Raw genomic sequence first — 96,482 nt, forward strand, 5'->3', positions numbered from 1 at the left:
GAGGAGCAGGGAGAGGAGCAGGGAGAGGAGCAGGGAGAGGAGCAGGGAGAGGAGCAGGGAGAGGAGCAGGGAGAGGAGCAGGGAGAGGAGCAGGGAGAGGAGCAGGGAGAGGAGCAGGGAGAGGAGCGACCTGGAGGGACGGGAGTGGACACCTGATCGGGTCCCGGGTTCCCCCACCCACGCCCCGACGGGCACGATGAACTCCGCAACAGGCGAGAGAGCACCGCCCCCGGTCCTGCACGGACGCCGGGGACCACGGGTGCGCAGACGACAGCAGTGGACCGTGCAGAGCTGGGGTGGGTCGGTCATGGAGTTCCGGGTGACACGCGAGGTGCTCGCCGATGCCGTCGCGTGGACGGCGCGCAGCCTCCCGCCGCGCCCGTCGGTGCCGGTGCTGGCCGGCATCCTGCTCGAGGTCGACGGCAGCCAGTTGTCGGTGTCCGGCTTCGACTACGAGGTCTCCGCGCGCGCGGAGGTCGACGTGCAGGCCGCCGAGAGCGGGCGGGTCCTGGTCCCCGGCCGGCTGCTGGCCGAGATCACCCGCGCGCTGCCGCCGCACCCGGTCGACATCCGCGCCGAGGGGCCCCGGCTGTCGATCACCTGCGGCAACGCCCGGTTCAGCCTGCCGACCCTGCCGGTGGAGGACTACCCGTCGCTGCCGGCGATGCCGTCGTCGGCCGGTGTGGTCGACAGCGACGTCTTCGCCGAGGCGGTCGGCCAGGTCGCCGTCGCCGCCGGGCGCGACGACACCCTGCCCATGCTCACCGGCGTGCGCCTGGAGATCGAGGACGACCGGGTGACGCTCGCCGCCACCGACCGCTACCGGCTGGCCGTGCGCGAGTTCGCCTGGCGCCCGGAGACCCCGGGACTCTCCGCCGCGGTGCTGGTGCCGGCGCGCACGCTGGCCGACGCCGCCCGCACGCTGACCAGCGGCCCCGAGATCACCGTCTCGCTGTCCTCCGGGGGCTCCGGCGAGGGGATCCTGGGCCTGTCGGGCAAGGACCGGCAGACCACCACCCGGCTGCTCGACGCCGAGTTCGTCAAGTACCGGGCGATCATGCCCTCCGAGTCCAGCGCCAACGCGACGCTGCCGGTCGTGCAGTTCACCGACGCCGCCAAGCGCGTGGCGCTGGTCGCCGAGCGGGGCACGCCGCTGCGCTGCGAGTTCACCCCCGGCCAGGTCACCCTGCGTGCCGGCGGCAGCGACGACGAGGGCCAGGCCGAGGAGCGCTGCGACGTCGAGTTCGACGGCGATCCGCTGACCATCGGCTTCAACCCGACGTTCCTGCTCGACGGGCTGGCCGCGGTGCACACCGGCCGCGCGCGGATGGACTTCACCAGCCCGCTCAAGCCGGCCGTGCTCTCCGGCGTCGAGGAGCCGGCCGCCGACGACGGCGACGGCGCCCGCCCGGCCGAGCGGCCCGGGAGCTACCGCTACCTGATCATGCCGGTGCGCCTCCCGGGCTGACGAAGGGCCCTGCAGGAGGGCCGCCCGCCGGGCACGATGAGCACCGGTCGACACCGCGACGAGAGGACGAGGACGTGCAGCTGGGGCTGATCGGGCTGGGCAAGATGGGCGGCAACATGCGCGAGCGGCTGCGTCGCGCCGGTCACGAGGTGGTCGGCTTCGACCACCACCCCGAGCGGCGCGACGTCGGCAGCCTCGAGGAGCTGGTCGGCGCGCTCCCGGCGCCGCGGGTGGTCTGGGTGATGGTGCCCGCCGGGGAGCCGACGCGGGCCACGGTCAAGGAGCTGGCCGGACTGCTCGAGCCCGGTGACGTGATCGTGGACGGCGGGAACTCGAAGTACACCGACGACCAGGTGCACGACGTCATGTGCCGCGAGAAGGGCATCGGGTACGTCGACGCCGGGGTCTCCGGCGGGGTGTGGGGCCTGGAGAACGGCTACGCGCTGATGGTCGGCGGCACGAAGGAGGACGTCGCCAAGGTCCAGCCGGTGTTCGACGCGCTCAAGCCGCCGTCGCCGACCGACGAGACCGGCCAGGAGCTCCCCGGCGCGGGCTTCGTGCACGCCGGCCCGGTGGGTGCCGGGCACTTCAGCAAGATGGTGCACAACGGCATCGAGTACGCGCTCATGCAGGCCTACGGCGAGGGCTACGAGCTGCTGGCCGCCGTCGACCTGATCGAGGACGTGCCCGGCGTCGTCAAGTCCTGGACCCAGGGCACGGTCATCCGCTCCTGGCTGCTGGACCTGCTCGTGCGTGCCCTCGACGAGGACCCGTCCCTGGACCGGATCCGCGGCTACGCGGAGGACTCCGGCGAGGGCCGCTGGACGGTCGAGCAGGCCATCGAGAACGCCGTCCCGATGCCGACGATCGCCGCGTCGCTGTTCGCCCGGTTCGTCTCCCGCCAGGAGGACTCGCCGACCATGAAGGCCGTCGCCGCGCTGCGCCAGCAGTTCGGTGGGCACGCCGTCCACGCGGTGCAGGCGCAGGAGGTCGAACGGCCCGCGTGAGCGCGCGCTCCGGACTCCAGGACTGCCTTTATCGCGATAAAGGCACCTCGCCCGGCTCGGGCTGAGGTGTACGTCCGGCACCTCCAGCTGGTCGAGTTCCGCAGCTGGGAGAAGGTCGACCTGGCGCTGCGGCCCGGTCCCACGGTGGTCGTCGGCCGCAACGGCGAGGGCAAGACGAACCTCGTCGAGGCGGTCGGCTACCTCGCGACGCTGGGCAGCCACCGGGTGTCCGGCGACGCGCCCCTGGTCCGCCACGGCGCGGGCCAGGCGGTGGTCCGGGCGGCGCTGCGCCGCGAGGACCGCGAGCTGCTGGTGGAGGTCGAGATCAACCCGGGCCGGGCCAACCGGGTCCGGGTCAACCGCTCCCCGCTGCCGCGGCCGCGGGAGGTGCTCGGCCTGGTCAAGAGCGTGCTGTTCGCCCCGGAGGACCTCGCGCTGGTCCGCGGCGACCCGGCCGAGCGGCGCCGCTTCCTCGACGACCTGCTGGTCAGCCGCACGCCCCGGCTGGCCGGGGTGCGCAGCGACTACGACCGGGTGCTCCGGCAGCGCAACGCCCTGCTCAAGACCGCGCGGCTGGCCCGCGGCGACGCGCTGGCCACCCTGGACGTCTGGGACACCCACCTGGTCGAGCTCGGCGGTCAGCTGCTGGCCGCCCGCCTCGGGCTGGTGGCCGACCTGGCCCCGCACGTGGCCCGGTCCTACGCCGCCGTCGCCGGGCCCGGTGCCGCCGCCGCGGGGCTGGGCTACGCCAGCACCGTGCCGCTGGCCGGGGACGGCGCCGCGCTGCCGCCGGACGCGCCGGTGCCCCGGGCGGCCGAGCTGTCGGCGGCGCTGCGCGAGCGGGTCGCCGAGCGCCGCCGCGAGGAGGTCGACCGCGGCATGACGCTGGTCGGCCCGCACCGCGACGACCTCGTGCTGCACCTGGGGCCGGCGCCGGCCAAGGGCTTCGCCAGCCACGGGGAGTCGTGGTCGCTGGCGCTGGCCCTCAAGCTCGGCTGCTTCGCGCTGCTGCGCGCCGACGGCGAGGAGCCGGTGCTGGTCCTCGACGACGTCTTCGCCACCCTCGACGCCGGGCGGCGCGCCGCGCTGGCCGAGGTCGCCCGCTCCGCCGAGCAGACCCTCATCACCGCCGCCGTCCTCGACGACGTGCCCGAGGAGCTGCGCGGCGCCCGGGTGGAGGTCGGCGAGGGGACGGCCATCCTGGTCGCCGACGAGGAGGGGACCCCGTGAGCGACGAGCGGCCCGCGCGGCCCAGCGACATCGCCCGCGCCGCGCTGGAGGCGGCCCGCGCGGCGTCGGCGGCGCGCCCGGCGCCCACCCGCCGCCGGGTGGCCGGCCCGCGGCGGAACTGGACCGGCCCGCGTCCCGGCGACGACGACCCGCAGCCGCTGGCCCGGCTGGTCGACTCGCTGGTCAGCGCGCAGGACTGGACCGAGCACACCCGGGTGGGGGCGGTGTTCGGGCGCTGGTCGGCGCTGGTCGGCCCGGACATCGCGGCGCACTGCCGGCCGGAGACGCTGACCGAGGGCGAGCTGCTCGTCGTCGCGGAGTCCACCGCGTGGGCCACCCAGCTGCGGCTGCTGGCCCCCACCATCCTGGCCCGGCTGCGCGCCTCGGTCGGCGGGGACGTGGTGACCCGGTTGCGCGTTGTCGGACCGACGGCCCCGAGCTGGAAGAAGGGCCCGCGGTCGGTCCGCGGGCGGGGGCCCCGCGACACGTACGGATGAGGGACGCCGGGCGCCGGCGTCCCGGGAGGACGGTGCAGCGATGAGCAGCCCGCGCGACGACGACCCCCGCGGCGACGACCCCCGAGCCGGTGGACCCGGGCCCGACGGCTCCGGGCCCGACGGCTCCGGGCCCGACGGCTCTGGGCCCGACGGCGACCGGCGGCCCGGCGACGGCGGCTGGCAGGAGCCGGCCCACCTCGGCGACACCGACCGCGACGCCGACCGCGGGGGCGAGCGGGACGCCGAGCGGGACCGCGAGCCGGCCGGCGCCGCCCCGGGCGCCATCACCTGGGCCCCGCCGGCCCGGCGCCCGCGCACCCCCGGCGTCGTCGAGCAGGTGTTCCGCTACCAGGGCGACCCCGTCGGCGCGCAGGGCTGGGCGCTGCAGCACGGCTGGGAGATCTCCGACGGCACCGCCCCGCAGGACGCCGTCCTCGCCGAGCTGGTGGCCACCGCTCCCGTGCGGGCGACGAGGGAGCACCGCCCGGCGGGCGTGATGCGCGGCCGCGCCGGCAGCCTGGAGCTGGTCGCGTTCGACGTCGTCTTCGTCGACAAGCGGAGCGTGGTGCCGGAGTACGCGGTCACCGCGGCGCCGGTGCTGCTGCCGCTGCCGCCGCTGCGGCTCGCGCCGGCCCGCTTCTGGCGGCACCGCACCGGCGGCCTGCTGCACCTGCCCAGCGGCGACCCCGCGTTCGACGCCCGCTGGGTGCTCCTCGCCGCGGAGGACACGCCCGGGGTCCGGCGGCTGGTCGAGGACGCGACGGTGCGCGGCCTGCTCCTGGGCAGCGACGACGGCGACGAGTTCTGGACCGCGGCCGGTCACCTCGCCGCGGTGCGCCCCGACGGCCAGCGCCCCGAGCTGATCGAGCACCACGCCCGCCTGCTGGGCGCGATGGTGGCCGCGCTCGCCGGCGTCTTCTGACGCCTCGATGACCACTGCCGGGACCACTCCCGGAACCACCGCCGAGTCGGCGCCGGCCGCCGGCCTGCGCGAGCTGCTGCCGCTGGTCCGGCCGCACCGCCGGCCGCTGCTGCTGGCCGCCGGGCTCTCACTGGTGGGTGCGGCGGCCGCACTCGCGCAGCCGGCGCTGACCGGGCGGGTGATCGCCGCGGTCGGCGCCGGTGACCCGCTGCTGCCCGCCGTCGCCCTGCTCCTGCTGGTGCTCGTCGCCGGGGCGGTGCTCGACGCGGTGCAGTCCTACCTGCTGCAGCGGACCGGGGAGGGCGTGGTCCTCTCCACCCGCCGGACGGTCGCCGACCGGCTGCTGCGGCTGCCGGTCGCCGAGTACGACCGGCGTCGCACCGGGGACCTGATGTCCCGCGTCGGCGCGGACACCACCCTGCTGCGGGCCACGGTGACCTCCGGTGTGGTCGAGGTGGCCGGCTCCGCGGTGGTCGCCGTCGGGGCGCTGGCGGCGATGGCGCTGGTCGACGTCTGGCTGCTGCTGGTCACCGTCACCGCCGTCGCGGTCGGCATGACCGTGGTGGTGCTCAGCAGCCGGCGGGTGCGGAGGCTCTCCCGCCGGGCGCAGGACGAGGTCGGCGCGATGACGGCGGCCGTCGAGCGGGCGCTGTCGGCGGTGCGCACCATCCGGGCCAGCGGCGCCACCGCGCGCGAGGTCGACGCCGTCGGGACCAGCGCGGAGCGCGCCTACCGCGCCGGGGTGTCGGTGGCCCGGGTGCAGGCGCTCGTGGCGCCGGCCGGCTCGATCGCCGTCCAGGGTGCGTTCCTCGCCGTCCTGGGGCTGGGCGGCTACCGGGTGGCCACCGGCTCGATCGCCGTCGCCGACCTGGTCGCGTTCATCCTCTACCTGTTCCTGCTGGTCATGCCGCTGGGCCAGGCGGTGTCGGCGTGGACGCAGCTGCAGACCGGGCTGGGTGCGCTGGCCCGCATCCAGGAGGTCCTCGTCCTCGAGCCCGAGCGCGACGACGCCCCCGAGGTCGGCGGCGCCACGACGGCGCCCCGGGTGCCGGCGCCGGGCGTGCCGCTGCTCGAGCTCGACGACGTCTCCTTCGCCTACCCGGACGGGACCGCGGTCCTCGACGGGGTCTCGCTCACCGTGCCGGCCGGCAGCCGGGTGGCGCTGGTCGGGCCGTCGGGGGCGGGCAAGTCGACGGTGCTGGCGCTGGTCGAGGGCTTCTACCCGCTGACCGGCGGCACGATCCGGTGGGCCGGCACCGACGTCCGCCGGCTGCCGCGGTCCGCGCTGCGCGCCCAGCTGGGCTACGTCGAGCAGGAGGCGCCGGTGCTGGCCGGCACGGTGCGGGAGAACCTGCTGCTCGCCGCGCCGGCCGCCGCCGACGACGAGCTGTGGGCGGTGCTCGCCGACGTCGGCCTCACCGGCGTCGTGCAGCGCTCACCGCGCGGGCTCGACGTCCCGGTCGGTGACGAGGGCGTGCTGCTCTCCGGCGGCGAGCGGCAGCGGCTGGCCATCGCCCGGTCGCTGCTGTCCCGTCCGGCGCTGCTGCTGCTCGACGAGCCCACCGCCAGCCTCGACGCCCGCAACGAGGGGCTGCTGCGCGAGACGCTGGCCGCCGCGGCCGCCGACCGGGCGCTGCTGGTGGTCGCCCACCGCCTGTCGACCGTGCTCGACAGCGACCAGATCGTGGTGCTCGACGCCGGTCGCGTGGTCGCGCGCGGCACGCACGAGGAGCTGCTCGGGACCAGCCCGCTCTACCGCGAGCTCGCCTCCGCCCAGCTGCTGGTGTGAGCGCCGCCGTGGGGAGCACGGCGGGGGCTGGCGACGCCCGCCCCCGCCCCGCGGTGCCCGACCTCGCTCTGCAGCGTGAGGTCGGGCACCGCGGGGCGAGGGCCGCCGCGGGCGGTGAGGTCCACCGCCGTGGAGCCCGGCGGCCGACCAGGTGCACCGCTATGCGGCCTGCCCGGCCCGCATGTCCCCGGTCTCGTCGAGGGCCTCGGCGGCGCGGGTGATGTTGCGGACCATGCTGCCGAAGACGATCCCGTGGAACGGCGAGATGCTCCACCAGTAGAGGTGGCCGAGCAGGCCGTGCGGGTGGAACGTCGCCCTCTGCCGCAGCCGGGCGCGCCCATCCCCGCCCTGTTCCACGTGGAACTCCAGCCAGGCCAGGCCCGGTAGCCGCATCTCCGCGCGCAGCCGCAGCAGCCGGCCCTCCTCGCGCTCCTCGACCCGCCACCAGTCCAGGGCGTCGCCGACGTGGAGGTCGCGGGGGTGCCGCCGGCCACGGCGCAGGCCGACCCCGCCGACCGCCCGGTCCAGCCAGCCGCGCACCTCCCAGGCCAGCGGGAAGCTGTACCAGCCGGTCTCCCCGCCGATCCCCTCGACCACCCGCCACAGCGCCTCGGGCGCGGCGTCCGTCTCCCGCGTCCGCTCGTCGAGGTAGAGGCTGCCGCCGGCCCAGTCGGGGTCGCTGGGCAGCGGGTCCGACGGCGCGCCGGGCACCGAGGCCCCGGTCCACCGCGTGACGACGTCGTGGTCCCGGACCCGCTGTACGGCCAGCCGCACGGCGTCGTCGAAGCCGAGGAGACCCTCCGGCGGGTCGGGCACGTACCGCGCGATGTCGTGCTCGGAGCAGACGACGGTGTTGCGCAGCGACTCCACCAGCGGCCGGGCGATCGAGGCGGGCACGGGCGTGACGACGCCGACCCAGTGGCTCGACAGCGACGGCGTGAAGACCGGGACCGGCAGGATCCGCCGCCGGGTCAGGCCGGTCACCTCGGCGTAGCGCTGCATCATCTGCGCGTAGTCCATGACGTCGGGGCCGCCGATGTCGAAGCAGCGGTGCACGTCGGGCGGCAGCGTGGCGCAGCCGACCAGGTAGCGCAGCACGTCGCGGACGGCGATCGGCTGGATGCGGCTGTGCACCCACCGCGGGGTGACCATCACCGGCAACCGCTCGGTGAGGTAGCGCAGCATCTCGAACGACGCCGACCCCGACCCCAGGACCACCGCTGCGCGCAGCACGACCGTCGGCACGCCCGAGTCGAGCAGCACGCGGGCCACCTCGGCGCGCGAGCGCAGGTGCGGGGAGAGCTCCTCGTCCGCCGGCTCCAGGCCGCCGAGGTAGACCAGCCGGCCGACGCCGACCCCGCGCACGGCGCGGGCCATCACCTCGGCGGTCCGCCGGTCCCGCTCCTCGAACTCGCGACCCGCCGCGAGGGAGTGGACGAGGTAGTAGACGACGTCGACGCCGGCGCACGCCCGGGCCACCGCCTCCTCGTCGGTGGCGTCCCCCTCGGCGACCTCGACCTCTCCGACCCAGGGCCGGTCGCGCAGCTTGGCCGGCGAGCGGGCGAGCACCCGGACGCGGTGGCCGGCGGCGAGCAGCTCGGGCACGAGGCGGCCGCCGACGTAGCCGGTGGCACCGGTGACCAGACAGGTGAGTGCGCGGTCGGCGGACTCCATGTCGACGAGTCTGCGAGCGGTCGGCGGCCGGTGCCCGGCGGCCGGACCGGTTCCGGCCCGTGAGCGCTCCTGGGCGGGCGTGTCGGGCCCGGGGGCAGGACCGGTGGTGCGATCGGTACCGCGAGTGGCGCAGACGCGTCGTCAGGGCGTGCACGACGCCGTTCTTGTCGGTGGACCCGGTAACATGGACGGCAGGAATCCCCAGCATCCGGCTGAGTGGCGCTGTGCGCCCTCGGGACCCTCCCCGCGCGGGCCGTGCCCGCGTGCCGGCTGCGCGACAGAAGGGCCCCACGTGGTCGCTCGGACCCAGACCGACACCAGCTACTCCGGCAGCTCCATCACCGTCCTCGAGGGGCTCGAGGCGGTCCGCAAGCGGCCCGGCATGTACATCGGCTCCACCGGCGAGCGCGGCCTGCACCACATGGTGTGGGAGGTCGTCGACAACTCCGTCGACGAGGCGCTGGCCGGCTACTGCGACACCGTCCGCGTCACCCTGCTCGCCGACGGCGGCGTCCGGGTCGAGGACAACGGCCGCGGCATCCCGGTCGACCTGCACCCCCGCGAGAAGCGGCCGACCGTCGAGGTCGTCATGACCGTGCTGCACGCCGGCGGCAAGTTCGACGGCAAGAGCTACGCCGTCTCCGGCGGTCTGCACGGCGTCGGCGTCACCGTCGTCAACGCGCTGTCCACCGCGCTCGAGGTGCGCATCTGGCGGGACGGCAAGGAGTGGCACCAGTCCTACGCCATGGCCAAGCCCGGTCCGCTCGAGGAGGTCGGCCCGACCACCAAGCGCGGCACCCAGATCACCTTCTGGGCCGACGGCGGCATCTTCGAGACGACGACCTACTCGTTCGACACCATCAGCCGCCGGCTGCAGGAGATGGCCTTCCTCAACAAGGGCCTGACCATCGTCCTGCGCGACGAGCGCCCCGGGCACGGCAAGGCCGACACCGGGCTGGGCGACGAGAAGTCGGTCGCCCTGGAGGCCACCGCGCCGGGCGCCGAGGACGCCGCCTTCGAGCCCACCGAGATCACCTACCGCTACGACGGCGGCCTCGAGGACTACGTCCGTCACATCAACGCGAAGAAGACCCCGATCCACCGCTCGATCCTCGGCTTCGGCGACGAGGGCGTCGGCAAGAACGACATGCGGATGAGCGTCGAGGTCGCGATGCAGTGGTCCGACGCCTACTCCGAGTCGGTCTACTCCTTCGCCAACACGATCAACACACACGAGGGCGGCACCCACGAGGAGGGCTTCCGCACCGCGCTGACCTCGATCGTCAACCGCTACGCCGTCGAGAAGAAGCTGCTCAAGGAGAAGGACGAGAAGCTCACCGGCGAGGACATCCGCGAGGGCCTGGCGGCGATCGTCTCGGTCAAGATCGGCGACCCGCAGTTCGAGGGCCAGACGAAGACCAAGCTCGGCAACACCGAGGTCAAGGGCTTCGTGCAGCGCATCTGCAACGAGCAGATCGCGCACTGGTTCGAGGCCAACCCGGCCGAGGCCAAGACCATCATCACCAAGGCCGCCTCGGCCGCCCGGGCCCGGCGGGCCGCGCAGGACGCCCGCAAGCTCGCCCGCAAGAACCTGCTGAGCAACAACTCGCTGCCGGGCAAGCTGGCCGACTGCCGGTCGACCGACCCGCGCAACTCCGAGGTCTACATCGTCGAGGGCGACTCGGCCGGCGGCTCGGCCAAGTCCGGCCGCGACTCGATGTTCCAGGCGATCCTGCCCATCCGCGGCAAGATCATCAACGTCGAGAAGGCGCGCATCGACCGGGTGCTCAAGAACACCGAGGTCCAGTCGATGATCACCGCCTTCGGCACCGGCATCCACGACGAGTTCGACCTGTCGAAGCTGCGGTACCACAAGATCGTGCTGATGGCCGACGCCGACGTCGACGGCCAGCACATCCGCACGCTGCTGCTCACCCTGCTGTTCCGCTTCATGCGGCCGCTGGTCGAGGCCGGCCACGTCTACCTGGCCCAGCCGCCGCTGTACAAGATCAAGTGGGGCGGCAAGTGGGGCGACCAGTACGCCTACTCCGACCGGGAGCGCGACGCGCTGCTGGCGGCCGGCAAGCAGGAGGGCCGCAAGGTCCGCGACGAGATGATCCAGCGGTTCAAGGGGCTCGGTGAGATGAACGCCAGCGAGCTCTGGGACACCACGATGAACCCGGAGTCCCGCCTGCTCCTGCAGGTCACCCTCGACGACGCCGCCACCGCCGACGAGCTGTTCAGCATCCTCATGGGCGAGGACGTCGAGGCCCGCCGCAGCTTCATCACCCGCAACGCCAAGGACGTCCGCTTCCTCGACGTGTGAGGAAGGACCCCCTCGCACCCCCCCGCCTCGCTCCGCGCAGGCGGAGGGTCCCTGCGAGGGGGTCTTCCAGCACCGACCAGCGACATCGTCCTCCGATCGTGGAGATCTGAAACGTGACCGAGACACCCACCCGCGACCGCGTCGAGCCGGTCGACCTCCAGCAGGAGATGCAGCGCAGCTACATCGACTACGCGATGAGCGTGATCGTCGGCCGCGCCCTGCCGGAGGTCCGCGACGGCCTCAAGCCGGTGCACCGCCGCGTGCTGTTCGCGATGTACGACCAGGGCTTCCGCCCCGACCGCGGCTACGTCAAGTGCGCCCGTCCGGTCGCGGAGGTCATGGGCAACTACCACCCGCACGGCGACTCGGCGATCTACGACGCCCTCGTGCGGCTGGCCCAGCCGTGGTCGATGCGCTACCCGCTCATCGACGGCCAGGGGAACTTCGGCTCGCCGGGCAACGACCCGCCGGCCGCCATGCGCTACACCGAGTGCCGGCTCACGCCGCTGGCCATGGAGATGCTGGCCGGCATCGACGAGGAGACCGTCGACTTCCAGGCCAACTACGACGGTCGCACCCAGGAGCCGCTGGTCCTGCCGGCGCGCGTGCCGAACCTGCTGATCAACGGGTCGGCCGGCATCGCGGTCGGCATGGCCACCAACATGCCGCCGCACAACCTGCGCGAGGTGGCCGAGGCGGTGTACTGGGTGCTCGAGCACCCCGACGCCGAGCCGGAGGAGGCGCTCACCGCGTGCATGGAGCGGGTCAAGGGCCCCGACTTCCCCACCTACGGCCTCATCGTCGGCCGCGAGGGCATCGAGGACGCCTACCGCACCGGCCGTGGCTCGGTGAAGATGCGCGCCGTCGTCACCGTCGAGGAGGACGCGCGGGGCCGCGTGCAGCTCGTCGTCACCGAGCTGCCCTACCAGGTCAACCCGGACAACCTGGCCGAGTCGATCGCCGAGGCGGTCAAGGACGGCCGGCTGCAGGGCATCAGCGAGATCGCCGACGAGTCCAGCGACCGCGTCGGCCGGCGGCTGGTCATCACGCTGCGCCGCGACGCCGTGGCCAAGGTCGTGCTGAACAACCTCTACAAGCACACCCAGCTGCAGACGTCGTTCGGCTGCAACATGCTCTCGATCGTCGACGGCGTCCCGCGGACCCTGCGGCTCGACGAGCTGGTGCGCAACTGGGTGCTCCACCAGATCGAGGTCATCCAGCGGCGCACCCGCTACCGGCTGCGCAAGGCCGAGGAGCGCGCGCACATCCTGCGCGGCTACGCCAAGGCCCTCGACCAGCTCGACGCGGTCATCGCGCTCATCCGCAACAGCCCCTCGGCCGACTCCGCCCGCACCGGCCTCATGGAGCTGCTCGAGGTCGACGAGGTCCAGGCGACGGCGATCCTCGACCTGCAGCTGCGCCGGCTGGCCGCCCTCGAGCGGCAGCGGATCATGGACGAGCTGGCCGAGATCGAGGCCCGCATCGCCGACCTGCAGGCGATCCTCGACTCCCCGGATCGGCAGCGGCAGATCGTCCGCGACGAGCTGGCCGAGATCGTCGACAAGTACGGCGACGACCGGCGCACCCAGTTCGTCGCCAACGAGGGCGACGTCTCGGTCGAGGACCTCATCGCCGAGGAGGAGGTCGTCGTCACCATCACCCGCACCGGCTACGCCAAGCGGACCAAGAGCGACCTCTACCGGTCGCAGCGCCGCGGCGGGAAGGGCGTGATGGGGGCGGCCCTCAAGCAGGACGACCTCGTCGACCACTTCTTCGTGGGCTCCACCCACGACTGGATCCTGTTCTTCACCAACAAGGGCCGGGTCTACCGGGCCAAGGCCTACGAGCTGCCCGAGGCCAACCGCACCGCCCGCGGCGCACACGTGGCCAACATCCTGGCGTTCCAGCCCGACGAGCGGATCGCCCAGGTCATGCAGATCAAGGACTACTCGGTCGCGCCGTACCTGGTCCTGGCCACGGCCAACGGGCAGGTCAAGAAGACGCGGCTGTCGGACTTCGACAGCCCGCGCAGCGGCGGTGTCATCGCGATCAACCTGCGCGAGGGCGACGAGCTGGTCGGGGCCGCGCTCATCGACCCCGACCTGGACCTGCTGCTGGTCACCCGGGCCGCGATGTCGATCCGGTTCAAGGCCGACGACGCGACCCTGCGGCCGATGGGCCGGGCCACCGAGGGCGTCCGCGGGATCTCGCTGTCCCCCGGGGACCGGCTGCTGTCGATGATCGTGGTCGAGGAGGGCGTCGACGTCCTCGTCGCCACCGAGCGCGGCTTCGCCAAGCGGACCGGCATCGAGAACTACCCGCCGCAGGGCCGCGGCGGGAAGGGCGTGCTCACCGCCGACCCGAAGGCCCGCAAGGGTGCCCTGGTCGGGGCCCTGTCGGTGCGGCTCGGCGACGAGCTCTACGCCATCACGTCCGGCGGCGGGGTGATCCGGACGCCGGTCAACGGCGTGCGCCACAACAAGGATCGCGCGACCATGGGCGTCAAGCTCATGAACTTGCCCGAGGACGTGACGATCGTGGCGATCGCCCGGACGACGGACAACGACGAGCCCGCCGCCTAGGGTGAGACCGGGAGCACGGTGGGGCGTGACGGCAGGTCACGCCCCACCCCCGGCTCCCAATGACGGACACGACCGGCGCCCGGGCGCCTCCGGCACCGCGCCGGGGCACCCGGACGCGAGAGCGCGGCGAGGGCCGCAGGCGAACGGGAGAACGGCATGAGCGACCGGCCGCAGGCGGTGCGCACCGGGGTCCGCCCGGAAGGCGCAGCCGGAGCGGACGGAGCCCCGGCGACGGGTTCGGCGCCCGTCACCGGTCAGACCCCCGGTCCGTCCGGAGCCTCGCCCGCGGGCGCGAGCGCGGCCGGCGGGGGCGCGTCCCTGACCAAGCCGGTCACCGGCGGGCTGGCCGCGCAGCAGGCCCCGCCGCAGCCGCCGTCCGCTGCCCCGCAGCAGGTCGCGCAGCAGCACCAGCGGCCGGCCGACGCGACGATGCCGCCGCCGTCGGGTGTCACGCAGGTGGCACCGCCGGCCACGGCCGCCCCGCGGCCCCCGCAGCAGGCGCCCGCGCAGCAGGCCGTGCCGCAGCAGGCGCCGCCCCAGCAGGCGGGCCAGCAGGCCGGCCGGCCCGCCGCCAAGGGCCGTGGCAACCGCGGTCCGCGCCGGGCCCGGCTGCAACTGCGGCACATCGACACGTGGTCGGCGCTGAAGATCTCGCTGGTCCTGTCGATCGCGCTGTTCTTCATCTGGATGGTGGCGGTCGGGGTCCTCTACGGCGTCCTGTCCGGCCTGGGCGTCTTCGACACCCTCAACGACCTGTTCGGCCAGCTCGGCACGTCCTCGGGCGGCGAGGGCGGCGGCGACGTCATCACGCCGGGCATCGTCTTCGGCGGCGCGGCGGTCATCGGCGCCATCAACATCGTGTTGATGACGGCGCTGGCCACGATCGCGGCGTTCATCTACAACCTCTGTGCCGACCTCGTGGGCGGTCTCGAGGTCACCCTCGCCGAGCGGGACTGAGCGGCCGGGGCCCCGCCCGCCGGGGCCCCGGACCGGCCTTGTAAGCTGGTCGAGGTCCACGGGCCTGTAGCTCAGGCGGTTAGAGCGCATCCCTGATAAGGATGAGGCCGGAGGTTCAAGTCCTCCCAGGCCCACCCGTGAACCGGTGCCCACGGCACCGCGGCAGCGCGGCCCCGTCCGTGGCCGCGGTCGTTCCCAGGAGGTACCGAGTGCTCAAGCAGCTGGCCCTGGTCGCCGCGGCGGCCGGCGCCGTCGCCGCCCTCCGTCGTCGCTCCGCCGGCACCGGCAAGGCCGAGGCCGACCTCTGGCACGAGGCCACGAGCGGCCCGGACGCCGTCAGCCGCCCCACCACCCGCTGACCCGCGGCCCCGTTCCGGGGCCACTCCGGGCAGCACCCCCGGGGACGTAGCTCAATTGGCAGAGCACCGCCTTTGCAAGGCGGGGGTTAGGGGTTCGATTCCCCTCGTCTCCACTCCTCCGACGCGCTCCTGACCTGGCCCGGCCCGCCCGGCGGCGGGGATGGGAGAGTGGGGGCGTGACCGAATCGACCTCGCCCGCCCGCCGCGCGGTGCTGCACACCAACCACGGCGACATCACCGTCGACCTGTTCCCCGACCACGCGCCCAAGACGGTCGCGAACTTCGCGGACCTGGCCGAGGGCCGCCGTGAGTGGACGCACCCGGCCACCCGCGCGAAGACCACCGACCCGCTCTACGACGGGACGATCTTCCACCGCGTCATCAGCGGGTTCATGATCCAGGGCGGGGACCCGCTCGGTCAGGGCTTCGGCGGCCCCGGCTACCAGTTCGGCGACGAGTTCCACCCCGAGCTCGCCTTCGACCGCCCGTACCTGCTGGCCATGGCCAACGCCGGGCCCGGCACCAACGGCTCGCAGTTCTTCATCACCGTCGGCCCCACGCCGCACCTCAACCGCAAGCACACGATCTTCGGCGAGGTGGCCGACCAGGCCAGCCGTGAGGTCGTCGACCGCATCGCCACCGTGCGCACCGGCCGCAACGACAAGCCGGTGGAGGACGTCGTCATCCAGTCGGTCGAGGTGCAGCGCAGCTGACCAGCTCCCCACCCGACGAGGGCACCGGCGGCGCCGCACCGCCGCCGGTGCCCCCGCCGGCCACCTGTTACCGGCACCCCGACCGGCCCACCGGCATCCGCTGCACCCGCTGCGACCGGCCCATCTGCCCGGAGTGCATGACGCCGGCGTCGGTCGGCTTCCAGTGCCCCGACGACGTCCGCGCGGGCAACGCGGGGGTGCGCCGGCCGCGGCCGGTCTCGAGGTGGAGCGCCGCGCGCCGGCGCTTCGGCCCCGTCACGGCCACGCTCGTGGCGGTCAACCTCGTCGTCTTCGTCGTCACCGCCGTCTCGGCGGTCTCGGTCGGTGAGAGCCCGCTGGACAACTTCCGCTCGCCGGTCTTCGCCGACTTCTCGCTCGTCCCCGTGCTGGTCGACGTCTACGGCCAGGACTGGCGGCTGATCACCGGGGCGTTCCTGCACATCGGGATCACCCACCTGCTGCTCAACATGCTCAGTCTGCTGCTCTTCGGCCCCGAGATCGAGGCCCGGCTGGGTTGGTGGCGCTACCTGTCGGTCTACCTCCTCTCCGCACTCGGTGGCGCCGTGGCCATCGAGCTGTTCGGCGACCCCGCCCGGCCCGTCGCCGGCGCCTCGGCGGCGATCTACGGGCTCCTCGGCGCCCTGGGCGTGCTGATGGTCGCCGCCCGCCAGGACCTGCGTGGCCTGCTGACCCTGCTGGCCATCAACGTCGTCATCAGCTTCCTGCCCAACGTGTCCCTGCTCGGGCACCTCGGCGGCCTGGTCGCGGGCCTGGTCGCCACCACGCTGCTCGTGCTCACCCGGCGCCGCGTCGCGCTGCAGGCCGCCGCACTGGCCGCCCTCGCGGTCGTGCTGGTCGTCCTGGTCCTCGTGGTGCCCGTGCCGGTGACCGTCCTGGGCTGACGGCCCGCGTCACCCCGGGCGCAGCGCCTCCAGGGCCAGCGCGACGGCGGCCGGGTCGGCGCCCAGGTCGCGGCGGCCCAGCAGGACCAGCGTGCCGTCGTCGTCCGGGCCGCTGGCGGTGTCGAGCTCGAGCAGCTGCGAACGCACCCCCAGCCGGCGGGTGTCCCGCAGCCGCACCCTCAGGCCCGGCCAGGCCAGCCGGGTGTGCCCGGCCAGGGTCCGGACCACGACGCCGCCGGGACCGGCCGACAGCCGCGGCCGGAGGACGACGTCGCGCAGCACCAGCGCGAGCAGCAGGACCCCGGCGGCGCCGACCAGCACCCGGCCGGCGGTGTCGAGGGTCAGCGCGGCCAGCACCAGCAGCACGCCGCCCGTCCCGAGCACGACCGTCTCCGCCGTCCGCGCCGACCACTGCACGTCCCCACCCTCCCAGGCCGGTGGACACACCGCCGTCGGCTCCGTCCACAGGGACGCGGGGCTGGGGACGAGGGGTCGTCACTGGGGATATGCCCTGTTCGGCGCGCGTGTCGACTCCTCGACAGCACCCACCCGCTCGCGGTGCGTGACCGTCCGGTGCCTGCGGTCATGTCGACTCGTCCACAGCTGGGTACACAGCTGGGGACAAAGCACAGACCTGTAGTTACGCGGCCGTCCTCCAGGCCACACGAGTCCCACCTCTGGCATAGGCGCAGGTCAGCGCGGTGCTGTCGAACAGGCGTTCTCCACATGTGGTGGACAACCCTGGGGGCGGAACGTCATGTCGATCTGTGGATCCACCGACGGCCTGTGCACAGCGGTCCACACCCCCCGGCCGGGCCCGGCGCAGGGCTGGTGTAGGGGTCCCGGGACGCACCAGGCCCCCGTCCCGGGAGGGACGGGGGCCTGGTGACGTGCCGGAACGGGGCGGCAGAGGCCCGGTGTCAGCGCCAGCGCATCGACATGACGAGCCCGACGACCATCGCCCCGAAGCCGATGGCGAAGTTCCACGCCGACAGCGAGACCATGAAGGGGATCCGGTCACCGGCCACGTAGTAGACGACGATCCACAGCAGGCCGAGCAGCATGAGCGTGACCATGAGCGGCGCGTACCAGCGGGGGCTGGGCTGGACGGCGCGGGCGGCCGCGGAGCGCGACTGCAGCACGCCCTCCGGCGGCGTGTAGACCGACTTCTTGCGGACCTTGGACTTGGGCACCGGGACCGACTCCTGCTGACTCGCTCGGGGTGCCGGTCCGTCGCGACCGGCACGATCGCCTCCCAGCCTAAGCTGCGAGACGACCACCCCGGTCGCGCCGACCGTCCTGCCGGGCGTCGCGCCGTCCCTCCCGTCCTCCTGGAGCCCCCGTGACGCCCTCGGAGTCCCCGGCCGCGGGACCGGGACCGGTCCGGCGCCGGCGGACCGCCTGGGGCGCGCTCGTGCCGGTGGTCGCGCTGGCCGCGGGGCTGCTGTTCGCCACCTCGGGCCAGACCGCGCAGGGGTCGGACCTGCGCGCCGGCGACGTCACCGAGCTCTCGGCGCTCATCGCCGAGCGCAACGAGGTCATCGCCGAGCAGGAGGCCCAGCTCGCGGAGCTGCGGCGGCAGGGCCAGGTGCTCACCGACCAGGCCGCCGGCCGCGACGGCGCGGTCGCCGCCGCGCAGGCCGACGGCGATCAGGGCTCGGTCTCGGCGGGCGTGGTGGCGCTGCGGGGCCGGGGGGTGGAGATCACCCTGGACGACGCCCCGCGCCGGCCCGACGGCAGCCTGCCGGCCGGTGCCCGTCCCGACGACGTCGTCATCCACCAGTCCGACGTCCAGGCCGTGGTCAACGCCGTCTGGGCTGCCGGTGCCGACGGCGTGGCGATCATGGACCAGCGGCTCATCGCGACCAGCGCCGTCCGCTGCGTGGGCAACGTGCTGCTGCTGCACGGCCGGACCTGGTCGCCGCCGTTCGTCGTGACCGCCGTCGTGGACCCCGCCGCCGTCCGGGCCCAGCTCGACGCCTCCCCGCAGGTGGCGGTCTTCCGGCAGGCGGTCGAGGACTTCGGTCTCGCCTTCGCCGTGCGGGACCGGCCGGAGGTCCTGCTGCCGGCCTACACCGCGCCGCTGGACATGGCCTACGCCACAGCCGCTGACGGCTGAGCCGCGCGCGTGTACACAGGGACCGTGAGCCGCCCGGTCCTCGTCGTCGACAACTTCGACAGCTTCGTCTACAACCTGGTCCAGTACCTCGGCCAGCTCGGCGTGCAGTGCGTGGTGCGCCGCAACGACGCGGTGACGGTCGACGAGCTCGCCGACCTCGACGTCGCCGGGGTGCTGCTGTCCCCCGGCCCGGGCACGCCCGCCGGTGCCGGTGTGACCGTGCCGATGGTGCGCGCCGCCGCCGAGGCCGGCACCCCGGTGCTCGGCGTGTGCCTGGGCCACCAGGCCATCGCGGAGGCCTTCGGCGCCGAGGTGGTCCGCGCGCCCGAGTTGCTGCACGGCAAGACCAGCGAGGTGGTGCACGACGGCGTGGGCGTCCTGGCCGGCCTGCCCTCGCCGTTCACCGCCACCCGCTACCACTCCCTCGCCGTCGACCGGGAGACCGTCCCCGCCGAGCTCGAGGTCACCGGCACCACGCCGTCGGGCATCGTCATGGCGCTGCGGCACCGCGAGCTGCCTGTCGAGGGGGTGCAGTTCCACCCCGAGTCGGTGCTCACCGAGGGGGGCCACCGGATGCTGGCCACGTGGCTGGCCGCGTGCGGCCTGGCCCCGGACGAGGCCGTCGTCGAGGCCGCCGCGGCCGGTGCGCGTCGCCTCTCCGCCGCCGTCTCCTGACGCCCCTGTGACGCAGTGAGGGCCCCTCCCGTCCGGGAGGGGCCCTCACTGCGTCGTGACGTCACTCCGGGGTGGCCGGGTTCCCGTCCGCCCCTCCGGCGCCCGTCCCGGTCGAGCCTCCGGTGTTCCCGGTGGTCCCACCGCCCGCGGCCTGTCGGTACACGATCAGGGTGATCTGGCCGTCCGCCTCGACGGTCTGCCCCGGCTGCGGCTGGCTGCCGGCCACCGTGCCCGGTGTCTGCCCCTCCTCGGCGAGCAGGTCCGTGATGCTGATCGTGCCGGTGAACCCCGCGGCGGCCAGCGTCTGCCGGGCCTGCTGCTCGGTCTGCCCGACGATCGACGGCGGCACCGTGACCTCGGTGGTCCCGGCCGACACCTGCAGGGTGATCTGGTCGTCGGCGGCGGCCTGCTGGCCGGCCGCGGGAGCGGTGGCGACGACGGTCCCGGCCGGCTGGTCGGAGTCGACCTCCTCGGTCGTGACGTTGGTGAACCCCTCCGCGCGCAGCGCCTGGGTGGCCGCGCTCTGCTCCTGGCCGGTGACGTCGGGGACGGCCGCGGTGCCGTCGGAGACCGACAGCGTCACGGTGGTGTCCGGGTCGACCGCCGTCCCCTCCTCGGGGTCCACCGCGACGACCGTGCCCTCGGCCTCGAGCGAGTCGGCCTGGTCGGAGTTGACGTTGCCGGTCAGGCCGGCGTTCTCCAGCGCCGTCCTGGCCCGGTCCTCGTCGAGGCCGACGACCTGCGGCATCGTCGCGGTGTCGGGGGCGACACCGACGGTGAGGGCCACCGTGGTGTCCTCCGGGACCTGCGCCCCGCTGTCCGGGTCGCTGTCGAGCACCGTGCCGACGGCGGCGTCGTCGTCGGTGACCTGCTGGGTCACCTCGCCGACGGTCAGGCCGGCCTCCCGCAGCGCCGCCTCGGCGTCGGCCTGCTGCTCCCCGACCAGCGCCGGGACGGTGACCTGCGTGGTGGTGGCCTCCGGTGCCGGGTCGTCCTCGCCACCGGAGTCGACCAGCAGCGCGACCCCGACGACGGCGCCGATGAGCACCAGGGCCCCGACGACGGCGGCGATGACGCGGTTGCGCCGGCGCCGGCCGGCCGCCTCGTCGTCGTCCCAGTCGCCGGCGCCGTAGCCGGCCGGGGTGGCGCCGAGGATGGTGGTCTTCTCGTCGTCGCCCATGACGGGGGTGGCCTCGACCCGCTGCCCGGCCAGCGCCCGGAGCAGGTCGTTGCGCATCTCCGCGGCCGACTGGTAGCGGTTGGCCGGGTTCTTGCTCAGCGCCTTGAGGACGATCGCGTCGAGGTCCGGCGGCACCCGCGGGTTGATCGACGACGGCAGCCGCGGGTCCTCCCGCACGTGCTGGTAGGCCACCGACACCGGCGAGTCGCCGGTGAACGGCGGCGCCCCGGTCACCAGCTCGAACAGCAGGCAGCCGACCGAGTAGACGTCGGAGCGGGCGTCGACCGACTCGCCGCGGGCCTGCTCGGGGGAGAGGTACTGCGCGGTGCCGATGACGGCGGCCGTGGAGGTCATCGTCGCGGCGGAGTCGGAGACGGCGCGGGCGATGCCGAAGTCCATGACCTTGACCGAGCCGTCGGGCGTGATCATCACGTTCCCCGGCTTCACGTCGCGGTGCACGATGCCGTTGCGGTGGCTGAAGTCGAGGGCGGCGCAGATGTCGGCGGTCAGGCTCATCGCCCGCTCCGGCGCCAGGACGCCGTCGCGGCGCAGCACGTCGCGCAGGGTCTCGCCCTCGACGTACTCCATGACGATGTAGGGCGTCGCGCCGGTGCTCGTGCGGTCCTCGCCGGTGTCGTACACCGCCACGATCGCCGGGTGGTTGAGCGACGCGGCCGCCTGCGCCTCCCGCCGGAACCGCACCTGGAACGAGGGGTCGCGCGCCAGGTCGCTGCGCAGCACCTTGACCGCGACCTCGCGACCCAGCCGCAGGTCGCGCCCGCGGTGCACCTCCGCCATGCCGCCGCGGCCGAGCACCCCGCCGATCTCGTAGCGCTCGCCGAGAACCTGGGGGGTGGTCATCGGTGGTCCTCTCGGGCGGTGCGGTGGTGCGGCGCGGGCGGACCCGGACACGGAGGAGCGGCGGGGCCGTCCCCGGTCCCGGCGGGCAGCCTAACGGCGGGGGAGCCCGTGACGCGGGCACCGCGGAGGAGCGGTGTCACTACTGCGTACCGCCGGCCCCGGCAGCCCCAGCGGACGCCGGGCCGGGCGTCCAGGACCCGGCCCCCGCGCCGGCTCCGGCCCCGGTCCCCCCGCCGGTGTCCGGGTCGGTGCCGGTCCCGTCGGTCGTCCCGTCGTCCCCGGTCGTGGGGTCCGCCGTCGGTGGCGGCGCCGTGGTGCCGCCCTGGGTCGCCGGCGGACTGCTCGGCGTCGTGGTCGACGGGGCCGACGACGAGCTGCTGCTCGCCGACGACGAGGTGGAGGACCGGGTCGGGCCCGACGACTGGGTCTGACCGCCGCCCCCGCCGCCGTTGCCCTGGCCGCCGGTGCCGTCGCCACCCTGGTCGCCGGTGTCCTCACCGCCCTGGTCGTCGCCGCTGCCGGAGTCCTCCGGCTCCTCGGCCACCTCGGGGCTGTAGTCCTGCTGGGCCACCGACAGCGTGACGGTGGTGCCGCGGGGGACCGGGATGCCCGCCGGGTCGACCGCGGCGACGTCCCCGGCGCTCAGCTCGATCCCTGCGGCGGCGAGGTCCTCGTCGGTGGCGTCGACACGGGCGACGTCGAGGCCCGCCTCGCGCAGCACGGCCTCGACGTCGTCGGCGTCCTCCCCGAGGTACTGCGCGGCCGCGGGGATGGTGACGAGGTCCTGGGTGGGGTCGGCCGAGCCGCCGGTCGGCGCGCTGCTGGTCGCGGTGGGGTCGGCGGTGGTGCCGCCCTCGCCCTCGCCGTTGCCGGACAGGAGGAACCAGGCGCCGGCGACGAGCGCCGCGACCAGCGCGAGCGACGCCAGGACCACCGCCCACCGGCGGTTGCCGCCGCGCGGCGCGTCGGCCGCGACCCGGCCGCGGTCGTCGTCATCGTCGACCGGCGGGCCCTGCAGCGGCGGCATGGTGCGCGCCCCGGCCGCGTGCCGGCCCCCGGTGCGCGGGCCGGCCACCGCGGCGGCGCCGGCGGCGGCACCGGCCACCGGCCCGCCCAGCACCCGGGTGCCGTCGCCGTCGACCTCCGGGATCACCTCGGTGGTCGCCGCCGCGAGGCCGGTGGACGGCGCCCCGGTCGCCGCGGTCGCCGGGCCCAGCCCGTTGCCGCCGGCCACCGAGCGGATCGCGGCGGCGAAGGCGGCGCCGTCGGCGAACCGGTCGCGCGGGTCCTTCGCCAGCGCCCGCTCGATGAGCAGGCGGACCTGCGGGGGGATCTCCGCCGGCAGCGGCGGGGGCGTCCGGTTGATGTGCGCCAGCGCGATGGCGACCTGCGAGGTGCCGTCGAAGGGCCGCCCGCCGGTGAGGCACTCGTAGCCCACCACGCCCAGCGAGTAGACGTCGGAGGCGGCGGTGACCTCCATGCCCTGCGCCTGCTCGGGGGAGAGGTACTGCGCGGTGCCCACGACCATGCCGGTGCGGGTCAGCGGCGTCGCGTCGCGGGTGCGGGCGATGCCGAAGTCGGTCAGCTTGACCACGCCGTCGGGCCGGACGATGAGGTTGCCCGGCTTGATGTCGCGGTGCACCACCCCGGCGGCGTGCGCTGCGGACAGGCCGTCGGCGGACTGCCCGAGCACGTGCAGCGTCCAGTCGACCGGCAGCCGGCCCTCCTCGTGGAGGATCGTCACCAGCGGCTTGCCCTCGACCAGCTCCATGACGAGGAACGCCAGCTGGTGCCCGCGCTCGTCGGTGCTCTCGCCGTAGTCGTAGACCGAGGCGATGTTCGGGTGCGAGAGCGCCGCGGTGTGCCGGGCCTCGTTGCGGAACCGGGCGACGAAGCTGGGGTCGCCGGTGAACTCGCTGCGCAGCACCTTGGCGGCGACGACCCGGTCCAGCACCCGGTCGCGGGCGCGCCACACCTCGCCCATGCCGCCGGTGGCGATGGGCTCGGTGATCTCGTAGCGGCCGGCCAGGATGGTGCCGGTGGACAGGGCCATCAGCCCCCCTGACCCTCGAGGTAGGCCTGCATCACGTCGCCGGCGATCGGTGCGGAGACGTCCCCGCCGGTACCCCCGCCGTTCGCGACGAACACCGCGACGGCGATCTGCGGGTCGTCGGCCGGGGCGAAGCCGACGAACCAGTTGTGGTCGGGGACGTCCCCGGAGACCTGCGCGGTCCCGGTCTTGCCGGCGACGGTCACCCCCGCGATGCGGGCGGCCCGGCCGCTGCCGTTGGCGACGACGCTCTCCATCATCTCCTGCAGCTGGTCGGCGACCTCGGGGGTGACCGGCTCGGAGAACGTCTCCGGGTCGGCCTGGTCGAGGACCGTCAGGTCGGGGGCGCGCACCTGGTCGATCAGGTAGGGCGTCATCAGGGTCCCGTCGTTGCCCACGGCGGCGGCGACCATGGCCGCCTGCAGCGGGGTCATCCGCACGTCGCGCTGGCCGATCGAGCTCTGCCCGAGCGCCGCCTCGCTCTCGATGTCGCCGACGCTGCTGCCGGCCACCTCGAGCGGGATGTCCAGTCCCTCGCCGGTCATGCCGAAGGCCTCGGCCATCTCGCGCACGCGGTCCTCACCGAGGTCGATGCCCAGCTGGGCGAAGGCGGTGTTGCAGGAGATGGTCAGCGCGTCGATCAGCGACTGCTCCTGGCTGCTGCTGCACGAGGAGTTGCCGAAGTTGCGCAGCTGGGTCGAGGTGCCCGGCAGGGTGAGCGTGTCCGGCGCCGGGACGACGGTGTCGGGGGTGTACTCCCCGGTCGCCAGCGCCGCGGCCGACACGATCACCTTGAACACCGAGCCGGGCGGGTAGTTGTCCTGGATCGCGCGGTTCAGCCGCGGGTCGGCCTCCAGCGCGTCGAGCTCGGCGGCGTAGTCGCGGATCGCCTGCGGGTCGTGGCTGGACAGCTGCGCGGGGTCGTAGGTGGGCGTGCTGGCCATGCCCAGCACCGCGCCGGTGGACGGGTCCAGCGCGACGACGGCGCCGGTCACCCCTTCCAGGCCGGCCATGGCGGCCTCCTGGACGCCCGGGTCCAGGGTCAGGACGACGTCGCCGCCGGCCGGGTCGCGGCCGGTGAACAGGTCGGCCAGCCGGCGGGTGAACAGCCGCGCGTCGGAGCCGGTGAGCACGTCGTTGGCCGCCCGCTCCATCTGCCAGCTGTTGTAGATGAGCGAGTAGTAGCCGGTGACCGCCGCGTACGTGGGCCCCTGCGGGTACTGGCGCAGGTACTTCAGCGTGTCCTGGGTGGGCACCGACAGCGCCACCTCGGTGCCGTCGACCACGATCGACCCGCGCTCGCGCGAGTACTCCTCGGTGAGCACGCGGGTGTTGCCGGAGTCCTCGCGCAGCTCGTCGGAGCGCACGACCTGGATGTAGTTGACGTTGACGATCAGCAGCGTGAACAGCACCAGCACGCTGATCGCCACCCGTCGCAGCGGGGCGTTCACGAGCTCACGACCTCGGTCGGGGCCTCGCCCAGCGCCTGCTTCGGCGGGGCGGGCGGGGTGGCCGGGCGGCGGGCGGCGTCGCTGATGCGCACCAGGATGGCGACCAGGCCGAAGTTGGCCACCAGCGACGAGCCGCCGTAGGCGACGAACGGCGTCGTCAGGCCGGTCAGCGGCAGCAGGCCGGTGACGCCGCCGAGGACGACGAAGAGCTGCCAGGCGATGGCGAAGGACAGCCCGCCGGCGAGCAGCTTGCCGAAGGCGTCACGCACGACCAGCGACGTCCGCAGGCCGCGCTCGACCAGGATCAGGTACAGCACGATGACCGCGACCAGGCCGAACAGGCCCAGCTCCTCGCCGAGCGCGGAGGCGATGAAGTCGCTCTTGGCCACCGGCACCTGGTCGGGGCGGCCGCCGCCGAGCCCGGCGCCGAACAGCCCGCCGGTGCCCAGGCCGAACAGCGACTGGACGAGCTGGTAGCCGCCCTCGTCGCGGTAGGCGAAGGGGTCCAGCCAGGTGTCGACGCGGACCCGGACGTGCCCGAACAGCTGGTAGGCGAGGAACGCCCCGGCGGCGAACAGGCCCAGGCCGATGAGCAGCCAGCTGGCCCGCTCGGTGGCGATGTAGAGCATCACCACGAAGATGCCGAACAGCAGCAGCGAGCTGCCCAGGTCGCGCTCGAAGACGAGCACGAGGATCGACACCACCCAGACGGCGAGCACCGGGCCCAGGTCGCGGCCGCGGGGCAGCTCCAGCCCGGCGACGCGGCGGCTGGCCAGGGCCAGGACGTCGCGCTTGTCGACCAGGTAGGCGGCGAAGAAGACGATCAGGCAGATCTTGGCGAACTCGCCGGGCTGGATGCTGAACCCGGCGACGCGGATCCAGATCTTGGCGCCGTAGACCTCCGAGACCGACGCGGGCAGCACCGCGGGCAGCGCGAGCAGCACCAGGCCGACCAGGCCGAGGGTGTAGGCGAAGCGCGACAGCAGCCGGTGGTCGCGGAGGACCACGAGGATGGCGACGAACAGCGCGACGCCCACGGTGGCCCACAGCAGCTGGACGGGGGCGTCCTCGCGGGTGGCCTCGGCGTCGACCTGCAGGCCGGCCAGGTCGAGCCGGTGGATCATCGTCAGGCCCAGGCCCGAGAGCACCGCGACGGCGGGCAGCAGCAGCGGGTCGGCGTAGGGCGCGAAGCGGCGGACCACCAGGTGCACCACCAGCCACAGCGCGGCGAACCAGCCGCCGAAGGTGGCCAGCTCCGGGCGCAGCGAGCCGGTGAGGGTGATGTCGACGATGCACTGCGCCGCGAGGGTGATGAGCACGGCGAAGCCCAGCAGCGCCAGCTCGGTGTTGCGCCGCTTCGGGACGACCGTGCCGGGGAGCGCGGCCCGGGGGTCGGTGGAGGGGCTGCCCATCACTCCGCCTCCCGGCAGTCCACCCCCGGCTCGGGCCCCGTGGTCGAGGAGGACGTCGAGAGGCTCGGCGACGTCGGGGAGGACTCGGACGGGGGGACCGGCAGGCCACCCTCGTTGGGGAGCGGGGACAGGTCGGACGGCGCGGCGCTGGAGGCGGGGCTGTCGGAGGACCGCTCCTCGGTCACCCCGGCCGGGCACTCGGGGACGGCGGCCGCGTGCAGGTCGTCGACGATGCGCTGGGCGTCGTCGACGTCGTCGGCGTCGATGCCCTGCCGGACGCTGTTCTGGTCGTAGGACGACAGGTCCTCGAGCGGGATGTCGGTGACCTCGTCGACGCGGTAGAGGTCGAGCCCGAGCAGGTCGGCGTTGAACCCGCGGAAGACCGCCACGTGGTCGCTGCCGTCGGCGGCCGCCGCCACGCCCACGAACCAGTGCGTGAGGACCCACAGCCAGGTGGCGATGCCGGCGCCCACCAGGAGGAGCACCGCGCCCCCAGCGACGAACAACCGCCGCCGGGAGCGGCGACGGTCGGGGGGAGCAGCGGCCGTGGGTGCGGTCGGCGCGGGTGGCGGGACCGGCGGCGGATCGGCGAGGGCCGCCCGCCCCGCGGCCGAGCGGGGGTCGACCTCGCGCTGCCCGCGGTTGTCGCCGGCGGCGCCGTCGACGACCGGGTCCATGCTGCCCGAGCCGTTGTCCTCGACGACGTCGGCGACGATCACGGTGATGTTGTCCGGGCCGCCGCTGCGCAGCGCGAGCTCGACCAGCCGGTCGGCAGTCGACTGCGGGTCGGGGTCCTCGAGCGCGTGGGCCAGCGTCTCCTCGCTGACCACACCGGACAGCCCGTCGGAGCACAGCAGGTAGCGGTCGCCGGCGCGGGCCTCGCGCATCGACAGGTCGGGGTCGACGTCCTGGCCGTTGAGGGCCCGCAGCAGCAGCGAGCGCTGCGGGTGGTGGTTGGCCTCCTCGGGCGTGATCCGGCCGTCGTCGATGAGCGTCTGCACGAACGTGTCGTCGTGGGTGATCTGGGTGAGGACGCCGTCGCGCAGCAGGTAGGCGCGGGAGTCGCCGACGTGGCACAGGGCGATCCGGCCGCCCGCGAACAGGACGGCGGTGAGCGTGGTGCCCATGCCCTCCAGCTGCGGCGACTCGCGGATGACCTCGCGCAGGTGCTCGCTGCCGTCGAAGACCGCCTCGCGCAGCGCCTGCAGCATGTCGCCGCTGGGCGCGTCGTCGTCGAGGTGCTCGAGGGCGGCGATCACGACCTTGCTGGCGACGTCGCCGGCCGCGTGGCCGCCCATGCCGTCGGCCACGGCCAGCAGCCGGGGCCCGGCGTACACCGAGTCCTGGTTGTTGCCGCGGACCAGACCGCGGTCGGAGCGGGCGGCGTAGCGCAGCGCGAGACTCATCGGACCCTGCTCACGTCTGCTCGGTCGCTCCCCGTGGTCGTCGCGCCCGTCGTCGGCGCGTGCGTCGTCGTGGTCGTCAGCGAGGTCATCCGCGCAGCTCCAGGGCGGTCTGGCCGATGCGGATCGGCTGGCCGGGAGCCACCAGCAACGGCCCCTGCACCCGCTGCTGGTCCAGGTAGGTGCCGTTGGTGGAGCCGAGGTCCTCGACGTACCACTGTCCACCCCGGTTGGTCAGCCGCGCGTGCCGGGAGCTGGCGAAGTCGTCGGTGAGGACGAGCGTGGAGTCGTCGGCGCGGCCGATGAGGATCGGCTGCTCCCCGAGGGTGATCTTGGTACCGGTCAGCGGGCCGGCGGTCACGACCAGCGTGCGCGGGCCGCGTCCGCGCCGCCGGCCGGGGGCGGCGGCGCGCGGGGGCACCGAGGCCACCCGCCCGGCGCGGCCGCCGAACAGGTCGGCCCGCACCACGCGGAACGCGGCGAAGATGAACAGCCACAGCAGCAGCAGGAACCCGAAGCGGAACAGCTGCAGGACGATCTCGGCGGTCACGACCGGCGCCCGCTCACGTGCCGTCCTGCCGGTACACCAGCACGGAGTGCCCGATGCGGATGACGTCGCCGTCGGACAGTGCCTGCCGGCTGATCCGGCGGCCGTTGACCAGCGTGCCGTTGGTCGAGCCGAGGTCCTCGGCGACGGCGGTGCCGCTCTCCAGGACGACGTCGACGTGCTTGCGGCTCACGCCCGTGTCGGGCAGCCGGATGTCGGCGTCGGTGCCGCGGCCGATCACGTTGCGGCCGGTGGTCAGCTCGTGCCGGGTGCCGGGCCCGTCGACGACGAGCACGTGCGTCACGCCGGGCCGGGAGCCGGCGCGGCCGACCACCGACGGGTGCTGCCGGCCGGTGTCGGTGGCGACCCGCCCGGGCAGCGGCGGCAGCGGCGGGACCGCGCCGGAGCCGGTCATCGGCGGGGGCGGCGGGACGACGGCGCCGTCGGCGCGGGAGCCCGGCCGCGCGGGGTCGGCGACGTGCGAGCTGACCTCGAAGACCCCGGTGGGCAGGTCGTCGTCGCGCTCGAGGCGGACCTGCACGGTGCCGAAGACCTGCCAGCCCTCGCCCTCGATGTGCTCGGAGACCATGTCGGCGAGCTGGGCGGCCAGCTGCTCGGACCACTCGGCGAGGTTCTCGTAGTCGGTGGGACCCAGCCGCACGTCGTAGACGTTGGGCGCCAGCACGCGGCCCTCGCCCATGACGGAGCGCTGCTCGTCGGCCTCCCGCTGCAGGGCCTTGGCGATCTCGGCGGGGTGGACCTTGCCCTTGAACAGGCGGGCGAAGGCGACGCCGACCATCCCCTCGAGGCGTCGCTCGAAGCGCTGCAGCACGCCCACAGTCGCTCCTCCACCTCACCCGGCACCGATGGTCCTCCCGACGATCCTAGCCGTGCCGACGGGCGGTGACCGGCCCGCGACGCGACGCGCCACGCGGGCCGCCCGCCGCGACGGGGCCCCCTCCGCCGGCTGCGGCCGGCCGGCTGCTAAGGTCGTTCCTCGCCAGGGCAAGTGGCGGAATGGCAGACGCGCACGGTTCAGGTCCGTGTGTCCGGAAGGACGTGGGGGTTCAACTCCCCCCTTGCCCACCAGCACGTCGAGACCCCGTCCGGACCACCGGGCGGGGTCTCGCCCGTCCGGCCCGGTGCCCGGTCCCGGGGATCAGAGGTCGCGGCGGCTGACCACCCGGGCAGCGGCGGCCAGCAGGACGGCGGTGTAGGCGGCCAGCACCAGGACGCCCGCGACCGGTGGGAGGTAGCCGGCCGGGTCGCCGAGCTGGAGGACCGCCTGCCCGGCCTGGCTGGGGAGCCACGGTCCGACCGCGTCCGCGATGCCGGCCGGCAGGAGCCCGACCAGCACCGGGAGCAGGAACAGCGCGCCGGTGAGCAGCACCACGGTCGCCGCGGTCGAGCGCAGCAGCGTCCCCACGGCCAGGCCGAGCAGTGCCACGAGGACCAGGTAGGCCGCTGCGCCGAGGACGGCTCGGGGGACGCCGGCGTCGGTCAGGCCCACGGTGAGGCCCTGCCCGCGGAGGATGCCCAGGCCGACGGCGGTGCCGACGGTGGCGGCCAGGACGGCGACCGGCACGGTGAGGGTCAGCAGGAGCAGCGCCTTGGCGGCCAGCAGCACGCGCCGCTGCGGTACGGCGAGGCCGGTGACGGTGATGGCGCGGGAGGAGAACTCCGCGGTGACCAGCAGCGCGCCGAGCAGCGCCAGGGCGACCTGACCCATGAACACGCCGCTGAGCGCCTCGGCCACCGGCTCGACCCGGGCCCGCTCGGCCGGTGGCAGCGACCCCGGGTCGCGGGTCAGGGGGATGAGCACCGCCAGGCCGAGCATGATGCCGAGGAAGGTCCCGAGCGCCGTCCAGGTGGACGGCAGCGACCGGGCCTTGACCCACTCGGCGGAGACGGCTCGCACCAGCTGGCGGCGCCGCCCCGGTGCGGCCCGCGCCAGCCGGTCGGCGAGGACGGCGGCCCCGGCGGCCGGGCCGGCGTCGGAGGCGCTCACGCGGCGGCCCGCCCGGCGCCGGCACCCGTCGCCGCGTTGCCCGGGACGTCGGTCGCGGGTGGCCGGCCGCGGTACTGCGCCACCTCCGCGGTGAGCTGCAGGTAGGCGTCCTCGAGCGACCCCTGCCGGGCGCTGAGCTCCAGCAGGGTCACCCCGTGCTCGGCGGCGATCCGGCCGACCTCGTCGGTGCTGACGGCGCGCACCCACAGCGCACCGCGGCCGTCGTCGGCCGGCGGCCCGTCGGGAGTGACCTCCAGGCCGCGCGCCCGCAGCAGGTCGGCGAGGGCGCGCGGGTCGGGCGTGCGGACGCGCACACCCGACCCCTCCGCGCGGGCGGTGACGTCGGCGACCGTGGTCTGGGCGAGCAAGCGCCCGCGCCCGATGACGACCAGGTCGTGCGCGGTCACGGCCATCTCGCTCATCAGGTGCGAGGACAGCAGCACGGTGCGGCCCTCGCCGGCCAGCTCCCGGAGCAGCTCCCGGATCCAGATGACGCCCTCGGGGTCGAGGCCGTTGACCGGCTCGTCGAGGACCAGGACGGCAGGGTCGCCGAGCAGGGCGCCGGCCAGGCCCAGGCGCTGGCTCATACCGAGGCTGAAGCCCCCGACCGGGCGGCGTGCCGCGTCCTCCAGCCCGCAGGTGGCCAGGACCTCGCCGACGCGGCCGGCGCCGATGCCGTTGCTGCGCGCGAGCGCCAGCAGGTGCGCGCGGGCGCTCAGCCGGGGTGCGACCGCCCGGGCGTCGAGCAGGCTGCCCACCAGGTGCAGCGGTGCGCGGAGGTCGGCGTAGCGCCGGCCCGCGACGGTCGCGGTGCCGGCGTCGGCCCGGTTCAGGCCGAGCAGGATCCGCAGGGAGGTGGACTTGCCGGCACCGTTCGGGCCCAGGAAACCGGTCACGGTGCCGGGACGGGCGGTGAAGGAGAGCCCGTCCAGCGCGCGCGTGGGCCCGTAGTGCTTCACCAGCCCGTCGACCTCGATCACCGAGGGGGCCCTGCCGACCCAAGTGCTTCCATGATGGAAGTAGTAGCATCCCGCGGGTGGACGCGCAACGGGCGGGGGACCTGGTGGCCCTGCTGCGCGAGTTCACCCTGGTCAGTGACCGCTTCGCCGACGTCGTCGCCCGGCGGCACGCGCTGCACCGCACCGACCTCGAGGCGCTGGGGCACCTGTGGGGGGCCCAGGCCCGCCGCGACCCGCTGACCCCGAGCCGGCTGGCCGCGGCCCTGTCGCTCAGCGCGCCCGCGACCTCGGCGCTCATCGGCCGTCTGGAGCGGGCCGGCCACGTGGTCCGCGTCCCCGCCGAGCACGACCGGCGCAGCAGCGTGCTGGTGCTCCCCGAGCGGGCGCGGGACCTGACCGCCGCTGCCTTCCGCCCCCTGGGCGGGCGGTTGCGGGGGGTGGCCGGCGACCTGCCGCCGGACGAGGCCGAGGTGGTCGAGCGGTTCCTGCGGGCCTGTATCGACGCGGCCGAGGCGGCCACGGCCGACGCCGCGGCCACTGGAGAGACCACCGGAGGGGCGACGGCCGGCTGAGGCACGCGCCCCTACCGGCCGCGCCCCAGCCCCGCCTCGCGCGCCCGCACCACCGCCTCGGCGCGGTCGCGAACCGCCAGCTTGGCGAAGATCGACGTCACGTTGTTGCGGATGGTCTTCTCCGACAGGAACAGCCGGGAGGCGATCGCGGTGTTCGGCAGCCCGGCGGCGATCAGGTCCAGGACCTCCCGCTCGCGGTCGGACAGCTCCGGGAAGGGCTTCGCGACCACGCCGGACCCCGCGGTGAAGAACGCCCGCAGCCGCCGGGCGACCTCCGCGCCGTAGACCGCCTGCCCGGCGGCGACCGACTCCAGCGCCCGGCCGATCTCCGCCTGGCCGGCGCCCTTGAGCACGTAGCCGAGCGCGCCGGCCTGCACGGCCGCGAACACGGCCTCGTCGTCGGCGACCATGGTGAGCACCAGCACCCGGGCCTCCGGCCACTGCTCCACCAGCTGCCGGGTCGCCTCGATCCCCGACAGGCCGGGCATCTGCACGTCCATCAGGACGACGTCCGGGCGCTCCCGCAGCGCCGCCTCGACGGCCGCGGTCCCGTCCGGGGCCTCGGCGACGACGTCGACGCCGAGGTCCTCGAGCAGGACCCGCAGGCCCTGGCGGAACACGGGGTGGTCGTCGGCGACGACGGCGCGCACGGGGTCCTCCTCAGTCGGCTGCCGGCAGCGGCAGGACGGCGTGGACGCGGGTGCCCGACGGCTCGCCGGGACCGACGGAGCAGGACCCGCCCAGCTCGGCGGCGCGCTCGCGCATCGACAGCAGGCCGACGCCGGCGACCGGCCGCTCGGGCAGCCCGCGGCCGTCGTCGGTGACCTCGACCTCGACGGCGTCCGCGCAGGCCCGGACGTGCACGGCGACGGTGCGCGCGCCCGCGTGGCGGACGGCGTTGTGCAGCGCCTCCTGGGCGATGCGCAGCGCGGCGACCTCGAGGGCGGCGGGCAGTCCGGTCAGCTCGCCCTCGCCGGTCACCGTCACCCGCGGTCCCCCCTCGACCAGCGGCGCGGCGCCGGCGCGCAGCGCGCCGAGCAGCCCCAGGTCGTCGAGCGTCGGCGGGCGCAGGCCGTGCACCAGCCGCCGGACGTCGGCGACCGCGTCGGCGGCCTGGCTGCCGGCGGCGGCGACCAGCGTGGCGGCCCGGGCGGCGTCGTCGCGCCGCAGCGCGGACCCGGCGGTGTCCAGGGTCATCACCACCGCCGACAGCTGCGGGCCCAGGCCGTCGTGCAGGTCCCGCCGCAGCCGGCGGCGCTCCTCCTCGCGGGCGGTGACCAGCCGCTCCCGTGACTCGGCGAGGTCGCCGGTGAGCCGCACCGCGTAGGCGGCGGCCGCCAGCCGCCCGGCGAGGTCGGCGAGCACCCGGTCGTCGGCGGGGTCCAGCCCGGCCGCGGCGGCCCGCGGCGCCACGAGCAGCTCGCCCACCGGCTCGCCGTGCAGCGCCAGCGGCACCCGGCGGGCGCCGTCGGGCACCCGGCCCGACTCCTCCCGGACGACGGCGCCCCCGGGCAGCGGCACCTCGACCGCCGCTCCGCGCAGCCGCAGCCTGGTCGCCACCGCGGCGGCGCCGTCGCGCAGCGCCTGCCGCGGGGAGGCGGCGGCACCGAGGGCGGCGTCGACCCGGGTGAGCAGCGTGTAGGGGTCCCCGCGGTCGCCGTGGAGCAGCCGGTCGACCAGGCGCTGCACGTGCAGCCGGGCGGGGTGGAAGGCCAGCGCCACCGCGAAGGCGGCGAGGAAGGGGGCCCATCCGCGGCGGTCGCCCAGCAGCGCCCCGGCCCAGCCGACCACGGCCGCGTACACCAGCGCGGTCAGGCCGAGCAGCACGCCGCCGACGACGGTGCGGTTGACCAGGACGTCGATGTCGTAGAGCCGGTACCGGAACGCGGCGACGGCGAGCCCGGCCGGCACGAGCAGCACGGCCAGCGAGACGCCCCACCACGGCGCGAGGAAGGTGGCCGCGATCGCGGCGACGACGCCGTAGCCGGCCCAGGCCAGCTGTCGCCGCTGGACGCCGTCGGCACGGCGGACCCGGACCGCCAGCGAGGCGACGCCGGCCACCACCAGCGTGCCCAGCAGGACGGGGAAGGCGGGGACGCCGAACGGGTCGCCGATGCCGAGGGGCAGCGCCAGCGCGGCGGTGGTGAGGACCGTCAGCGCCAGTGCCGCCGCGTGCGGGAGCCGCCACCAGCCGGGCAGCGGCCGGCCGGAGGGGAGCACCTGCGGCAGGACCGTCGTGACCAGCAGCAGCGCCGGCACCCACACCCAGCCGCGCACCCAGCCGGCCGGCCCGGTCTGGCCGGCCGCGGCCCACCAGGACGTCGCCAGCACGTACGCCGACGCCGAGCAGCCGACGGCCACCAGCAGCCAGCCCAGGCGCCGCGCCTGCGGCAGCCCCACGAGCAGGGCGCCGGCGACGGCGAAGCTGGGGCCGGCCACCGGCTCCGGCGTCCGGAAGAGCTGCGGCAGCCAGTCCCCGCCGCGCAGGACGGGCAGGGCCAGGGCGGCGGCGGTGGCGAGCACCGCGGCGACGGCGAGCAGCCGGGCCGCCGGGCGGGCGACCCGGCTGCCGCGCCGGTTCCGGTACACGTCGGGGGACCGTAGGGGTCGGGGTCGGTCCCGGTCAGGAGGCGAGGCCGCGCCGCTCGCCCGAGCGGGCGATGTGCACCGCCAGCCCCAGGGCACCGGCCAGCCACAGGTAGTGCGGGTCGACCGGGCCGACCGCGCCGACGGAGAAGTCGAGCACGATGAACACCAGCCAGGCCGCCGGGATCCACCGCGGGACGACGCCCGAGCGCAGCAGGCCGACGGTGAGCGTGACCATGCCCAGCGTCGTGCCCAGGAGGAAGGGTGCGAGGAACAGCGCGAGGAACACCGGGTGCGCCTCGGCGGCGTAGAGGAGCTCGGCCGCGCCGTCGAGGTCGCCGGACTCCGACGCCGGCAGCTGCAGGTAGCCCATGAGGTGGATGCCCACGAAGCCCCACATGCCGGCCAGCAGCAGGGCGCCGGCGGCGTACGCGGTCTTGCGCATGCGGGTGGCCAGCAGGCCCGCGGCGGCCAGGAAGGCGATCGCCATGAACGGGATGGCGAGCGTGCCGGTGACCAGGCGGGTGGTGAACAGGGCGGTGTGCTCCCCGACCAGGGCGAGCTGGTCGACGATCTCCTCCGGGCGTTCGGGCAGGAACTGCAGCAGCGCCGCCTCGGCGGTGTTGAGCAGGGCGCCGACGACCAGGCCGGTGACGGCCAGCCGGCGGCCGACGGGGCCGAGGGTGCGCGCGGGCGCCGGCGCGGCCGGGGCGGGGGTGGGGGCGGTGGTGTGCACGGGAGGGACCTCCGGGTCCGCTGCGGCGGGACGTCCCCGCCGGTGTGCCCTCACCGTCTGCTCGGACCGGTCCCGGGCACACGGGAGCGGTGTCCCCTCCTGACCGGGACCGCGACCGGGAACCGTGACCCTTTCGTGACCTCCCGCCGTCGCGCATCGTGGCCTCCCGCCGGGTCAACTGGTCAGGGACACCACGGGAGCGGGTGGACATGGGCGCCGACCGGGACGAGTTCACGGCGTTCGTCGTGGCGCACGAGGCAGCGCTGCTGCGCACCGCCTACCTGCTCACCGGCGACCGCGGCCACGCCGAGGACCTCGTGCAGACGGCGCTGGCCCGGACCTACCGGCACTGGAGCCGCGTGCAGCGGGCCGACGTCCCGATCGCCTACGTGCGGCGGCTGCTGCTCAACTGCCACCTGGACTGGCGGCGCCGGCTCTGGCACGGCGAGCAGGTGCTCGAGACGCTGCCCGACCGCACCGCCGGGGACTGGCAGGACGCGTACGCGCTGGGCGACGAGCTGCGGCGGGCCCTGGACCAGCTCTCCCCGCGGGCCCGCGCGGTGCTCGTGCTGCGCTTCTACGAGGACCTCACCGAGACCGAGACCGCCGCCCTGCTCGGCTGTTCCCCCAGCACCGTGCGCACGCACACCGCCCGCGGCCTGGCCGCCGTGCGCCGGGTGCTCGGCCCCGAGACCGCCTCCTCGACCGACAGGAACCCGTCGTGACCCACCCCGACCTCGACGTCCGCGACGCCCTGCACCGGCTGGCCGCCGAGGCCGGCCCGCCGCGCGGGGCCGACGCCGCCGACGCCGCCGTCGCGCTGGCCCGCCGGCAGCGGCGGACGCGGGCCGCCTGGGTCGCCGGGGCGCTCGCCGTCGCCCTGCTCGGGGCCGCGGCGCCGGCCCTCGTGCCCGACGCCGGCCCCGGGGCGGGGGAGGTCGCCGGCGCCGGGCAGCGCACGCCGCAGGCCGCGCCGCTCCTGTACGACCTCCCCACCCGCGGCTCGCTCGCCGTCGACGAGGACTTCGTCGCCGGGGTGGCGGCCATCGACTGGTCCGCGCCGCTCGGCCCGGGCGGGACCGAGCTCAGCCCGCCGGAGTCGGCCCGGCACGTGGCCTTCGCCGGCGAGCTGCCCGACGGCCGGCGCTGGGCGCTGATCATGGGCGAGGACGAGGGCCAGCTGCTGCACGCCTGGTTCGGCGGCCCGCCCGGCGCGGCGCCCGGCGAGCTGACCCTGCTCGCCCCGCCCGAGCGCAGCGGACGGGGTGCGACGGTGGCGCTGCTCGACACGACCGGCGTCGCGCCGGTGCTGGCCGTCGTCACCCGGCCCGGCGAGGGGGGCCGCTACTCGCCCGGCACGGTGCGCTTCGGCGACGGTGCGATCGGCCGGGAGTGGACGGAGCTGCCCGAGGACGACGGCGCGCTGGTCGCCGAGGTGCCCGCGCCGGTGTACCCCGGTTCGGAGGTGGTCGAGCTCGTCCGCGACGGGTCCACGACCGGCCTCCGCTACATCTCGCGGACGGAGGGGACCCCCGCCCCGGTGTCGTGGGCGTTCGCCTCGGCCGCCGATCCCTCGCTGTCGGCCGACCCCGCCGTGGAGGAGCGCTTCGTCGCCTGCCTGCTGCCGCACGGGTTCGTGCTGCGCTTCGCGGCCGACGGCGGCCTCACCTACACCTACCCGATGGCGGTGGGACGGCGCAGCGACGTGGAGCTGGTCCAGTCCCGGGCGGGCTGGGACGCCGTCGTCGACGACTGCGCCGCCCGGGCGCGGACGGGGGAGTGAGTACCGGTCAGGCGGTGCCGGCGCTCTCCTGCACGAACGCGGCGGAGTCGTAGTAGGTGCGGACGCCGGTGAGCGGGCCGTCGTGGGAGCCGTCGCTCTCGATCACGGTCACGCCCTTGTAGCGGAAGGGCTTCCCGCTGCGCAGCGTGCCGCGCGACTCCCACTCCAGCGCCGCGGTCCTCTCCCCCACGGTGCTGGAGGTGAACGTCGTCTCCAGGTCGCCGAAGACGTTGCGGTAGTCCTCCCAGAAGCGCTTGGCGCCCTCCGGCCCGCGGGCCTCGTGGTCCTCGTTGAGCTTCATGAGGACGGCGTCCTCGCCGGTCAGCTCGACCATCGGCTGCGCGTCGCGCTCGGCGTCGAGGTGGTGCAGGGCGGCGGTGAAGCGCTCGGTCAGGGTGTGCACGGCGTCCTCCGGGTGCGTGGCTGGGGTCGGGGAACCCCTACCCGGGCGGTCCGGACGACACCCGCCCGGATCAGGCGGGGAGGCGCTGCTGCCGGTCGCTGCGCCCCGGACGCCGCTCGCCGAGCGTGCGGGCCAGCAGCACCACGCCCCACGGACCCACCACCCACACCGGCCACGGGTACTGCAGGTCGCCGGTGGCCAGCATCGAGACCAGCCAGATGCCGACGACGACCACCGCGGTGACCGCCCACTGGCTCCAGGCCGCGCGCAGGTCGGCGCCCCACGCGCCGTGCCACGGACCGCAGGTCACCGCCCGCGCGACCGGGGCAGGGCGGCGGTCCGGCTGCCGGGCCGCGGCGGGCAGGTCCGCGGTGAGGTCGGCCAGCTCGCCATAGGTGCGGGCGGCGTGCGCGCGGGCCGAGCGGTCCTCGTAGTCGGCCAGGGTCAGCCGGCCGTCGGCCAGGCCCTGGTCCAGGCGGGTGACCACGGCGGCGCGGTCGGCGTCGGCGGCGAGCAGGTGCGGCTCGGGCATCGGGGGCTCCTCGTCAGGCGGTGTGCCCCGAGTCTTCCCGCGGTCCCGGGGCGTGCCCATTGACAGACGTCATCGATCGCCCGTGCGTCCTGCACACGGTCAGCCGTTCGCCGGGGTGGCCTCCTTGGCCAGGTGCTTGCCGATGACCATGCGCTGGATCTGGTTGGTGCCCTCGAAGATCTGCATGACCTTGGCCTCGCGCATGTACCGCTCGGCGGGGTGGTCGCGGGTGTAGCCGGCGCCGCCGAGCACCTGGACAGCGTCGGTGGTCACCCGCATCGCGGCGTCGGTGGCCACGAGCTTGGCGATGCTCGCCTGCCGGGAGTAAGGCAGCCCGGCGTCCTTGCGGCGCGCGGCGACCAGGTAGGTGGCGCGGGCGGACTCGACGGCGGCGGCCATGTCGGCGAGCAGGAACGCCACGCCCTGGTGGTCGACGATGCGCCGGCCGAAGGCCTCCCGCTCCATCGCATAGGCGACGGCGACGTCGAGGGCGGACTGCGCCAGCCCGACGGCGACGGCGCTGACCCCGAGCCGCCCGGAGTCGAGCGCGCCCAGGGCGATGGACAGGCCGCGGCCGGGCTCGCCGACCATGCGGCCGGCCGGCACGGCGACGTCGTCGAGGCGCATGGCCGCCGTCGTCGAGCCGGTCAGGCCCATCTTCTGCTCGGGTGGGGCCGCGGTGAACCCGGCCAGGTCGGGGGTGAGGTGGAAGCAGGAGATGGCGCGCTCGCCGTCGTCTGGGGTGCGCAGGAAGGTGGAGTAGAAGTCGGCGTGCCCGCCGTGGGTGACCCACGCCTTCTCGCCGGAGGCGACCCAGCCCTCGCCGTCGCGGACGGCGCGGGCGCGCATGGCGGCGGGGTCGGAGCCGGCGTGCGCCTCGGACAGGCAGTAGGCGCCCAGCAGCCGGCCGCCGACCATCTCCGGCAGCCACTGCTCGCGCTGCTCGGGGGTGCCGAAGCGGTCGATCGGGCCGCAGGCGAGGGTGTGCACGCTGACCCCGAGCGCGACGGTGGCCCAGCGCATCGCCAGCTCCTCGACCACCTGCAGGTAGACGGCGTAGGGCTGGCCGCCGCCGCCGACGTCCTCGCCGAAGGGCAGCCCGAGCAGGCCGACCTCGCCGAGCTTGGCGAACACCTCCCGCGGGAAGCGCTCCTCGCGCTCGTACTCCGCGGCCCGGGGCGCCAGTTCGGCGTCGGCGAGCTCGCGGGTGAGCGCGATCAGGTCGGCGGCCTCCTGGGTGGGCAGCTCACGGTCGACGGCCACGGGGGTCCCCTTCGTCGCGGACGGCAGTACTGCGAACGGTACCGCGGTACTGTGCAGCGTCCAGGCGGGAGGTGGGACGACGTGGTGACCACGACGGAGCAGCGCGAGCGGCGGCTGACCGTGCGCCAGGCCGAGTTGCTCGACCAGCTGGAGGAGCTGTTTCTGGCCGAGGGCTTCGCCGGGTTCACCCTCGAGGACCTCGCCGTCCGGCTGCGCTGCTCGAAGACGACGCTGTACGCGCTGGCCGACAGCAAGGAACAGCTCGCCGTCCGGGTGGTGCGGCACTTCTTCCGCCGGGCCACCGCCGAGGTCGAGGCGCGCACCGCGACCGAGGACGACCCCGCGGAGCGGGTGACGGCCTACCTGGAGGCGGTGGCGCGGGCGCTGACCCCGGCGTCGCGGGCCTTCCACCGCGACCTGGAGGCGTTCCCGCCCGGGCGCGCGGTGTACGAGCACAACACCGCCGTCGCGGCGGAGCGGGTGAGCGCGCTGATCGCCGAGGGGGTGGCCGTGGGCCGGTTCCGCGAGGTGCACCCCGCGCTGGTGGCCGACACCGTCACCACGCTCATGCTGCGGATCGGCCGCGGGGACACCGCCCGGGTCACCGGCCTGGACGACGCCGCCGCCTACCGGGAGCTGGCCGGCCTGCTGCTGCACGGGATCAGCCGGTGAGGCTCACCCCGGCGGCCTGGGACGACGCGGACGTGCAGCGGCTGACCGCCGCGCAGCAGGCCGAGCTGCGCGCGCGGTATGACGGCGAGGGCGAGCCCGGGACGCCGCCGTCGGCCGCCGACGTCAGCGTGGTGCTGGTGGCCCGGGACGCCGACGGCACCGCGGTGGGCTGCGGGGCGCTGCGGGCGCTGGGTGCGGACGTGGCCGAGGTGAAGCGCATGTACGTCGTCCCCTCCGCACGGGGCCGCGGCGTGTCGAAGCTGGTGCTGGCGGCACTGGAGGCCGCGGCCCGGTCGCGCGGGTGGACGACGCTGCGGCTGGAGACCGGTCCGCGCCAGCCCGAGGCCATCGCGCTGTACGAGGGCGCCGGGTACCGGGCGATCCCGGCGTTCGGTGCCTACCTCGACCATCCCGACGCCGGGTGCTCGCTGTACTACGAGCGGGTGCTCGACGGGTCGTGAACCCGATCCGCCACTCCGGACATGGAGGGGTGTGACGAGTCCACCCTGCGCTGCCAGATCATCGCCGGTCGTGACCGCCCTGTCCCGCTCGGCGGAGCAGCCGGACGCCGTGCCGCTGCGCGCGCTGCCCTCCGCCCTGCCCACCGACGCGGAGCTGGTCGCGGCGTCGCTGGCGGACCCGGAGCGCTTCGCGATGCTGTTCGACCGGCACGCGACGGCGGTGCACCGCTACCTCGGCCGCCGGGTGGGCGAGCTCGCCGACGACCTGCTCAGCGAGACGTTCCTCGTCGCCTTCCGGCGCCGGGCCGGCTACCGCCCCGAGCACCTCGACGTCCGGCCGTGGCTCATCGGGATCGCGACCAACCTCGTGCGGGGCGCCGCCCGGGCCGAGCGGCGCCGCTACCGGGCGCTGGCCCGGGCGGCCGGCGAGCGGGACGCGCGGCCCGACGACGACCCGGACGGCCGGCTGGACGCCCAGGCGCTGCGCGGACCGCTCGCCGCCGCGTTGGCCGGGCTCCAGCGGCGCGACCGCGACGTCCTGCTGCTGGTCGCCTGGGGTGACCTGTCCTACGAGGAGGTCGCGGCCGTCCTCGACGTGCCGGTGGGGACGGTCCGCTCCCGCCTGCACCGCGCGCGCCGCCAGACCCGAGCTGCTCTCGAGGAGATCCGGTGAACGAGACCACCCTGCTCCGCGCGGCGGGGCCCGAGGCGCCGGCCCTGACGCCCGCCGCCCGTGCGGCGGCCCGCGCCGCGCTGCTCGAGGAGATCGGCACCGCCCGGACCGGCCGGCGCCCCCTGCGGCCGCCGGGCCGGCGGAGGTCGCTGCGCGTCGGTGCGGGGCTGGTGGCCGTCGCGGCCGCCTGGGCGACGGCGGTGGTGGTCGCCGAGCCGACCTCCCCGGCCCCGCCGCGCCCGGCTCCGTCCGTCGCCGCGCCGGCACCGGGCGCGATCGTGCTGGTCGCCGCCGAGGCGATCACGTTCCCGGTGTCCCTGGACCCGGTGCCCGAGGGGCTGACGCCGTCCTACAGCCACCGGGGCGGGATGCCGCAGTACGGGAGCACGCCGCCGTACTCCATCGCCGACCACACGTCCCCTGGCGGGGACCGGGTGCTGCTCGGCGTCTACCCGGAGGACCCGCGCACGTCGGAGGACTACGGCTTCTGGCACGAGGGAGTTCCGGACGGCACGGCGACCGTCGACGGGGTGGATGCGTCCGTGTGGCGGGAGGGCGGCGTGGTCACCCTCCTGTGGGAGCGCCGGGACGGGCAGTGGATCCAGCTCTCGGGCGAGGGCGTCCACGCCGACACCGGGGCGCTGGTCGCGGTGGGGGAGACGGTCGTCGACCGGCCGCAGCCGGTGGGCCTCCAGTTCGGGCTCGCGCCGGCGGGCTGGTCGGTCGGCGGTTACGAGGAGAGCCGCAGCCTGGACCTGGTCAGCGACACCGACCCCGGCCTGTCGCTGCGGCTCAGCGCGGTGGGCCACGAGTACCCGGGGACGATCGACGGGCTCCTCGACGGGCTCCCGCTGGCGGCGCCGGTGGAGACGGTGACGGTCCAGGGGCGGCCCGGACGGCTGGCGCTCGTCGAGGGTGACGCCGGTGCCTCTCCCTCCTGGATGCTCCTCGGCCGGCTCGCCGACGGGCGCTTCTTCCAGCTCCTCGCCCCGCAGGCGCTGACCCGGGAGCAGGTCCTCCAGATCGGCGAGCAGGTGACCGCCGCGGCCTGACCGCGGGCATGCCGGCACGGCCGTCCGCGGGGGGTGCGGGCGGCCGTGCCGGCGTGCGCGGGTCGGTCAGGCGGCGGGGGCGAGCGGTGCGGGGACGGTGATCTCGGTGCCGTCGGGGCGCCAGGTGCGCCATCGCCCGCCGGGTTGTCGTTCGACGCGGAAGCCGTGGTGGACCTGGGTGTGGTGCCGCTCGCACAACAGCGCCGAATTGTCGAGTGAGGTCTCGCCGCCGTCGATCCAGTGCACCAGGTGGTGCACGTCGGCCCAGTGACTCGGGGCGTCACAGCCGGCGAAGACACAGCCCCCGTCGCGCAGCTCGACCGCGCGGCGCAGCTGCCGGCTGACCAGCCGCCGGCTGCGCCCGAGGTCCAGCGGCACCCCGTCGGGCCCGAACACCACCCGGGAGATCGCCCCGTCGCAGGCCAGCCAGCGCGCCCGGGCCGCGGAGATCGTCGCCCCGAACCCCATGGTGGCGGCGCCGAGCCCGGTGGCGGGGTCGGCCAGGTCGTCGAGGTCGACCCGCACCGCGACGTGCGGCTTGACCGTGCGCAGCACCGGCAGCTGACCGGACGCCAGGCTGGTGTCGGCCAGTTGCACCAGCGCGTCGCCCTGCCGCTGGGCGCGGGTGCGCTCGTCGCCGGCCGGGCGGTCGCGCTGCACGAACGGCTCCAAGGCGGCCTGGAACTTCTCCCCGCCGACGGCGTCGAGGTGCCCGCGGAACGACAGACTGCCGTCGCCGTGCTTCGACAGCGTCAGCGACCGGCCCTCGGTGGGATCGGGTTCAGGTCCGTCGGGGTCGCAGGCGTGCTGGTAGTGCTGGACCACCGCGACCAGCGCGGCGTGGTCCTGCTCGACCGCCACGCCGGTGAGCACCCCGTCGACCTCGCCCAGGTCGACCCCGGCGGCGGCGAACGCCGCCCGCCGCGCCGGGGTGAGCAGCCCGGCGGCCTCGGCGACCTGCGCCGCGGTCACCCAGCCCGCGTCATGGGCCTCGGCGAGGGCGGGCAGGTGCTCCAGGGCCCGACCATTCGTGACCAGCCGGGCGGCGTCTGATCCGGACAGCCGGCAGTGCCCGCGCAGCCAGGACGCCATGCTCTTCTGCCCGTCCCGCTCGGGCGCCTGGGCCAGTTCCGCCGCCCGCACCCGGCGGGCCAGCGCGGCGTCGATCCGGTTGCGCTCGGCGATGAGCGCGGCCACGTCGTCGAGGACGTCACCGGTCTCCCACCCGCTCGAACGCATGATCGAATACTAGCTCATCGAGAATCCCCTCACCACTCGAATCCCCAGGTCAGCGCCCTGCTCAGAGATCAGGTGGAGGGCTTGACGACCGTCTGGAGACCGGGAGTCGGGCACGGGCGCTCCGCCGGGCCCCAACGCCCTTCCGTGACCGTCGGTGCTCGCTTGCCGAGGACGCGGCCGGCGACAGGCCCGGCGGCCGAGATCGGCGATGTCGTGGTCATGAGCTGCTGATGGCCACGAGACCGCCGATCTCGCGATCCCGAGCGGGACCACTGGGCTGACGGAGCGCCGGTGTGGTGGGCTGCCGGGCATGAGCGTCCCGCCGATGACCGCGTGGCCCGCGACCGAGCCGGCGGAGGTGGAGCTGGTCAGCGGGGACGCCCGGCTCGCCGTCGACCTGCGCGGAGGCGGGCTGCGCGCGCTGACCGTCGGTGAGTGGGACGTCCTCGACGGCTACCCCGCCGGCACGGTGCCGACCGGGCGGCGCGGGGGCGTGCTGCTGCCCTGGCCCAACCGGCTCCGCGACGAGCAGTGGACCTGGGAGGGCCAGCAGCTCCAGCTCGACACCGCCGGCCCCGGCAAGCCGGCCGCGCACGGGCTGGTCACCTGGCAGCGGTGGTCGGTCCTGGCCCGGCACTCCGACGCGGTGAGCGTCGGCACCGTCGTCGAGGCGCGGCCGGGCTACCCGTTCCGGCTCGCGGCCGCCGTCGACACGCACCTGAGCGGCGACCGGCTGGCCGTCACGGTGCGGGTCCGCAACGCCGGCGAGCGTCCCGCGCCGCTCGGTGCCGGCATGCACCCCTACCTGTCGGTGGGCGCCACGGCCGACGGCGGGATCGGCGACGCCGAGCTCACCGTCCCGGCGCGCACCACCCTCGACCTCGACGGCGGCCTGCCCACCGGCACCCGGCGGCCCTTCGACGGCGACGTCGGCCGGATCGGCGACCGGCCCCTCGACGACGCCCTCACCGACCTGGTCCGCGACGACGACGGCCGGGCCCGCGTCCGGCTGCGCGGCCGCGCCGGCACCCTCGAGCTCGCCGTCGACGAGGCGTGGCCGTGGCTGCAGGTCTACAGCGGCGACACGCTGCCCGAGGGCCAGCGGCGCCGCAGCCTCGCCGTCGAGCCGATGACCTGCCCGCCCAACGCGCTGGCCGACGGCGTCGACCTCGTCGTCCTCGGCCCGGGGGAGACCTGGTCGGGCACGTGGGCCCTCGCCTGGACGGCGGCCTGACGTGCGCGTGCTCGAGCTGTGGCGCTACCCGGTCAAGTCGCTGCAGGGGCAGCGGCTCGACGCCGTCGACGTCGGCCCGCAGGGGCTGGCCGGCGACCGGCAGTGGGCGCTGTTCGACCGCTCGACCGGCTTCGGGCTGACCGCCCGCCGGGTGCCCGACCTGCTCTTCGCCGCCGGCCGGCTCCGCGACGACGGCGGCGTCGAGGTGGTGCTGCCCGACGGCACCGTCACCACCGACGACGGCGTCCTCTCCGACTGGCTGGGCCGGCCGGTGACGCTGCGCGCCGCCGAGGCCGAACGCGGCCCGCGGCACTACGAGAGCCCCGACGACGACGAGGACGTCTGGGACGCCTTCGAGGGCGCGACCGGCGCGTTCCACGACAGCTCGCGCATCCGGGTCTCACTGGTCTCCACCGGCACGCTGGGCACCTGGGACCGCCGCAGGTTCCGTGCCAACGTCCTGCTCGACGGCGCCGGCGAGGACGCCCTGGTGGGCAGCACCGTGCGCCTGGGCACCGCCGTGCTCGACGTGCTCAAGCCGGTGAGCCGCTGCGTCATGGTCACCCGGCCCCAGCCCGGCGGGATCGGCCGCGACACCACCGTGCTCAAGACCATCCACCGCGAGCGCGGCAGCATGCTGGCCGTCGGGGCGCTGGTCCCGGTGCCCGGCCGGGTGGCGGTGGGCGACGAGCTCGTCCTCGCCTGATCATGGGACCGTGCGCACCGTCGAACTCCGCCCCGGCGAGGACTCCATCCGCCTCGGCCAGCTGCTCAAGCTCGTCGACGCCGTCCCCACCGGCGCACAGGTGAAGGACGTGCTGGTCACCGGCGCGGTCCGGGTGAACGGCGAGCCCGAGGACCGGCGCGGCCGGCAGGTCCGCCGCGGCGACGTCGTCTCGATCGACGGCGGCGAGGACGTGCGCGTCGCGTGAGACCCGACGAGCGTTCCACGTGGAACGGACTGCCGCCGCCCCCGCTGCTGGTGCCCCGCTGGCCCGCGGCGGCCCCCACCGGACCCGACTTCGCGGCCATCCGGGCCGAGTTCGACGTCCCCGAGGAGTTCCCCACCGGCGTGCTCGCCGAGGCCGAGCGGATCGCCGCGGACCGGCCGCTGCCCGACCTCGACGCCACCGACCTGCCGCTGGTGACCATCGACCCGCCGGGCAGCCGCGACCTCGACCAGGCCGTGCACCTGGCGCGCGACGGCCGCGGCTACCGGGTCAGCTACGCCATCGCCGACGTCGGCGCGGTCGTCACGCCCGGCGGCGCGCTCGACGCCGAGGCGCGCCGCCGCGGCCAGACCTTGTACGCCCCCGACCGGCGCACCCCGCTGCACCCGACGGTGCTCAGCGAGGACGCGGCCAGCCTGCTGCCCGGCGAGCTCCGCGCCGCCGCGCTGTGGACCGTCCGCCTGGACCCCGACGCCGGCGTCCGGTCGGTCGAGCTCCGCCGCGCGCGCGTCCGCAGCCGCGCCCGGCTCGCCTACCCCGACGTCCAGGCCCAGGCCGACGCCGGGACCCTGCCCGACGCCGTCGCCCTGCTGCCGGAGCTCGGGCGGCTGCTGCAGGAGCAGGCGGCCGCCCGCGGCGCGATCGAGCTGGGCTCGCCCGAGCAGGAGGTCGTCCGCACCGACGGCGGCGGCTGGACGCTGGTCACCCGCGCACCCCTGGCGGTCGAGGGCTGGAACGCGCAGATCTCGCTGCTCACCGGGCGGGTGGCCGCGCAGCTCATGGTCGACGGCGGCGTCGGCCTGCTGCGCACGCTGCCCCAAGCCCGCCCCGAGGACGTCGCCCGGTTGCGCCGGCTGGCCCCCGCGCTGGGCGTCGACTGGCCGGCGGGCGCGGGTCCCGGCCGGGTGCTGGCCGCGCTGGACCTCACCGACCCGCGGCACCTGGCCTTCCTCGAGGAGGCCGCCGCCCTCCTGCGCGGCGCCGCCTACACCCCCGTCGACGGCGACCCGCCCGCCGACGCCGGACACGCGGGCGTCGGCGCCCCGTACGCGCACGTGACCGCGCCGCTGCGGCGGCTGGTCGACCGGTTCGGCACCGAGGTGTGCCTGGCGCTGGCGGCGGGCCGGGGGCCCGACCCCGCCGTGCGGGCCGTCCTGCCGGAGCTGCCGGCACTCATGGCCGCCTCCGACCGGCGCACCCGCGCGGTGGAGCGGGCGGTCGTCGACGCCACGGAGGCCTGGCTGCTGGCCGGCCGTGAGGGAGAGGAGTTCGACGCGGTGGTGGTGGACGCCGACGGCGGTCGCGGCACCGTCGTCCTCGACGAGCCGGCCGTGCGGGCGCGCTGCGCGGGCGCCGGCCTGGAGCCCGGCTCGCGCGTGCGGGTGCGGCTGGAGGAGGCCGACGTCGCCCGCCGGTCGGCGCGCTTCGCGGCGGTGGGCGCATGAGCGCCCCCGCGACCCGCGCGCCGTACCTGGCCGACCGGCTGCAGGGCTTCGGCACCACGGTGTTCGCCGAGATGAGCGCGCTGGCGGCGGCCACCGGGTCGATCAACCTGGGCCAGGGCTTCCCCGACACCCCCGGGCCGGCCGAGGTGCTCGACGTCGCCCGGGGTGCCATCGGCACCGCGCACGACCAGTACCCGCCCGGCCCCGGCACCCCGGAGCTGCGCAGGGCGATCGCCGCGCACGTCGAGCGCTTCCGCGGCCTGACCTACGACCCCGACGCCGAGGTGCTGGTCACCGCCGGGGCCACCGAGGCGCTCACCGCGGCGATGCTGGCGCTGGTCGAGCCCGGCGACGAGGTCGTGGTGTTCGAGCCGGTCTACGACAGCTACGCCGCCGCGGTCGCGATGGCCGGGGGCGTGCTGCGGCCGGTGCCGCTGACCCCGCCACCGGCCGACACCGACGGCGCCGTCTGGACGTTCGACCCCGCCGACCTGCGCGCCGCCGTCTCACCGCGCGCCCGGCTGCTGCTGCTCAACACCCCGCACAACCCCACCGGCAAGGTGTTCTCCCGAGCGGAGCTCGACGCCGTCGCCGAGGTCGTGCTGGACGCCGGTCTGCTGCTGGTCACCGACGAGGTCTACGAGCACCTGGTCTTCTCCGGCGCCGAGCACGTCTCCCCGGCCACGCTGCCCGGGCTGCGCGAGCGGACGCTGGTGGTGAGCAGCGGGGGCAAGACGTTCAGCACCACGGGCTGGAAGGTCGGCTGGACCTGCGGCCCGGCGCCGCTGGTGGCCGCCGTCCGCACCGCCAAGCAGTTCCTCACCTACGTCAACGCCGGCCCGTTCCAGCCGGCCATCGCCGCCGGGCTCGGCCTGCCCGACGCCTACTTCACCCGCATCGCCGCCGACCTCGAGCGCCGGCGCGACGTCCTGGTGGGCGGACTGCGTGCGGCCGGCCTGCCCACCATCACCCCGGAGGCCACCTACTTCGCGATGGTCGACGTCCGCGGGGTGCGGGCCGACGGCGACGGCCTGGCATTCTGCCGCGCCCTGCCCGAGCGGGCCGGGGTGGTCGCCGTCCCCGCGGGGGTGTTCTGGACCGCGGGGCACGCCGACCTGGGCCGGCACCTGGTCCGCTTCGCGTTCTGCAAGCGCGACGAGGTGCTCGCCGAGGCCGTGAGCCGGTTGACGAGGATGGGGCCATGAGGTTCGGAGTGGTGCAGCACGACATCGTCTGGGAGGACCGGGAGGCCAACTACGCCCGGCTGGCGCCGCAGGTCGCCCGTGCGGCCGGCGCCGGGGCGGAGTTCGTGCTCCTCAGCGAGACGTTCTCCACCGGCTTCTCCATGACGCCCGGCATCGGCGAGCCCGAGGACGGCCCGTCCGCGGACTTCCTGCGCACCCAGGCCGCCGAGCACGGGGTGTGGGTGGCCGGGAGCTGCCCGGAGATCGCCACCGACGGCGACCTGCCGTTCAACTCGTTCGTCCTGGCCGGGCCGGACGGCACCACCCACCGCTACCGCAAGCTGCACCCGTTCACCCACGGCGGCGAGGCCGAGCGGTTCCGTGCCGGCGAGGCACCGGTCACCGTGACCGTCGGCGGCCTGCGGATCACGCCCTTCGTCTGCTACGACCTGCGCTTCGCCGACGTCTTCTGGACCGCCGCCGAGGACACCGACGTCTACCTGGTGACGGCCAACTGGCCGGCGCCCCGCCGGCACCACTGGACGACGCTGCTGCGCGCCCGCGCCATCGAGAACCAGGCGTACGTGGTGGCGTGCAACCGCGTGGGTACCGCCGGCGACGGCCTCGAGCACGCTGGCGACAGCCAGGTGGTCAGCCCGATGGGGGAGCTGCTGGCGACCGCCGCGGGCGGCGAGACGCTCCTGCTGGCCGACGTCGACGCCGCCGAGGTCGCCGCCACCCGCAAGCGGTTCGCCTTCCTCGCCGACCGCCGCCCCTGAGGCGGCGGCCGGCGAGTCCGGTCAGCGCACCTGCGGCGACGCCTGCGGGTACCCCTGCGGCGCTGCCTGGGGCGACGCCTGCGGTGCCGTCCGGGGTGACGAGGTCTCGTCGACGACGATCTGCTCGCGCTGCACCTGGTCGGTGATCCGCTCCTGGCCCTCGACCAGCTCGGTGCGCAGCCGCACCCGCTCGACCGGCACCACCTCGACGTTCACCACCGGCCGCTCGGCGTGCAGCACGATGTCCTCGGGCAGGCCGCCGGCCATACCGCCCGGGGCGCCGCCGGCGGTACCACTCGGCGCGCCCGCCGGGACGAGGGACTCGCCCGGACCGGGGTCGGGGGCGTCGAGGGGCACCTCCTCGATGCGGATCTCCTCGCGACGGATGGGCACGGTCACCTGCACCTCCTCGGTGACCACGTACTTGACCACCCGGACGCGGGTGGCGGCGACCTGCCGGGTGCCGACCCGCAGCTGCTCCTCGCTGCGGGTCATGGCCCCGTCGGAGGCCTGCCGGGCGACGTCGGCCCCGGCGTGGGCGGCCGCGTGCTGGGTCGTGTGCTGATCGGCGTACGGGGCGGCGTGCTGGGGGTGCGGGGGCGGCGCGGCCTGGCCGGTGGTGGTGCGGACGTCGGTGGCCGGCGGGGGGACCGGGCGGGTGGCCGGGTCGACCACGGACATCGCCGGCCCCGCGGCCCCCGGCGTCGCGGTCCCGGGCGCGGTGGCCCCCGGGGCCGCGGCTGCCGGAGCGCCCCCGCCCGCCGGCACCCCCGAGGCCGGCGGGACCGGGGCGCCCGTCCCCGGGCCGGTGCCCACGCCCGTCCCCGTCCCGATGCCGTAGTGGCGGCGCAGCTCGGCCTCCTCCTCGGGGCTCAGGTGGTCCCCGCCGACCGACGGCGCGTGCTTGACCGCCTCCTTGCTCACGGGCACCTGCAGCAGTCCGTCGGCGAAGGTGGCCTCGGTCGCCGGGACGATGGAGTGACGGGTGCCGAACAGCCCGGTGCTGACCGCGACCCAGGTCGGTGCGCCGGTGCGGTCGTCGACGAAGAAGCTCTCGACGGTGCCGATCTTCTCGCCGTCCGGACCGTGTGCCGTGCTCCCGATCGCCGCGGACAGGTCTCGCTCGCTCAACACGGTGCTCGCCTCCTCCGGATCGCCTGCTCTGGCGGTCCCACCTGCCGGGGAGTGCCCGGTCCGGCGTGCCACGACACCCCGGTGACGCCTACGGTCGACACGGGAGCAGACCCGGCTGAGGAGGACGACGTGGGCAGCGTGCAACTCGAGGTCGAGCGCAAGTTCGAGACCGGGCCGGACGTCGACCTGCCGGACCTGGCCGGGGTCGGCGGCGTCGCCTCGGTCGGCGATCCGCAGACGTACGACCTGGACGCCACCTACTACGACACCCCGGACCTGCGCCTGGCCCGCGCGCGGATCACGCTGCGCCGGCGCACCGGCGGCACCGACGCCGGCTGGCACCTCAAGCTGCCCACCGCCGTCGCGGGCTCCCGGCGGGAGGTGCACGCCCCGATCGGCGTACGCCGCACGGTCGTGCCGCGGGCGGTGACCGAGCCGGTCACCGCCGTCCTGCGCGGGGTCCGGCCCGAGCCGGTCGCGACCCTGCAGACGACGCGGCAGGTGACCGACCTGCTCGACGGCGAGGGCCGGGTGCTGGCCCAGGTCGCCGCCGACACCGTCACCGGCACCGCGCTCGCGCCCGACCCCGGGTCCCCGGCCGAGGTCACCACCTGGCGCGAGCTCGAGGTGGAGCTCGTCGACGGCGACCGGGACCTGCTCGACGCCGTCACCGAGGCCCTCGTCGCCGCCGGCATCCGGCCCTCGGACTCGCCGTCCAAGCTCTCCCGGGTGCTCGGCGACCGGCTCGCCGCGCTCGGCCCGGCCGTGCCGCGCCCCGCCGCGTCGGCCGAGCCGGAGCCCTCCGGCAGGAAGGGGAAGAAGGGCCGCAAGGCGCGGGCCGGCGACGGCGGGCAGACGGCGGCCGACGTCGTCCTGGGCGCCCTGGCCGCGCAGGTCGAGGCGCTGCAGGTCGCCGACATCGGCGTCCGCACCGGCGACCCCGAGGGCGTCCACGACCTGCGCGTGGCCTGCCGCCGGATGCGCAGCATCCTCGCGGCCTTCCGGCCCGTCCTCGACCGCACCGCCACCGACCCCGTCCGCGACGAGCTGCAGTGGATCGGCGCCGCGCTCTCCGGCGCCCGCGACGGCGAGGTGGCCCTCGAGCACCTGCGCGCGGTCGTCGACGCCCAGCCGGTGGAGCTGGTCCGCGGGCCGGTGTCCGCGCGGCTGCGCTCCACCGAGGTGGCCGACGTCGAACGGGGCCGCAAGGCCGCCGTCCGCGCGCTGTCGGACAGGCGGCACCGGGCGTTGCTGGACTCGCTGCACGCGCTGCTGGCCGACCCGCCGCTGGCCGAGGCCGCCGGTGAGCCCGCGCGGGCGGTGCTCACCGACGCGGTCAGGCGGACCGGCAAGCGGATGCGGGCGCGCATCGAGGAGGCCCGCGAGCGGGAGCAGACCGACCCCGGCGCCCACGAGGAGGAGACCGAGCACGCCCTCCACGAGGTCCGCAAGGCGGCCAAGCGGGTGCGCTACACCGCCGAGGTGGCGGCCCCGGTGCTCGGCGCGCCCGCCGAGGCGCTGGTCGCCTGCATGAAGCAGGTGCAGGACGTGCTCGGCGAGGCGCAGGACACCGTGGTCACCCGCCTGTGGTGCACCCGGCTGGCCACCGCGGCCTCCGGCGCGGGGGAGGACACCTTCACCTACGGCCGGCTGCACGCCCTCGAGGAGGCCCGCGCCGAGCACGCCGACCTCGCCTTCTGGGCGCTGGAGCCGACGCTGCGCGCGGCGGTGAAGGCGGCCGCGAAGGGCTGAGCGCCCGCCGTCCGGGAACGGAGGGCCGCGCCCGCACGTCTCCCTGCCGGGTACGTGCCGACCGCCTGCCCGCCGCCCGTCCGAAGCGAGGTCCTCCAACTGTCCCTGATCGCCCTGCTCGGCTTCGGCACGGTCGTCCTCGTGGCGATGCTCCTCCTGCACGCCTACCTGTGGTGGCGGCTGGTCCGCAGCACCACCCGGCCCGGCCGGCTGCGCCGGCGGCTCACGCTGCTCACCGTCGTCCTGGCGCTGCTGCCGGCCGCGGCCGTGCTGCTGCGGCGCGTGCTGCCGTTCGCGGCGGAGGCACCCCTGGCGTGGGTCGGCTACAGCTGGCTGGGCATCGCCTTCTACCTCTTCCTCGCGCTGCTGGTCCTGGAGCCGGTCCGCCTGCTGCTGCGGCTGCGCGAGCGCCGGCCGGCCCCCGCGCCCGTCCCCGCCGCGGTCCCGGAGCCCGTCCCCGCCGGCGGCCCGGCCGCGGACGCGCCTCCCGCCGCGCCGCCGGCCCCGGCCCCCGAGCGGCCCGCGGACCCCTCCCGGCGGCTGTTCCTCGCCCGCGGCCTCGCGGTCACGGCCGGCGCGGTCGCGCTGGGCACGGCCGGCACCGGCGCGTACCTGGCCAACTCCGCGCCCGTCGTGCGCCGGGTGCCGGTCACCCTGCCCCGGCTGGACCCGGCGCTGGACGGGCTGCGCATCGTCACCTTCTCCGACGGGCACCTGTCGGCCACCTACGGCGGCCGGCGCTTCGAGCGGGTGGTGGAGACGGTCAACGCCCAGCGGCCCGACGTGGTCGCCATCGTCGGGGACCTGGTCGACGGCGAGGTCGACGAGCTGCGCGGGGAGGCGGCGCCGCTGGCCGACCTGGTGAGCGAGCAGGGCGTCTTCTTCGTCACCGGCAACCACGAGTACTTCGTCGACACCGGCGCCTGGCTGCGGCACCTGCCGACCCTCGGCGTCGAGGTGCTCCGCAACGAGCGGGTGCCGATCACCCGCGGCGGGGCCTCCTTCGACCTGGCCGGCATCGACGACCGCACGGCCGCGTCCTCGGGCGTCCCCGGGCACGGCGCCGACCTCGAGGCCGCGCTCGACGGCCGGGACGACGCCACGCCCGTGGTGCTGCTCGCCCACCAGCCGGTCCAGGTGGAGCAGGCGCGGGCCGCCGGGGTGGACCTGCAGCTGTCCGGACACACGCACGGCGGGCAGCTGTGGCCCTTCGACTACGTCATCCGGCTCGACCAGCCCGCCGTCGAGGGGCTGTCCCGCCACGGCGACACCCAGCTCTACGTCACCGCCGGCGCGGGTAACTGGGGACCCCAGATGCGGGTCGGCGCCCGGCCCGAGGTGACCGTGATCGAGCTGCGGGCACCGCGGGGCTGACCGGCCCGGGGTTCACCCGGTCGGGAGACGTCTCATACGACATGACGTCCGCAGACGTCTTCCCGCGCCTACGCTGGCGGGCGTGACGGCAGCAGCGGGGGGACCGAAGTACCTCTCGGTCCGGGAGCACCTCCGGCGCCGGGTCGCGGCGATGCCGGAGGGGGCGCTGCTGCCCCCGGAGCCGGTGCTGTGCGCGGAGTACGGGGTCAGCCGGATCACCCTGCGCCGCGCCGTCGACGGCCTGGTCGCCGACGGGCACCTGGTCCGCGAGCAGGGCCGCGGCACCTACGTCACCCGGCCGGCCATCCGGCACGAGTACCGCGAGAGCTTCGTGCACCGGATCGCCGGGTGGAGCTCGGTGATGGCCGAGCAGGGCGCGCAGGTGGGCACCACCGTGCTCCAGCAGCGGGTGGTCCCCGCGCCGGCGCCGGTCGCCGCCGAACTCGCCCTCGACGTCGCCCAGGACGTCGTCGAGCTCGAACGCCTGCGCAGCGTCGACGGGGCGCCCAACCACGTGGCGCACAGCTTCCTGCCCGCCGACCGCTACCCCAAGGCCGCCGTCGAGGACTTCAGCGAGGGGTCGCTCTACGAGTTCCTCCGCCGCGAGTACGGCGCCGACCTCGCCCACGCGCGGATCGTCGTCGACGTCGGCACCGCGGCCCCCGACGAGGCCGAGCTGCTGCAGATCGCCGCGGGCTCGCCGCTGCTCGTCGTCCGCACCACCGTGCACGACGGCGAGGGCCAACCCCTGGTGCACAGCTTCTCCCGGCTGCGCCCCGACGTGAGCCAGGTCGAGTTCGAGGTCTCGGTCACCGGCCGCTGAGCGCGGCCAGGCGGGGCTCGAGGTCGAGCACCATCCGGACGAAGCCGGCGCGCCGTGCGGCGTAGCCGAGCAGCTCGTCGGTGACCGGCTCGAACAGCACGTGCAGCGGCATGCCGGTGCACGGGTAGCGCAGCAGCGCGGCGAGCAGCACCGCCGTCTCCAGCTCCTCGGCGGACACGTGCACCCCCTCGGCGGCCAGCCCCCGCACGTAGGCGGCGACGGCCGGCCCGAGGAGGCCGGGCACCTCGCCGGCCGGTCCGGCCCCGCACTCCGCCCGGCCGAACAGCAGCGGCACGAGGTCGTACCCGGCGGGCGCCGGTCCGGCCATCGCCCAGTCGACCAGGACGAAGGTGTCCGGTGCCGCCGCGGGGCGCAGCAGGTTCATCGGGGTCGCGTCCCCGTGGCTCGGGAGCACGGGCAGCGGCGCCAGGCGGGCGTGCAGGCAGGTCACGCGTGCGGCCAGCGCGCAGACCTCGTCCCGCAGGGCCACGACCTCGGGCACCTGCATGACCGGCGCGGCCCAGGTGCCCTCGTCGAGCAGCCAGGGGACCGCCCACGTGCCGAGCTGCTCGTCCCGGTAGACGGAGAGGAAGTCCCCGCCCGGCATCGCCGGCCACGGCCGTCCCCGGCGGCGGGCGGCCAGCCGGCCCAGGGCCTCGGCGGCGCGCATCGTGTCCGCCACGGTCCAGGGCGCGTCCACGGGCCCGGCGTCCTCGAGCCACAGGGTGAGCCGGTCGCCGGGCTGCTCGCGCACCGCCACCACGTCGGGCGGGCGCAGGCCGGGCGGCGCGCAGTCGGCGACGCCGGCGGCGAGGACGTCGGCCTCCAGCCGCCACGGGATGACGGTGTCCAGACGCGCCCGTTCGGCGTCGGGGATCTCGGGCGGCAGGCCGTACCGCGCCGCCTGGAGCTCCTTGGCGACCAGGTCCAGCACCACCGGCGCACCCGACCCGCCGGGGCCCTCGACGTGGCCCTCGAGGCGCACGCGGGTGAGGCCGCGCGTCGTCGGCGCGCTGATGTCGTGCGGCAGCGGGCGACAGGTGACGCCGTCCACCGCGAACCCGGGCTCGGCGGTCCAGCGGCGCAGGTCGGGCAGCAGCTCGTCGACGGTCGCCCCGCCGGGCAGCGCGGTCACCTCGGGCGCCGGAGGCCGGGGAGACGGAGGGCGGCGAGACGCGGGCGGCGCGGGTGGACCGGTCGGCAGAACGCCAGCCAGGGGGAGGTCGTCATCGCGGACTCCGTGGGAGAATCGTCAAGCCGCTTGTCTGACGAGATGATGGTGAAGCACCTTGTCCGATGCCGTCAACGGGGTACCGCCGCTGATCACCGCCCTCCTCGAGACGGCGATGATCCGGATCCGCGACGACCTCTACACGCTCAGCGACACGCAGTTCCCGGGGCTGCGGATGCGGCACTACCGGCTGCTGTCGTTCGTCCCGCCGGAGGGGGAGCGGCTGAGCCGGATGACACTCGACAGCGGGCTGTCCAAGCAGGCGCTGGCCCAGGCGCTGGCGCCGCTCGAGGCCGGTGGGTACGTCGAGGTGGTGCCCGACCCCGGTGACCGCCGGGCCCGGCTGGTGCGGCTGACCGACCGCGGCCGCGCGGTGAACGCCGCCGTCCGCCGCCGGCTCGACGCGCTCGAGCGGGACTGGGCGCAGCGGGTGGGGGAGGAGCGCTACGCCGTCGCGCGCGGCGTGCTCGCCGACCTCGTGCCCCGGCCCGGCCGGCCGGGGCCGGCCGGTGACCCGGTTACCGTCGAGGGGTGACCACGGCCAGCGGCAGTCGGGAGGTGGCCGCCCCGCGCAGCCGGGTGTGGCGTGCGCTGGCCGTGCTCGAGCCCTACTGCGCCGTGTGCGACGTCTCCTACGTCGTCGACGGGCAGGGCCCCGGCCCCGGGACCCGGTTCGTCTGCGTCCCGGGCCGGCTGGCCGAGGGCGAGACCCCCGGCTCGGGCGCACCCCGCGGGGAGATCGTCGAGTGGGAGCCCGAGCGGGCGGTCACCACCCGGCTGGAGCTCACGCCCGAGACCTGGACGACGCGCATCGAGCTCGCCGACGCCGGCGACGGCGCCACCGCGGTCACCATCACGCTCAGCCACGAGCCGCGGCGCCCACGGCTGGCCGACCGGTTCACCCGCTCGGCGCTGCAGCGCATGGTGCAGCAGACCGTGGACGGCGAGCTGGACAAGCTGCCGGCCCACGTCGAGCAGGTCGCCGCCGGGTGAGCGTCCCCCGTGAGGGTGCGCACACGGGTCGGCGGTGCGGATGCGGGTAGGGCAGCGGCAGACGCGCCCGGCGACCGGCCGGGCGCCGCACCCCACCGGAGGAGACACCATGATCGGCTTCCTCGTCGCCGGGCTCGTCATCGGCGCCCTGGCCCGCCTCATCGTCCCGGGCCGCCAGCGCCTCGGGATCCTCGCCACCCTCGCACTGGGTGTGGTCGGCTCGCTGATCGGCGGACTCATCGCCCAGTTCTTCCACACCGGCACGATCTGGGAGCTCAACGTCCTGGGCTTCGTGTGCGCCGTGATCGCCGCCGTGCTGCTCATCGGGGTCGCCGAGAGCCTCACGGGGCGCAACCGCCGCGCCGTCCGCTGACCCCGCGCCGGGGGAGCGGGCGGGCTCAGAGCTCGACCGACTCCCCCGGCGCCAGCCGGGCGTAGGGCGTGGGGGTGCCGGGACCGCGCTCGCCGAGCAGGCTGCCCACCAGGCCGAGCCCGGCGTCGTTGAGCAGGCCGTCGTGCACGGCGTAGGCCTGGTCGGCGCCCACCGCGCGCACGTAGTCGATGACCTCGGCGGCCTTCGACCAGGGCGCGTGCAGCGGCAGCAGCAGGATCGGCACCGGCGTCCCCGGCACGGTCAGCGCGTCGCCGGGGTGGAAGACCTGCCCACCCACGAGGAAGCCGACGTTGCGCACCCGCGGCAGCTCCGGGTGGATGACCGCGTGCCACTCGCCGTGCACCGAGACGTCGAAGCCCGCCACCGTCAGCGCGTCGCCGTCGCCGACCGCGTGCACCCGGCCGCCGGGCCCGTCGAGCTGCCCGGCGACGGACGGGTTCGTCCACACCTCCAGCGCCGGGTCGGCGTCCAGCGCCGCGCGCAGCCGGTCGGCGGCGAGGTGGTCGGGGTGCTCGTGGGTCACCAGCACCGCCGTCGCCCCCTCCAGCACCGCGGGGTCGGTGAACACGCCGGGGTCGATCACCAGCCGCCGGTCGCCGTCACTGACGACCACGCAGGCGTGCCCGTGCTTCGTGAGCTCCATGGGGGCATCCTGCCGCCGGCCCGGCGGGCGTGCCGCCTCACCCCGGAGGGGGAGACCGGGCCACCCCGGCTGGCGCGCCGGCGCGGGCCTGCCGACCTCACCGGCATGGCCCCCACCGCCTTCGCCGCCACCGCCTACGCCGCCGCCCGCAGCCGGGCGCACGGCCCCACGTCCGCCCTGTGGCACGCCGTCGAGCTGCACCGGCCGGCGTCCGAGGTCGACGGCGCCTGCGAGCTCACGCTGTGCGGCACGCTCGCGCGGGTCGCCGTCGACGAGCCGTGGCCGTCGTCGTCGCGTGACGTCTGCGGCTCCTGCGCCACCCTCGCCGGCGCCAGTTGAGCCGCTAAGCTCCCTGGGCCAGCTCGGCGCGCAGCCGGGCCAGCAGGTCCGAGCGGGTGCCGGCGCCCAGCCGCTGGCGCATCCGCGAGACGTGGTGCTCCACCGTCTTGGCCGAGATGTAGAGCTGCCCGCCGATCTCCCGGTAGGTCTGCCCGGCCACGACCAGCCGCGCCACCTCCCGCTCCCGGTCGCTGAGCTGCCCTCGCGGCGCGGGGACACCGGGGGCGGGCGTCCCCTCGGGGTCCGTCGCCGGCGCGGCCGGCTCGCAGCCGGCGCCCTCGGCGACCGAGCGGGCGCACGCCAGCAGCACCGCGCGGGCCCGGAGGTCGGTCACCCGGGCCGCGGCCTGGCCGGCCAGCCGTGAGCCGTCCCACCCCAGCCCGACGGCGGTGAGCTCCTCGGCGGTGGCCACGACGGCGGCGGGGTCGATCTCGTCGCTGAGCACCTGCAGCCAGGTGCGCCCGGCCCGGGCCAGCGTGGCCGCGTAGGGGCTGGTGCGGGCCGCGGCGACCAGGGCCGCCGCGTGCGGCCGCAGCCCGTCGCGGTCCTCGGCGATGATCGCGGCCTGCGCGCCGCTCCAGTGCAACGGCACCGCCCACAGCTGCGGGTCACCGAGGCGGCGCAGCAGCGTCTGGGCCGCCGTCAGCTGCGAGCGCAGCCGCTCGCCGTCGCGCAGCCGGGCCGCGGCCACCACCAGCTCGCCCAGCGGCAGCAGGGTGAACAGGTCGACCGGGTGCCGGACGACGGCCTCGCGGGCCCGCACCCAGGCACCCACCAGGGCCGCGGCGTCCCCGTCGCGCCGGGCCAGCCCCACCTCCAGCCCCTGCAGGAAGACGTCGTCGCGGGGCTCGAGCGGACCGGCGGCGGCCTCGCGTCCCTGCGCCAGCAGGTCGCGGGCCCGTGTCATCCGGCCGGCCAGCATCGCGATCCAGGCCAGCAGCAGCAGGTGCCGCGGCCGGCTCGAGGGGCCACCGAGGTCGGCGGCGACCGCGCGCTGCAGCACCGACTCGGCCACCGGCAGCTCCCCGCTGTGCAGTCCCACCAGCGCGGCCAGGGCCGCCGGGGTGTCGGGGAGCAGCGCGGCGCGGCCCAGCGGCTCGAGCAGCGCCGCCGAGCGGGTCAGCGTCGACAGGGCCGCGGCGATGCCGTCGGCGGCCTCCGCGCCCGTGCGCAGCGACTGCACGACGCCCTGGGCCATGAGCTCCTCGCCCACCGACAGCACGCTGGCCAGCCCGAGACCGGAGCCGGGACCCTCGAGCACCGCGGCGGCCTCGTCGGCCGCACCGGTCGCCAGCAGGGCCAGGGCCGCCGAGCCGGCCCGCTCCCGGCCGGCCAGGCGGTACAGCTCGGCGGCGCGGGTCAGCAGTCCCCGCTGGGCCAGCACCGTCGCCGTCACCCCGGCGGCGCGGGGACGGTCGGCCGCGGCCGGGTCGGCGAGGGCGACGTCGGCCCACTGCAGCGCGCCGTCGAGGTCGCCGGTGAGCGCTGCGGCCTGGGCCCGCCGGGTGGCCAGGGCCGCCGCGGGCGCGCCGGCGTCGACCGCCTCGGACCACAGCTCGCCGGCCAGGACCGGATCGGCCGCCAGCGCGGCGTCGCCGTACCGCTCGAGCAGGTCCGCCGCCCGCGGGTCGCGGACCCGGTCGGCGGCCAGGCGGCGGGCGAGCTCCAGCGGCTCCTCGCCGCGGTCGAGCAGCAGGCCCAGCAGCCGGCGGCGGGTGCGGCGGGTGACGTCCGGCGGCACCGACCCGAGCAGCACCGACGCCACCAGCGGGACGACGGCGCCGCCGCCCTGCAGCAGGCCGGTGGCCCGGGCGGCGGTGAGCAGCTCGGCGGCGCGCTCCGCCGGGATCCCGAGGACCCCGCCCAGCACCTCGTCGTCGACGGGGGCGCCGGCCGCGACGGCGTGCAGCAGCCCCCGGGTGTCGTCGTCCACGGCGTCGAGATCGGCCCGGACCCGCGCCGCCACCTCCTCGGGCACGGCCCCCCGGAGCGGCTCCGCCGCGCCGTGCACCGCCCGGCGCGAGGCCAGGGCGGCCAGCAGGGCGAGCGTGAGGCCCGGGAGGCCGCCGGCCTGCACGGCGACGGCGTCGACCAGCGTGCGGGTCGCGGCGGTGCCGAGCCGCTCGCGGGCCCAGTCGGCCACCTGCGCGCGGTCGGCGGGCCCCAGCAGCACCGACCGCCGGTCGGCGCCCATCTCGGCCAGCAGCGCGGCGAGGGGCGCCGGCCGCGGCCACGGGCGGAAGGCGAGGACGACGCGGCCGTGCGGGTGCCGCAGCAGCGGACGCAGCCGGTCGGCGACCTCCTGCGTCAGCCGGTGGGCGTCGTCGACGACGACCGCGAACTCCCCGGCGGGCAGGTCGACGTCGCCGGCGCGGCCGTCGAGGACGGTCACGCCGGTCCGGGCCCAGGCACCGGCCAGCTCGACGAGCAGCCGGGTCTTCCCGGTGCCGCCGGCGCCGCGGACGAGCAGGGGACCGGAGCCGGCCGCGAGGTCGCGGACGCGGGGGTGGACCGGCCCGGTGGGCGCGCACGGGGCGGCGGTCACGGGGTCTCCGTGGACGTGGCGGGGGCCTCGGCCGTGACCACCGGGTCGTCGACGGGCTCGGGCTGCGGCTCTGGCTCCGGCTCCGGTTCGGGCTCGGTGGTCGGCTCCGGCTCGGTCGTGGGTCCCGGCTCGGTGGTGGGGTCGGTCGGGGTCGCCGGGGAACCGGTGCTGCCGGGCCCCGGGGGCGTCTCGGCGGAGGCGGTGGGCGGCGTCGTCCCGGGGTCCGGTGCGCCGGTCGTCGTGCCGCCGGTGGGGCTGCCCGCCGCCGTGCCGCCGCCGGTCGACGGGCCGGTGCCCGACGGGGTCGCGGTGGACGGGGCGGTGGTGGACCCCGGGGTCGCCGACGCCGTGCCCGGGGCCGAGGTGCCGGGCGCGGTGGTGCCCGGCGCGGTGGTGCCCGGCGCGGTGGTACCCGGCGCGGTGGTGCCCGCTGCGGTGGTGCCCGCTGCGGTGGTGCCCGCTGCGGTGGTGCCCGGTGCCGTGGTGGCTGCCCCGGGGGCACCGGCTCCCCGGGCGCCGGACCCGGAGCCGGCCGGCCCGGCCGCCGGACCGTCCGCGTCGGACCCGCCGGCGTCCGCCGGTCCCCCGCCGCCCGCGGGGGCGCCGGCTCCCTGCGCGCCCTCCGCGACCCCCGGCGCGGGCGCGCCGGTCCCGGCCTCCTGCGCGGCGGCGACCCCGGCGCCGGGGGCGGCCGCGGTGTCGGTGCCCCCGAGCACCGCGGCCAGCGCCGCCGGCGCGACCGCCAGGAGCACCACGAGGGCCGCGACGACGGCGTACCGCTGCAGCCGGTGCGCGGCGGCGGTGCGGCCGGGCCCGCCGGACGGGCGCGACGGCGGACCGGAGCGAGCCGGAGGGCGCCGCCGTGCCGGCGGGGCGGCGGGCGCGACCGTGACCAGCGGCGCGGGCGGGACCTGGGCGTCGGCCACCTCCTGCGCGGCGGCCGTCGCGCGGAGGGCCTCCGCGGCCAGGATCGCGGCGCCCAGCGCGGCCGTGGCCGCGGGGTCGGGGTCGACGACCAGCGGCCGGTCCAGCTCGCCGGAGAGCACCTCGGCGACCAGCGGCACGCGGACCCCGCCGCCGGTCAGGACGACCGCGTCGAGGTCGGCGACGGCCAGGCCGGCGGACCCGGCCGCCGCCGCCACCGCGGCCGCCGACGCCTGCGTCCGGTCCAGCAGCAGCTCGTCGAGCTCCTCCCGGGTGATCCGGACCGGTCCGTCCCCACCGGACCCCGCCACGTCGAGCCGCACGGCGGTGGCCGACGAGAGCTCCTCCTTGGCCGCGACGCAGGACGCGCGCAGCGCCGCCGGCGCGCCGACCGCCCCCGCCAGGGCGGGGCGGACCAGCGCGAGGACCGCGTCGTCGACGTCGCGGCCGCCCCACGGCTCGGGCGGGGGAGGGGCGGCCAGGTGGCCGAGGCCGCAGGGGTCGTCCGGCGCGGGACCGACCACCGCCAGGTCCAGGGTGCTCGCGCCCAGGTCGTAGACGGCCACGGTGGGCCGGTCCGGCAGCCGGCCGGCGGCCACGTGCTGCGCGGTGGCGGCCACGGCGCCCGACAGCAGCGTGAACCGCGGGACGCCCGCCTCCTCCAGCGCGCCGGCCAGCGCCGCGCGGCGGTGCCCGCCCCAGGACGGCGGCACGGTGACGACGGTCCACGCGTCGGGGTGGCCCTCGCGGGCGGCCGCGGCGTCCCGGACCCGCTGCACCACCGCGGCCAGGAGGTCGGCCGCCGGGACCGGGCGGTCGCCCGCGTACACCGGCGTCGTCGTGCCGGTGCGGGCGACCAGGCCGTGGAGCGTGCCCGCCTCGACGGGCGGCAGGGGCAGCGGCTCGGCCGACGTCGCGTCGTCCCCGCAGACCGCGGCGGCGACCGTGTGGTCGCCGACGTCGATCCCCAGCCCGTACTCGCGGTTGCGCACAGGTCCCCCAGGCATGTCCCCCGGCCGGCCCGCCACTGGGCCGGAGAGTCGCCCGGACCGTATGTCCCACGGGTCACACCTGTCTCGGTTCTCCCGGGCACGGGTGCGGCATCCGAGCGGAGAAGGGGCGCGACACCCCGCATCCCCTAACGGGGAGTCAGCGAGCACCCCCAAGGGCGCGAGGGAGGGAGGGGGCGGTCCCCCGATGCCCGGGCCGCCCCGCCGCGGATGGACTGCGCCTCGCCAGCCGGCCGACGACGGGCGGCCCACACTGCGGAGGACTCCCCATGACAGACCTCGCCAGCTCGCTGATCGACTTCATCCTCAAGCTGCTGGGCGACCCCGAGGCCGCCGAGGCCTACGCCGCCGACCCCGAGGGCACTCTGGCCGAGGCCGGGCTCGACGCCACGCCGGCCGAGGTCGACGACCTCGTGCCGATGGTGGCCAGCTACGCGCCGGTCAGCTGGGCCGGAGGTGGGCACGGCGGCGGGCACTCCGGCGGCCACGGCGGCGGGTACGACCGTGACCACGACGGCGACCACGGCGGCGACCACGGCGGCGGGCACGGCTGGCACGGCGGGCGCGACGACGACGACCACGGCGGCTGGTCCGGCGGCAGGGACCGGTGCGACGACGACGACGAGGGCGTGAGCCCGGCCCCCGCCCCGCCGGCCGGCGACGACGACTGCGACGACGACCACTCCGGTGGCGGGCACGGCGGCGGCCACGGCGGCGGTCACGGTGGCGGTCCCGGTGGCGGTGGGCACGCCCCGGCGCCCGCCGAGCCGGTGGTGATCACCCACCTGCAGACGATCAACTACAGCTACACCGACGTGGACGTCGAGATCGACGCCTCGCACAGCATCTGGGTCAGCGGCGACGCGCAGGCCATCTTCGGCGACGACAACGTCGTCGTGGGTGGCGACGGCGTGGCCGCCGGCGACGACGTCAAGGGCGTCGTGGTCGACAACAGCGAGGACAACTCGGTCGACGTGGACGTCGACGTCGTCAACTCCGGCAACGTGCAGGAGGGCGACGGCAACGTCGTCGGCAACGGCAACACCACCGACAACTCGTCGACGGTCACCGACTCCTACAACCAGGACAACGACGGCGTCGACGACTCGTTCAACGGCTCGTTCAACGGCAACCAGGACAACTCCGGCCAGGACAACTCGACCACCGACAACTCCGTGAACGACTCGTTCAACGGCAACGACCTGTCCGACGACGACGGGGTCGACGTCGACGTGCAGGACTCGTTCAACGGCAACGACCTGTCGGACAACTCGGTCGACAACTCCGGCCAGGACAACTCGGTCGACAACTCCGTCAACGACTCCCTCAACGGCAACGACCTGTCCCAGGACAACGACGGGATCGACGACTCGCTGAACGACAACGACCTGTCCGACGACGACGGCGTCGACGTGGACGACTCCCTCAACGACAACGACCTGTCCGACGACGACGGCGTCGACGTGGACGACTCCCTGAACAACAACGACCTCTCCGACGACGACGGGATCGACGACTCCCTCAACGGCAACGACCTGTCCGACGACGACCTGCTCGACGTGGACGACTCGCTGAACGGCAACGACGTGCTCAACACCGTGGAGAACGCGCACTGACCCATCCGGCCGGCCCCGGCCCCGGTGTCCCTCGCGGACGCCGGGGCCGGGCGCTGTCCGGCCGGGGGAGCCCGGGGTGGTAGGACGGGGGAGGACCAGGAGGTGGGCGTGGTCACACCCGAACAGCTCGTCGAGCGGGCGCTGGTGCTCGCCCAGGCGTGCGAGCGCCCGGAGCTGCACCGCCGGCTGACGCTGGCCGCCGAGCGCTCACGCACTCCGGGCGTGCGCGTGCTCGTGGTCGGCGAGCCCAAGCAGGGCAAGAGCTCGCTGGTCAACGCACTGGTCGGCGTGCCGGTGTGCCCGGTGGCCGACGACGTCGTCACCGCCGTCCCCACGGTGGTCCGGGCCGGCGCCGAGCCGCGGGCGACCCTCGTGCGCGGGGACGGCACCGAGCGGGAGACGGTGCCCGTCGAGACGGTCGCCGCGGCGGTCACCGGCGCGGGCGCCCGCGGCCTGGTGCGGGCCGAGGTGGAGCTCCCGCGCCGGCTGCTCGAGGGCGGGCTCGAGCTGGTCGACACCGCCGGCGTGGGGGGCGTCGGGATCGCACACTCGCTGGCCACCCTGGACCTGCTGCCCACCGCCGACGCCGTCGTCTTCGTCTCCGACGCCAGCCAGGAGTTCACCGCGCCGGAGATGGCCCTGCTCGACCAGGCCGCCGCGCTGTGCCCGGTCGTCGTCTGCGTGCTCACCAAGACCGACGTCTGCCCCGACTGGCGCGTCGTCGAGGAGATCGACCGGCGCCACCTGGCCGACCGCGGGCTCGACGCGCCGCTGTTCGCCATGTCCTCGGCGCTGGCGCTGCTGGCGGTGCAGCACCGCGACCGGGAGCTGCACGCGGAGTCGGGGATCGCCGCGCTGGTCGACCACCTGCGCCGGGAGGTCGTCGACCGGGCCGGGACACTGGCCCGCCGGTCGCTGCTGCACGACCTCTCCGCCGTCACCGAGCAGCTGTCCCTGGCGGTGCGCAGCGAGCTGGCCGTCCTCGAGGACCCCGCCGGCCGTGAGGAGCTGCTGCGGGAGCTGGAGGAGGCGCGGGCGGCGGCCGACGAGCAGCGGCGCCGCTCGTCGCGCTGGCAGCAGGTGCTCGCCGACGGTGTCACCGACCTCATGGCCGACATCGACCACGACCTGCGTGACCGCTCGCGGGTGGTGGTCCGGGAGGCCGAGGAGGTCATCGCCGCCCGCGACCCCGGCCCGGCCTGGCCGGAGATCGCCGCGTGGCTCGACGAGCGGGTCGCGGCCGCGGTGGCCGACAGCTACGTCTGGGCCGAGCAGCGGTCGCAGTGGCTGGCCGAGCGGGTGGTCGAGCAGTTCGAGCGCGACGGCGGCGGCGTGGTCCCCGCGCTGTCGGTGGGGGCCGCCGGCGAGGCGCTCGACCACCTCGTCGACGTGCCCGTCATCGACGACGGCGCCATGACGCTGCGCGAGCGCACCCTGGTCGGGCTGCGCGGGTCCTACACCGGCGTGCTGATGACCGGCCTGGTCACCAGCCTCGCGGGCATGGCCATCATCAACCCGCTGTCGCTGGCCGCCGGCGTGCTCATGGGCCGCAAGGCCTACACCGACGACCAGAAGCAGCGCCGCCAGCGCCGCGAGAGCGAGGCCCGGACGGTGGTGCGACGGCACCTCGACGAGGTGGTCTTCCAGGTCGGCAAGCACCTCAAGGACCGGCTGCGCGCGGTGCAGCGCAAGCTGCGCGACCTCATCACCGACACCGCCGACGAGGTGTCCCGGTCGCTGTCCGACGCGGTCGCGGCCGCGCAGCGCTCGGTGCAGGCCGCCACTGCCGACCGCGACGCCCGCACCCGGGTCCTGCGCCAGCGGCGCGACCAGCTCGACCGGCTCGCCGCCGACGTCGCCCGGCTCGGCCGTGCGCCGGTGGCCGTGCCGTGACGGACGCGCCGGCCGCCACCGACGCCGTCCGGGCCCTGCTCGACGACGCCGTCGCGGCCTTCGGCGGGCAGCCGGAGGTCGCCGCGCGGCTGGCCGAGGCGCGGCGGCGGCTCGACGAGCCGCTGCGCCTGGCGCTGGTCGGCCGGGTCAAGTCGGGCAAGTCCACCCTGCTCAACGCCCTGGTCGGCGCCCGCGTCGCGCCCACCGACGCCGGCGAGTGCACCCGGGTGGTGACCCTCTACCGGTACGGCGCCACCCCGCGCGTCGTGCTGCACGGCACCGACGGCGGCTCCCGGCACCTGCCGGTGCGCCGGGCCGGTGGCGGGCTGCGGCTGGAGCTCGGCGGCACCCCGCCGGAGGAGGTCGCGTCGCTGGAGGTCGACTGGCCCTCGGCCGACCTGCTCCCCGCCACCGTCGTCGACACCCCCGGCACCGCCTCGCTGTCGACGGGCACCAGCGCGCGCACCCACGCCTTCCTGGCGGCCGACGACGGCCTCTCGGGCGCCGACGCGATCGTCTTCCTGACCCGGCAGCCGCAGCCGGAGGACCTCGCCGTCCTCGCGGCCTTCCAGGAGGCCACCGGCGGGCGCACCGCCACGATCACCGTGCTGTCCCGGGCCGACGAGGTGGGGGCGGGGCGGCTGGACGCGCTGGAGGCGGCCGCCTCGGTGGCCCGGCGGATGTCCACCGACCCGGCCGTGCAGGCGGTCAGCTCCGCGGTGGTGCCGGTGACCGGGCTGCTGGCGCTGGCCGGCCGCACCCTCCGGCAGGGCGACTTCACCGTGCTGCGCTCGCTGGCCGGCGTCGAGCCCGGCCGGGTCGTCAGCATGCTGCTCACGGCCGACCGGTTCGTCCGCGCGGAGGTGCCCGGTGCGCCGTCGCGGGAGGTGCGGGAGGGGCTGCTCGACCGGCTGGGGCTCTACGGGACCCGGCTGGCGGTGACGCTGGTGCGCGCCGGCGTTCCCGACGCGCCGGCGCTCGCCGAGGAGCTGCTGCGCCGCAGCGGCCTGGTGGAGCTGCAGCGGCTCATCCGGGTGCAGGTCACCGAGCGGGGCGCGCTGGTGCGCGCCGGGACCGCGCTGCGGCTGCTCGGCGCCGTGCTCGCCGAGCACCCGGGAGTCGGCTCGACCCGGCTCGGCGCGGAGCTCGAGCGGATCCGGCTGTCCCTGCCCGACCTCGACGAGCTCGAGCTGCTGGCCCGCTCCCGGGGGCCCGCCGCGGTGCTCCCCGCCGGTGCGGAGGCCGAGGGGCGCCGGCTGCTCGGCGGGGAGGGCACCGGCCCCGCCGCCCGGCTCGGCCTGCCCGCGGACACCCCTCCCGCGGCCCTGCGCGCGGCGGCCCACGGCGCGCTCGGGCGCTGGCGCGCGGCCGCGGCCGACCCGCTGGCCGACCGGGCGACGGCCGACGCCGCCGACGTCGTCGTCCGCTCGTGCGAGGCGCTGCTCGCCGCGCTGGACGGGTGGTCAGCGGGCGCGTCGGTACCAGGCGCGGGCGGAGCGGAGGAACAGCGGGACGACCGCGACGAGGAACAGGCCGGCCGCGGCGACCAGGGCGACCCGGTCGAGGTCGGCGTCGCCGGCCGCCACGCTCTGCGTGACGTCGAGGACGAGCAGGGTCGGTAGCAGGGTCGCCAGCAGCGCCCACCGCGCCCACGACCGGCGCCGCAGCACCAGCGCCAGCCAGAGCAGCGAGAGCAGCACCAGCAGCCCGACCGCGCCGACCAGGGTGAGGACCAGGGCCTGCACGCCGTCGGCGACGAGCTCGGGGGAGGCCGTGGGGTCCTCGGCGGTCGCGGTGGCCGTCAGCCGCGCGTCGAGCGCCGCGCGGTCGAGCAGCATCGCCACGACCCCGACGGCGGCCGCGAGGCAGCCGGCCCACCACAGCGCCGCCGCCACGGAGACGGCCCGGGGCCGCTGGGGCTCCCGCGGGGCGAGGGGGAGGGCCACGGAGCTCGCGGTCGCGGGCCGCGGCGGCGGCTCCCGGCCGGCCGCCCGGCCCGGCGCCGGCCGGGCGGGCAGCGGCCGCTCCCCCGGGTCCGCGGGCGTCCCGCCGTCCCCCGGTGTGCCGGCCCGCGCCATCGGCCCGCGCTCCGTCACCGGCCGGTGAAGCGCGGCGGCCGCTTGGCCAGGAACGCCTCGACCGCCTCGGCGTGGTCGGCGGTCTGCCCCAGCCGGGTCTGCAGCCGCGCCTCGAGCGCCAGCGAGTCCTCCAGCCGGTCGGTGGCCGCGCTGGCCAGCACCGTCTTCACCGCCCGGTAGGCCGCCGTCGGGCCGGCCGCGAGCCGCTCGGCGAGGGCCCGCGCCTCGCCGGCCACCTGCTCGGCCGGGACCACGCGGTGCACCAGGCCCCACTGCAGCGCGGACTCCGCGGGGAACGGGTCGGGCAGCAGCAGCAGCTCGGTGGCCCGGCCCAGGCCCACGCTGTGCACCAGCCGGGCGGCCAGCCCGGAGTCGCTGGACAGCCCGATGCCGGTGAACGCGGTGGTGAACTTCGCACCGGCCGCGGCCACCCGCAGGTCGCCGGCCATCGCGATCCCCAGTCCCGCCCCGGCACAGGCCCCGTTGACGCCGACGACGACGGGCACCCGCAGCGCCGCCAGCGCCAGCAGCAGCGGGTTGTACTCCTCCTCGACCACCGACAGCGAGGTCGACGCGTCCCCCCGCAGCGCCTCGACGTGCTCACCGAGGTCCTGGCCGACGCAGAACGCCCGGCCCGTGCCGGTCAGCAGCACCGCGCGCACCGACTCGTCGGCGGCGATCGCCTGCACCACCTCGAGCAGCTCCCGGCGCATCGCGCGGCCGAGTCCCGGTCGCTGGAGGGTGACCGTCGCGACGCCGCCGGCGTCCTCGCGGGTCACCGTGGTCGGGGTCACCGTCGTCTCGGACATGCGGCCACCCTGCCACGCGCCCGCGGCACCGCGGCCCCGGGTGACCGGCGCGACACCCGGTCCGGGAGGCCGGCGGGCGGCGGCGGCGTTGACCCGGAGGACCGGCGATCCCCGCCGCACCGGAGGTCGTTCACCCGCTGGTCGGCGGGTCGATACGGAGCCGTGACGCACGGGACTCCCCGGACGGGTGAGGCGGCTGTAAACATGTGTGGTCGCGGACGGCCCGGGCACTCCGGCGGGGGGTGCGGCGTCCCGGGTGGACGGCGTCGGCAGCAGGGCCGACAGGGATGGGAGAGCTCCCGTGGTGGAACCGGGTCGCCGGATGGTCGGTGACCGCTACGAGCTCGTCCAGCTCATCGCGTCCGGCGGGATGGGCCAGGTGTGGCGCGCCACCGACCTGCTGCTGCACCGGCCGGTCGCGGTCAAGGTGCTGCGCAGCGAGTACACCGGCGACCCGACCTTCCTCGCCCGCTTCCGCGCCGAGGCCCAGCACGCCGCGGCGCTGAGCCACCCGAACATCGCCGCCGTGTACGACTACGGCGAGGCCGAGGCGGGCGACACCGGCGAGCAGCTGGCCTACCTCGTCATGGAGCTGGTCGAGGGCCAGCCGCTGTCGGCGCTGCTGCGGCAGGAGGGCCGGCTCGACACCGCCACCACGCTGTCGGTGCTCAGCCAGACCGCCGCCGCCCTCGCCGAGGCGCACCGGGCGGGCCTGGTCCACCGCGACGTCAAGCCGGGCAACATCCTGGTCCGGCCCGACGGCAGCGTGAAGATCACCGACTTCGGCATCGCCTGGTCGGCCGGCAGCGTGCCGCTGACCCGCACCGGCCAGGTCATCGGCACGCCGCAGTACCTCTCGCCCGAGCAGGCCGAGGGGCACCTGGCCACCCCCGCCAGCGACGTCTACGCCCTCGGCCTCGTCGGCTACGAGTGCCTCACCGGGCACCCCGCCTTCGACGGGGACAACGCGGTCACCATCGCGCTCAAGCAGCTGCGGTCCGACCCCGAGCCGTTGCCCGACGACCTGCCCGGCGGCGTCCGCACGCTCATCCGCCGCGCCCTGTCCAAGGACCCGGCGGCGCGGATGCCTGACGGCGCGGCGTTCGTCGCCGCCGTCGAGGACGCCCGCGCCGGCCGGCTGCCCGAGTTCGAGCCCCCGGCCCCCGCCGCGGCCCCCGCGGACGGCGGCCCCGCGGTCCCCGGGCCGCCCGCACCCGACGCGGGCCCGGCCACCCAGGCGCTGCCCGGCCCGTCGGCCGGCCGGCCGCACCGCAGCCCCCCGCCCCGGCCGCGGCGGCGGACCGCCGCCGTCCTGGTGCCGCTGCTGGCCCTCCTCGTCGGCGCCGGCGTGGCCGCGGCCGTCCTGTCCGCGGTGACCGACCCCCGTCCGCAGGCCGTCGCCGCCGCGCAGACCCAGGAGGACGAGGAGGGCGTGCTCGTCCTCGAGAGCGACCACCTCGGCCGGCCGGTCGACGACGTCGCCACGCAGCTGTCCGCGCTGGGCCTCGCCGTCGAGCGCCGCGAGCAGGTCACGGACCGCGCGGTCCCGGGCCGCGTCCTCGCGGTCTCGCCCAGCGGCGTCGTGCTCCGCCCCGGCGACGACGTCGTCGTCACCTTCGCCGTGGCGCCGCCGGCCGACGACGGCGGGTGGTGGAACGGGGACGGCGACCGGGGACAGTGGTCGCCGGTGAGCGGCGCCGCCGCGCCCGGTCAGGTCACCCAGCCCACCGCGGAGCCGACCGGCTCCACCGGGACGACGCCGGCCCCGGCGCCGGACCCGGCCCCGGCGCCGGACCCGGCGGCCGCGCCCACCACCGCGGGCGGGACGACGGCGCCCGACGCCACCGACACGGCGACGCCCACGACGTCGGCATCCACCCGGCCGACCCGGCCGACGGCCCCGACGACCCCGGCGACGACCCGGTCGGCGACGCCGACCGGGACACCCACGCCGACCTCGCCGTCGGCCCCCGTGACTTCCGAGTCGCCGCAGTCCTCCACGGCGAGCGGCACCGCCTCGCCTGGGGCAGGATCGCCGCAGGCCTGATCGAGGGAGTGGCGGTGACCGGGAGCTCGACGCGGCGGGTGCTCGGAGGCCGCTACGCGCTCGACGCCCTCATCGCCACCGGCGGCATGGGGCAGGTCTGGCGGGGACGCGACACGCTGCTCGACCGCCCGGTCGCGGTGAAGCTGCTGCGCGCGGAGTACAGCGGCGACGACACCGTGCGCAGCCGCTTCCGCACCGAGGCGCAGCTGGCCGGGCGGCTCACGCACCGCAACATCGCCGCGCTGTTCGACTACGGCGAGCAGGTCGACGAGGACGGCCTGGTCTGCGCCCACCTGGTGATGGAGCTCGTCGACGGGGAGCCGCTGTCGGCCCTGCTCGCCCGGGAGGCGCCGCTGCCGCCCGACCGGGTGCTGGACCTGGTGGGGCAGACCGCGGCCGGCCTCGCCGCGGCCCACGCCGCCGGGGTCGTGCACCGCGACGTCAAGCCGGGGAACCTGCTCGTCGGCCGCGACGGCGTCGTCCGGATCACCGACTTCGGCATCGCCTGGTCGGCCGGGAGCATGCCGCTCACGCGCACCGGCCAGGTGGTCGGCACCGCGCACTACCTGTCGCCCGAGCAGGCCGCCGGCGGCAAGGCCGGCCCGGCCAGCGACGTCTACGCGCTCGGCATGGTGGCGTGGGAGTGCCTGACCGGGCGGCGCGCCTTCGACGGCGAGAACCCGGTCCAGATCGCGCTGCGGCAGATCCGCGAGGAGCCCGAGCCGCTGCCCGCCGTCGTCCCGGCGCCGGTGCGCGAGCTGGTGGCCCGGATGCTGGTCAAGGACCCGGCCGGCCGTCCCGCCGACGGCGCGGCGCTGCTCGAGGTCGTGGACGCGGTGCGCACCGGGAGCCCGCTGCCGCCCGCGCCGGCGCCCGTGACCGCGCCGCTGCCGCTCGGCGCGCCGCGCCTCGCCGGCTCACCACCGCGCCGGCCGCGCGCCGCCCGGGCGCTCACCGCGGTCGGCACGCTCGCCGCGGGCGCCGTCCTGGGCGTCGGCGTCCTGCAGCTGGTCGGGACCGGGTCGAGCACCCCGCCGGCCGCCGTGGCCGACGCGGCCCCCACGGGCCTGGAGCTCCGCCGGGACGACGCCGTGGGGCGCCTCGCCGACGAGGTCGAGGACGAGCTGGTGGCCGCCGGCCTGCGGGTGACCCGCATGACCGAGGAGAACGGCACCGCGGTGCCGGGGACCGTGCTCGCGGTGACACCGGTGGGGTTGCTGGCACCCGGCGACCCGGTCACGCTGACCGTCGCGGTCGCGCCGCCCCCGCCGCCGTCCGCCCCGCCGGAGACCCAGGAGCCCCAGCCGGCACCGGTGGAGGAGGCGCCCTGGTCGCGGGGCTGGCAGACGGGAGGCGGGTTCTCCACCGGCGGATCCGGCCCGGGTCCGGTCACCGCCGAGCCGGCCACCCCGGCCCCGGTCGCTCCCCAGCCCGTCGCGCCGGCTCCCGTCGCGCCGGTCGCGCCCGGCGCTCCGGAGCCCGCCGTCCCCGAGCCGGAGGAACCCGAGGCCCCCGAGGACTCCGACGGCCCGGACGAGCCGGAGGAGCCCGAGGACCCCGACGACGGGGAGGGCCCCGGTCAGGGCAACGGCAACGGCAACGGCGGGGGCAACGGCAACGGGAACGGCGGGGGGGAGGGCCGGGGGCGCGACGACTGACCCGCCGCCGTCCTCAGCTGCCGCGGCGGGACGGCGCCAGCCAGACGGCCACGCCGATCGCCCCGAGCGCCGCGGTCAGCAGGAACCCGCGGTCGGAGTCGACCCGGGGCAGGGCGATGAGCACCCAGAACACCGCCAGACCGGCCAGGCCGCCGAGGGCCAGCCGGTCGCCGACGGCCGGGCGCAGCCGCCCGCCCGGGAGCAGGCTCGCGGCGAGGCCGACGACGGCGACCAGCGCGGCGAGCGTCGCGAACGCCGACCACAGCGGCAGGTCCGACCAGAGGACCTGACCGCCCAGCCGCAGCGCCAGCCCGAGCTCGAGCAGCACGAGGCCCAGCACGCCGAGGCCGGTCGTGAGGAGCACCGCCCGGTCGCGCGGCGTCCGCGGGGCGCGGGGGGCGCGCGTGGCGCGGCGGCGGGACGGCGTCCCCGCCTCGGGGGCGCCGGCCGGCGGTGCGGCCGCGCCCGGCTGGGCCGCCGGCGGGGGCGGCGGTGCGCCGAAGAAGGAGTCCAGCGGACCGGTGGGCTGCGGGCCGTCGACCGCGGTCCCCGCGGGCGGGGCGACGGCGGTCGCCGGCTCGACGACGGCGGGCTGCGGAGCGGTGGTCGGGTAGGCGGGCGGCGGCAGGGGAGCCGCGGCAGGGGTCGTGTGCTCGTGGGCCGCGCCGACGGCGGTCGCCCCGTGCACGGCCGGGTCGGCGGGGGCCGATCCGGCCGGCGGGATGGCGATCTCCTGCGTGCGCGGGCCGGCCGGCGGCGTCGAGGCGGTCACGGTCGTTCCTCCAGGCGGTCGGCGGTGGACCGGGTCGGGCCCTCCCCTGCACGCTAACCGGGGCGGTCCGCGGGGCCGCGGAGGTGGGTCGGCGGGTCCGGCCGTCGGGGCCCTCGGTCTCCGCCCTCGCCGTCCGACCGCGCCGCGCCCTGGCGACCCGAGTGAGCACTCGCGGTCGACGACACGCGCCAACACGCCTCGTCGGGCGGCGACAACCGCTCACTCGGCAGCGGATCAACGGGTCCGGCTGCCAGCTCGCGAGCGGCGGGGAGCACGGGGGTCCTTCTAGGGTCGGGCGGTGGTCACCCGCGCGGGCATCGTCGTCACCGGCACCGAGGTCCTGACCGGACGGGTCGCCGACCGCAACGGGCCCTGGCTGGCCGAGGAGCTGCGGCAGGCCGGCGTCGACGTCGGCGCCGTCCTCGTGGTCGGCGACCGGCCCGACGACATGCGCGGGGCGCTGGGGTACCTCGCCTCGGCCGGCGTCGACCTGGTCATCACGACCGGCGGGCTCGGACCCACCGCCGACGACCTGACCGCCGCCCTCGTCGGCGAGGTGCAGGGCCGCCGGCTCGCCGTCGACCCCGACCTCGAGCAGCGGGTCGCCGCGATCGTGGAGCGGCTGATGGCCCGCCGTGGCTGGCGGGCCGACCCCGAGGCGACGGCGGCCGGCGTCCGCAAGCAGGCGATGGTCCCGGCGGGCGCCACCGTGCTCGAGCCGGTGGGCACCGCCCCCGGCCTCGTCGTCCCGCCGGCGGACGGGCGCACCGGGCCGGTCGTCGTCGTGCTGCCCGGGCCCCCGTCGGAGCTGCAGGGCATGTGGCCGGCGGCGCTGGCCGCCGCACCAGTGCGGGCGGCGCTGGCCGGGGCCACCGAGGTGCGGCAGGAGACCGTGCGGCTGTGGGGCACGCTCGAGGCCCAGCTCGCCGCCACGCTGCGCGAGCACGAGGCCGAGCTCGACGGGCTGGAGATCACCACCTGCCTGCGCGAGGGCGAGCTGGAGATCGTCACCCGCTTCCCGCCCGAGGCACAGCCGGCCTACGACCGGCTGGCCGCGGTGCTGGCCGAGGACTACGCGGCCACGCTCTTCTCCACCGGCCCGACGTTGGACGACCTGGTCGCGGACGCGCTGCTCGGCCAGGGGCTCACCATCGCCACCGCCGAGTCGTGCACCGGCGGCCTGCTGGTGGCCCGGCTGATCGAGCGGGCGGGGTCGTCGGCGTGGGTGCTCGGCGGGATCACCTCCTACGCCAACTCGGCGAAGGAGCAGCTCGTCGGCGTGCCGGGGGAGATGCTCGCCGAGTTCGGCGCGGTGAGCCCGCAGGTGGCGCAGGCACTGGCGGAGGGCGCGCGGGCACGCTTCGGTGCCGACGTCGGCGTGGGCATCACCGGCATCGCCGGTCCCGGCGGCGGGACACCGGAGAAGCCCGTGGGCACCGTGCACCTGAGCGTCATCGGGCCGTCAGGGGCCCAGGCGAGGTCGGTGCGGCTGCCCGGGTCGCGGACGGCGGTGCGCGAGCGGGCGGTGGTCCTGGCGCTGCACCTGCTGCGGCAGCTGCTCATCGGCGGTCCGCCGGCGTGAGGGTGCTCAGGGCGCCCGCCCGTCCGCTGACGGAGTTGGGCAGCGCCGGCGCGTCGCTGGTGCGGGCCGCGCTCGTCGGGCGGCTGCAGGACGGGTTCGCCGTCGACGTCGTCCGCCTGGCACGCGGCGGCACGGTCGGCCGCCACCCGACCCGGCTCTGGCAGCTCTTCCTCGCCGTCGAGGGCAGCGGCTGGGTGTCGGGGGCGGACGGCGCCCGGCGCCCGCTGGCGGCCGGTGAGGCGGCGGTGTGGGAGCCGGGGGAGGAGCACGCGTCCGGGACCGCCGACGGCCTGCTCGCCGTCGTCGTGCAGTGCCGGGTCCCGCTGGTCGAGGAGGCGCCGTGACCGCCCTGACCCTGCACGCCACCGGGCCGGAGCCGCCGGCCGAGGTGTGGGAGCGCTACGCGCAGCCCGCGCGGTGGCCGGCCTGGGCGCCGCAGATCACCGGCGTGCAGGTGCCGGTCCCGCGGCTGGCCGCCGGGGTGACGGGGCGGGTGCGGGGGCCCGCCGGGGTGAGCCTGCCGTTCGCCGTCGAGTCGGTGGACGAGGCCGCGCGACGGTGGGCGTGGACGGTGAGGGCCGGCCCGGTGCGGCTGCACCTCCTGCACTGGGTGTCCGACGGTCCCGACGGCGGCAGCACCACCGGCCTGCGGATCACCGGGCCGCTGCCCGTCGTGGTCGGTTACGCGCCGCTGGCGCAGGTGGCGATCAGCCGCCTGGTCCGGCCGCTCGACTGACCGTTCCCGGTCGCGTCAAGTGCCGACGGAGATCTGTGGACAAGCCGCTGACCTGCAAATTCGGCTCGCCACGGGCTCATCCGTGCGGTAGTCTTCGAACACGCGATCGAGTCGTGGGGGGTGTCGTGGACGAGCTGCGGACAGCGCTGGACGTACTCGCCGACGACGACCTGACCGCCATGTTCGGCCCGCAACTCAACGAGCGGCTGCGGGCCCTGCTGGTCGCGCAGAACCGGCTGGCCGCCGAGCTGGCCCGCACCGTGCGCCAGGCCGAGCTGGCCGGCGCCGCGGAGTTCGACGGGCACAAGACGGTCCAGTCGTGGCTGCGCGGACACGGGCACCTGGCCTCGGCGGAGGCATCCAAGCTGGTGCACACCGGCCGCGCGCTGGAGCACCTGCCTGCCGTCGCCGCCGGGTTCGCCGCCGGCACCACCACCGCCGGGCAGGCCGCCGAGATCGCGCAGGTGGCCACGCCGGCCAACCTGGCCCGCGCCGCCGCGCAGGACGTCGACCTGGCCGAGATCGACGCCGCGCTCGCCGTCGCCGCCGGTCTGCAGACCCACAGCGAGCTGGCCGGCACGGTGGCCGGCTACCTGGCCCGCCTCGACCCGGACGGGCTCGAGCCCGATCCGACCGAGGGTCGGTCGCTGACGGTGGTCAAGCACGCCGATGGCAGCGTGAGCTTCCGCGGCCACCTGGATGCCGTGGGTGGGGAGAAGGTGCAGACCGCCCTGGAGGCGCACGTGCAGGCCGACCGGCCCGCCGGCGACCAGCGCACCCGTGCCCAGCGGCAGGGTGACGCGCTGGTGCAGCTGGCTGACAACGCCCTCGCGGCGGGCACCCTCCCGGTGCTGCGCACCGTCAAGCCGCGCGTGGCCGTCCGGGTGGACCTCGACGACCTGGCCGACCCGGCCACCGGGCCCGGCGCCGCCGCCATGGGCTTCGGGGCCACCATCTCCGCCGCCCGGGCGCGGTGGCTGGCCTGCGACGGGGCGATCTCCCGGGTGGTGTTCGGGCCCGACGGGGTGCCGCTCGACCTGGGCCGCAGCCGGCGACTGGTCAGCCGGCAGCTGCGCCGCGCGGTCGAGCTGCGCGACGGGGGCTGTGTGTTCGCCGGCTGTGACGCCCCGAGTCACGGGCCGACGTGCACCACCTGGTGCACTGGATCGACGGCGGCGAGACCTCACTCGACAATTCGGCGCTGTTGTGCGAGCGGCACCACACCAAGGTCCACCACGGGTTCCGCGTCGAACGGCAACCGGACGGGCGATGGCGCACGTACCGGCCGGACGGATCGGAGATCACCGCCTGCCTCGGCCCTCCGATGCCCACCGCCGCCTGAACCCGGCCGCCGACCACGGACACCCGCCGACCCGCCGTTCCACGTGGAACGGCGGGTCGGCCTGCGTACCCGGACGACGACGCCGGCGCGGGGTGTGGACCGGGCCGGCGCGGGGGGTCGTACGGTGCCCGCCGTGAGCGCGACGCACGAGGTCACCAACCAGGTCCCGCCGCTGGCCGGGTTCGACCCGATCGCCGGGGACGCGGTGCTCGCCGAGGCCTGCCTCCGGCACGCGGACCAGGCCACGCTCGCGTCGCTGGCCGACCTGGGCCGGCTGGCGGGCAGCGAGCAGGCGCGCGAGTGGGGCCGGCTGGCCGACGAGAACCGCCCCGTCCTGCGCACCCACGACCGCTACGGGCACCGGATCGACGAGGTCGAGTTCCACCCGGCCTGGCACGAGCTCATGCGGACCGCGTTCGCCTACGGCCTGGCCGGCACCGCCTGGGCCGCGGCCGACGCCGGCGACCGGCACGCGCACGTCCGCCGCGCCGTCGGCTACCTCGCCTGGACCCAGGTCGAGGCCGGTCACGGCTGCCCCGTGACGATGACCTACGCCGCCGTCCCCGCGCTGCGCGCCGCCCCGGACCTGGCGGCCCGCTACGGACCGGGCCTCACCGGCACCGGCTACGCCCCCGGCCTGACCGACCCCGCTGCCAAGCCCGGCCTCGTGGCCGGCATGGGCATGACGGAGAAGCAGGGCGGCTCCGACGTCCGCACCAACACCACCCGTGCCGCGCCGGCCGCCGACGGGACGTACGCGCTCACCGGCCACAAGTGGTTCACCAGCGCCCCGATGAGCGACCTCTTCCTCGTGCTCGCCCAGCTGCCGGAGGGGCTGTCCTGCTTCCTCGTCCCCCGGGTGCTCCCCGACGGCAGCCGCAACGTCTTCCGCCTCCAGCGGCTCAAGGACAAGCTCGGCGACCGCGCCAACGCCTCCAGCGAGGTCGAGTTCGACGGCACCACCGGCTGGCTGGTCGGCGACCCCGGCCGCGGGGTCCCGACGATCATCGAGATGGTCAACGCCACCCGGCTCGACTGCGTCATCGGCTCCGCGGCCACCGTCCGCGCGGCGCTGACCCAGGCGCTGCACCACGCCCGCCACCGCCGCGCGTTCGGCGCCCCGCTCGCCGACCAGCCGCTCATGCAGAACGTCCTCGCCGATCTCGCCGTCGAGAGCGAGGCCGCGACGGCGCTGGCGATCCGGCTGGCCGCCGCGGTCGACGCCGGCGAGACGGCGTTCCTCCGGCTGGCGGGCGCCGCGGCCAAGTTCCTCGTGTGCAAGCGGACCCCCGCCGTCGTCGGTGAGGCCATGGAGGTCCTCGGCGGCAACGGCTACGTCGAGGAGTCCGGCCTGCCGCGGCTCTACCGGCAGGCGCCGCTCAACAGCATCTGGGAGGGCTCGGGCAACGTCATCGCCCTCGACGTGCTGCGCGCCCTGAGCCGCTCCGCCGAGTCGCTGGCCGCGGTCACCGCCGAGCTCGAGCTCGCCCGCGGCGCCGACCCGCGCTTCGACGACGCCGTCAAGCGGCTCTCCGCCGAGCTCGGGGACCCCGACGCGCTGCCGCTGCACGCCCGCCGCGTCGCCGGGCTGCTGGCCCTGTGCCTGCAGGCCTCCCTGCTGCTCCGGTACAGCCCGCCGGAGGTCGCCGACGCCTTCTGCGCCACGCGCCTGGGCGGCGACTGGGGCACCGTGCTGGGCACTCTCCCCGCCGGCGTCCCGGTGGCCCGCCTGGTCGCGCGGTCGGCCGTCCCGGCGGCACGAGGGAACGGACCGGGCGTCTGAGCACGGGTCCTGCCCGACCCCTCCCGGCTCCACTACTCTCGGACAGGCGTCGCGCACGGACCGACTTCCCATCCCGTCCCGGTCCGTTCCCGGAGGCGGCCCGCTGGGCGGGACCCGGGGTGCGGCAGGGGGAGAGAGAGCGCGTGCAGCGATACGACCATGCAGGCACGGTCCTACCACCGGACCTGCTGGCCGGCGTCCCGGACGCCGTGTGCCGACTCGACTCCGACTGGCGCTTCACCTGGGTCAACGCCGCCCTCGCGGAGCTCCTCCAGCGCCCGCCGGCGCGGCTGCTCGGCCGCCCGGTCCGCGACTGCGTCCCCGACGTGCTCGGCTCCCGGTTGCAGTCCCACGTGCACGCCGCCGTCGCCGACGGCCGCCCGTGCGCCTTCGAGTACCTGTACGAGCCGCACGACCGGTGGTTCGAGGTCCGCGTCTCCCCCGACGCGGACGGCGGGGTCGTGGTCTTCCTCCGCGACATCGACACCCGGCACCGCCAGCAGACCGCACAGGCGCGCCGGCTGGAGGACCTGGCCGGGGTGCTCGACGCGCTGCCCTCGCCCACGGTCCTGCTCGACGGCGACGGCCGGATCCGCACGGTCAACCGGGTCTGGGCGGGCAACGCCGACCGGATCCGCCAGGGCGGCTGGGAGCCGGCCGACGTCGGGGACGACTACGTGACGCGGATCCGGCAGGGGCTGGCGCCGGAGGACGCCGACCGGATCGACGCCGGCCTGCGCCGGCTCCGCACCGGGCCCGACGGCGTCGTCCCCCGCACGTTCACCCACGACTACGCGCACGAACTCGGCGGCGCCACGACCTGGTGGCGGCTGCAGGCCGCGCGGGTGGACGACGCCGGACAGGTCGTCATCACCCACACCGACATCAGCGAGCGCGCCCGCCACGAGCAGCAGCTGGCCTGGCAGGCCTCCCACGACGACCTCACCGGCCTGCCCAACCGCGCCCGCGTCCTCGAGCTCATCGGCGAGGCGCTGGCCGACGAGTCGTCGCGGACCACCCTGCTGTTCCTCGACCTCGACGGCTTCAAGACCGTCAACGACTCGCTGGGCCACGAGGTCGGCGACGAGCTGCTGCGCCAGGTGGGCGCCCGGCTGGCCGGCCAGGTCCGCCCCGGCGACGCCGTCGGCCGGCTCGGCGGCGACCAGTTCGTCGTCCTCGCCCGCTCCTGCGACACCCCGGAGGCGGCCGCCCTCGCCTTCCGGCTGCAGCGCTCCTTCACCCGGCCGTTCACCGCCGCCGGGCTCACCGTGCCGGTGTCGGCGAGCATCGGGGTCGCCGTCGCCCAGCGCGGCACGCGGCACGCCCATCAGCTGCTCAGCGACGCCGACGCCGCCGGGTACGCGGCCAAGGCCGCCGGCCGCGACCGGGTCCGGCTGTTCTCCCCGGACCTGCGCGACGCCGCCCGCTGGCGGATGGACGTCGCCACCCGGCTCCGCGACGGCGCCATGGACCAGTTCGTCGTCCACTACCAGCCCGTCGTGCGGCTCGACACCGGCGAGGTGGAGGGGGTCGAGGCGCTGCTGCGCTGGCGGCACCCCGAGCGTGGCCTGCTCGGCCCCGACGCCTTCCTCTCCGTCGCCGAGGAGACCGGGCAGCTCATCCCGATCACCCGCTGGCTGCTGCGGGAGACCACCCGGCAGGCCGCCGAGTGGGCGCGGCAGGGCCTGGCGCTGCGCATGGCGGTCAACATCAGCGCCCGGCACTTCTCCGCCGAGACGCTCGTGCGCGACGTCCGCACCGCGCTCAAGGACTCCGGCCTGGACCCCGAGCAGCTGATGCTCGAGCTGACCGAGACCTGTGTCGCCGAGGACCCGACCCGCGCGGAGGACCAGCTCGCCGTGCTGCGGCAGTTCGGCGTCCGGGTGGCGATCGACGACTTCGGCACCGGCTGGTCCTCGCTGGCCCAGCTCATGGCCCTGCCCATCGGCACGCTGAAGATCGACCGGTCGCTCATCGCCGCGGCCGAGCGCCTGGCCGCCGGGGGCACCGGCGCGGTGCTCGGCGCGATCGTCGAGCTGGCGCACACCCTGGGCATCCGCTCGGTCGCCGAGGGCGTGGAGACCGCCGAGCACCTGCGGATGGTCCGCGAGGCGGGGTGCGACTCCGCCCAGGGCTACCTGCTCGCCCACCCGATGGCGGCCGTCGAGGTCGAGCGCTGGGCGCAGCGGGTCCGCGCCGGCGGCGGTGACTCCTGCGCGATGGCCCTCGCCGGCCAGCTCGGCTGAGCGCCGCCGCGGTGGACCGGTGACGGGACGGGCGGGGTGAGCGGACCGGTGCGCCGCCGCGCCGTCCGCCGGGCCACCTCACCGGCCGGGCCGCCGGTCCGGGAGCCGGCCGGGCAGACTGCCCCCGTGACCGACACGATCGTGGCCGACGAGCCGGCCGGGGCGGCAGCCGCGCTGCCCGACGAGGCGGAGGGCCGGGGACGGCCGGCGCTGGACCTGCTCATCTGGGACGCGCCGAACATCGACATGACCCTGTCCACGGTCATCGGTGCCCGCCCCACCGCCGCCTCCCGCCCGCGCTTCGACGCGATCGCCGCCTGGTTCGTCGACGGCGCTGGCGACCCGGCCGCCCCGGACGCGCCCGAGGTCGAGGCCTGCGTCTTCGCCAACATCCCGCCCGTCGTCGGGTCGCTGCAGCGCTGGGTGGAGGCGCTGCGCGGCTTCGGCTACGCCGTGTTCGCCCGGCCGAAGTCCCAGCCCGACGACGACATCGACCAGGCGATGCTCGACCACATCGACGTCCGCCGGCACGGCTACCGGCTGCGCCGCCTGGTCGTCTTCTCCGGCGACGGCCGCAACTTCGCCGAGCCGCTCGAAGAGCTCGCGCGCGCCGGCACGCAGGTCGTCGTCGTCGCCTTCAGCGAGGTCGCCGGCTACGCGATCGGCTCGGACCTGCTCGAGTTCATCGACATCGAGGACGTTCCCGGCGCCTTCGCCGCCCCCCTCGACCGGGTCCGCCTCGACGCCCTCCCGCCCGACGGGGCGTGGCTGCGGCCCACCCGGAGCCTGCGCGACTTCGTCTCCTCCTGGACCGCCCGCCGCAACGGCTGACCCCCGGGACGGCGGTGTCCGCGGGCTGCCGCCGGGGAAGGAAGGGCTCATGGCGGTCTGCGAGGTCTGCGGCAACGACTACGACATGAGCTTCGAGGTGGTGGCGCAGGGCGCCCGGCACACCTTCGACAGCTTCGAGTGCGCCATCCACCGCATGGCCCCGATCTGCGAGCACTGCGGGGTGAAGGTGATCGGCCACGGCGTCGTCGTCGAGGGCCAGTTCTACTGCTGCGCGCACTGCGCCCGCGCCGAGCACGAGGGCGCCGCGGTGGCCGACTCGGCCTGAGGGGTCAGTCGCGCGGGAACTGCGGGCTGCGCGGCTCGGGGACCCGGTCGCCGATGCCCTCGAGCGGGGCCAGCCCGGAGGGCAGCCGCGACCAGACGTGCTTGCGGCCCGGCCGACGCTCCCAGCCGTAGTCGACCGACAGCTGCGCCACCAGGTGCAGCCCCATCCCGCCCAGGGAGGGGTCGCGGTCGACGGCCGGCACCGGCGGGCGGTCGGGCGCCTCGTCGCTGAGGTCGAGCAGCCAGCCGGAGGGGCTGGCCACCACCAGGGCGCGGACGTCGCCGCCGCCGTGGCGCAGCGCGTTGGAGGCCAGTTCCTCGAACACCAGCAGCAGGCCGTCGCGGGCGTCCTCGGTCGACGACGAGCTGACCGACGGGTGGGCGATGCGGGCCCGCAGGTCGGCCCGCACGCGGGACACCACGTGCATGGCCTCCAGCTGCCAGTGCCAGACGTCGCCTGCGACCGAGGGCACCGGTACCAGCGGCCACGCCTCCTGGCCCATCGTCACCCCTCGAGTCCTGTTCCGTGGCGCCCTCACCGGCGTCCATCCTGGCCGAAACCGTCGTGGGCTGCACCGGCGGCCCCCGGTTCAGGAACCGATCCGGGCGTCTTCCCTGCCCCAGGTGGCGCCGTGCCCCGGCAGGATGGGCCCGTGGAGGACCTCTGGCGTGCGCTGAGCCGGCTGCAGCTGGTCGACCGGGAGCTGTCGCACGTCCTCGGGGAGGTGACCCGGCTGGCGGCCGAGCACGTGCCCGGTGCCGAGGCGACGTCGATCACGCTGGTCCGGGGGGACACCCCGACGACCGCGGCACACCACGGCGACGTGGCGCTGGCCGCCGACGAGATGCAGTACGAGCGCGGCTACGGGCCCTGCCTGGACGCCGGCCGGGGCGGGGTCCAGCTGCGGATCGACGACATGCGCACCGAGACCCGCTGGCCCGACTACACGCCGCGGGTGGTGGAGGTCGGCGTCCTCAGCTCGCTGTCGACGCCGCTGCCCTACCAGGGGACCGCGATCGGCGCGCTGAACATCTACTCCACGCGGCCCGGCGCCTTCTCCACCGAGGCCTCGGCCGAGGCGGCTCGCGAGGTGGCCGAGGCCGTGGCGGTCGCCGTCGCGAACGCCGACGCGCACGCCGAGCTCGGTGACCGGGCCCGCAACATGGAGCTGGCGATGCAGTCGCGCGCGGTGATCGAGCAGGCGAAGGGCGTGCTCATGGCGCAGCGGGGGGTGGACGCCGACGGCGCCTTCGACATCCTGCGGGCCGCCTCGCAGCGCTACAACCGCAAGCTCCGCGACATCGCCGCGGGCATCGTCGCCTCGACCCGGCCCCCCGACTGACCCCTGCGCTCAGCCGGCCCGGGCGGCCAGGTCGGCCAGCCGGCCGACGAGGAACTCCACGGCGGCGGGGCTGTCGACGGTCTCGGCGACGTCGACCGCGGTGGGGCAGTCCGACACCGAGCGGCGGTCGACCAGCGTCTGCCCGCGACCGGCGCCCCGGGTGGTGTCCACGACGACGTCGCGGCGGACGGTGCCCAGCGTGCCGGGGACGATCGCCTCGGTGAGGGCCAGGGCGTCGTGGACGACGACGCCGGCCGTGCCGTACGAGCTGCGGGCGTTGTCCAGGTACTGCTGCAGGATCGCCGCCGCCGCCGCGCCCACCGGCCCGGCCGCGGCGAACCGCGCGATGCCGTCCTCGCCCAGCACCGTGGGCACGGTGACGTCGAGCCCGACGAGGACGGTGGGCACCGTCGAGCCGAGCACGCGCGCGGCGGCCTCGGGATCGGCCCACACGTTGAACTCGGCGGCGGCGGTCACGTTGCCGCCCCGGGCGGCCGAGCCCCCCATGAGGACCAGCCGGTCGATCCGCGCCGCGGCCTCCGGGTAGGTGGCCAGCAGCAGCGCGATGTTGGTCCACGGCCCGATCGCCGCGACGGTCACCGGCTCCTGGCTGCCCAGGAGCAGCTCGGCGAGCGCGACGACGGCCGGCCGCGGGTCGACGGCGGCCGGCGACGGCGGCAGCTGCACCCCGCCGAGACCGGCCGTCCCGTGCACGTGCCCGGCCCGCTCCGGCTGCGGGTAGACCAGCGACTCGGCCGCGCCGGCGGCGACCGGGACGTCGGACCGGCCGGCCAGGTGCAGCACGCGCAGCGCGTTGTCGGTGGTCTGCGCCAGCTCGACGTTGCCGTGCGTCGTCGTCACCAGGCGCAGGTCCACCTCGGGGCTGGCGAGGGCCAGCAGGATCGCGATGGCGTCGTCGATGCCGGGATCGGTGTCGATCACCAGGGGGCGGGGGGCAGCCACCCGGACATCCCAGCAGACCCCGTCGGGCAGGATCGAGCCGTGCCCGACGTGCTCCTCGCCAGCTGTGCCGCCGCCGCGGGCCGGGACGAGGACGAGCCGCTGCTGCTCGCCGCCCTGGCCGCCGCGGGGCTGTCCGCCGCTCCCGCCGACTGGGCCGACGGCGGCGTCGACTGGGGCGCCGCGGCCGCCGTCGTCGTCCGGTCGACCTGGGACTACGCGCCGCGGCGCGCGGAGTTCCTCGCCTGGGCGCGCCGGGTGGAGGCCGCCACGCTGCTGGCCAACCCGGCCGACGTCCTGGCCTGGAACACCGACAAGCGCTACCTGCGCGAGCTGGCCGCCGCCGGGGTGCCCGTGGTCCCCACGGCGTGGGTCGAGGCGCCGGGGGACGCCGCGGCCGCGCTGGAGCGCTGGCCCGGCGACGTGGTGGTCAAGCCGGTCGTCTCGGCCGGCGCGCGGGACACCGTCCGCTTCGCACCGGCCGACCGGGACGGCGCGGGGGCCCTCGCCGCGCGGATCCTGGCCGGCGGCCGGGCGGTGATGGTGCAGCCCTACCTCGACCGGCTCGACGCCGAGGGGGAGACCGGCCTGGTCTACGTCGACGGCGCCCACAGCCACGCGTTCGGCAAGGGAGCGCTGCTCGCTGGCGAGGCGCTGGGCGAGGGCCTGTACGCCGAGGAGGAGATCACCGCCCGCACCGCGACCCCGGCCCAGCGGGCGGTCGGCGACCGGGTGCTGGCCTGGGTGGTGGAGCGGACGGGGCGGACCCCGTTGTACGCGCGCGTGGACCTGGTGCCCGGCGCGGACGGGCCCCAGGTGATCGAGGTGGAGCTCACCGAGCCGAGCCTGTTCCTCACCACCGACGCCGGCGCGGCCGAGCGGTTCGCCGCGGCGATCAGCACCCGGGTCGGCTGACCGGCGTCGCGCTCCCGGCCGTGCGCCGGCCGCGCGACCGGGCCCGACACGCCGGGCGCGCCGGGGCGTGTCCCGGGACGACCGGAGGCCGCGGAGGGCGCTCCCACGCTCGGGAACCGCCGACCTGTCGACAAGTGATCGCCGGCAGCGCGGGGTCACCAACCCGCAGGTCAGAGCCGCACAACGGTTCCGTCACGGGCCCTCCAGGACGTGTCCCGAGCGGCCGTCCGCGGGGCCTGCGCTCCCTACGGTTCTCCCTGTCCGCGGCACCTTCCCCGGCCGCGGACACAGACCCCCGAGGAGGCCGGCATGGCGATCGACCGGGCAGCGGTGCTGTGGTGGGCCCCGCTGCCGCCCGTGTCGCCGGCCGTGTCACCGGCCCCGGCCGTGTCGCGGATCCCGGTCCCGGCTCCGGCCGCGTCACCGGCTCCGGCCCCGGCCGTGCTGCCGGACGACCGGCCGCTGGCCGGCCTCCTCGACCTGCTGGAGCGGGCCGACGTGCCGCCGCGCCGTCGTCGTCCGGCCCGGGCCGCCGTCACGCGGCACCCGGTCGCGCGGCGGGCGCTGCGTCCGCTGCCGACGGCCCGCCCCGTCCCGGCGCCGCGCCCCCGCCCCCGGGTCGCCGAGACGCCCCCGGCGGCGCTCCCGGCGCCCGCACCCGCAGCGGCACGTCCCGCTCCCGGCTCCCGGCTGCGGACCCGGATCCGGGCCACCGTCCGGCGCCTGGCCCTGTGGGGCGCCGGCCCCGACGGCACGTACGCCGCGTGGCCGACCCCACCGGTCGCCGTCCCGCCCGCGGGTCCGGGGCTGGTCCGCCGGCTGGCCCTGTGGGGCGCCGGTCCCGACGGCGCGCACCTGGCCTGGGGTGCCCCGCGGCGCCCGGCCCCCGCCGCCGACGGCCCGGTGGTGCTCACCGAGCTGCCCAGCACCCCGACGACCGGGCCCGCGGCGTCCCGGTCGGCCGGCGCCGCCCGGCCGGTCCCGGCGCCGCGCGCCGCCACCGCGCGGGCCGTGCTCCCGGCCCTGGTCCCGGCCCTGGCCCCGGCGGGCTGGCCCGCCCGGCCGGCACCCGGCCGGCCCCCGGCGCGGGCACCCGACCCGCCGGTGCCGGGCGGCGGCGCGGTGCGCACCCGGGGTGACCCGGCACTGCACCGGGCCCGGGGCTCGCCCCGGCCGCCACCGGATCCCGACTGACCCCTCGCGCCTCCTCCTCCCAGGACGTCGCGCGTCCGCTCCCCTCGTCGACGTGCTCGACGGGCCCGGCCACCCTCTTCCCCCCGCGGGTGGCCGGACCGCCGGCCCGCTCCGCGAGCAGCTCCCCTCCCGGCCCTCGCGGCCGCCCCTGACCTCCCGCGGCACCCGTGCCGCCGGCAGACCCCACCGCACGACGATCCGGCCTCGACCTCCCGCCGGCTGACCCCCTGGGTGCAGCGCGCGGACCCTCCCGGGAGGCCCGGACGCGACGCGGGACGGCGCGCCGGCGGTCTCCCCCGCGGACGAGGACCCAGGCCCTGCCGGTGCCCGGCGCAGGACGACCCGCCCCGTCGTCCTCCGGGTCTCTGACCGGCACGACCTGGCCAGGACGGCGCCCGTGGACCGGTGCGGCCCCGCCGGCCGCCCGGGGAGACGCCCGCCGGACCGGGACGCGGTCACCGGCCCGGCGCCGCGACGGGGAGGACCGCCGGACGCCGTCCCGGGAGCCCGGGGAGCGACGGCCTCGACGGGCGCTCCCGGAGCGCCGGACCGGCAGCCCGCCGGCCGGCTCCCCGGGGGCGCCCGTCCGGCGTCCCGGGACCGCCGGGTTGCGCATCCGGCCCGTACACGGTTCGTTGCCCTCCGTGGGGCTGCCGTCCGGCGGCCCCGACGACCGAGAGGACGAGGATGCACGCACGCACCAAGGCGGTGCTCGCCGGGGCCGCGGCCCTGCTCACCGCCGGCCTGGTGGCACCGGCGCCGGCCGGCGCGGTCACTGGGGGCATCGAGGACACCGGCAACACCTACGCCAACGTGGGGATGCTGGCCTTCTACAGCGACGGCGGCCGGTACCGCTGCTCCGGGACCCTGGTCAGCCCGACCGTGGTCCTCACCGCCGCGCACTGCACGGACGGGACCGACGGCAAGACCCTGGTGACCTTCGACTGGGAGGTCGCCCGCACCCAGCCCGCGCCGGGCCAGCCCTCGGCGCTGCCGGTGGCCGCCGACCCCGCGGCCGGGTACACCGGCTCGGAGGAGACCGACGGCTCCGACTGGTACTCGGGCACGGCCTGGACCCACCCCGAGTACTCGGACTTCACCGACACCGACAACTGGAACGACGTGGGCGTGGTCGTCCTCGACGAGGCGGTCACCGGGATCACGCCGGCGCAGCTCGCCGCGCCGAACGAGCTCGACCAGTACGCCCAGCCGCGGCTGAACTCGACGACCTTCCGCGCCGTCGGCTACGGCACCGAGGTCCGGCAGGCCGACTCCGGGCCGCAGAAGCCGACCCCGATGAGCTACCCGATCGTGCGCCGCTACACCGACGTCGTCGGGCAGAAGCTGACCCCGCAGATCCTGCAGGTCAACGGCAACGAGCACGACAACCGCGGGGGCGGCGGCACCTGCTTCGGCGACTCCGGGGGCCCGGCCTTCGGCCCGTCGGGCAACGTCGTCACGGTGACCAGCTACGGCTACACCGCCAACTGCCGCTACATCGACGGTCTGCAGCGCGTCGACATCCCCGTCGTGCAGGACTGGCTCGCCGAGTTCGACGTGTACCCGGCCGCCTGAGCCCGTCGCCGGAGCCCCGGCCCGCCGGCCGCGGACCGGGGCTCCGTGCAGGCGCCGCCGTGGTGTCGACTCCGGCACACCGGTTGTCCTCTCCCGTCCCGGCATGGGAGAAAGGACGGCGGACCGCCGCTCCCCCCGTACGAATGGACCTCCTCCGCCCCGTGACCGTCCCCGAGCAGCGTCCGGGGTCGCCGGGTGAGGCGCCCCGCCCGCTGTCCCTCCTCCCCGGCGACGCCGAGGCCAGCCGGCTCCGCTTCGAGCTGGCCATCGAGGCCGCGGGGATCGGCAGCTTCGACTGGGACCTGCGGACCGGCCGGCTGACCTGGGACGAGCAGCTGCTCGTGCTCTTCGGCTACCGGGACGAGGACTTCGACGAGACGCTCGACGCGTTCGCCGCGCGGCTGCACCCCGACGACCGCGACCGGACCCTGCAGGCGCTGCAGGAGGCGGTCGACACGTGCGGCACCTACGAGGCCGAGTTCCGGGTGGCGCTGCCCTCGGGCGACATCCGCTGGGTGCAGGGCCGCGGCCGCGCGCTGGCCGACTCCCGCGGCCGGGTCGTGCGGCTGCTGGGTGCCGCCCTCGACACGACCCGGCCGCGGGAGGGCGACGCCCGCGTCTCGCGGGTGCTCGAGACGATGCGCTCGGCCTTCTTCGCCCTCGACCGCTCGTGGCGGTTCACCTACGTCAACGCCGAGGCCGAGCGGGTGCTGCACCGCAGCCGCGACGAGCTGATCGGTGGCGCCATCTGGGACCTGTTCCCGGCCGCCGTCGGCAGCGACTTCGAGGAGAACTACCGCGCGGCGATGGAGCTCGGCCAGGAGCGGGTCTTCGACGCGTACTACCCGCCGCCGCTGGACGCCTGGTACGAGGTCCGGGCCTGGCCCGGCCCCGACGGCCTGTCGGTGTACTTCCTCGACGTCACCGAGCGCCGGGGCGCGGAGGAGCGGGCGCGGGCCAGCGCCGACCGGCTCGCCCTCGTCGCCGAGGTCAGCGCGCTGATGTCCACGTCGCTCGGCTCGGCGTCGGCGGAGCGGGGGGCGCTGCAGCGGGTGGCCGAGGCCGTCGTCCCCGTCCTCGGCGACTGGACGATCCTCACCCTCGCCGACGGCATCGACGGCCGGATGCAGGACGTCGCGAGCTGGCACGCCGACCCCGCGATGCGGCCGGTGGCCGCCGCCTACGCCGGGCTGCGGCTGGCCTCCATCGCGCCCGACGCGCCGGTGCTGCGGGCCCTGGAGTCCGGCCGGCTGCTGAGCGTCTCCGACGTCCCGGCCGTCGTCCGGCCGACCCTGCCCGAGGGCGAGGTGCGCGACCACTTCGACGCCCTGGCACCCCGCACCGGGATGGCGCTGCCGCTGCTCGCTCGCGGCCGCACGCTCGGCGCGCTGACCGTCTACCGCGGCGCGGACCGGCCGGCCGCCACCGCGGAGGACGTCGCCGCCGCGCGCGAGGTGGCCGACCGCGTCGCGCTCGCGCTGGACAACGCCCGCCTCTACGACCAGCAGCGACGGCTGGCCGAGGCGCTGCAACGCAGCCTGCTCACCGCGCCGCCCCAGCCCGACGACGCCGAGATCGTCGTCCGCTACCAGCCGGCCGTGCAGGTCGCCCAGGTCGGCGGGGACTGGTACGACGCGTTCCTCCAGCCCGACGGCGCGACGGTGCTGGTCATCGGCGACGTCGTCGGCCACGACACCGAGGCCGCCGCGGCGATGGGGCAGCTGCGCGGGATGCTGCGCGGCGTCGCCCACCGCGGGGACACCCCGCCCGACGCCGTGCTGGCCGAGCTCGACGCCGCCATCGACGCGCTGGGGCTGCACACGATGGCCACCGCGGTGGTCGCGCGGGTGGAGCAGACCCCGGAGCAGCGCGTGGCGGGGACGAACACGCTGCGCTGGTCGAACGCCGGCCACCCGGTGCCGCTGCTGCTCACGCCCGACGGCGAGGTGCACCGGCTCGGCGGGGACCGCGGCCAGCTCATGCTGGGCGTCGACCCGGGCGCGCACCGCACGTCCCGGCAGGTGGAGGTCCGCCGCGGCTCGACGCTGCTGCTCTACACCGACGGCCTGGTCGAGGGCCGCGACCTGCTGCTCGACGAGGGCATCGACCGGCTGTCCGCGGCGCTGGCCCAGCTCGCCGACCTGCCGCTGGAGCGGCTGTGCGACGCGCTGGTCACCCGATTGCAGCCCGAGGGCCTCCAGGACGACGTCGCCCTCGTGGCCATCCGCCTCCACTCCCAAGACTGAGCGCCAAGGGCGCTCACTGCGTGGGCAGGACCGCCCAGACGGTCTTGGCGTCGCCCTCGACGCACCAGCCGTGCGCCGCGGACAGCTCGGCGATCAGGTACAGGCCCAGGCCGCCCTGGCCGGGGTCGCGGTCGACGGCGGGCGTGGGCGGGGTGCCGGCGTCACCGTCGGAGACGGCCACGAGGAAGTCCTCCCCCGTGCGGCGGACCGCCGCCTCCACCTGCCCGCCGCCGTGGCGCAGCGCGTTCGAGGCCATCTCGTCGAGGACGAGCAGCAGCCGGTCGCGCACGTCACCCGGGCCGGTCACCTGGTCCGCCCGGCGCAGCTCGTCACGCATCCGCGGGAGCTCGGCGACGTCGGAGAGCCGCCAGGACAGGCCGTCCCAGGCGGGCGGCGGTGACGCCGACGGCCAGCCGGGCACGGCTGGTCCTCGTCTCACCGCTCTGCACCTCGCGCGTCCCGCCCACCGCTGGGCGTCGATGGCCAACACCTGCGTATGGCTCACGGCGGGCACCGGCAAACACGGGTGCGAGCAGCGTCACACCCCGGCGTGCGGGCGTCGGCGGCCGGTCACCACGACCGGCAGGGTCAGGACGGCGGCGACCGCCAGCCCGACCAGCGACGCCGACCAGCCGTTCCCCGGGTCGATGCCCAGGTCGGCCTGCCGGGCGGTCCACCACGCCGTCCAGCCCGAGCCCGGGCCCGGGAAGTACGTGGGCAGCGTGAGCTGGTGGGCGACGAAGCCGGCGGTCCACGGCAGCAGGTAGCGCGGCCGGGCCGGGGCGGTGTCGGAGGTGTCCCAGCGCCCGCGCGGGGTGAGCCAGTACGCCGTGATGAGCACCCCGGCCAGCGGCACGAACACCGCGCCGATGAGGAAGAGGAACGGCTCGTAGGCGGCGACGTCGAGGCCGAGCGCCAGCAGGGTGGCCACGGTGCCGACGGTGGCGGCGAGCACCCGCCGGTCGGCGCGGGCGACGACGTTCTGGGCCGACACCGCGGTCGAGTACAGGTTGGCGAAGGCCTCGTCGAGCTCCACGGCGACCAGCACGAGCACCGCCACCGCCCCCAGCGGCACCGCCAGCAGCGCGTCGATGACGTCGAACCCGGCGCTGCCGTACGCGGCCAGGGCCAGCACGCCGAGCACGAACATCACCACGGTGGCCAGGCCGTAGCCGACCGCCGCCCCGACGCCGGCGGCCCGTGCACCGCGCACGTGCCGGGTGTAGTCGGCGGCCAGCGGCAGCCAGGAGACCGGCAGGGCGATGACGATGTCGGCCGCCGTCCAGAACGACGTCGCCCCGCCGCCCTCGACCGGCGGCAGCGGCTCGGCCAGCACCTGCACGAACAGGTAGCCGACGGCGGCGAGCGCCGCCCACACCGCGTACCGCGCCAGCACCCGGACGACGCCGAGCGGGCGCAGCGCCATCGAGGTGGCCAGCACGCCGGCGGCGACGGCGAACGGCCAGCGCGGCGCGTCGAGCACCCGGGCCGCGGCCTCGGCGATGACCACGATCTCGAAGGTCGCCCAGCCCACGCACTGGACGAGGTTGAACGCCGTGGGCAGCCAGGACGTGCGGCGGCCGAGCAGCCCCCGCAGCAGCACCATCCCCGGCACGCCCTCCCGCGCCCCGGCCGCGGCGACCGCGCCGAGCAGCGTCGCGCCGACGACCGCGCCGACGACGATCGCGGCGACCGTGACCCCGAGCGGGCGCCCCGGCAGGACGACGAACACCGCCGCCACCGGCAGCAGCAGGCTGACGCCGAGGTTGGCCCACAGGCCCAGCGAGTCGGCCAGGCCGAGGGTGCGCGGTGGCGGGCCGTCGAGGGTGAGGGGGGCATCGGCCGCGCGGACGGTGCCGGACGTGCTCATGATCGCTCCCTACGCCGGCATTACCCGGTCAGGTTCCAGCGGTCGGCGGCGCGTCCAGCCGCCCTCTCAGCCCGGTCGACCCGAGCTCCCGCACATGGCGGCGTCACCCTAGCCACCCCGTAGGGTCGGCGGCCGTGCCGGTCGCCGACCTGCTCGCCCGCCACGCCGGCGCGTGGGGCCGAGCAACCCGCCATCCCTTCCTCGACGCCGTCCGCGACGGCACGCTGCCCCCGGCCGCGTTCGACACCTGGCTGGTGCAGGACGCGCACTTCCTCGCCGACCTGCTGCGCTTCCAGGCCCGGCTGCTGGCCCGTGCCCCGCGCCCGGCGCAGGGGGTGCTGGCCGGCGGGTGCGTCGCGCTGGTGGAGGAGCTGGACTGGTTCGCCCGGGTCGCCGACGGCCGCGGCCTGGACCTCGCCGCGCCGCGGCTGCCGGAGACCATCGCCTACGGCGACCTGCTCTACCGGCTCGACGCCGCCGACGTCGGCACCGCGCTGACCGCCCTGTGGGCGGTGGAGCGGGCCTACCTCGACGCCTGGCGCTCGGCGCGGCCGGGAGTCGAGCCCTACCGCGAGTTCGTCGAGCACTGGACCGTGCCCGGGTTCGCGTCCTACGTCGCCGGGCTGGAGACGGCGGCCGACGCCGCCGGCCCACCCGACGAGGCGGTGTTCCTCGAGGTCGCCGCCGCGGAGGCGGCGTTCTGGGGGATGGCCCGGTGACCCTCGCCGCCCGGCTGTGGGCCGACAGCGCCGACCTGGCCGCGGCCGCGCTGCGCCACCCGTTCGTCACCGGCACCGCCGACGGCACGCTGCCCCGCGGGCGCTTCGCCGGCTACGTCGCCCAGGACGCGTTCTTCCTCGAGGCCTTCGCCCGCGCCTACGCGCTCGGGGTGGCGCACAGCCGCGACCGCGCGACGCTGGAGGCCTTCGCCGACCTGCTGGCCGGCGTCCGCGAGGAGCTGCGGCTGCACGACGGCTACGCCGCCCGGTGGGGCATCGACCTGTCCGCCGTCGAGCCGGCGCCGGCCACGCTCGCCTACACGGACTTCCTGCTGGCCACCGCGGCGGTCGGCGACGTCGGGGAGGTGTGCGCGGCCATGACGCCGTGCATGCGGCTCTACGCGCACCTGGGGCAGTCGCTGGCCGGTTCGGCGACCGGGCCCTACCGCGAGTGGGTGGACACCTACGCCGACCCCGGCTTCGCGGAGCTCGCCGCGACGCTGGAGGCGCTGCTGGACCGCCTGGCCGCCGACACCCCGGCCGTGCGGCGGGCCTACCGGCGGGCGATGGAGCTGGAGCTGGGCTTCTTCGACGCCGCCTGGGGCCCGGCGGCCTGACCGGCCGACCTGGGGTACCGTCGCCGACCAGTGACACGGGGTGTCCGCCCTCCGGCGGACTGAGAGCACACCCGTCGAACCTGTCCAGGTCATGCTGGCGAAGGGATGTCACGGCGTGGATGCCGCATCGTTCACTGCTGTCCGTTCGGCGCTGCCCGGCGCCGCTCCGCTCGTGCACTGCCTGACCAACACGGTCGTGCAGACGCTGACCGCCAACGCGCTGCTCGCCGTCGGGGCGGCACCGGCGATGGTCGACGAACCGGCCGAGGCCGAGGGCTTCGCCGCCGTCGCCTCGGCCGTGCTGGTCAACGTCGGCACCGTCAACCGGCGCACCGCCGAGGCGATGCGGCTGGCCGCCCGCTCGGCCGCGGGCGCCGGCACGCCGTGGGTGCTCGACCCGGTCGCCGTCGGCGGGCTGGCGTTCCGCACGGAGCTCGCCGGAGAGCTTCTGGAGTCGCGGCCGGCGGTCGTCCGCGGCAACGCGAGCGAGGTCATGGCGCTGGCCGGGGCGGGGGAGGGCGGCCGCGGGGTCGACTCCACCGCCAAGGTCGACGACGCGCTCGACGCCGCGGTCGCACTCGCCGGGCGCACCGGCGGCGTGGTCGCCGTCAGCGGGGAGGTCGACGTCGTGACGGACGGGTCCCGCACCGTGCGGATCGGCGGCGGCTCGCCCCTGCTGACCCGCACCACCGGCGCCGGCTGCGCGCTCGGGGCCCTGGTCGCGGCCTACACCGCCGTGGCCGACGACCCGCTCACCGGCGCGGTGGCCGCGCACGCGCACGTCGCGCTGGCCGCCGAGGCCGCGGCCGCCCGCGCCGCCGGCCCGGGCACCTTCGCGCCGCTGTGGCTCGACGCGCTCGACGCGGTCACCGACCTCGGCCCGGCGCAGGTGAGCGGATGAGGTCCGCGTTCGACCCGGCGCTCTATCTGGTCACCGACACCGCGCTGGCCGGGTCCCGCGGGGTGCCCGACGTCGTCCGCGCGGCGGTGGCCGGCGGGGTGACCGCGGTGCAGGTGCGGGACAAGACGGCGTCGCGGCGCGAGCTCTTCCAGCTCACCCTCGCCGTCCGGGAGGTGCTCCCCGCGGGCGTCGCGCTGTTCGTCAACGACGCCGTCGACGTCGCGCTCCTGGCCGGCGCCGACGGCGTGCACGTCGGCCAGGACGACCTGCCGGCGGACGGGGTCCGCGCGCTGATCGGCCCCGACCGGCTGCTCGGCCTCTCGGTGGGCTCCGAGGACGACCTGGCCACGGCGCTGGCGCTGCCGCCGGGCACGGTCGACGTCGTGGGCATCGGGCCGGTGTGGGCCACGCCCACCAAGCCCGACGCCGGGACCGGGCTCGGGCCCGAGGGGGTGGCGGCACTGGCGGCGAAGGCGGCGGCCGCCGGGCTGCGGTCGGTCGCGATCGGCGGGATCTCCTCCGACCGGGCTGCGCTGGTCACCGGGGTCGACGGGATCTGCGTCGTCTCGGCGGTGTGCGCCGCCGACGACCCCGCCGCCGCGGCGCGGGCGCTGCGGGAGGCGCGTCGGTGACGCCCGTGGCGCTGACCGTGGCCGGCAGCGACCCCAGCGGCGGGGCCGGGGTCCAGGCCGACCTCAAGACCTTCAGCGCGCTGGGCGCCTACGGCACCGCCGTGCTGACCGCGCTCACCGCGCAGAACACCCGCGGCGTCACCGGCGTGCACCCGGTGCCGGCGGCGTTCGTGGGCGAGCAGATCGCCACCCTCCTCGACGACGTGACCGTGCACGCGGCCAAGACCGGGATGCTCGGCACCGCCGACGTCGTCCGCGAGGTCGCGGCCGCGCTGGCCGGGCGGGCGGCCGGACCGGTCGTCGTCGACCCGGTCATGGTGGCGACCAGCGGCGACCGCCTGGTCGACGACGACGCGGTCACCGCCGTGCGCGAGGTGCTGCTGCCGGTGGCCGACCTGGTGACGCCGAACGTGCCCGAGGCCGCCGCCCTGCTCGACGTGCCGCCCGCCCGGTCGGTCGACGAGCTGCCCGGCCAGGCCGAGGCGCTGCTCGAGCTCGGTCCCGGCGCGGTGCTGCTCAAGGGCGGCCACCTCGGCGGCGCCGACAGTGTCGACGTGCTGGCCACCGCCGACGGCGTCGTCCTCACCCGGCGGCCGCGGATCGACACCACCGCGACGCACGGCACCGGCTGCACGCTGTCCTCGGCGATCACCGCGCTGGTGGCCCGGGGGGTCGGCGGCCCGGCGCGGTGGGAGCCGGCGGTCGAGCAGGCACGCGACTACCTGCAGCGGGCGCTGAAGGGCGGGCGGTCGCTGGGCATCGGCTCCGGTGCCGGCCCCGTGCACCACTTCGCCGGCACCTGGCCCGCCTGAGCCGTCGTCCCGGCGCCGGAAACACGGTTGCCCGCCCGGTTACAACACACGGGTGGAGATCGTGGAGACCGGTCCGGACGACGCGCGGTTCGCCGCCTGGTGCGCGGTGTGGGCGGCGAGCCAGCGCGACGCCCGTCCCGACGAGGCGCCGCGGCCGGCGAGCGACCACGTGGCCCTGGGCCGGCAGCTGACCACCCCCGGCGGCTCGCGGACGGGCACCCACCGGGCCGCGGTCGTCGACGGCGCCGTCGTGGGCGCGCTGCGCGTGCTGCTGCCGGTGCGGGACAACACCACCGTCGCCTTCCTCGACGTGGCCGTGCACCCCGCCTCCCGTCGCCGCGGCATCGGCACCGCGCTGCTGGCGGAGGGCGCGCGGCTGGCCGCGGCGGCCGGCCGCTCGTCCCTGGTGAGCGAGGTCGACGAGCCGGGGCAGGGCACGCCCGGCCGCGCCTTCGCCCTGGCCCGCGGGTGGAGCTGCGACCTGCAGGAGACCCGCCGCGACCTGCTGCTCCCCGTGGCCGAGGAGCGACTGGCGGCGCTGGAGGCGGAGGCGGTCGCGGCGAGCGCGGGCTACGAGGTGGTCACCTGGCGGGACCGCACGCCCGACGCCCTCCTGGCGGACCGGGCGCTGCTCAGCCGGCGGATGTCGACCGACGCGCCGAGCGGGGACGTGCCGGTCACCGAGGAGGAGTGGGACGGCGCCCGGCTGCGGGAGCAGGAGGCGGTCGACCGCGCCCGTGGCCGCACGGTGCTGTCGGCGGGCGCGGTACGGAACGGCCGGCTGGTCGCCTTCACCGACCTGCACGTGCCGCTGGCGCAGCCCGAGCGCGCCAGCCAGAGCGGCACGCTGGTGCTGCACGAGCACCGCGGGCACCGCCTGGGCGCCCGCGTGAAGATCGCGGTGCTGCGCGACCTCGCCGCCACCCTGCCGGAGGTCCGGCGCATCAGCACCTACAACCTCGACGCCAACCGGCCGATGGTCGCGGTCAACGAGGCGCTGGGCTTCCGCCGCGCGGGCGGGCTGTCGACCTGGTCGACCCGCATCTGACCGGGTCACCGCTGACCTCGCCCGGGACGTCGAGATCACGTGATCTCGGCGCGGCCGGGGGCAGGCGTGGGTACCCCAGCACGAACACCAGCAGCAGGTGGGCCTTGCGGGCGATCAAAAGCCCCCCCACCCCCGACCCGGCCACCGTCGTGACC

Annotated in this window: 87 protein-coding genes, 3 tRNA genes and 2 riboswitches; of the genes, 60 read left to right on the forward strand and 30 right to left on the reverse strand. The window is 76.5% G+C overall.

Annotated elements, in window-relative coordinates:
• Positions 1-259 precede the first annotated feature (259 nt).
• From dnaN to ACI79O_RS13030, 6 genes are all read left to right on the forward strand, one after another.
• Positions 260-1,468 (forward strand): DNA polymerase III subunit beta, encoded by a 1,209-nt coding sequence (gene dnaN / locus ACI79O_RS13005; RefSeq protein ID WP_456875768.1) that lies wholly within the window; start codon positions 260-262, stop codon positions 1,466-1,468.
• 74 nt (positions 1,469-1,542) lie between these two features.
• Positions 1,543-2,475, forward strand: a complete 933-nt coding sequence (gene gnd, locus ACI79O_RS13010) for a phosphogluconate dehydrogenase (NAD(+)-dependent, decarboxylating) (RefSeq protein WP_456875769.1) — start codon at positions 1,543-1,545, stop codon at positions 2,473-2,475.
• Between the two features lie 66 nt (positions 2,476-2,541).
• Positions 2,542-3,705 carry a DNA replication/repair protein RecF gene (recF, locus tag ACI79O_RS13015; protein ID WP_456914345.1) on the forward strand — a complete coding sequence of 388 codons (1,164 nt, stop codon included), beginning with the start codon at positions 2,542-2,544 and terminating at the stop codon, positions 3,703-3,705.
• Entirely contained in the window at positions 3,702-4,202 is a 501-nt protein-coding gene (locus tag ACI79O_RS13020) for a DUF721 domain-containing protein (protein WP_456886548.1), read from the forward strand. Before recF ends, ACI79O_RS13020 begins: the two co-directional genes overlap by 4 nt.
• 40 nt (positions 4,203-4,242) lie before the next feature.
• Positions 4,243-5,124, forward strand: a complete 882-nt coding sequence (locus tag ACI79O_RS13025; protein ID WP_456914346.1) for a hypothetical protein — start codon at positions 4,243-4,245, stop codon at positions 5,122-5,124.
• A 7-nt stretch (positions 5,125-5,131) separates the two neighbouring features.
• Positions 5,132-6,913, forward strand: a complete 1,782-nt coding sequence (locus ACI79O_RS13030) for an ABC transporter ATP-binding protein (protein WP_456886545.1) — start codon at positions 5,132-5,134, stop codon at positions 6,911-6,913.
• Positions 6,914-7,072: 159 nt separating this feature from the next.
• Here the strand turns inward: ACI79O_RS13030 and ACI79O_RS13035 are convergent, their stop codons facing one another.
• Entirely contained in the window at positions 7,073-8,587 is a 1,515-nt protein-coding gene (locus ACI79O_RS13035; protein ID WP_456886543.1) for an SDR family oxidoreductase, read from the reverse strand.
• A gap of 292 nt (positions 8,588-8,879) precedes the next feature.
• On the opposite strand from ACI79O_RS13035, the gene gyrB reads away from it, so the two are divergent.
• The 8 genes from gyrB to ACI79O_RS13075 all read left to right on the forward strand — a co-directional run bounded on the left by gyrB (position 8,880) and on the right by ACI79O_RS13075 (position 16,426).
• Positions 8,880-10,913 (forward strand): DNA topoisomerase (ATP-hydrolyzing) subunit B, encoded by a 2,034-nt coding sequence (gene gyrB, locus ACI79O_RS13040; RefSeq protein WP_456875775.1) that lies wholly within the window; start codon positions 8,880-8,882, stop codon positions 10,911-10,913.
• Between the two features lie 113 nt (positions 10,914-11,026).
• Complete coding sequence (gene gyrA, locus ACI79O_RS13045; RefSeq protein ID WP_456914347.1) at positions 11,027-13,495, forward strand: DNA gyrase subunit A; 2,469 nt, start codon at positions 11,027-11,029, stop codon at positions 13,493-13,495.
• Between the two features lie 156 nt (positions 13,496-13,651).
• On the forward strand, positions 13,652-14,452 hold the full coding sequence (locus ACI79O_RS13050; protein ID WP_456886541.1) for a DUF3566 domain-containing protein: 801 nt from the start codon (positions 13,652-13,654) through the stop codon (positions 14,450-14,452).
• Between the two features lie 60 nt (positions 14,453-14,512).
• Positions 14,513-14,586 (forward strand) — tRNA-Ile (locus ACI79O_RS13055).
• Between the two features lie 75 nt (positions 14,587-14,661).
• Positions 14,662-14,811: a DLW-39 family protein gene (locus tag ACI79O_RS13060; RefSeq protein ID WP_456875778.1), complete on the forward strand. Its 150-nt coding sequence runs from the start codon at positions 14,662-14,664 to the stop codon at positions 14,809-14,811.
• Between the two features lie 40 nt (positions 14,812-14,851).
• A tRNA-Ala gene (locus ACI79O_RS13065) sits at positions 14,852-14,924 on the forward strand.
• A gap of 63 nt (positions 14,925-14,987) precedes the next feature.
• Positions 14,988-15,524 carry a peptidylprolyl isomerase gene (locus ACI79O_RS13070; protein ID WP_456886540.1) on the forward strand — a complete coding sequence of 179 codons (537 nt, stop codon included), beginning with the start codon at positions 14,988-14,990 and terminating at the stop codon, positions 15,522-15,524.
• Positions 15,525-15,661: 137 nt separating this feature from the next.
• Positions 15,662-16,426 carry a rhomboid family intramembrane serine protease gene (locus ACI79O_RS13075; RefSeq protein ID WP_456886538.1) on the forward strand — a complete coding sequence of 255 codons (765 nt, stop codon included), beginning with the start codon at positions 15,662-15,664 and terminating at the stop codon, positions 16,424-16,426.
• Positions 16,427-16,435: 9 nt separating this feature from the next.
• On the opposite strand, the gene ACI79O_RS13080 is transcribed toward ACI79O_RS13075, so the two are convergent.
• Together ACI79O_RS13080 and crgA are read right to left on the reverse strand one after the other, a co-directional pair.
• Positions 16,436-16,843 carry a PH domain-containing protein gene (locus ACI79O_RS13080; protein ID WP_456886536.1) on the reverse strand — a complete coding sequence of 136 codons (408 nt, stop codon included), beginning with the start codon at positions 16,841-16,843 and terminating at the stop codon, positions 16,436-16,438.
• A 503-nt stretch (positions 16,844-17,346) separates the two neighbouring features.
• Positions 17,347-17,619, reverse strand: a complete 273-nt coding sequence (crgA, locus tag ACI79O_RS13085; protein ID WP_456875782.1) for a cell division protein CrgA — start codon at positions 17,617-17,619, stop codon at positions 17,347-17,349.
• Positions 17,620-17,768: 149 nt separating this feature from the next.
• Between crgA and ACI79O_RS13090 the strand changes: the two genes are divergently transcribed.
• On the forward strand, positions 17,769-18,545 hold the full coding sequence (locus ACI79O_RS13090; RefSeq protein ID WP_456914348.1) for a DUF881 domain-containing protein: 777 nt from the start codon (positions 17,769-17,771) through the stop codon (positions 18,543-18,545).
• A 24-nt stretch (positions 18,546-18,569) separates the two neighbouring features.
• Entirely contained in the window at positions 18,570-19,220 is a 651-nt protein-coding gene (locus ACI79O_RS13095) for an aminodeoxychorismate/anthranilate synthase component II (RefSeq protein WP_456886532.1), read from the forward strand.
• Positions 19,221-19,281: 61 nt separating this feature from the next.
• Here ACI79O_RS13095 and pknB read toward each other — a convergent pair whose 3' ends face one another.
• The 7 genes from pknB to ACI79O_RS13130 all read right to left on the reverse strand — a co-directional run bounded on the left by pknB (position 19,282) and on the right by ACI79O_RS13130 (position 28,962).
• Entirely contained in the window at positions 19,282-21,261 is a 1,980-nt protein-coding gene (pknB, locus tag ACI79O_RS13100) for a Stk1 family PASTA domain-containing Ser/Thr kinase (protein WP_456914349.1), read from the reverse strand.
• A 139-nt stretch (positions 21,262-21,400) separates the two neighbouring features.
• Positions 21,401-23,314 carry a serine/threonine-protein kinase gene (locus ACI79O_RS13105; protein ID WP_456914350.1) on the reverse strand — a complete coding sequence of 638 codons (1,914 nt, stop codon included), beginning with the start codon at positions 23,312-23,314 and terminating at the stop codon, positions 21,401-21,403.
• A complete protein-coding gene (locus tag ACI79O_RS13110) occupies positions 23,314-24,762 on the reverse strand; it encodes a peptidoglycan D,D-transpeptidase FtsI family protein (RefSeq protein WP_456886527.1) in 1,449 nt (482 codons plus the stop codon). The genes ACI79O_RS13105 and ACI79O_RS13110 overlap by 1 nt, the downstream gene beginning before the upstream one ends.
• Positions 24,759-26,174, reverse strand: a complete 1,416-nt coding sequence (locus ACI79O_RS13115) for an FtsW/RodA/SpoVE family cell cycle protein (RefSeq protein WP_456875788.1) — start codon at positions 26,172-26,174, stop codon at positions 24,759-24,761. The genes ACI79O_RS13110 and ACI79O_RS13115 overlap by 4 nt, the downstream gene beginning before the upstream one ends.
• Entirely contained in the window at positions 26,174-27,580 is a 1,407-nt protein-coding gene (locus ACI79O_RS13120) for a PP2C family protein-serine/threonine phosphatase (protein ID WP_456914351.1), read from the reverse strand. The genes ACI79O_RS13115 and ACI79O_RS13120 overlap by 1 nt, the downstream gene beginning before the upstream one ends.
• Positions 27,581-27,665: 85 nt before the next feature.
• Positions 27,666-28,127 (reverse strand): FHA domain-containing protein FhaB/FipA, encoded by a 462-nt coding sequence (locus tag ACI79O_RS13125; protein WP_456886523.1) that lies wholly within the window; start codon positions 28,125-28,127, stop codon positions 27,666-27,668.
• A 13-nt stretch (positions 28,128-28,140) separates the two neighbouring features.
• A complete protein-coding gene (locus ACI79O_RS13130; RefSeq protein WP_456886521.1) occupies positions 28,141-28,962 on the reverse strand; it encodes an FhaA domain-containing protein in 822 nt (273 codons plus the stop codon).
• 165 nt (positions 28,963-29,127) lie between these two features.
• Here ACI79O_RS13130 and ACI79O_RS13135 point away from each other — a divergent pair.
• A tRNA-Leu gene (locus ACI79O_RS13135) sits at positions 29,128-29,213 on the forward strand.
• A 70-nt stretch (positions 29,214-29,283) separates the two neighbouring features.
• Here the strand turns inward: ACI79O_RS13135 and ACI79O_RS13140 are convergent.
• Positions 29,284-30,132 (reverse strand): hypothetical protein, encoded by an 849-nt coding sequence (locus tag ACI79O_RS13140; protein WP_456914352.1) that lies wholly within the window; start codon positions 30,130-30,132, stop codon positions 29,284-29,286.
• The gene (locus ACI79O_RS13145; protein ID WP_456914353.1) at positions 30,129-31,112 is read right to left on the reverse strand and encodes an ATP-binding cassette domain-containing protein; all 984 of its coding nucleotides are present in this window, start codon (positions 31,110-31,112) and stop codon (positions 30,129-30,131) included. The genes ACI79O_RS13140 and ACI79O_RS13145 overlap by 4 nt, the downstream gene beginning before the upstream one ends.
• A 56-nt stretch (positions 31,113-31,168) precedes the next feature.
• Between ACI79O_RS13145 and ACI79O_RS13150 the strand changes: the two genes are divergently transcribed.
• Positions 31,169-31,663 carry a MarR family winged helix-turn-helix transcriptional regulator gene (locus ACI79O_RS13150; protein ID WP_456914354.1) on the forward strand — a complete coding sequence of 165 codons (495 nt, stop codon included), beginning with the start codon at positions 31,169-31,171 and terminating at the stop codon, positions 31,661-31,663.
• Positions 31,664-31,674: 11 nt separating this feature from the next.
• Here ACI79O_RS13150 and ACI79O_RS13155 read toward each other — a convergent pair whose 3' ends face one another.
• From ACI79O_RS13155 to ACI79O_RS13165, 3 genes are read right to left on the reverse strand one after another with little or no spacing between them, the layout of a single operon-like run.
• Complete coding sequence (locus tag ACI79O_RS13155) at positions 31,675-32,313, reverse strand: response regulator (protein ID WP_456875795.1); 639 nt, start codon at positions 32,311-32,313, stop codon at positions 31,675-31,677.
• 10 nt (positions 32,314-32,323) lie between these two features.
• Positions 32,324-34,252: a histidine kinase gene (locus ACI79O_RS13160; protein WP_456914355.1), complete on the reverse strand. Its 1,929-nt coding sequence runs from the start codon at positions 34,250-34,252 to the stop codon at positions 32,324-32,326.
• 34 nt (positions 34,253-34,286) lie between these two features.
• The gene (locus ACI79O_RS13165; protein ID WP_456914356.1) at positions 34,287-34,985 is read right to left on the reverse strand and encodes a hypothetical protein; all 699 of its coding nucleotides are present in this window, start codon (positions 34,983-34,985) and stop codon (positions 34,287-34,289) included.
• A gap of 209 nt (positions 34,986-35,194) precedes the next feature.
• Here ACI79O_RS13165 and ACI79O_RS13170 point away from each other — a divergent pair, with 209 nt between their 5' ends.
• Positions 35,195-35,710 carry a SigE family RNA polymerase sigma factor gene (locus ACI79O_RS13170; protein ID WP_456886510.1) on the forward strand — a complete coding sequence of 172 codons (516 nt, stop codon included), beginning with the start codon at positions 35,195-35,197 and terminating at the stop codon, positions 35,708-35,710.
• A complete protein-coding gene (locus ACI79O_RS13175; protein ID WP_456914357.1) occupies positions 35,707-36,768 on the forward strand; it encodes a hypothetical protein in 1,062 nt (353 codons plus the stop codon). The genes ACI79O_RS13170 and ACI79O_RS13175 overlap by 4 nt, the downstream gene beginning before the upstream one ends.
• A gap of 7 nt (positions 36,769-36,775) precedes the next feature.
• Here the strand turns inward: ACI79O_RS13175 and ACI79O_RS13180 are convergent, their stop codons facing one another.
• The 3 genes from ACI79O_RS13180 to ACI79O_RS13190 all read right to left on the reverse strand — a co-directional run bounded on the left by ACI79O_RS13180 (position 36,776) and on the right by ACI79O_RS13190 (position 38,966).
• On the reverse strand, positions 36,776-37,171 hold the full coding sequence (locus tag ACI79O_RS13180; RefSeq protein WP_456886506.1) for a nuclear transport factor 2 family protein: 396 nt from the start codon (positions 37,169-37,171) through the stop codon (positions 36,776-36,778).
• 70 nt (positions 37,172-37,241) lie between these two features.
• Positions 37,242-37,703 (reverse strand): DUF1707 SHOCT-like domain-containing protein, encoded by a 462-nt coding sequence (locus ACI79O_RS13185; protein WP_456886504.1) that lies wholly within the window; start codon positions 37,701-37,703, stop codon positions 37,242-37,244.
• Positions 37,704-37,802: 99 nt separating this feature from the next.
• Complete coding sequence (locus tag ACI79O_RS13190; protein ID WP_456886502.1) at positions 37,803-38,966, reverse strand: acyl-CoA dehydrogenase family protein; 1,164 nt, start codon at positions 38,964-38,966, stop codon at positions 37,803-37,805.
• 81 nt (positions 38,967-39,047) lie between these two features.
• On the opposite strand from ACI79O_RS13190, the gene ACI79O_RS13195 reads away from it, so the two are divergent.
• From ACI79O_RS13195 to ACI79O_RS13210, 4 genes are all read left to right on the forward strand, one after another.
• Positions 39,048-39,638 (forward strand): TetR/AcrR family transcriptional regulator, encoded by a 591-nt coding sequence (locus ACI79O_RS13195; protein ID WP_456914358.1) that lies wholly within the window; start codon positions 39,048-39,050, stop codon positions 39,636-39,638.
• Entirely contained in the window at positions 39,635-40,099 is a 465-nt protein-coding gene (locus ACI79O_RS13200; protein ID WP_456914359.1) for a GNAT family N-acetyltransferase, read from the forward strand. The genes ACI79O_RS13195 and ACI79O_RS13200 overlap by 4 nt, the downstream gene beginning before the upstream one ends.
• 70 nt (positions 40,100-40,169) lie before the next feature.
• Positions 40,170-40,772, forward strand: coding sequence for an RNA polymerase sigma factor (locus ACI79O_RS13205; RefSeq protein WP_456914360.1), 603 nt, complete (start codon positions 40,170-40,172; stop codon positions 40,770-40,772).
• A complete protein-coding gene (locus ACI79O_RS13210; protein ID WP_456914361.1) occupies positions 40,769-41,824 on the forward strand; it encodes a hypothetical protein in 1,056 nt (351 codons plus the stop codon). The genes ACI79O_RS13205 and ACI79O_RS13210 overlap by 4 nt, the downstream gene beginning before the upstream one ends.
• A 66-nt stretch (positions 41,825-41,890) precedes the next feature.
• On the opposite strand, the gene ACI79O_RS13215 is transcribed toward ACI79O_RS13210, so the two are convergent.
• Positions 41,891-43,063, reverse strand: a complete 1,173-nt coding sequence (locus ACI79O_RS13215) for a DUF222 domain-containing protein (RefSeq protein ID WP_456914362.1) — start codon at positions 43,061-43,063, stop codon at positions 41,891-41,893.
• A gap of 310 nt (positions 43,064-43,373) precedes the next feature.
• Here ACI79O_RS13215 and ACI79O_RS13220 point away from each other — a divergent pair, with 310 nt between their 5' ends.
• The 6 genes from ACI79O_RS13220 to ACI79O_RS13245 are packed head-to-tail and all read left to right on the forward strand — an operon-like array spanning position 43,374 to position 48,655.
• Positions 43,374-44,297, forward strand: coding sequence for an aldose epimerase family protein (locus tag ACI79O_RS13220; RefSeq protein ID WP_456914363.1), 924 nt, complete (start codon positions 43,374-43,376; stop codon positions 44,295-44,297).
• A gap of 1 nt (position 44,298) precedes the next feature.
• Positions 44,299-45,003 carry an MOSC domain-containing protein gene (locus ACI79O_RS13225; protein WP_456886488.1) on the forward strand — a complete coding sequence of 235 codons (705 nt, stop codon included), beginning with the start codon at positions 44,299-44,301 and terminating at the stop codon, positions 45,001-45,003.
• Between the two features lie 10 nt (positions 45,004-45,013).
• A complete protein-coding gene (locus ACI79O_RS13230; RefSeq protein ID WP_456875808.1) occupies positions 45,014-45,229 on the forward strand; it encodes an RNA-binding S4 domain-containing protein in 216 nt (71 codons plus the stop codon).
• Positions 45,226-46,692 (forward strand): RNB domain-containing ribonuclease, encoded by a 1,467-nt coding sequence (locus tag ACI79O_RS13235; RefSeq protein WP_456914364.1) that lies wholly within the window; start codon positions 45,226-45,228, stop codon positions 46,690-46,692. Before ACI79O_RS13230 ends, ACI79O_RS13235 begins: the two co-directional genes overlap by 4 nt.
• Positions 46,689-47,897: a pyridoxal phosphate-dependent aminotransferase gene (locus ACI79O_RS13240; protein ID WP_456914365.1), complete on the forward strand. Its 1,209-nt coding sequence runs from the start codon at positions 46,689-46,691 to the stop codon at positions 47,895-47,897. The genes ACI79O_RS13235 and ACI79O_RS13240 overlap by 4 nt, the downstream gene beginning before the upstream one ends.
• Positions 47,894-48,655, forward strand: a complete 762-nt coding sequence (locus tag ACI79O_RS13245) for a nitrilase-related carbon-nitrogen hydrolase (RefSeq protein ID WP_456914367.1) — start codon at positions 47,894-47,896, stop codon at positions 48,653-48,655. Before ACI79O_RS13240 ends, ACI79O_RS13245 begins: the two co-directional genes overlap by 4 nt.
• 21 nt (positions 48,656-48,676) lie before the next feature.
• Here ACI79O_RS13245 and ACI79O_RS13250 read toward each other — a convergent pair whose 3' ends face one another.
• Positions 48,677-49,789, reverse strand: coding sequence for a PRC-barrel domain-containing protein (locus ACI79O_RS13250; protein ID WP_456914368.1), 1,113 nt, complete (start codon positions 49,787-49,789; stop codon positions 48,677-48,679).
• 129 nt (positions 49,790-49,918) lie between these two features.
• On the opposite strand from ACI79O_RS13250, the gene ACI79O_RS13255 reads away from it, so the two are divergent.
• From ACI79O_RS13255 to ACI79O_RS13265, 3 genes are all read left to right on the forward strand, one after another.
• Positions 49,919-51,541 (forward strand): CYTH and CHAD domain-containing protein, encoded by a 1,623-nt coding sequence (locus ACI79O_RS13255; protein WP_456914369.1) that lies wholly within the window; start codon positions 49,919-49,921, stop codon positions 51,539-51,541.
• Between the two features lie 147 nt (positions 51,542-51,688).
• Positions 51,689-52,915: a metallophosphoesterase gene (locus ACI79O_RS13260; protein WP_456914394.1), complete on the forward strand. Its 1,227-nt coding sequence runs from the start codon at positions 51,689-51,691 to the stop codon at positions 52,913-52,915.
• 82 nt (positions 52,916-52,997) lie between these two features.
• On the forward strand, positions 52,998-53,738 hold the full coding sequence (locus tag ACI79O_RS13265) for a GntR family transcriptional regulator (protein ID WP_456914370.1): 741 nt from the start codon (positions 52,998-53,000) through the stop codon (positions 53,736-53,738).
• Here ACI79O_RS13265 and ACI79O_RS13270 read toward each other — a convergent pair.
• Positions 53,725-54,873, reverse strand: coding sequence for a phosphotransferase (locus tag ACI79O_RS13270; RefSeq protein WP_456914371.1), 1,149 nt, complete (start codon positions 54,871-54,873; stop codon positions 53,725-53,727). The two genes, ACI79O_RS13265 and ACI79O_RS13270, sit on opposite strands and share 14 nt — an antisense overlap.
• A gap of 154 nt (positions 54,874-55,027) precedes the next feature.
• Between ACI79O_RS13270 and ACI79O_RS13275 the strand changes: the two genes are divergently transcribed.
• The 3 genes from ACI79O_RS13275 (at position 55,028) to ACI79O_RS13285 (ending at position 56,335) form a co-directional block, all read left to right on the forward strand.
• On the forward strand, positions 55,028-55,504 hold the full coding sequence (locus tag ACI79O_RS13275; RefSeq protein WP_456914372.1) for a MarR family winged helix-turn-helix transcriptional regulator: 477 nt from the start codon (positions 55,028-55,030) through the stop codon (positions 55,502-55,504).
• Positions 55,501-55,962 (forward strand): SRPBCC family protein, encoded by a 462-nt coding sequence (locus tag ACI79O_RS13280; RefSeq protein ID WP_456914373.1) that lies wholly within the window; start codon positions 55,501-55,503, stop codon positions 55,960-55,962. The genes ACI79O_RS13275 and ACI79O_RS13280 overlap by 4 nt, the downstream gene beginning before the upstream one ends.
• Before the next feature lie 109 nt (positions 55,963-56,071).
• Positions 56,072-56,335: a GlsB/YeaQ/YmgE family stress response membrane protein gene (locus ACI79O_RS13285; protein WP_456875818.1), complete on the forward strand. Its 264-nt coding sequence runs from the start codon at positions 56,072-56,074 to the stop codon at positions 56,333-56,335.
• A gap of 25 nt (positions 56,336-56,360) precedes the next feature.
• Here ACI79O_RS13285 and ACI79O_RS13290 read toward each other — a convergent pair whose 3' ends face one another.
• Positions 56,361-56,999: an MBL fold metallo-hydrolase gene (locus tag ACI79O_RS13290; protein ID WP_456886467.1), complete on the reverse strand. Its 639-nt coding sequence runs from the start codon at positions 56,997-56,999 to the stop codon at positions 56,361-56,363.
• A gap of 105 nt (positions 57,000-57,104) precedes the next feature.
• Between ACI79O_RS13290 and ACI79O_RS13295 the strand changes: the two genes are divergently transcribed.
• A complete protein-coding gene (locus ACI79O_RS13295; protein WP_456886466.1) occupies positions 57,105-57,338 on the forward strand; it encodes a hypothetical protein in 234 nt (77 codons plus the stop codon).
• Positions 57,339-57,342: 4 nt separating this feature from the next.
• Here the strand turns inward: ACI79O_RS13295 and ACI79O_RS13300 are convergent, their stop codons facing one another.
• A complete protein-coding gene (locus ACI79O_RS13300) occupies positions 57,343-59,883 on the reverse strand; it encodes a LuxR C-terminal-related transcriptional regulator (RefSeq protein WP_456914374.1) in 2,541 nt (846 codons plus the stop codon).
• Positions 59,880-61,814 (reverse strand): Hsp70 family protein, encoded by a 1,935-nt coding sequence (locus tag ACI79O_RS13305; RefSeq protein ID WP_456914375.1) that lies wholly within the window; start codon positions 61,812-61,814, stop codon positions 59,880-59,882. Before ACI79O_RS13305 ends, ACI79O_RS13300 begins: the two co-directional genes overlap by 4 nt.
• A gap of 272 nt (positions 61,815-62,086) precedes the next feature.
• On the opposite strand from ACI79O_RS13305, the gene ACI79O_RS13310 reads away from it, so the two are divergent.
• The 3 genes from ACI79O_RS13310 to ACI79O_RS13320 all read left to right on the forward strand — a co-directional run bounded on the left by ACI79O_RS13310 (position 62,087) and on the right by ACI79O_RS13320 (position 66,948).
• On the forward strand, positions 62,087-63,433 hold the full coding sequence (locus tag ACI79O_RS13310; RefSeq protein ID WP_456914376.1) for an IniB N-terminal domain-containing protein: 1,347 nt from the start codon (positions 62,087-62,089) through the stop codon (positions 63,431-63,433).
• 108 nt (positions 63,434-63,541) lie between these two features.
• A complete protein-coding gene (locus ACI79O_RS13315; RefSeq protein ID WP_456914377.1) occupies positions 63,542-65,326 on the forward strand; it encodes a dynamin family protein in 1,785 nt (594 codons plus the stop codon).
• Positions 65,323-66,948 (forward strand): dynamin family protein, encoded by a 1,626-nt coding sequence (locus ACI79O_RS13320; protein WP_456886457.1) that lies wholly within the window; start codon positions 65,323-65,325, stop codon positions 66,946-66,948. Before ACI79O_RS13315 ends, ACI79O_RS13320 begins: the two co-directional genes overlap by 4 nt.
• 470 nt (positions 66,949-67,418) lie before the next feature.
• Here the strand turns inward: ACI79O_RS13320 and ACI79O_RS13325 are convergent, their stop codons facing one another.
• The gene (locus ACI79O_RS13325; protein WP_456886455.1) at positions 67,419-68,213 is read right to left on the reverse strand and encodes an enoyl-CoA hydratase/isomerase family protein; all 795 of its coding nucleotides are present in this window, start codon (positions 68,211-68,213) and stop codon (positions 67,419-67,421) included.
• A 301-nt stretch (positions 68,214-68,514) separates the two neighbouring features.
• Between ACI79O_RS13325 and ACI79O_RS13330 the strand changes: the two genes are divergently transcribed.
• Together ACI79O_RS13330 and ACI79O_RS13335 are read left to right on the forward strand one after the other, a co-directional pair.
• Entirely contained in the window at positions 68,515-70,260 is a 1,746-nt protein-coding gene (locus ACI79O_RS13330) for a serine/threonine-protein kinase (RefSeq protein ID WP_456914378.1), read from the forward strand.
• 14 nt (positions 70,261-70,274) lie between these two features.
• Positions 70,275-71,918 (forward strand): serine/threonine protein kinase, encoded by a 1,644-nt coding sequence (locus ACI79O_RS13335; RefSeq protein WP_456886452.1) that lies wholly within the window; start codon positions 70,275-70,277, stop codon positions 71,916-71,918.
• 13 nt (positions 71,919-71,931) lie between these two features.
• On the opposite strand, the gene ACI79O_RS13340 is transcribed toward ACI79O_RS13335, so the two are convergent.
• Entirely contained in the window at positions 71,932-72,690 is a 759-nt protein-coding gene (locus tag ACI79O_RS13340) for a hypothetical protein (protein ID WP_456914379.1), read from the reverse strand.
• A 298-nt stretch (positions 72,691-72,988) separates the two neighbouring features.
• Here ACI79O_RS13340 and ACI79O_RS13345 point away from each other — a divergent pair, with 298 nt between their 5' ends.
• The 7 genes from ACI79O_RS13345 (at position 72,989) to ACI79O_RS13375 (ending at position 81,496) form a co-directional block, all read left to right on the forward strand.
• Entirely contained in the window at positions 72,989-74,272 is a 1,284-nt protein-coding gene (locus ACI79O_RS13345; RefSeq protein WP_456914380.1) for a competence/damage-inducible protein A, read from the forward strand.
• Positions 74,269-74,616, forward strand: coding sequence for a hypothetical protein (locus ACI79O_RS13350; protein WP_456914381.1), 348 nt, complete (start codon positions 74,269-74,271; stop codon positions 74,614-74,616). Before ACI79O_RS13345 ends, ACI79O_RS13350 begins: the two co-directional genes overlap by 4 nt.
• On the forward strand, positions 74,613-75,008 hold the full coding sequence (locus ACI79O_RS13355; protein WP_456914382.1) for an SRPBCC family protein: 396 nt from the start codon (positions 74,613-74,615) through the stop codon (positions 75,006-75,008). The genes ACI79O_RS13350 and ACI79O_RS13355 overlap by 4 nt, the downstream gene beginning before the upstream one ends.
• 125 nt (positions 75,009-75,133) lie before the next feature.
• A complete protein-coding gene (locus ACI79O_RS13360) occupies positions 75,134-78,133 on the forward strand; it encodes an acyl-CoA dehydrogenase family protein (RefSeq protein WP_456914383.1) in 3,000 nt (999 codons plus the stop codon).
• A gap of 143 nt (positions 78,134-78,276) precedes the next feature.
• On the forward strand, positions 78,277-80,379 hold the full coding sequence (locus ACI79O_RS13365) for a putative bifunctional diguanylate cyclase/phosphodiesterase (RefSeq protein ID WP_456914384.1): 2,103 nt from the start codon (positions 78,277-78,279) through the stop codon (positions 80,377-80,379).
• A gap of 126 nt (positions 80,380-80,505) precedes the next feature.
• The gene (locus ACI79O_RS13370; protein WP_456886438.1) at positions 80,506-81,210 is read left to right on the forward strand and encodes an NYN domain-containing protein; all 705 of its coding nucleotides are present in this window, start codon (positions 80,506-80,508) and stop codon (positions 81,208-81,210) included.
• A gap of 49 nt (positions 81,211-81,259) precedes the next feature.
• Entirely contained in the window at positions 81,260-81,496 is a 237-nt protein-coding gene (locus tag ACI79O_RS13375) for a hypothetical protein (protein ID WP_456876746.1), read from the forward strand.
• A gap of 4 nt (positions 81,497-81,500) precedes the next feature.
• On the opposite strand, the gene ACI79O_RS13380 is transcribed toward ACI79O_RS13375, so the two are convergent.
• Complete coding sequence (locus tag ACI79O_RS13380) at positions 81,501-81,998, reverse strand: ATP-binding protein (protein ID WP_456886785.1); 498 nt, start codon at positions 81,996-81,998, stop codon at positions 81,501-81,503.
• Positions 81,999-82,148: 150 nt separating this feature from the next.
• Here ACI79O_RS13380 and ACI79O_RS13385 point away from each other — a divergent pair, with 150 nt between their 5' ends.
• Positions 82,149-82,838, forward strand: coding sequence for a GAF and ANTAR domain-containing protein (locus ACI79O_RS13385; protein WP_456886436.1), 690 nt, complete (start codon positions 82,149-82,151; stop codon positions 82,836-82,838).
• Positions 82,839-82,847: 9 nt separating this feature from the next.
• Here ACI79O_RS13385 and ACI79O_RS13390 read toward each other — a convergent pair whose 3' ends face one another.
• Positions 82,848-83,801: a nucleoside hydrolase gene (locus ACI79O_RS13390; RefSeq protein WP_456914385.1), complete on the reverse strand. Its 954-nt coding sequence runs from the start codon at positions 83,799-83,801 to the stop codon at positions 82,848-82,850.
• 39 nt (positions 83,802-83,840) lie between these two features.
• On the opposite strand from ACI79O_RS13390, the gene ACI79O_RS13395 reads away from it, so the two are divergent.
• The 4 genes from ACI79O_RS13395 (at position 83,841) to ACI79O_RS13410 (ending at position 89,728) form a co-directional block, all read left to right on the forward strand.
• On the forward strand, positions 83,841-84,713 hold the full coding sequence (locus tag ACI79O_RS13395) for an ATP-grasp domain-containing protein (protein ID WP_456886432.1): 873 nt from the start codon (positions 83,841-83,843) through the stop codon (positions 84,711-84,713).
• Positions 84,714-85,022: 309 nt separating this feature from the next.
• On the forward strand, positions 85,023-85,907 hold the full coding sequence (locus tag ACI79O_RS13400) for a hypothetical protein (RefSeq protein WP_456886430.1): 885 nt from the start codon (positions 85,023-85,025) through the stop codon (positions 85,905-85,907).
• A gap of 687 nt (positions 85,908-86,594) precedes the next feature.
• On the forward strand, positions 86,595-87,482 hold the full coding sequence (locus ACI79O_RS13405) for a trypsin-like serine protease (RefSeq protein WP_456886428.1): 888 nt from the start codon (positions 86,595-86,597) through the stop codon (positions 87,480-87,482).
• Between the two features lie 161 nt (positions 87,483-87,643).
• The gene (locus tag ACI79O_RS13410; protein WP_456914386.1) at positions 87,644-89,728 is read left to right on the forward strand and encodes a SpoIIE family protein phosphatase; all 2,085 of its coding nucleotides are present in this window, start codon (positions 87,644-87,646) and stop codon (positions 89,726-89,728) included.
• 13 nt (positions 89,729-89,741) lie between these two features.
• Here ACI79O_RS13410 and ACI79O_RS13415 read toward each other — a convergent pair whose 3' ends face one another.
• Entirely contained in the window at positions 89,742-90,149 is a 408-nt protein-coding gene (locus ACI79O_RS13415; protein ID WP_456886425.1) for an ATP-binding protein, read from the reverse strand.
• A gap of 117 nt (positions 90,150-90,266) precedes the next feature.
• Complete coding sequence (locus ACI79O_RS13420; protein WP_456914387.1) at positions 90,267-91,598, reverse strand: purine-cytosine permease family protein; 1,332 nt, start codon at positions 91,596-91,598, stop codon at positions 90,267-90,269.
• Positions 91,588-91,700: riboswitch (TPP riboswitch) on the reverse strand. (Overlaps the previous gene by 11 nt.)
• Before the next feature lie 32 nt (positions 91,701-91,732).
• Here ACI79O_RS13420 and ACI79O_RS13425 point away from each other — a divergent pair.
• The 6 genes from ACI79O_RS13425 to ACI79O_RS13450 all read left to right on the forward strand — a co-directional run bounded on the left by ACI79O_RS13425 (position 91,733) and on the right by ACI79O_RS13450 (position 96,327).
• Positions 91,733-92,317, forward strand: coding sequence for a thiaminase II/PqqC family protein (locus ACI79O_RS13425; protein ID WP_456914388.1), 585 nt, complete (start codon positions 91,733-91,735; stop codon positions 92,315-92,317).
• Positions 92,314-92,934, forward strand: a complete 621-nt coding sequence (locus ACI79O_RS13430) for a TenA family protein (protein ID WP_456914389.1) — start codon at positions 92,314-92,316, stop codon at positions 92,932-92,934. The genes ACI79O_RS13425 and ACI79O_RS13430 overlap by 4 nt, the downstream gene beginning before the upstream one ends.
• A gap of 26 nt (positions 92,935-92,960) precedes the next feature.
• Positions 92,961-93,057: riboswitch (TPP riboswitch) on the forward strand.
• Positions 93,050-93,835 carry a hydroxyethylthiazole kinase gene (thiM, locus tag ACI79O_RS13435; RefSeq protein ID WP_456914390.1) on the forward strand — a complete coding sequence of 262 codons (786 nt, stop codon included), beginning with the start codon at positions 93,050-93,052 and terminating at the stop codon, positions 93,833-93,835. (Overlaps the previous riboswitch by 8 nt.)
• A complete protein-coding gene (gene thiE / locus ACI79O_RS13440; RefSeq protein WP_456914391.1) occupies positions 93,832-94,467 on the forward strand; it encodes a thiamine phosphate synthase in 636 nt (211 codons plus the stop codon). The genes thiM and thiE overlap by 4 nt, the downstream gene beginning before the upstream one ends.
• Entirely contained in the window at positions 94,464-95,279 is an 816-nt protein-coding gene (gene thiD, locus ACI79O_RS13445) for a bifunctional hydroxymethylpyrimidine kinase/phosphomethylpyrimidine kinase (protein WP_456914392.1), read from the forward strand. Before thiE ends, thiD begins: the two co-directional genes overlap by 4 nt.
• A gap of 52 nt (positions 95,280-95,331) precedes the next feature.
• Positions 95,332-96,327, forward strand: coding sequence for a GNAT family N-acetyltransferase (locus ACI79O_RS13450; RefSeq protein WP_456914393.1), 996 nt, complete (start codon positions 95,332-95,334; stop codon positions 96,325-96,327).
• Positions 96,328-96,482 lie beyond the last annotated feature (155 nt).

The sequence above is a fragment of the Geodermatophilus sp. SYSU D00696 genome, from assembly GCF_054050235.1.

What these genes read in the sequence shown, in the direction of transcription:
- ACI79O_RS13170 (WP_456886510.1), top strand. Translation starts at nt 35,195, where the DNA reads ATGGGCGCCGACCGGGACGAGTTCACGGCGTTCGTCGTGGCGCACGAG.
- ACI79O_RS13285 (WP_456875818.1), top strand. Translation starts at nt 56,072, where the DNA reads ATGATCGGCTTCCTCGTCGCCGGGCTCGTCATCGGCGCCCTGGCCCGC.
- ACI79O_RS13240 (WP_456914365.1), top strand. Translation starts at nt 46,689, where the DNA reads ATGAGCGCCCCCGCGACCCGCGCGCCGTACCTGGCCGACCGGCTGCAG.
- ACI79O_RS13220 (WP_456914363.1), top strand. Translation starts at nt 43,374, where the DNA reads ATGAGCGTCCCGCCGATGACCGCGTGGCCCGCGACCGAGCCGGCGGAG.
- ACI79O_RS13380 (WP_456886785.1), bottom strand. Translation starts at nt 81,998, where the DNA reads ATGGGCCAGGAGGCGTGGCCGCTGGTACCGGTGCCCTCGGTCGCAGGC.
- ACI79O_RS13025 (WP_456914346.1), top strand. Translation starts at nt 4,243, where the DNA reads ATGAGCAGCCCGCGCGACGACGACCCCCGCGGCGACGACCCCCGAGCC.
- ACI79O_RS13185 (WP_456886504.1), bottom strand. Translation starts at nt 37,703, where the DNA reads ATGCCCGAGCCGCACCTGCTCGCCGCCGACGCCGACCGCGCCGCCGTG.
- ACI79O_RS13030 (WP_456886545.1), top strand. Translation starts at nt 5,132, where the DNA reads ATGACCACTGCCGGGACCACTCCCGGAACCACCGCCGAGTCGGCGCCG.
- ACI79O_RS13120 (WP_456914351.1), bottom strand. Translation starts at nt 27,580, where the DNA reads ATGAGTCTCGCGCTGCGCTACGCCGCCCGCTCCGACCGCGGTCTGGTC.
- ACI79O_RS13260 (WP_456914394.1), top strand. Translation starts at nt 51,689, where the DNA reads ATGCTCCTCCTGCACGCCTACCTGTGGTGGCGGCTGGTCCGCAGCACC.
- ACI79O_RS13400 (WP_456886430.1), top strand. Translation starts at nt 85,023, where the DNA reads ATGGCGATCGACCGGGCAGCGGTGCTGTGGTGGGCCCCGCTGCCGCCC.
- ACI79O_RS13290 (WP_456886467.1), bottom strand. Translation starts at nt 56,999, where the DNA reads ATGGAGCTCACGAAGCACGGGCACGCCTGCGTGGTCGTCAGTGACGGC.
- pknB (WP_456914349.1), bottom strand. Translation starts at nt 21,261, where the DNA reads ATGACCACCCCCCAGGTTCTCGGCGAGCGCTACGAGATCGGCGGGGTG.
- ACI79O_RS13075 (WP_456886538.1), top strand. Translation starts at nt 15,662, where the DNA reads ATGACGCCGGCGTCGGTCGGCTTCCAGTGCCCCGACGACGTCCGCGCG.
- ACI79O_RS13305 (WP_456914375.1), bottom strand. Translation starts at nt 61,814, where the DNA reads ATGCCTGGGGGACCTGTGCGCAACCGCGAGTACGGGCTGGGGATCGAC.
- ACI79O_RS13035 (WP_456886543.1), bottom strand. Translation starts at nt 8,587, where the DNA reads ATGGAGTCCGCCGACCGCGCACTCACCTGTCTGGTCACCGGTGCCACC.
- ACI79O_RS13405 (WP_456886428.1), top strand. Translation starts at nt 86,595, where the DNA reads ATGCACGCACGCACCAAGGCGGTGCTCGCCGGGGCCGCGGCCCTGCTC.
- ACI79O_RS13420 (WP_456914387.1), bottom strand. Translation starts at nt 91,598, where the DNA reads ATGAGCACGTCCGGCACCGTCCGCGCGGCCGATGCCCCCCTCACCCTC.
- ACI79O_RS13295 (WP_456886466.1), top strand. Translation starts at nt 57,105, where the DNA reads ATGGCCCCCACCGCCTTCGCCGCCACCGCCTACGCCGCCGCCCGCAGC.
- thiE (WP_456914391.1), top strand. Translation starts at nt 93,832, where the DNA reads ATGAGGTCCGCGTTCGACCCGGCGCTCTATCTGGTCACCGACACCGCG.
- ACI79O_RS13310 (WP_456914376.1), top strand. Translation starts at nt 62,087, where the DNA reads ATGACAGACCTCGCCAGCTCGCTGATCGACTTCATCCTCAAGCTGCTG.
- ACI79O_RS13245 (WP_456914367.1), top strand. Translation starts at nt 47,894, where the DNA reads ATGAGGTTCGGAGTGGTGCAGCACGACATCGTCTGGGAGGACCGGGAG.
- ACI79O_RS13325 (WP_456886455.1), bottom strand. Translation starts at nt 68,213, where the DNA reads ATGTCCGAGACGACGGTGACCCCGACCACGGTGACCCGCGAGGACGCC.
- ACI79O_RS13050 (WP_456886541.1), top strand. Translation starts at nt 13,652, where the DNA reads ATGAGCGACCGGCCGCAGGCGGTGCGCACCGGGGTCCGCCCGGAAGGC.
- ACI79O_RS13215 (WP_456914362.1), bottom strand. Translation starts at nt 43,063, where the DNA reads ATGCGTTCGAGCGGGTGGGAGACCGGTGACGTCCTCGACGACGTGGCC.
- ACI79O_RS13115 (WP_456875788.1), bottom strand. Translation starts at nt 26,174, where the DNA reads ATGGGCAGCCCCTCCACCGACCCCCGGGCCGCGCTCCCCGGCACGGTC.
- ACI79O_RS13105 (WP_456914350.1), bottom strand. Translation starts at nt 23,314, where the DNA reads ATGGCCCTGTCCACCGGCACCATCCTGGCCGGCCGCTACGAGATCACC.
- ACI79O_RS13375 (WP_456876746.1), top strand. Translation starts at nt 81,260, where the DNA reads ATGGCGGTCTGCGAGGTCTGCGGCAACGACTACGACATGAGCTTCGAG.